At 59.1% G+C, this 115097-nt stretch carries 124 protein-coding genes and 1 riboswitch (2 of these 125 cut by a window edge); of the genes, 89 read left to right on the plus strand and 35 right to left on the minus strand.

Going from position 1 to position 115097, the window contains the following annotated elements; all coding sequences use genetic code 11:
- The 28 genes from rpsB to dut form a co-directional block, all read left to right on the plus strand.
- Positions 1-93 carry the end of a 30S ribosomal protein S2 gene (gene rpsB, locus Q4T40_08745; protein ID MDT8901323.1) on the plus strand. 624 nt of this gene lie to the left of the window's left edge, so 93 of the gene's 717 nt are visible here — the last part of the coding sequence; its start codon lies off the left edge, out of view; it ends in the stop codon at positions 91-93.
- Positions 94-198: 105 nt separating this feature from the next.
- Positions 199-855, plus strand: a complete 657-nt coding sequence (gene tsf, locus Q4T40_08750; protein ID MDT8901324.1) for a translation elongation factor Ts — start codon at positions 199-201, stop codon at positions 853-855.
- Between the two features lie 123 nt (positions 856-978).
- On the plus strand, positions 979-1716 hold the full coding sequence (gene pyrH, locus Q4T40_08755; GenBank protein ID MDT8901325.1) for a UMP kinase: 738 nt from the start codon (positions 979-981) through the stop codon (positions 1714-1716).
- A complete protein-coding gene (frr, locus tag Q4T40_08760; protein ID MDT8901326.1) occupies positions 1706-2266 on the plus strand; it encodes a ribosome recycling factor in 561 nt (186 codons plus the stop codon). Before pyrH ends, frr begins: the two co-directional genes overlap by 11 nt.
- 2 nt (positions 2267-2268) lie before the next feature.
- Positions 2269-2472 (plus strand): hypothetical protein, encoded by a 204-nt coding sequence (locus tag Q4T40_08765; GenBank protein ID MDT8901327.1) that lies wholly within the window; start codon positions 2269-2271, stop codon positions 2470-2472.
- A gap of 41 nt (positions 2473-2513) precedes the next feature.
- Positions 2514-3284: an isoprenyl transferase gene (locus tag Q4T40_08770; protein MDT8901328.1), complete on the plus strand. Its 771-nt coding sequence runs from the start codon at positions 2514-2516 to the stop codon at positions 3282-3284.
- 8 nt (positions 3285-3292) lie between these two features.
- The gene (locus tag Q4T40_08775) at positions 3293-4120 is read left to right on the plus strand and encodes a phosphatidate cytidylyltransferase (GenBank protein ID MDT8901329.1); all 828 of its coding nucleotides are present in this window, start codon (positions 3293-3295) and stop codon (positions 4118-4120) included.
- Positions 4121-4143: 23 nt separating this feature from the next.
- Positions 4144-5298 (plus strand): 1-deoxy-D-xylulose-5-phosphate reductoisomerase, encoded by a 1155-nt coding sequence (locus tag Q4T40_08780; GenBank protein ID MDT8901330.1) that lies wholly within the window; start codon positions 4144-4146, stop codon positions 5296-5298.
- A gap of 24 nt (positions 5299-5322) precedes the next feature.
- The gene (rseP, locus tag Q4T40_08785) at positions 5323-6351 is read left to right on the plus strand and encodes an RIP metalloprotease RseP (GenBank protein MDT8901331.1); all 1029 of its coding nucleotides are present in this window, start codon (positions 5323-5325) and stop codon (positions 6349-6351) included.
- A 5-nt stretch (positions 6352-6356) separates the two neighbouring features.
- A complete protein-coding gene (ispG, locus tag Q4T40_08790) occupies positions 6357-7424 on the plus strand; it encodes a flavodoxin-dependent (E)-4-hydroxy-3-methylbut-2-enyl-diphosphate synthase (protein MDT8901332.1) in 1068 nt (355 codons plus the stop codon).
- 7 nt (positions 7425-7431) lie between these two features.
- A complete protein-coding gene (locus Q4T40_08795; GenBank protein MDT8901333.1) occupies positions 7432-9132 on the plus strand; it encodes a proline--tRNA ligase in 1701 nt (566 codons plus the stop codon).
- A gap of 224 nt (positions 9133-9356) precedes the next feature.
- Complete coding sequence (locus Q4T40_08800) at positions 9357-13028, plus strand: PolC-type DNA polymerase III (protein ID MDT8901334.1); 3672 nt, start codon at positions 9357-9359, stop codon at positions 13026-13028.
- Positions 13029-13238: 210 nt separating this feature from the next.
- Positions 13239-13697 carry a ribosome maturation factor RimP gene (gene rimP, locus Q4T40_08805; GenBank protein MDT8901335.1) on the plus strand — a complete coding sequence of 153 codons (459 nt, stop codon included), beginning with the start codon at positions 13239-13241 and terminating at the stop codon, positions 13695-13697.
- Between the two features lie 36 nt (positions 13698-13733).
- A complete protein-coding gene (nusA, locus tag Q4T40_08810) occupies positions 13734-14777 on the plus strand; it encodes a transcription termination factor NusA (protein ID MDT8901336.1) in 1044 nt (347 codons plus the stop codon).
- 13 nt (positions 14778-14790) lie between these two features.
- Positions 14791-15057, plus strand: a complete 267-nt coding sequence (locus Q4T40_08815; GenBank protein MDT8901337.1) for a YlxR family protein — start codon at positions 14791-14793, stop codon at positions 15055-15057.
- Positions 15054-15359 (plus strand): ribosomal L7Ae/L30e/S12e/Gadd45 family protein, encoded by a 306-nt coding sequence (locus tag Q4T40_08820; protein ID MDT8901338.1) that lies wholly within the window; start codon positions 15054-15056, stop codon positions 15357-15359. The genes Q4T40_08815 and Q4T40_08820 overlap by 4 nt, the downstream gene beginning before the upstream one ends.
- A gap of 34 nt (positions 15360-15393) precedes the next feature.
- Complete coding sequence (gene infB, locus Q4T40_08825) at positions 15394-18072, plus strand: translation initiation factor IF-2 (protein MDT8901339.1); 2679 nt, start codon at positions 15394-15396, stop codon at positions 18070-18072.
- An 18-nt stretch (positions 18073-18090) separates the two neighbouring features.
- The gene (gene rbfA, locus Q4T40_08830) at positions 18091-18447 is read left to right on the plus strand and encodes a 30S ribosome-binding factor RbfA (protein ID MDT8901340.1); all 357 of its coding nucleotides are present in this window, start codon (positions 18091-18093) and stop codon (positions 18445-18447) included.
- 1 nt (position 18448) lies between these two features.
- Positions 18449-19402 (plus strand): DHH family phosphoesterase, encoded by a 954-nt coding sequence (locus Q4T40_08835; protein ID MDT8901341.1) that lies wholly within the window; start codon positions 18449-18451, stop codon positions 19400-19402.
- The gene (truB, locus tag Q4T40_08840) at positions 19399-20277 is read left to right on the plus strand and encodes a tRNA pseudouridine(55) synthase TruB (GenBank protein ID MDT8901342.1); all 879 of its coding nucleotides are present in this window, start codon (positions 19399-19401) and stop codon (positions 20275-20277) included. Before Q4T40_08835 ends, truB begins: the two co-directional genes overlap by 4 nt.
- Before the next feature lie 11 nt (positions 20278-20288).
- Positions 20289-21209 (plus strand): bifunctional riboflavin kinase/FAD synthetase, encoded by a 921-nt coding sequence (locus Q4T40_08845; protein MDT8901343.1) that lies wholly within the window; start codon positions 20289-20291, stop codon positions 21207-21209.
- A 173-nt stretch (positions 21210-21382) separates the two neighbouring features.
- Positions 21383-21652 carry a 30S ribosomal protein S15 gene (gene rpsO / locus Q4T40_08850; GenBank protein ID MDT8901344.1) on the plus strand — a complete coding sequence of 90 codons (270 nt, stop codon included), beginning with the start codon at positions 21383-21385 and terminating at the stop codon, positions 21650-21652.
- 139 nt (positions 21653-21791) lie between these two features.
- Entirely contained in the window at positions 21792-23891 is a 2100-nt protein-coding gene (locus tag Q4T40_08855) for a polyribonucleotide nucleotidyltransferase (GenBank protein MDT8901345.1), read from the plus strand.
- A 122-nt stretch (positions 23892-24013) separates the two neighbouring features.
- The gene (locus tag Q4T40_08860) at positions 24014-24721 is read left to right on the plus strand and encodes a polysaccharide deacetylase family protein (protein MDT8901346.1); all 708 of its coding nucleotides are present in this window, start codon (positions 24014-24016) and stop codon (positions 24719-24721) included.
- 300 nt (positions 24722-25021) lie between these two features.
- Positions 25022-26230 (plus strand): glycosyl hydrolase family 18 protein, encoded by a 1209-nt coding sequence (locus Q4T40_08865; GenBank protein MDT8901347.1) that lies wholly within the window; start codon positions 25022-25024, stop codon positions 26228-26230.
- 33 nt (positions 26231-26263) lie between these two features.
- Positions 26264-27136 carry an N-acetylmuramoyl-L-alanine amidase gene (locus tag Q4T40_08870; GenBank protein ID MDT8901348.1) on the plus strand — a complete coding sequence of 291 codons (873 nt, stop codon included), beginning with the start codon at positions 26264-26266 and terminating at the stop codon, positions 27134-27136.
- A 158-nt stretch (positions 27137-27294) separates the two neighbouring features.
- Positions 27295-28548, plus strand: coding sequence for a pitrilysin family protein (locus Q4T40_08875; protein MDT8901349.1), 1254 nt, complete (start codon positions 27295-27297; stop codon positions 28546-28548).
- Positions 28549-28556: 8 nt separating this feature from the next.
- Positions 28557-29003, plus strand: coding sequence for a dUTP diphosphatase (dut, locus tag Q4T40_08880; protein ID MDT8901350.1), 447 nt, complete (start codon positions 28557-28559; stop codon positions 29001-29003).
- Between the two features lie 54 nt (positions 29004-29057).
- Here the strand turns inward: dut and Q4T40_08885 are convergent, their stop codons facing one another.
- Positions 29058-29987 carry an MBL fold metallo-hydrolase gene (locus Q4T40_08885; protein MDT8901351.1) on the minus strand — a complete coding sequence of 310 codons (930 nt, stop codon included), beginning with the start codon at positions 29985-29987 and terminating at the stop codon, positions 29058-29060.
- Positions 29988-30096: 109 nt separating this feature from the next.
- Positions 30097-31173: a peptidoglycan recognition family protein gene (locus Q4T40_08890; protein MDT8901352.1), complete on the minus strand. Its 1077-nt coding sequence runs from the start codon at positions 31171-31173 to the stop codon at positions 30097-30099.
- Between the two features lie 184 nt (positions 31174-31357).
- Between Q4T40_08890 and Q4T40_08895 the strand changes: the two genes are divergently transcribed.
- The 14 genes from Q4T40_08895 to Q4T40_08960 all read left to right on the plus strand — a co-directional run bounded on the left by Q4T40_08895 (position 31358) and on the right by Q4T40_08960 (position 46353).
- Positions 31358-31675 (plus strand): hypothetical protein, encoded by a 318-nt coding sequence (locus Q4T40_08895; GenBank protein ID MDT8901353.1) that lies wholly within the window; start codon positions 31358-31360, stop codon positions 31673-31675.
- A gap of 8 nt (positions 31676-31683) precedes the next feature.
- The gene (locus tag Q4T40_08900) at positions 31684-31968 is read left to right on the plus strand and encodes a YlmC/YmxH family sporulation protein (GenBank protein ID MDT8901354.1); all 285 of its coding nucleotides are present in this window, start codon (positions 31684-31686) and stop codon (positions 31966-31968) included.
- Positions 31969-32048: 80 nt separating this feature from the next.
- The gene (locus tag Q4T40_08905) at positions 32049-32708 is read left to right on the plus strand and encodes a hypothetical protein (protein ID MDT8901355.1); all 660 of its coding nucleotides are present in this window, start codon (positions 32049-32051) and stop codon (positions 32706-32708) included.
- Positions 32709-32845: 137 nt separating this feature from the next.
- Positions 32846-33023, plus strand: a riboswitch (Lysine riboswitch).
- 115 nt (positions 33024-33138) lie between these two features.
- On the plus strand, positions 33139-33933 hold the full coding sequence (gene dapB / locus Q4T40_08910; GenBank protein ID MDT8901356.1) for a 4-hydroxy-tetrahydrodipicolinate reductase: 795 nt from the start codon (positions 33139-33141) through the stop codon (positions 33931-33933).
- A 22-nt stretch (positions 33934-33955) separates the two neighbouring features.
- Positions 33956-34987 carry an aspartate-semialdehyde dehydrogenase gene (locus tag Q4T40_08915; GenBank protein MDT8901357.1) on the plus strand — a complete coding sequence of 344 codons (1032 nt, stop codon included), beginning with the start codon at positions 33956-33958 and terminating at the stop codon, positions 34985-34987.
- Positions 34988-34996: 9 nt separating this feature from the next.
- Positions 34997-36217 carry an aspartate kinase gene (dapG, locus tag Q4T40_08920; protein ID MDT8901358.1) on the plus strand — a complete coding sequence of 407 codons (1221 nt, stop codon included), beginning with the start codon at positions 34997-34999 and terminating at the stop codon, positions 36215-36217.
- A gap of 35 nt (positions 36218-36252) precedes the next feature.
- The gene (gene dapA, locus Q4T40_08925; GenBank protein ID MDT8901359.1) at positions 36253-37134 is read left to right on the plus strand and encodes a 4-hydroxy-tetrahydrodipicolinate synthase; all 882 of its coding nucleotides are present in this window, start codon (positions 36253-36255) and stop codon (positions 37132-37134) included.
- 229 nt (positions 37135-37363) lie between these two features.
- Positions 37364-39022 carry a ribonuclease J gene (locus Q4T40_08930; protein ID MDT8901360.1) on the plus strand — a complete coding sequence of 553 codons (1659 nt, stop codon included), beginning with the start codon at positions 37364-37366 and terminating at the stop codon, positions 39020-39022.
- 112 nt (positions 39023-39134) lie between these two features.
- Complete coding sequence (locus Q4T40_08935; GenBank protein MDT8901361.1) at positions 39135-39908, plus strand: ATP-dependent Clp protease proteolytic subunit; 774 nt, start codon at positions 39135-39137, stop codon at positions 39906-39908.
- Positions 39905-40144, plus strand: coding sequence for a YlzJ-like family protein (locus Q4T40_08940; protein ID MDT8901362.1), 240 nt, complete (start codon positions 39905-39907; stop codon positions 40142-40144). Before Q4T40_08935 ends, Q4T40_08940 begins: the two co-directional genes overlap by 4 nt.
- 96 nt (positions 40145-40240) lie before the next feature.
- The gene (locus Q4T40_08945) at positions 40241-42406 is read left to right on the plus strand and encodes a DNA translocase FtsK 4TM domain-containing protein (GenBank protein ID MDT8901363.1); all 2166 of its coding nucleotides are present in this window, start codon (positions 40241-40243) and stop codon (positions 42404-42406) included.
- Positions 42407-42475: 69 nt separating this feature from the next.
- Positions 42476-43537, plus strand: a complete 1062-nt coding sequence (gene mnmH, locus Q4T40_08950) for a tRNA 2-selenouridine(34) synthase MnmH (protein ID MDT8901364.1) — start codon at positions 42476-42478, stop codon at positions 43535-43537.
- Entirely contained in the window at positions 43525-44304 is a 780-nt protein-coding gene (locus tag Q4T40_08955) for a DUF4115 domain-containing protein (GenBank protein ID MDT8901365.1), read from the plus strand. Before mnmH ends, Q4T40_08955 begins: the two co-directional genes overlap by 13 nt.
- A 153-nt stretch (positions 44305-44457) precedes the next feature.
- Complete coding sequence (locus Q4T40_08960; GenBank protein MDT8901366.1) at positions 44458-46353, plus strand: YgiQ family radical SAM protein; 1896 nt, start codon at positions 44458-44460, stop codon at positions 46351-46353.
- An 11-nt stretch (positions 46354-46364) separates the two neighbouring features.
- Here the strand turns inward: Q4T40_08960 and Q4T40_08965 are convergent, their stop codons facing one another.
- Positions 46365-46778: a hypothetical protein gene (locus Q4T40_08965; GenBank protein MDT8901367.1), complete on the minus strand. Its 414-nt coding sequence runs from the start codon at positions 46776-46778 to the stop codon at positions 46365-46367.
- Positions 46779-46882: 104 nt separating this feature from the next.
- Between Q4T40_08965 and Q4T40_08970 the strand changes: the two genes are divergently transcribed.
- From Q4T40_08970 to Q4T40_08990, 5 genes are all read left to right on the plus strand, one after another.
- On the plus strand, positions 46883-47278 hold the full coding sequence (locus tag Q4T40_08970) for a hypothetical protein (GenBank protein ID MDT8901368.1): 396 nt from the start codon (positions 46883-46885) through the stop codon (positions 47276-47278).
- A 110-nt stretch (positions 47279-47388) separates the two neighbouring features.
- Entirely contained in the window at positions 47389-48420 is a 1032-nt protein-coding gene (locus Q4T40_08975) for an extracellular solute-binding protein (protein MDT8901369.1), read from the plus strand.
- A gap of 18 nt (positions 48421-48438) precedes the next feature.
- Positions 48439-49764 carry a 30S ribosomal protein S12 methylthiotransferase RimO gene (rimO, locus tag Q4T40_08980; protein ID MDT8901370.1) on the plus strand — a complete coding sequence of 442 codons (1326 nt, stop codon included), beginning with the start codon at positions 48439-48441 and terminating at the stop codon, positions 49762-49764.
- A 222-nt stretch (positions 49765-49986) separates the two neighbouring features.
- The gene (locus Q4T40_08985) at positions 49987-51231 is read left to right on the plus strand and encodes a competence/damage-inducible protein A (GenBank protein MDT8901371.1); all 1245 of its coding nucleotides are present in this window, start codon (positions 49987-49989) and stop codon (positions 51229-51231) included.
- Positions 51232-51304: 73 nt separating this feature from the next.
- Complete coding sequence (locus Q4T40_08990) at positions 51305-52885, plus strand: DEAD/DEAH box helicase (protein ID MDT8901372.1); 1581 nt, start codon at positions 51305-51307, stop codon at positions 52883-52885.
- 35 nt (positions 52886-52920) lie between these two features.
- Here Q4T40_08990 and rpmE read toward each other — a convergent pair whose 3' ends face one another.
- Positions 52921-53133: a 50S ribosomal protein L31 gene (rpmE, locus tag Q4T40_08995; protein ID MDT8901373.1), complete on the minus strand. Its 213-nt coding sequence runs from the start codon at positions 53131-53133 to the stop codon at positions 52921-52923.
- Positions 53134-53320: 187 nt separating this feature from the next.
- On the opposite strand from rpmE, the gene recA reads away from it, so the two are divergent.
- From recA to Q4T40_09070, 15 genes are all read left to right on the plus strand, one after another.
- Positions 53321-54358, plus strand: a complete 1038-nt coding sequence (gene recA, locus Q4T40_09000; protein MDT8901374.1) for a recombinase RecA — start codon at positions 53321-53323, stop codon at positions 54356-54358.
- Positions 54342-54794 (plus strand): regulatory protein RecX, encoded by a 453-nt coding sequence (locus tag Q4T40_09005; GenBank protein ID MDT8901375.1) that lies wholly within the window; start codon positions 54342-54344, stop codon positions 54792-54794. Before recA ends, Q4T40_09005 begins: the two co-directional genes overlap by 17 nt.
- Positions 54795-54982: 188 nt before the next feature.
- Positions 54983-56530 carry a ribonuclease Y gene (gene rny, locus Q4T40_09010; protein MDT8901376.1) on the plus strand — a complete coding sequence of 516 codons (1548 nt, stop codon included), beginning with the start codon at positions 54983-54985 and terminating at the stop codon, positions 56528-56530.
- Positions 56531-56681: 151 nt separating this feature from the next.
- Entirely contained in the window at positions 56682-57200 is a 519-nt protein-coding gene (locus Q4T40_09015; protein MDT8901377.1) for a hypothetical protein, read from the plus strand.
- Between the two features lie 148 nt (positions 57201-57348).
- Complete coding sequence (locus Q4T40_09020; GenBank protein MDT8901378.1) at positions 57349-57609, plus strand: stage V sporulation protein S; 261 nt, start codon at positions 57349-57351, stop codon at positions 57607-57609.
- Between the two features lie 106 nt (positions 57610-57715).
- A complete protein-coding gene (locus Q4T40_09025) occupies positions 57716-59209 on the plus strand; it encodes a leucyl aminopeptidase (GenBank protein ID MDT8901379.1) in 1494 nt (497 codons plus the stop codon).
- A complete protein-coding gene (locus Q4T40_09030; protein MDT8901380.1) occupies positions 59203-60024 on the plus strand; it encodes a PHP domain-containing protein in 822 nt (273 codons plus the stop codon). The genes Q4T40_09025 and Q4T40_09030 overlap by 7 nt, the downstream gene beginning before the upstream one ends.
- A gap of 54 nt (positions 60025-60078) precedes the next feature.
- Positions 60079-60372 (plus strand): translation initiation factor 2, encoded by a 294-nt coding sequence (locus Q4T40_09035; GenBank protein ID MDT8901381.1) that lies wholly within the window; start codon positions 60079-60081, stop codon positions 60370-60372.
- Between the two features lie 77 nt (positions 60373-60449).
- Complete coding sequence (locus Q4T40_09040; protein MDT8901382.1) at positions 60450-61280, plus strand: Asp23/Gls24 family envelope stress response protein; 831 nt, start codon at positions 60450-60452, stop codon at positions 61278-61280.
- Positions 61281-61292: 12 nt separating this feature from the next.
- The gene (locus tag Q4T40_09045; protein ID MDT8901383.1) at positions 61293-61640 is read left to right on the plus strand and encodes a DUF3870 domain-containing protein; all 348 of its coding nucleotides are present in this window, start codon (positions 61293-61295) and stop codon (positions 61638-61640) included.
- A 79-nt stretch (positions 61641-61719) separates the two neighbouring features.
- On the plus strand, positions 61720-62163 hold the full coding sequence (locus Q4T40_09050) for a sulfite exporter TauE/SafE family protein (GenBank protein MDT8901384.1): 444 nt from the start codon (positions 61720-61722) through the stop codon (positions 62161-62163).
- Positions 62160-62528 carry a sulfite exporter TauE/SafE family protein gene (locus Q4T40_09055; GenBank protein MDT8901385.1) on the plus strand — a complete coding sequence of 123 codons (369 nt, stop codon included), beginning with the start codon at positions 62160-62162 and terminating at the stop codon, positions 62526-62528. The genes Q4T40_09050 and Q4T40_09055 overlap by 4 nt, the downstream gene beginning before the upstream one ends.
- A gap of 158 nt (positions 62529-62686) precedes the next feature.
- Entirely contained in the window at positions 62687-63049 is a 363-nt protein-coding gene (locus tag Q4T40_09060) for a hypothetical protein (GenBank protein ID MDT8901386.1), read from the plus strand.
- Positions 63050-63227: 178 nt separating this feature from the next.
- A complete protein-coding gene (locus Q4T40_09065) occupies positions 63228-63422 on the plus strand; it encodes a hypothetical protein (GenBank protein ID MDT8901387.1) in 195 nt (64 codons plus the stop codon).
- Between the two features lie 3 nt (positions 63423-63425).
- Complete coding sequence (locus Q4T40_09070; protein MDT8901388.1) at positions 63426-64019, plus strand: hypothetical protein; 594 nt, start codon at positions 63426-63428, stop codon at positions 64017-64019.
- 89 nt (positions 64020-64108) lie between these two features.
- On the opposite strand, the gene Q4T40_09075 is transcribed toward Q4T40_09070, so the two are convergent.
- From Q4T40_09075 to Q4T40_09090, 4 genes are all read right to left on the minus strand, one after another.
- Entirely contained in the window at positions 64109-64429 is a 321-nt protein-coding gene (locus tag Q4T40_09075) for a hypothetical protein (protein MDT8901389.1), read from the minus strand.
- 97 nt (positions 64430-64526) lie between these two features.
- The gene (locus tag Q4T40_09080) at positions 64527-65003 is read right to left on the minus strand and encodes a hypothetical protein (GenBank protein MDT8901390.1); all 477 of its coding nucleotides are present in this window, start codon (positions 65001-65003) and stop codon (positions 64527-64529) included.
- Positions 65004-65118: 115 nt separating this feature from the next.
- On the minus strand, positions 65119-65436 hold the full coding sequence (locus Q4T40_09085; GenBank protein MDT8901391.1) for a hypothetical protein: 318 nt from the start codon (positions 65434-65436) through the stop codon (positions 65119-65121).
- 86 nt (positions 65437-65522) lie between these two features.
- Positions 65523-65774 carry a hypothetical protein gene (locus tag Q4T40_09090; protein ID MDT8901392.1) on the minus strand — a complete coding sequence of 84 codons (252 nt, stop codon included), beginning with the start codon at positions 65772-65774 and terminating at the stop codon, positions 65523-65525.
- Between the two features lie 199 nt (positions 65775-65973).
- Between Q4T40_09090 and miaB the strand changes: the two genes are divergently transcribed.
- The 7 genes from miaB to Q4T40_09125 all read left to right on the plus strand — a co-directional run bounded on the left by miaB (position 65974) and on the right by Q4T40_09125 (position 74590).
- The gene (miaB, locus tag Q4T40_09095) at positions 65974-67305 is read left to right on the plus strand and encodes a tRNA (N6-isopentenyl adenosine(37)-C2)-methylthiotransferase MiaB (protein ID MDT8901393.1); all 1332 of its coding nucleotides are present in this window, start codon (positions 65974-65976) and stop codon (positions 67303-67305) included.
- Positions 67306-67374: 69 nt separating this feature from the next.
- Positions 67375-69981 carry a DNA mismatch repair protein MutS gene (gene mutS / locus Q4T40_09100; protein ID MDT8901394.1) on the plus strand — a complete coding sequence of 869 codons (2607 nt, stop codon included), beginning with the start codon at positions 67375-67377 and terminating at the stop codon, positions 69979-69981.
- The gene (gene mutL / locus Q4T40_09105; protein ID MDT8901395.1) at positions 69978-71795 is read left to right on the plus strand and encodes a DNA mismatch repair endonuclease MutL; all 1818 of its coding nucleotides are present in this window, start codon (positions 69978-69980) and stop codon (positions 71793-71795) included. Before mutS ends, mutL begins: the two co-directional genes overlap by 4 nt.
- A gap of 8 nt (positions 71796-71803) precedes the next feature.
- Positions 71804-72589, plus strand: coding sequence for a class I SAM-dependent methyltransferase (locus Q4T40_09110; protein ID MDT8901396.1), 786 nt, complete (start codon positions 71804-71806; stop codon positions 72587-72589).
- 2 nt (positions 72590-72591) lie between these two features.
- Positions 72592-73539 carry a tRNA (adenosine(37)-N6)-dimethylallyltransferase MiaA gene (gene miaA, locus Q4T40_09115; protein MDT8901397.1) on the plus strand — a complete coding sequence of 316 codons (948 nt, stop codon included), beginning with the start codon at positions 72592-72594 and terminating at the stop codon, positions 73537-73539.
- 42 nt (positions 73540-73581) lie between these two features.
- Positions 73582-73842: an RNA chaperone Hfq gene (hfq, locus tag Q4T40_09120; protein ID MDT8901398.1), complete on the plus strand. Its 261-nt coding sequence runs from the start codon at positions 73582-73584 to the stop codon at positions 73840-73842.
- A 181-nt stretch (positions 73843-74023) separates the two neighbouring features.
- Entirely contained in the window at positions 74024-74590 is a 567-nt protein-coding gene (locus tag Q4T40_09125) for an AAA family ATPase (GenBank protein MDT8901399.1), read from the plus strand.
- Between the two features lie 23 nt (positions 74591-74613).
- On the opposite strand, the gene Q4T40_09130 is transcribed toward Q4T40_09125, so the two are convergent.
- The 5 genes from Q4T40_09130 to Q4T40_09150 form a co-directional block, all read right to left on the minus strand.
- Positions 74614-75483 carry an exonuclease domain-containing protein gene (locus Q4T40_09130; GenBank protein ID MDT8901400.1) on the minus strand — a complete coding sequence of 290 codons (870 nt, stop codon included), beginning with the start codon at positions 75481-75483 and terminating at the stop codon, positions 74614-74616.
- 24 nt (positions 75484-75507) lie between these two features.
- On the minus strand, positions 75508-76269 hold the full coding sequence (locus Q4T40_09135) for a hypothetical protein (protein ID MDT8901401.1): 762 nt from the start codon (positions 76267-76269) through the stop codon (positions 75508-75510).
- Positions 76270-76279: 10 nt separating this feature from the next.
- On the minus strand, positions 76280-76870 hold the full coding sequence (locus Q4T40_09140; GenBank protein MDT8901402.1) for a DUF2271 domain-containing protein: 591 nt from the start codon (positions 76868-76870) through the stop codon (positions 76280-76282).
- A gap of 135 nt (positions 76871-77005) precedes the next feature.
- Entirely contained in the window at positions 77006-77155 is a 150-nt protein-coding gene (locus Q4T40_09145) for a hypothetical protein (GenBank protein MDT8901403.1), read from the minus strand.
- Between the two features lie 92 nt (positions 77156-77247).
- Positions 77248-78780 carry a recombinase family protein gene (locus tag Q4T40_09150; GenBank protein MDT8901404.1) on the minus strand — a complete coding sequence of 511 codons (1533 nt, stop codon included), beginning with the start codon at positions 78778-78780 and terminating at the stop codon, positions 77248-77250.
- A gap of 132 nt (positions 78781-78912) precedes the next feature.
- On the opposite strand from Q4T40_09150, the gene Q4T40_09155 reads away from it, so the two are divergent.
- The 12 genes from Q4T40_09155 to Q4T40_09210 all read left to right on the plus strand — a co-directional run bounded on the left by Q4T40_09155 (position 78913) and on the right by Q4T40_09210 (position 89342).
- A complete protein-coding gene (locus Q4T40_09155) occupies positions 78913-79095 on the plus strand; it encodes a hypothetical protein (GenBank protein MDT8901405.1) in 183 nt (60 codons plus the stop codon).
- A gap of 53 nt (positions 79096-79148) precedes the next feature.
- Positions 79149-79541, plus strand: a complete 393-nt coding sequence (locus tag Q4T40_09160; GenBank protein MDT8901406.1) for an AAA family ATPase — start codon at positions 79149-79151, stop codon at positions 79539-79541.
- Complete coding sequence (locus Q4T40_09165) at positions 79538-80143, plus strand: 50S ribosome-binding GTPase (protein ID MDT8901407.1); 606 nt, start codon at positions 79538-79540, stop codon at positions 80141-80143. The genes Q4T40_09160 and Q4T40_09165 overlap by 4 nt, the downstream gene beginning before the upstream one ends.
- Positions 80136-80714 carry a hypothetical protein gene (locus Q4T40_09170; GenBank protein MDT8901408.1) on the plus strand — a complete coding sequence of 193 codons (579 nt, stop codon included), beginning with the start codon at positions 80136-80138 and terminating at the stop codon, positions 80712-80714. The genes Q4T40_09165 and Q4T40_09170 overlap by 8 nt, the downstream gene beginning before the upstream one ends.
- Positions 80711-80935: a hypothetical protein gene (locus Q4T40_09175; GenBank protein ID MDT8901409.1), complete on the plus strand. Its 225-nt coding sequence runs from the start codon at positions 80711-80713 to the stop codon at positions 80933-80935. The genes Q4T40_09170 and Q4T40_09175 overlap by 4 nt, the downstream gene beginning before the upstream one ends.
- Before the next feature lie 100 nt (positions 80936-81035).
- The gene (gene hflX, locus Q4T40_09180) at positions 81036-82853 is read left to right on the plus strand and encodes a GTPase HflX (protein ID MDT8901410.1); all 1818 of its coding nucleotides are present in this window, start codon (positions 81036-81038) and stop codon (positions 82851-82853) included.
- Entirely contained in the window at positions 82846-84090 is a 1245-nt protein-coding gene (locus Q4T40_09185) for a methionine gamma-lyase family protein (GenBank protein MDT8901411.1), read from the plus strand. The genes hflX and Q4T40_09185 overlap by 8 nt, the downstream gene beginning before the upstream one ends.
- Before the next feature lie 524 nt (positions 84091-84614).
- Positions 84615-85133, plus strand: a complete 519-nt coding sequence (locus tag Q4T40_09190) for a hypothetical protein (protein ID MDT8901412.1) — start codon at positions 84615-84617, stop codon at positions 85131-85133.
- Between the two features lie 62 nt (positions 85134-85195).
- The gene (locus Q4T40_09195; protein MDT8901413.1) at positions 85196-85885 is read left to right on the plus strand and encodes a hypothetical protein; all 690 of its coding nucleotides are present in this window, start codon (positions 85196-85198) and stop codon (positions 85883-85885) included.
- 28 nt (positions 85886-85913) lie between these two features.
- Positions 85914-86660, plus strand: a complete 747-nt coding sequence (locus Q4T40_09200) for a PRC-barrel domain-containing protein (GenBank protein ID MDT8901414.1) — start codon at positions 85914-85916, stop codon at positions 86658-86660.
- A gap of 70 nt (positions 86661-86730) precedes the next feature.
- Positions 86731-88107: a VanW family protein gene (locus Q4T40_09205; GenBank protein ID MDT8901415.1), complete on the plus strand. Its 1377-nt coding sequence runs from the start codon at positions 86731-86733 to the stop codon at positions 88105-88107.
- Between the two features lie 116 nt (positions 88108-88223).
- Complete coding sequence (locus tag Q4T40_09210; protein ID MDT8901416.1) at positions 88224-89342, plus strand: AAA family ATPase; 1119 nt, start codon at positions 88224-88226, stop codon at positions 89340-89342.
- A 68-nt stretch (positions 89343-89410) separates the two neighbouring features.
- On the opposite strand, the gene lexA is transcribed toward Q4T40_09210, so the two are convergent.
- Entirely contained in the window at positions 89411-90031 is a 621-nt protein-coding gene (gene lexA / locus Q4T40_09215) for a transcriptional repressor LexA (protein ID MDT8901417.1), read from the minus strand.
- Between the two features lie 163 nt (positions 90032-90194).
- On the opposite strand from lexA, the gene Q4T40_09220 reads away from it, so the two are divergent.
- Positions 90195-90491 (plus strand): LysM peptidoglycan-binding domain-containing protein, encoded by a 297-nt coding sequence (locus Q4T40_09220; protein MDT8901418.1) that lies wholly within the window; start codon positions 90195-90197, stop codon positions 90489-90491.
- 243 nt (positions 90492-90734) lie between these two features.
- Positions 90735-92156 (plus strand): ATP-binding protein, encoded by a 1422-nt coding sequence (locus Q4T40_09225; protein MDT8901419.1) that lies wholly within the window; start codon positions 90735-90737, stop codon positions 92154-92156.
- 408 nt (positions 92157-92564) lie between these two features.
- On the opposite strand, the gene Q4T40_09230 is transcribed toward Q4T40_09225, so the two are convergent.
- The 9 genes from Q4T40_09230 to Q4T40_09270 all read right to left on the minus strand — a co-directional run bounded on the left by Q4T40_09230 (position 92565) and on the right by Q4T40_09270 (position 100517).
- Positions 92565-92993 carry a hypothetical protein gene (locus tag Q4T40_09230; protein ID MDT8901420.1) on the minus strand — a complete coding sequence of 143 codons (429 nt, stop codon included), beginning with the start codon at positions 92991-92993 and terminating at the stop codon, positions 92565-92567.
- 402 nt (positions 92994-93395) lie between these two features.
- On the minus strand, positions 93396-93602 hold the full coding sequence (locus Q4T40_09235) for an SHOCT domain-containing protein (protein MDT8901421.1): 207 nt from the start codon (positions 93600-93602) through the stop codon (positions 93396-93398).
- A 52-nt stretch (positions 93603-93654) separates the two neighbouring features.
- Entirely contained in the window at positions 93655-95571 is a 1917-nt protein-coding gene (locus Q4T40_09240) for an ATP-binding protein (protein ID MDT8901422.1), read from the minus strand.
- On the minus strand, positions 95568-96263 hold the full coding sequence (locus Q4T40_09245) for a response regulator transcription factor (protein ID MDT8901423.1): 696 nt from the start codon (positions 96261-96263) through the stop codon (positions 95568-95570). Before Q4T40_09245 ends, Q4T40_09240 begins: the two co-directional genes overlap by 4 nt.
- A gap of 103 nt (positions 96264-96366) precedes the next feature.
- On the minus strand, positions 96367-96756 hold the full coding sequence (locus Q4T40_09250; protein ID MDT8901424.1) for a DUF2680 domain-containing protein: 390 nt from the start codon (positions 96754-96756) through the stop codon (positions 96367-96369).
- Between the two features lie 173 nt (positions 96757-96929).
- Positions 96930-97238, minus strand: a complete 309-nt coding sequence (locus Q4T40_09255; GenBank protein MDT8901425.1) for a CC/Se motif family (seleno)protein — start codon at positions 97236-97238, stop codon at positions 96930-96932.
- Complete coding sequence (locus Q4T40_09260; protein ID MDT8901426.1) at positions 97235-99763, minus strand: heavy metal translocating P-type ATPase; 2529 nt, start codon at positions 99761-99763, stop codon at positions 97235-97237. Before Q4T40_09260 ends, Q4T40_09255 begins: the two co-directional genes overlap by 4 nt.
- Positions 99764-99773: 10 nt before the next feature.
- Positions 99774-100136 carry a metalloregulator ArsR/SmtB family transcription factor gene (locus Q4T40_09265; GenBank protein ID MDT8901427.1) on the minus strand — a complete coding sequence of 121 codons (363 nt, stop codon included), beginning with the start codon at positions 100134-100136 and terminating at the stop codon, positions 99774-99776.
- A gap of 72 nt (positions 100137-100208) precedes the next feature.
- The gene (locus Q4T40_09270; protein MDT8901428.1) at positions 100209-100517 is read right to left on the minus strand and encodes a stage II sporulation protein P; all 309 of its coding nucleotides are present in this window, start codon (positions 100515-100517) and stop codon (positions 100209-100211) included.
- A gap of 244 nt (positions 100518-100761) precedes the next feature.
- On the opposite strand from Q4T40_09270, the gene Q4T40_09275 reads away from it, so the two are divergent.
- Together Q4T40_09275 and Q4T40_09280 are read left to right on the plus strand one after the other, a co-directional pair.
- On the plus strand, positions 100762-101685 hold the full coding sequence (locus Q4T40_09275) for a cation diffusion facilitator family transporter (GenBank protein MDT8901429.1): 924 nt from the start codon (positions 100762-100764) through the stop codon (positions 101683-101685).
- A gap of 171 nt (positions 101686-101856) precedes the next feature.
- Entirely contained in the window at positions 101857-102540 is a 684-nt protein-coding gene (locus Q4T40_09280; protein MDT8901430.1) for a DUF881 domain-containing protein, read from the plus strand.
- A gap of 32 nt (positions 102541-102572) precedes the next feature.
- On the opposite strand, the gene Q4T40_09285 is transcribed toward Q4T40_09280, so the two are convergent.
- Entirely contained in the window at positions 102573-103040 is a 468-nt protein-coding gene (locus tag Q4T40_09285; GenBank protein MDT8901431.1) for a hypothetical protein, read from the minus strand.
- Positions 103041-103279: 239 nt separating this feature from the next.
- Between Q4T40_09285 and Q4T40_09290 the strand changes: the two genes are divergently transcribed.
- The 4 genes from Q4T40_09290 to Q4T40_09305 all read left to right on the plus strand — a co-directional run bounded on the left by Q4T40_09290 (position 103280) and on the right by Q4T40_09305 (position 105577).
- Positions 103280-103822, plus strand: coding sequence for a hypothetical protein (locus tag Q4T40_09290; GenBank protein ID MDT8901432.1), 543 nt, complete (start codon positions 103280-103282; stop codon positions 103820-103822).
- Between the two features lie 610 nt (positions 103823-104432).
- Positions 104433-104621, plus strand: coding sequence for a hypothetical protein (locus tag Q4T40_09295; GenBank protein ID MDT8901433.1), 189 nt, complete (start codon positions 104433-104435; stop codon positions 104619-104621).
- A gap of 225 nt (positions 104622-104846) precedes the next feature.
- Positions 104847-105077: a hypothetical protein gene (locus Q4T40_09300; GenBank protein MDT8901434.1), complete on the plus strand. Its 231-nt coding sequence runs from the start codon at positions 104847-104849 to the stop codon at positions 105075-105077.
- Positions 105078-105091: 14 nt separating this feature from the next.
- Positions 105092-105577 carry a spore coat protein gene (locus tag Q4T40_09305; protein ID MDT8901435.1) on the plus strand — a complete coding sequence of 162 codons (486 nt, stop codon included), beginning with the start codon at positions 105092-105094 and terminating at the stop codon, positions 105575-105577.
- 57 nt (positions 105578-105634) lie between these two features.
- Here Q4T40_09305 and Q4T40_09310 read toward each other — a convergent pair whose 3' ends face one another.
- The 11 genes from Q4T40_09310 to Q4T40_09360 form a co-directional block, all read right to left on the minus strand.
- Entirely contained in the window at positions 105635-106639 is a 1005-nt protein-coding gene (locus tag Q4T40_09310; GenBank protein ID MDT8901436.1) for a hypothetical protein, read from the minus strand.
- 59 nt (positions 106640-106698) lie between these two features.
- A complete protein-coding gene (locus Q4T40_09315; GenBank protein MDT8901437.1) occupies positions 106699-107634 on the minus strand; it encodes a patatin-like phospholipase family protein in 936 nt (311 codons plus the stop codon).
- Positions 107635-107721: 87 nt separating this feature from the next.
- Positions 107722-108456: a class I SAM-dependent methyltransferase gene (locus Q4T40_09320; GenBank protein ID MDT8901438.1), complete on the minus strand. Its 735-nt coding sequence runs from the start codon at positions 108454-108456 to the stop codon at positions 107722-107724.
- Between the two features lie 38 nt (positions 108457-108494).
- On the minus strand, positions 108495-109991 hold the full coding sequence (locus tag Q4T40_09325; protein ID MDT8901439.1) for a sensor domain-containing diguanylate cyclase: 1497 nt from the start codon (positions 109989-109991) through the stop codon (positions 108495-108497).
- 153 nt (positions 109992-110144) lie between these two features.
- A complete protein-coding gene (locus Q4T40_09330; GenBank protein ID MDT8901440.1) occupies positions 110145-110999 on the minus strand; it encodes an IS3 family transposase in 855 nt (284 codons plus the stop codon).
- Between the two features lie 396 nt (positions 111000-111395).
- A complete protein-coding gene (locus Q4T40_09335; protein MDT8901441.1) occupies positions 111396-111935 on the minus strand; it encodes a 2-oxoacid:acceptor oxidoreductase family protein in 540 nt (179 codons plus the stop codon).
- Positions 111932-112684 (minus strand): thiamine pyrophosphate-dependent enzyme, encoded by a 753-nt coding sequence (locus Q4T40_09340; GenBank protein MDT8901442.1) that lies wholly within the window; start codon positions 112682-112684, stop codon positions 111932-111934. The genes Q4T40_09335 and Q4T40_09340 overlap by 4 nt, the downstream gene beginning before the upstream one ends.
- Positions 112685-113752 carry a 3-methyl-2-oxobutanoate dehydrogenase subunit VorB gene (locus tag Q4T40_09345; protein ID MDT8901443.1) on the minus strand — a complete coding sequence of 356 codons (1068 nt, stop codon included), beginning with the start codon at positions 113750-113752 and terminating at the stop codon, positions 112685-112687.
- 17 nt (positions 113753-113769) lie between these two features.
- Entirely contained in the window at positions 113770-113973 is a 204-nt protein-coding gene (locus Q4T40_09350; GenBank protein MDT8901444.1) for a ferredoxin family protein, read from the minus strand.
- 38 nt (positions 113974-114011) lie between these two features.
- Positions 114012-114794, minus strand: a complete 783-nt coding sequence (locus tag Q4T40_09355; protein ID MDT8901445.1) for an IclR family transcriptional regulator — start codon at positions 114792-114794, stop codon at positions 114012-114014.
- 249 nt (positions 114795-115043) lie between these two features.
- A protein-coding gene (locus tag Q4T40_09360; protein MDT8901446.1) for a DUF4264 family protein crosses the window boundary here: on the minus strand, positions 115044-115097 show its 3' end. Its footprint extends 147 nt past the window's final position; only the last 54 of its 201 coding nucleotides appear in the window; the start codon falls outside the window, past its right edge; its stop codon occupies positions 115044-115046.

A 115097-nucleotide genomic window follows, 5' to 3' on the forward strand; every position in this document is an offset into this window, starting at 1 on the left:
GCCGTTAAGTTGCTTACCGGCAAGATGGCTGACGCCATTCTCGAAGGCAAGCAGGGTGAGCAAATGGAAGCAGCAGAAAGCGAGAGCGAGTAAATGTGCTAAGGTAAGGGACGGCCAATCGCTCCCTTACCTTAGTTTCCCTTTAGGACGTGTTTGACGATATTTGGTGCAAGCCTGATTTATATATTTGACAGGAGGATGGGTATGATAACTGCGGAAATGGTAAAAGATTTGCGCGAGCGCACCGGCGCCGGCATGATGGACTGCAAGAAGGCGCTGACCGAGACGGGCGGCGACATGGACAAAGCGATCGATTTTCTGCGCGAGAAGGGCCTGGCCGCCGCCGCGAAGCGCGCCGGCAGGGTGGCCGCGGAAGGTGTGGTCGAGGCTTACATACACGGCGGCGGCCGCATCGGCGTTATGCTTGAGCTGAACTGCGAGACCGACTTCGTGGCTAAAACGGAAGATTTCCGTACTTTGGCCAAGGATCTGGCGATGCAGGTGGCGGCGTCCAATCCTGCTTATGTCCGCCGCGAGGAGGTGCCGGCGGAGATTATCGACCATGAGCGCGAAGTGCTGAAAGCCCAGGCTATGAACGAGGGCAAGCCGGCCAATATCGCCGAGAAGATGGTGGAAGGCCGTATTGAGAAGTACTATAAGGAAAATTGCCTGATGGAGCAGCCGTTCATCAAGGATCCGGATACGACCGTGACCCAGCTTATTACCGCGAAGATCGCCAAGATCGGCGAAAATATTTCTGTGCGGCGTTTCGTCCGCTACCAGTTGGGCGAAGGCATCGAGAAGAAGAGCGCGGATTTCGCCGCCGAGGTTATGGCGACGGTTAAAAATTGCTAGCAGCCCGCTGGCCAAGAAAGAGAACACCTTGGTGTTCTCTTTTTTCTAAACAGCCGGACAGGCAAATAAAGGATTTGACCGCCAATTCGTAGAAAAGACTTGAAAAATGGGGGTTTTACTGATATGCAGGCCGGTAAGTACAAGCGTATTGTCCTGAAACTGAGCGGCGAAGCTCTCGCCGGGAATAAAGGCTACGGCATCGATCCTGAGACGGTGGAGCGGATTGCCCGCGAGATCAGGGAGATCAAGCGCACTACCGAGCTCGAGGTTGCGATCGTCGTCGGCGGCGGCAATATCTGGCGCGGCCTGGCCGGCAGTTCGAAGGGGATGGACAGGGCGACCGCCGATTATATGGGTATGCTGGCTACGGTGATGAACGCGCTGGCCCTGCAGGACGCTCTTGAGCACTCTGGCGTCGATTCGCGGGTGCAGTCGGCGATCGAGATGCGTCAGGTGGCTGAGCCTTATATCCGCCGCCGTGCCATCCGCCACCTTGAGAAGGGCCGGGTGGTGGTTTTCGCGTCCGGCACCGGCAACCCTTATTTTTCCACCGATACGACCGCCGCGCTGCGGGCGGCGGAAATCGAGGCCGACGTTATTCTGATGGCCAAGCGCAACACCGACGGCGTGTACGATTGCGACCCGCGCCAGAATCCCGACGCCAAGAAGTTCACCGAGCTCGAATATATCGAGGTGCTGCAACGCGGTCTGGGGGTAATGGACTCGACGGCGACCAGCCTTTGTATGGATAACAGGATTCCAATCGTTGTTTTCAGCATCGATGAACCCGGCAATATTCTGAAAGCCGCTTGCGGCGAAAATATCGGCACTATTGTTGGAGGGATGAAAAATGACGGTTAAGGACATTTATGCCAGTCACGAGGACAAAATGAAGAAGGCCTTGGAGGTTATGCGCAAGGAGTACGGCAGCCTGCGCGCCGGCCGCGCCACTCCGGCGCTCCTCGACAAGATCGCGGTCGATTATTACGGTACGCCGACCCCGCTCAGCCAGGTGGCCAACATTTCGGCTCCCGAGCCTCGGCTGCTGACCATTCAGCCTTGGGAGAAGACGATGCTGGGTACGATTGAGAAGGCGATCCTCAAATCCGATCTCGGGCTGACGCCCAACAACGACGGTTCGGTGATCCGCCTGAGTATCCCGCAATTGACCCAGCAGCGGCGCACCGAGCTGGTCAAGGTCGTGCACAAGAAGGCCGAGGAATGCCGGGTGGCGATTCGCAACCTGCGCCGCGACGGCAACGAGTCGATCAAGAAGCTGGAAAAGGACCGCTCTATTTCCGAGGATGAGGTCAAGAAGGGGCAGGAAGACATCCAGAAGTTGACTGATAAGTATATAAAAGAAGTGGATCATGTTATGGCTATCAAAGAAAAGGAAATAATGGAAGTGTAGCAATGGAGACCGTCGGAATGCCGCTGAAGGACGCCGCGGAGGCGCTGACGGCGGGCAATATCGCATTTTCGGTGACTGTTACCCGGCCGACGCGCCACAGTTTTCCCCTGGCGGAGGATATGCTTTATGTTGTCAGGGAACTGCGGGACGAAGACGGCGGGCGACGTCTGCTTGTCGCAGCAAAGATGGGGAAAGCCCCCTCGTAACGAGGGGGCTTATAATTACGATGTCGAGGTGCCATGCTGCCGTGTGGAAAAAATGGTTCGGACGTTCTGACCAGCGGAGTGAAAGCTCTTACGGCGATCTTGACCCGGCGCGCGTGCCGCGTCATGTTGCCATTATTATGGACGGCAACGGGCGCTGGGCGCAAAAGCGCGGCTTGCCGCGCACCTTCGGCCACCGGGCCGGCGCGGAGGCATTGCGGGCTATTGTTCGTACGGCTGCCGAGCTCGGCATCGGCGTGCTCACAACGTACGCTTTCTCCACCGAGAACTGGAAGCGACCGGCGGAGGAAGTCGATTTGCTGATGAATCTCTTTTCCGATTATCTCGACAATGAGATTGAAGAGCTTAACTCGAACGGCATCAGGGTCCGCTTCAGCGGCAAAACGGAAGAGCTGGCCGCCGGGCTCAAGGCCAAGATCGACCGGGCGGAAGGCGTGACCGCGGCGAATGAGAGGCTGGTGCTGAATATAGCGGTGAACTATGGCGGACGCGCGGAGATTACCCACGCGGTCCGGCTGATCGCCGCCGCGGTGGCCGCCGGCAGCCTTAAGGCCGAGGATGTCAGCGAGGAGGTCATCAGCCGCCATCTTTACACTGCCGGCCTGCCAGACCTCGATCTGCTCATCCGTCCGGCCGGCGACCTGCGGATCAGTAATTTCCTCCTCTGGCAGGCGGCCTATGCCGAGTTTTGGTTTACCGATATCAATTGGCCCGATTTCCGGCCCGAGCACCTTATCGCCGCGGTTGCCGATTTTCAGCGGCGCGACCGGCGGTTCGGCGGGCTGACCAAGTAGGTGTATAGATGTTCATCCACAGGGTTGTGACAGCCGTAGTCGGCATAATCATCGCCATTTTCGTAGTAAACTACGGGCAGTGGGTATTCGCCGCCGCCGCCCTTCTTCTCACGCTGCTTGCCTGGCACGAGTTCTCGGCGATGGCGTGCTGTCGCCAGGTCGAGACAGCCTATTGGCTGGGGGTGGCAGGCATAGTCCTCATCTGGGGAACGGCCTGGCTGGGCAATGCCCGCGAAACGATGGCGGTGGTGCTGCTGATCGCTTTTATTGCGCTGGCGAAAATGGTGTTCGCTCCGGAGCGCTTTTCCTTCCAGGACGCGGCCGCCACTATCGCCGGCGTGGTGTACGTCGGCCTGGCGTTCGCCCATCTGGTGCTGCTGCGGTTCACCGACTATTCGGTGCTGATGGCCACCAAGTTCGGTCCTCTATCGGCTGGCGCGGTTTATCTTTGGCTGGCGTTCGTCGGCACCTGGTCGTCCGATACCTTCGCCTATTTGGTGGGCTCAAGGTTTGGCCGCCGCAAGCTGGCGCCGAAGGTAAGTCCCGGCAAGACGTGGGAGGGGACCATCGGCGGCGTGGTAGGCAGCGTGATCGGTGTGACCGCCATGGGCGCCGCGTGTGCGCTGCCGCTCGGCCACAGCGCCGCTATCGGTCTGCTGGTCGGTGTCGTGGCTCCGGTGGGCGATCTTGTCGAGTCGTCGATAAAAAGGTTCTGCGCCGTCAAGGATTCCGGGCGCCTGCTGCCCGGCCACGGCGGGGTGCTGGACCGCTTCGACAGCGTCATGTTCGCCGCCCCGGCCGTTTATTATTATCTGCAGATTTTCATCGTGCGCTGACGCGCCGTTAGGAGACTATGATGGTGAAACGCATCGCCGTACTGGGGTCGACCGGCTCGATCGGCACCCAGGCCCTTGAGGTCGCGGCCGCCCATCCCGACCGTTTCCGGGTCGTCGCTCTGGCGGCCCATCACAACGACAGGCTGCTCGCCGAGCAGCTCGACCGGTTTCGCCCGGCGCTGGCCGTGCTCGCGGACGGCGAGGCGGCCGACCGGCTGCGCGGCCATTACCGCGGCCCTGCCAAGATCATGGCGGGCGAGGAGGGGCTGATCGCCGCGGCGACGCTGGCGGAGGCCGATACCGTCCTGACTTCGCTGGTGGGCTTCGCCGGCCTGAGGCCGACGCTGGCGGCGATCGAGGCTGGCAAGAATATCGCGCTGGCCAACAAGGAAACGCTGGTTGCCGCCGGCGAACTCGTAACCGCCGCGGCCCGCAGGCGCGGTGTAGCCATTTTGCCTGTGGACAGCGAGCATAGCGCCATTCTCCAGTGCCTGCAGGGGGAGGGCAGGGCAGGCGTCCGCCGCCTGATCCTCACCGCTTCCGGCGGGCCGTTTCGCGAGCGGGCCAAGGAGACGCTGCCGCGCGTTACGGTATCGGAGTGCCTGAAGCATCCGAACTGGTCGATGGGCCGCAAGATAACCGTCGATTCGGCGACGCTCGCTAATAAAGGCCTGGAAGTGATCGAGGCCCGGTGGCTGTTCGATATGGACTATGACGCTATCGACGTTGTCGTCCATCCCCAGAGCATCATCCATTCGATGGTAGAATTCGTGGATGGGTCGGTGATGGCTCAGCTCGGGCGCCCCGATATGCGCCTGCCGATTCAGTACGCGTTCAGTTTCCCCGACCGCTGGCCGGCGGATTTTGCCCGCCTCGATTTCACCGCGCTTTCCGCGCTTACCTTCGCGCCGCCTGACACCGACCGTTTCCCGGCTCTGGCCATGGGCTACGAGGCGGGTCGGCGCGGCGGCACCGCGCCCTGTGTTTTCAACGCCGCCAATGAGGCGGCCGTCAACGCTTTTCTGTCCGGGGAAATCACTTTCACCGCCATTACCGCGTCGGTCCGCCGCGCGCTCGACGCGCACGCGGACGTCGCTTCGCCGACGCTCGCGGACCTCTGCGCCGCCGACGAATGGGCGCGGGCGTTCGTCGCCCGGATTATTCCCGAGCTTAAATAACCCGTTGGAAGAGGTGGAAGTTTCTTGACAACCACGATTATCGCCACGGTCTTTGTGCTGGGTCTGCTGGTCCTCGTCCACGAGATCGGCCACTTCGTCTCCGCCCGCCTTACCGGCATGGCGGTGCGCGAGTTCGGCATCGGCTTCGGGCCGGCCCTGGTCAGCAAAAGATTCGGCGAGACGGTTTATTCCCTCAACCTCGTTCCGTTAGGCGGCTTCGTGAAGATCGCCGGTATGGACCCGGACGAGGAGCAGACCGAAAAATCTTACGGCGCGAAGCCGATCTGGGCCCGCATGCTGGTGATCGCCGCCGGACCAGTGATGAATTTTGTGCTGCCGGCGCTGCTGTTTTTCATCGTGCTGCTCGGCGCGGGCGTGGACAATGCCTCCGACAAGCCAATTATCGGCAGTATCATCGCCGACAGACCGGCCGCCCGGGCCGGTTTGGCCGCCGGCGACCGCATCATGTCCGTTAACGGCGGCAAGATTGATACCTGGATGGATTTTGTCCAGGTTATCAGGGTCAACGCCGACAAAAAGGTGACGATCGTTTACGACCGCGGCGGCGTCACGAAAGAGGCGGCCATCGTTCCCGAATACGACGCGAAAACGAACCGCGGCATTATCGGCGTAACGCCACAGGTAACGAACTACCGTCCGGGGCCGGGTGAGGCTTTCGTGATGGCGGTGAAGCAGACGGTGGTGGTGACGGCCGCGATCTTCGGCGGCCTGGTGCAGATGATCACCGGGCAGGCGCCCGCAGACGTAGCCGGGCCTATCGGGGTCGCCCAGATGACTGGGCAGGTCGCCCGGATGGGCTTTCTGCCGCTGCTCCAGTTCGCGGCTTTCCTCAGCATAAACCTGGGGCTCATTAATCTCCTGCCGGTGCCGGTGCTGGACGGCGGCCACCTGGTGACGCTGGCGTTCGAGGCCGTGCGGGGCAAGCCTTTAAGCCGCAGCAAGCTGCAGATCATTCAGACGATCGGTTTCGCGCTCTTGATGACGCTGATGTTGCTGGCGACGTTCAAAGATATTACGCGGATTTTCTGGTGATGAGCATGAAACGCAAACGCACCGCGCCGATCCGTGTCGGCAAGATAACCGTGGGCGGCAACGCGCCCGTATCCGTGCAGTCGATGACCAACACCAAGACGGACGATGTGGCCGCCACCGTCGCCCAGATCGGCCGTCTCGCCGCCGCCGGGTGCGACATAGTACGGGTGGCAGTGCCCGACGCCGCGGCCGCCGAGGCGCTGGCGGCGATAAAGGCGGCGGTGGGCGACATGCCGATTGTCGCCGATATCCACTTCGACCACCGCCTGGCGCTGTCGGCGTTGGAGCGGGGGGTGGACGGCCTGCGGCTCAATCCCGGCAACATCGGCGACCCCGACCATGTCACGGCTGTCGTGAAGGCGGCCAGGAAGCGCCGCGTGCCGATCCGCATCGGCGTCAACGCCGGCTCGCTCGATAAGGCGCTGCTCGCCAGACACGGCGGCCACGCCACCGCCGCCGCGATGGTGGAGAGCGCTCTCGGACATATCCGCATTCTCGAAAATCTGGACTTTTACGATATCAAGGTATCTCTCAAGGCCCATGACGTGCCGCTAACGCTGGAGGCCTACCGCCAGATGTCGCAGGCGGTCGACTACCCGCTCCACCTCGGGATCACCGAGGCGGGCACGGTCAATACCGGTATTATCCGCTCGGCGGTGGGCATCGGCGCTCTTTTGGCCGAGGGCATCGGCGACACGGTCCGCGTATCGCTGACCGGCGACCCGGTGGAGGAGGTGCGGGTGGCGAACGAGATTTTGAAGTCGCTCGGCCTCCGGGAATACGGCCCGACCCTCGTTTCCTGCCCGACCTGCGGCCGAACCGAGATCGACCTCGTAGCCGTCGCCAGGGCGGTGGAGGAGCGAATCAAGGCGATGAAGAAGCCGCTGAAGGTGGCGGTGATGGGGTGCGTGGTCAACGGCCCCGGGGAGGCGCGGGAAGCAGACATCGGCCTGGCCGGCGGCAAAGGGCAGGGGCTGATCTTCCGCAAGGGGGAGATTCTCCGCAAGGTGCCAGAGGACCAGTTGATTGCGGCGCTGTTCGCCGAAATAGATAAACTCGTCGAGGAGGAATAATATTATCATGCGCGCATCCCAGCTATACGCCCCGACGCTGCGGGAAACGCCGGCCGAAGCCGAGGTAATCAGCCATCAGCTCATGCTGCGGGCCGGGTTCATCCGCAAGGCGGCCGGCGGCATTTACAACTACCTGCCCCTGGCCTGGCGGGTGCTGAAGAAGATCGAGAAGATCGTCCGCGAGGAGATGGACGCCAAGGGAGGCCAGGAACTGCTGATGCCGATCGTGCTGCCGGCGGAGATGTGGCAGGAGACGGGCCGCTGGGACGTTTACGGCGACGAGATGTTTCGCCTGAAGGACCGTCACGGCCGCGACTTTTGCCTGGGGCCGACCCACGAGGAGATGGTCACCACCCTCATCCGCGACGAGGTGCGCTCTTATCGCCAATTGCCGCTGATGCTGTACCAGATCCAGAACAAGTTCCGCGACGAGATCAGGCCGCGGTTCGGGCTGATGCGCGGCCGCGAGTTCATTATGAAGGATCTTTATTCGTTCGACCGCGACGAAGCCGGTCTGGACGAAAGCTATAACAAGATGTACGACGCCTACAGCCGCGTTTTCACCCGCTGCGGGCTGACCTTCCGCCCGGTCGAGGCCGACCCCGGCGCCATCGGCGGGAAGGGGAGCCACGAGTTCATGGTCATCGCCGATTCGGGCGAGGCGGCGATCGTGTACTGCGGCGGCTGCGACTACGCCGCCAACGTCGAGAAGGCCGAGCTGCACCCGCTCGAGGCGCCGGCCGAGGCTCCCGCGGAGCTTGTCCTCAAGGACACCCCCGGCACGAAGACGATCGCCGCGGTGGCCGAGTTCCTCGGCCTGCCCGCCGCCAAGACGGTCAAGACGCTGGCCTATCTGACCGACAAGGGGCTGGTGTTCGCCCTGGTGCGCGGCGACCACGACGTGAACGAGATAAAGGTGCAGAACGCCGTCGGCGCGATCTTTCTGCAGATGGCCGACGAAGCCTCGCTGGCGGCCGCCGGCACTTCCCCCGGCTTCATGGGGCCGATCGGTGTCAAGGATGTAATCGTGGTGGCGGACGCGACGGTGATGAAGATGTACAATACGGTCGTTGGCGCCAACGAGCCGGACCGCCACTATGTCAACGTCAATCCCGGCCGGGACTTTAAGCCGGCCGTCGTTGCCGACATCCGCCTTATCCGCGAGGGCGACCCCTGCCCGCGCTGCGGCGAGCCGGTGAAGACGGCGCGCGGCATCGAGGTGGGCCAGGTGTTCAAGCTGTATACCAAGTATTCCAAGGCCCTGAACGCCACTTACCTGGATGAGAACGGCCAGGAACAGACGATCGTGATGGGCACGTACGGCATCGGCGTAACCCGCACGATGGCCGCCGCCATCGAGCAAAATAACGACGCCAACGGCATTATTTGGCCGGCAGCCATCGCTCCCTTCCATGCCGCCGTTATCCCGGTGAACAACGCCGACCAGGGCCAGCGCGAGCTGGCGGAAAAGCTCTACGCCGAGCTTGCCGCCGCCGGTGTCGAGGTTGTCCTCGACGACCGCGACGAACGGGCGGGGGTGAAGTTCAAGGACGCCGATCTGATCGGTTATCCGCTGAAGGTGACGATCGGCGCCAAGGCGGTGAGCGAGAACAAGGTGGAGGTCAAGACGCGGCGCGGCGGCGAAGTACACTTTTTCCCGGCGGAGGAAGCCGTCGAAGGGATTAAAGCCCTGCTGGCGAAGCTGTAATTTGCGTAAGGAACCCCGGCATGGAAATGCCGGGGTTTTTTGCGCTGTGTCGCGGGCGATAATCGGCGGAAAGGAATTTTTTTGCAATAAATTATGTTAGTTATAAATATCGATACTTTTACAACTATAGCAGGAATTGGCGCGACGAACGCCAAATATTGTACAGGTAGCGGCAAACCGCCACAAAATGTTGTTATTCCAGGCGATATACAGGAGAGTGCCCTTTGCATACCTACTGCATCATCCCCGATAAAACCCAGAGCCTTCTCGACCTGCTTGCGGAGCTCGAGCTGACCGGCGCCGAGCGCGAGCAGCTGACGAACGTGGTCGTCGCCAAGGTTAATGTCGATACCGATGCCCCCGGGTGGGAGGTCCATCTGACCGCCCCCGTGCCGCTGCCGGCCAACGTGCTCGACCGCGCCGCCGCCCATCTCTGCCGGCGCTGCGGCCTTAAGCATACGTCTTTCGTGCTTGCCGCAACCAAGGATTTCGGGCAATATCTCGCCGAAGACTGGCAGGCTTTCGTTAGCGGCGTGGCCGGCGGCAACCCGACCATCCGTCATCTGCTGTCCGGTGCCAAGTGGCAGTTCGACGGTCACACTCTTGTCCTGGAGACGAACGGCGACCTGTCCGGCCAGATACTATCCGCCCGCGGCGTTGATAAGGCGATTGTCGCCTTTGTCGCCGAAAAATTTTCCCGGCCATGCGCGGTGGCGTTCCTGAGCGTTGCCGCCGTCGAGCCGGAACCATGCGACGAGGAGCCGCCGGGGAACGGTTATCCTGAGCCTGCGGCCGAGAAAGGTCCCGCCGCGGCGAAGAAAAAAGCGCCCGAGAACCCGCTGCTGTTCGGCCGCGTGATCAAAAACGACGCTGTGCCGCTGGCGAGCATTGAGGAGGAGGGACGCAACGTCATCGTCGCCGGGCAGATCGTCAAGCATGAACTGCGAGAGCTTAAGTCGGGACGGACGCTGCTGTCGTTCGATATCGCCGATCTCGGCGGCGGCATAAGCGGCAAGGCCTTTTTCGACGATAAGGCCCAGATCGCCAAGCTGGCGGCCGGGCTGGCCGACGGCATGCTCGTCAAGGTCAAGGGGACGGTCCAGTACGACAAGTACGCCAATGAACTGGTGATGTTCGCCGACAGCATGTGCCGCCTGGCGAAGCCCGAGCGCACCGATACGGCGGAGGTGAAGCGGGTGGAGCTGCACGCCCATACCCGGATGAGCGCGCTTGACGCCGTGGTGGCGACCAAGGCGCTGATTAAGACGGCCGCCCAATGGGGGCATCCGGCGGTGGCGATCACCGACCACGGTGTCGTGCAGGCTTTCCCGGAGGCGGAGGAGGTGGCGGCGAAAGCAGGCATCAAGGTTATCTACGGCATGGAGGGCTATTTGTTCGACGACGACATCAACCATGCCTATCATATAATCATTCTCGCCAAAAACAGCGTCGGCCTCCGCAACCTCTACAGGCTGGTGTCGTTGTCCCACCTCAAGTACCTGCACCGCACGCCCCGCATTCCGCGAGCCATCCTGGCCGAGTACCGTGAAGGCCTTGTTTTAGGTTCGGCCTGCGAGGCAGGAGAGTGCATGCAAGCGCTCATTAACGGCGCCAAGGATGAAGAGGTGGTGCGTATCGCCACTTTTTACGATTATCTTGAAATCCAGCCGGCCGGCAACAACGAGTTCCTGGTGCGCCAGGGACGGATCGCCGACGAGGAGGGGCTGCGCGACCTCAACCGGCGGATTTGCTCCCTGGGCGAGCGGCTGGGCAAGCCGGTGGTCGCGACCTGCGACGTCCATTTCCTCCAGCCGGAGGACGAAGTCTACCGGCGCATCCTCATGACCGGCCAGGGTTACGATGATGCCGACAAGCAGCCGCCGCTGTTTTTCCGCACGACCGGGGAGATGCTGGCCGAATTCGCCTATCTCGGCGAGGCCAAGGCCTACGAGGTGGTCGTCGAGAATACCCGCCTGATAAGCGAAGGGATCGAGGCGTTCAAGCCGATTCCCGAAGAGCTTTACTCGCCGAAGATCCCCGGCGCCGAGGAGCAGATCAAGTCGATGTCTTATGCCAAAGCCCGCAAGCTCTACGGCGACGATTTGCCCGAGCTGGTGGCCGACCGGCTGAAGTACGAGCTCGATTCGATTATCAACAACGGCTTCGCCGTGCTGTACCTCATCGCTCACAAGCTAGTCAAGAAGTCGCTCGACGACGGTTATCTGGTAGGGTCGCGAGGCTCGGTCGGTTCCTCGTTCGTCGCGACGATGACCGATATTACCGAGGTCAACCCGTTGCCGCCCCACTGGCGCTGTCCGGCCTGCCGCTGGAGCGAGTTCGTCGCCGACGGAACGTACGGCTGCGGCTTCGATATGCCCGACCGCGTCTGCCCGACCTGCGGCGAGGCGGCCATCAAGGACGGTCACGATATTCCGTTCGCCGTATTCATGGGTTTTCACGGCGACAAGGTGCCCGATATCGACCTCAATTTCTCCGGCGAATACCAGCCGGTGGCCCACAAGTATACCGAGGAGTTGTTCGGCCGCGACAACGTGTTCCGCGCCGGCACGATCGCCACGATCGCCGATAAGACGGCTTACGGGTTTGTCCGCAATTACTTCGCCGACAAGGGCATAACCGCCCGCAACGCTCATATCAACCACCTGATAAGCGGCTGCACGGGGGTGAAGCGGACCACCGGCCAACACCCCGGCGGCATCATGGTTGTGCCGCGGGACATGGATATCCACCATTTCACGCCGATTCAGTACCCGGCCGATGACAAGAATTCGGCCACCATCACCACGCATTTCGATTATCATTCCATTTCCAGCCGGCTGGTCAAGCTCGATATCCTCGGCCATGACGACCCGACGGTCATCAAGATGCTGGAGGATCTGACCGGCCTCGATCCCAAGGCGATCCCTTTTGACGACAAGCCGACGCTGAGCCTGTTTTCGTCCACCGAGGCTCTCGGCCTCAGCCCCGCGGAGCTCGGCTCGACGGTGGGCACGTTCGGCATCCCCGAGTTCGGGACGAAATTCGTCCGCCAGATGCTGGAGGACACCAAGCCGCAGAATTTCAGCGAGCTTGTCCGTATCAGCGGCTTTTCCCACGGCACGGATGTGTGGCTGAACAACGCCCAGGATCTCATCAAGAGCGGCACGGCCAAGCTGTCGGAGGCGATTTCGGCCCGCGACGACATTATGGTTTACCTTATCCAAAAAGGCGTGAAGCCGCAGACGGCTTTCAAGGTTATGGAGGACGTCCGCAAGGGCAAAGGGGTGAAGCCCGACGATGTGGCGGTGATGTCGGAGCACGGCGTCCCCGCCTGGTACGTGGAGTCGTGCCAGAAGATCAAGTATATGTTCCCCAAGGCGCACGCGGTGGCGTACGTGATGATGGCGTTCCGCATCGCCTATTGCAAGATCCACCACCCGCTCGCTTTCTATGCGTCGTATTTCACGGTGAGGGCGACCGAGTTCGACGCCGATCTCATCGTCAGAGGCGTGCCGGCTCTCCGCCAGAAGCTGGCCGAGCTGGAGCAGAAGGGCCCGTCCGCTTCGGCCAAGGAAAAGGGACTGGCGACGATCATCGAGATGGCGCTGGAGATGTATTTGCGCGGCTATAAGTTCGAGCGCGTCGATCTGTATAAATCGGACGCCACCCGCTTTCTGATCGTCGACGGGGGCCTGCAGCCGCCGCTGGCGTCGCTGCAGGGGGTGGGGGACAACGCGGCCCGCAATATCGTGGCCGCCCGCGCCGGGAAGCCTTTCACGTCGGCGGAGGATCTGCGCGCGCGCAGCCGGGCGGCCAAGCCGGTCATCGACACGCTGCGCGAGCACGGCGCGCTAGGCGACCTGCCGGAAGACGACCAGATCGCCCTTTTCGCCTGATTTATTCGCTAATGGGTTGTAAATTTCACCCTGCGGTGTTATAATATTTCTGGATATGTAGTTGTGTGCGCAGGAGAGTGGGTTGCAACCCACTCTTTCATCTTATGCCAGCCGGTCGCCCGCTCCTCGGTATGAGGGGAGACGGCTCAGGCTAAACTAAGAGGAGGCCGTATCCCGCGGCCGCGAATACGACATTAGGGGTGGAACGATATGGCGGCAAAAGAAATCGAGGCATTGGTCGAGAAGCTGGTCAACGAGATCATTCAGGGTTCGGCCCTGGAATTGGTAGATGTGGAGTATGTCAAGGAGCGGGACTGGTATCTGCGTGTCTTTCTCACCAAGGAAGGCGGCATCGGCGTGGACGATTGCCAGTGGGTGAGCGAGCGCTTGGAGAATAGGCTCGATGAGCTTGATCCCATCAAGGACAGTTATTTCCTCGAGGTCTCTTCGCCCGGTCTCGACCGGCCGCTGAAGAAGGCCAAGGATTTTGCCCGCCATCTGGGCGATAAGGTCGAGGTGCATACCTTCGCGCCGATCAACGGCCAGAAAACGCTGGTCGGCACATTGCTGGCCGCCGATGACGGCGGTATCAGTCTCGAGGTCGACGGCAGCCCTATGAGCATTCCGCGCGATCAAGCCTCGCTGGTGAGGCTGCACGTGGAGTTTTGACATAGCCAAAAATTGAATAGGGGGTAGAAAAACAAAATGAATGCAGAGTTCATGCAAGCTTTCGAGCAGCTTGGAAGGGAGAAGGGAATCGCACCGGAGGTGTTGTTTGACGCCATCGAGGCTGCCCTGATTTCCGCTTATAAGCGTAACTTCAGCTCGGCCCAGAATGTCCGCGTGGCCCTTGACCGCGACACGGGGGAAATCCACGTTTACGCCCGCAAGGCGGTGGTGGAGGATGTGGCCGACCCGCGGCTGGAGATATCTCTGCCTGAGGCGCGTGAACTAGACCCGCGCTACGAACTGGAAGACGTCGTCGAGCTTGAGGTGACGCCGAAGAACTTCGGCCGGATCGCGGCCCAGACCGCTAAACAGGTGGTGGTGCAGCGTATCCGCGAGGCCGAGCGCGGCATAATCTATGAGGAGTATTCCAGCCGGGAGAGCGATATCGTTACAGGCATCGTGCAGCGCATCGAGGCCAAAAACGTGTTTGTCGATCTTGGCAAGGCCGAGGCCATCCTTCAGCCGTCGGAGCAGATTCCCGGCGAGGTTTACCGGCACAGCGACCGCCTGAAAACTTATATCATCGAGGTCAAGAAGACGACCAAGGGTCCGCAGATTTTGGTGTCGCGCACTCATCCCGGCCTTTTAAAACGTTTGTTCGAGCTTGAGGTTCCGGAGATCCACGACGGCATCGTCGAGATCAAGTCGGTAGCCCGCGAGCCTGGCCTGCGCTCAAAGATCGCCGTCCATTCGCGTGACGAGAACGTCGATCCGGTCGGTTCCTGTGTCGGCCATAAAGGCATGCGGGTGCAGACGATCGTCAATGAGCTCAAGGGCGAGAAGATCGACATTGTCAAGTGGAACGCCGACCCGGCCAAGTATATAGCCAACGCTCTCAGCCCGGCCAAGGTGGTCGCCGTTGACGTCAACGAGACGGAGAAGGCGTCGCGGGTCATCGTGCCCGATTACCAGCTTTCGCTCGCCATCGGCAAGGAGGGCCAAAACGCCCGGCTGGCCGCGAAGCTTACCGGTTGGAAAATAGATATCAAGAGCGAGTCCCAGGTCCAGACGCCTGAGTAGGGAGGGACGCCCGGTGAAGCAGAAGAAGGTTCCCCAGCGGATGTGCGTGGGCTGCCAGAGCATGAAGGTCAAGAAGGAGCTGTTGCGGGTGGTGCGCACCCCCGACGGTGAAATCATGCTCGACAACACCGGCAAGAAAGCCGGCCGCGGCGTCTATGTGTGCCCTAGCGAGGAGTGTCTGGCGAAAGCGGTGAAGGCCAAACGCCTGGAGAAGGCGCTGGAGCATGCGATCAGCGAGGAAGTTTTCGCCGCTCTCAGGGCCGGGCTGAAGCAGTCATGAACCGCACGCGGCTGATCGCTCTGCTGGGTCTCGCCCAGAAGGCCGGCAAGATCGCCTCGGGCGAGGTAGCCGTGGAATACGCGGTCCGATCCGGCAAGGCCAGGCTTGTGCTTATCGCCGCCGACGCTTCGGACAACACGAAAAAAAGTTATCGCGACCTGTCAGCTCATTATCGGGTCGCGTGCCATGAAGGACTTTCCAAAGATGAGTTCGGCCACGCCACCGGGAAACCGCCCCGGGCCGCGATCGCGGTGACCGACGCCGGCTTCGGCAAGGCGATCGGCGAGTTGTTTAAGGTCTGAGCTCAGGCAGCGGAAGAATTTTGGGGGTGGATGAATGTCCAAATACCGTGTCTATGAATTAGCCAAGGATTATAACACGACGAGCAAGGTCATTATTGACATTTTGGCTCGCAACAACATAACCGTCAAGAATCACATGGCCAGTCTCGACGATCCGGAGAAGGCGATTATCGATCGCACTTTCGCCCGGAAAACCGGCCTGCCCGAAGAACCTAAGCCGGCGCAGGCCCCGAGCCGACCGCCGCTTCCGCCGGCAGGAGCGCCGGTGCGGCCTCAGCAGCCGCCCCGCCCCGCCGGACAGGCGCCCTCGGCTCCCCAAGGTCAACGCCCGCCGATGGGCGGCCCGCAGCAGGGTCAACGCCCGCCGATGGGTCCGCGCCCCGGCCAAGGCCCGCAACAGCAGGGCCAACGCCCGCCGATGGGCGGCCCGCAACAAGGTGGCAGGCCGCCGATGGGCCCGCGCCCCGGCCAGGGTCCGCAACAGCAGGGTCAACGCCCGCCGATGGGCGGCCCGCAGCAGGGCGGCAGGCCGCCGATGGGTCCGCGCCCCGGCCAGGGTCCGCAACAGCAGGGTCAACGCCCGCCGATGGGCGGCCCGCAGCAAGGCGGCAGGCCGCCGATGGGTCCGCGCCCCGGTCAGGGTCCGCAGCAAGGCGGCAGGCCGCCGATGGGTCCGCGCCCCGGTCAGGGTCCGCAGCAGGGCGGCAGGCCGCCGATGGGTCCGCGTCCCGGTCAGGGTCCGCAACAAGGCGGCAGACCGCCGATGGGTCCGCGTCCCGGCCAGGGTCCGCAGCAAGGCGGCAGACCGTCGGGCGGGCCTCCGGGAAGAGGCTCGGGCGGTCCGCCGCGCGGCCGCGACCAGGGCAAGTCGTTCGCCGACCGTAACAATGGCGGCCGCAGAGGACATTCCGGCAGACACGCTTCCGGCGGTCCTTCCCGCCCGCAGGCTCCGAAACCCGAACCGCAGCGGCCGAAGAACATCAAGGTCGGACCGTCTCTCACCGTAAAAGACCTGGCCGCGAAGATGGGCCGGGAAGTAAGCGAGGTTATCAAGAAGCTCATGATGCTCGGCATCATGGCGACGATAAATCAGGAAGTCGATTTCGACACCGCCGTCGTCCTCGGCAGCGAGTTCGGCGTGACGGTTGAGGAATTGCCGCCTGAAGCCGACCCGACAGAGATCGCCGCGATCGAGGACGATCCGGCCAGCCTCCAGCCCCGGCCGCCGGTGGTCACGATCATGGGGCACGTCGACCATGGCAAGACCTCGCTGCTCGACTCGATCCGCCAGACCAACGTCACCGCTCAGGAGGCCGGCGGCATAACGCAGCACATCGGCGCCTACCAGGTGGTCCACCAGGGCAAGCGGATCGTCTTCCTCGACACGCCCGGCCACGAGGCGTTTACCGCCATGCGGGCCCGCGGCGCCAACGTCACCGACATCGCTATCCTGGTCGTGGCCGCCGACGACGGCGTAATGCCGCAGACCATCGAGGCGCTCAATCATGCCAAGGCGGCCAAGGTGCCCATCATCGTGGCGGTCAACAAGATGGACCGCCCGGGCGCCAACCCCGACCGCGTCAAGCAGCAGCTTGCCGATCACGGCCTGCTGCCGGAGGACTGGGGCGGCGATACGATCATGGTGCCGGTTTCAGCCTTTACCAAGCAGGGCATCCCCGATCTGCTGGAGATGATTCTGCTGGTGGCCGAGATGGGCGATCTGAAGGCGAACCCCAACCGCCAGGCCCTCGGCACGATCATCGAGGCCCAACTGGACAAGGGCCGCGGCCCGGTGGCCACTGTCCTCGTCCAGAAAGGCACGCTGCATATCGGCGATACGATCATCGCCGGGGTCGCTTACGGCAAGGTCAGGGCAATGGTCAACGACCGCGGCGATAAGGTGAAGAAGGCTCTGCCGTCCACGCCGGTGGAGGTGCTCGGCCTGTCCGATGTTCCTCAGGCAGGCGATGTGCTGTACGCCGTCGATGAGCGCACCGCCAGAGCGGTGGCGGAGAAACGGGTCGCCAAGAAGCGGACCGAAGATCAGGCGCAGGGCCAGAAGGTGTCGCTCGACGACCTGTTCAAGCACATTCAGGAAGGCAGCCTCAAAGACCTCAATATCGTCGTCAAAGCCGATGTCCAGGGATCGATCGAGGCTCTCCGCCAGTCGCTGGAGAATCTCAAGAACAAAGAGGTGCGCGTCAATATCGTCCACGCCGGCGTAGGCGCGGTCAACGAGTCGGACGTCATGCTGGCGTCGACCGCCAACGCGCTAATCATCGGCTTCAACGTCCGCCCCGATAACAACGCCCGCCAGGCGGCCGAGAAGGAAAAGATTGATATCCGCCTCTACCGGGTAATCTACGAGGCGATCAACGACGTGGAAGCAGCCATGACCGGCATGCTGGCCCCCGAGTACAAGGAGGTCGTCCTCGGCCGCGTCGAGGTGCGCCAGGTTATCAGCATTCCCAAGGCGGTCGTGGCCGGGTCCTATGTGCTCGAAGGCAAGATCACGAGCAGTTCGCAGGTGCGCATCATTCGCAACGGTATCGTCGTCCACGAGGGCAAGATTGAATCTCTCCGGCGCTTCAAGGATGACGTCAAGGAGGTCGCCTCCGGCTACGAGTGCGGCATCACCATCGAGAGGTTCCGCGACATCAAGGAAGGCGACATCATCGAGGCGTTCACGATGGAATTAGTCAAACCCAGCTAACGAAGCGGGGGATATGTTATGAGTCAGTTACGCACGGAAAAGGTACAGGAGTTCATTAAACAGGAACTGAGCAAAATAATCCTTACCGAACTCAAGGACCCCAGGATCGGTTTCGTGACCGTTACCAGGGTCGATGTGACCGGCGACCTGCGCTCGGCCAAGGCGTATGTCAGCCTGATGGGGAGCGCGGAGGAAAAGGCGGCGACCTGGCAGGCGCTCCAGAAGGCGGTCGGGCACCTCAGGAGCGAGATCGGCAAGCGCATCCAGCTGCGCTTTAGCCCCGAGATGTCGCTCCATATCGACGAGTCGCTGGAGTACGGCGCCCATATAAACGAATTGTTGGCAAAGCTTAAACGCGAAGAGGCGGACAGGTAGGATGGAGATTTCCCTGCGCCATGTCGCCAATATGCTCAATGAGGCCGAACGGATTGTAATCACCGCCCATATCCACCCTGACGGGGATTCGCTGGGGTCGATGCTGGCTCTGTACGCCTCTTTGGCCGCCCAGGGCAAAAAGGTGTGGCTGCTGCTCGACGACGAGGTGCCGGCCGTGTACCGCTTCCTGCCAGGCGCGGAACTGATCCGCCGCCCTGAGGGCAAGATGGAGGCCGATCTGCTCGTCGTCCTCGACGCCAGCGACGCCGACCGCGTGACGGCGGTGGTGGAAGCTGTGAGGGCGAAGACGCTCAATATCGATCATCACATTTCGAACACGAAGTTCACCGATTACTGGTATATCGACAGCCAGGCCGCCGCTACGGGCGAGATAATCCTTGACCTGCTCCACCTAATGAAGCTGGAGATCACCGCCGATATCGCCGTCAATTTGTTCACGGCGATTGCCACCGATTGCGGCTTTTTCCGTTATGCGAACGCTTCTTCGGCCACGCTGCGCCACGCGGCCGACCTCATCGACCGCGGCGCCCGGCCGCATGTGATCGCCGAGCAGCTTGAAACCAAGCCGCTCGCCAGCATCATGACTCTCCGCGGTGTTCTCGACAGCCTTGAGATCCATGCCGGCGGCCGCATCGCCACCGTTACGGTGTACGTCGACGCCGCCGAGAACGCCGCCGAGACGACTGAGGGCTATATAAATTACCCCCGCAATATCGAGGGGGTGGAGTTAGCGGTGTTGTTCAAGCCTGTCGATGACAACGCGACCCGGGTTAGTTTTCGTTCGCGCCGCTTGGACGTAGCGCGCCTGGCGCTGGGCTTCGGCGGCGGCGGCCACGCGCGGGCCGCCGGTTGTACGGTCGCTAGCGGTCTGGCGGGCGCGAAGGAGCAGATTCTGCGGGCGGCGGAGCGCCTGCTGGCGGAATCGGGCTTATGAGGTCAGGCATTGTTAATGTTCTCAAGCCTCCGGGAATGACGTCGCACGACGTCGTTTCCTTTGTGCGGCGGACATACGGCCTTAAGAAGGTCGGCCACGCCGGCACTCTCGACCCGGCGGCGGCCGGCGTTCTGCCTGTTTTTCTCGGCTCCGCCACCCGCCTGATCGAGTTCACCGCCGACGCCGATAAGGCATACCGGGCTGAGCTTACTTTCGGGTACGCCACCGACAGCGGCGACGACAGCGGCGAAGTTATCGCGGCGCGCGAGGGCTTCGTAACGCCGCCGGCGGATGAGGTCGCCGCCGTGCTGGCCTCTTTCGCGGGCGAAAGCGAGCAGATACCGCCGATGCATTCCGCGATAAAGATCGGCGGCCGCAAACTGTACGAGCTGGCCCGCGCCGGCATTGCCGTGGAGCGGCAGCCACGCTCTGTAACGATTTCCGCCATTGGCCTCGTCAGGGTCGCGGCGCCGACCATTCTTTTCGATGTAGAGTGCTCCAAAGGCACTTATATCAGGACGTTGTGCGCCGATATCGGCGCACGCATCGGCTGTCCGGCGGTGATGTCCTTCCTAGTGAGGACCAGGGTGGGGGATTTTACCCTCGCTGAGGCGAAATCTTTGGAGGAAATCGCCGCCGACCCGGACGCTGCCCTGCAGCCCGGGGACGCCGCCGTCCGCCGCCTCGCCCGCGTCGACCTGGATGATGACGAGGCGGCAAGGTTCACCCACGGCCAGAGCATCCCCCTCGCCAGCCCGGCGACTGATGGCCTGCTGGCCGTCTACCGCCGGACCGGCGACTTCCTCGGCATCGCCCGCCATAGCCCGCAGGCGCCGCTGCTGGTGCCTGTGAAGGTTATCGGCCAGACCCCGTAAAGGAGCATATTATGGAGGTTTATTCCCGGCTGTCCGATATCCGCGGACGGTTCGCCAATTCGGCCGTCGCTTTGGGCACCTTTGACGGTGTTCACGTCGGTCACCAGCAGATTATCAGCAGGGCGGTCGCCTGTGCGCGTAAATCGGGCGGCGCCAGCATCGTTTTCACGTTCAGCAACCATCCCCTGTCGGTGATCGATCCCGACCGCAGCCCGCCGCTGCTCGTTACCGCCGCTTACCGGGAGGAGCTGATCGCCGCGCTCGGCGCCGATGTGCTCCTGTCGGTCGCCTTCGACCACGCCTTGCTGGAGTTGTCGCCCGCCGCTTTTATCGATTTGCTGGTGGACAACCTCCGGCCGTCGTGCATCGTCGTCGGCCCCAACTATTCCTTCGGGCACCGGGGCGAAGGCACGCCGGAAATGCTGGCCGACGCGGGCCGCATACGCGGTTTTGAGGTGGTGGTGCCGCCGGCCGTGACGAAGGACGGGACGGTTGTAAGCAGCACGCTCATCCGTCAGCTGATTCTCGCTGGCGAGGTTGCAGCGGCGTCGCCGCTGCTAGGGCGCCCTTTCCGCGTGAGCGGCACGGTGAGCAGGGGAGAGGGGCGCGGCCGCACCCTCGGTTTTCCCACCGCCAACATTACCGCCGCCGCCGGGCAGATCGTGCCGGCCGACGGGGTATACGCCGTCAGCGTCAGTACCGGCGACGCCAGCTATCGCGGCGTGGCCAACATCGGCGACAACCCGACCTTTAAAGGCAAGGCCCGCAGTATCGAGGCCCATTTGCTGGGCTTCGCCGGCGATCTCTACGGCCGGACGATCGCGGTCGATTTCCTCGCGAAGCTCCGCGACGAGCAAACCTTTGCGGGCGCTGAGGAGCTGAAAGACCAGATCGGCCGCGACATCGCCGCCGCGGAACGGTTTTTCAAATAACTGCCGCAGTTTTGTTTACAGTCGCAGTTTCTTATGGTAGAATATAGAGGATAATCAGCCTGGCGCGCATTCCGCCGTCCGGGCTGGGTATAATATCACTTGAACCATGGCGAGGATTATCGACTCTCCGACGATTATCTTGGCCACTGGGGATCATTGAAAAAGGAGGGAATATCGTGCTTACGCCGGAACTTAAGCAGCAGCTCATCGAGAAGTATCGCGTCCATGAAAGCGATACCGGTTCGCCCGAGGTCCAGATCGCCATCCTCACCGAGCGCATCAACTACCTCACCGAACATCTCAAGGAGCACAAGAAAGACCATCACTCTCGCCGTGGTCTTTTGAAAATGGTCGGTCAGCGCCGGGGGCTTCTCAACTACCTGCGCGACAATGACATCGCTCGCTACCGCGTCATCCTCGAAAAACTCAACCTCAGAAAATAACGGAAAGCGGGGATACTCCCCGCTTTTTTGTTTTTCCCTCAGGGTTAGCGGCCTGGAAAAAAGGGAATAATACAAAAAATGTCGAAGTGTTAGCCTTTGGAAAAGGAAGAATAGGGGATTTAGAGGAGGAAAACCGAATATGCACACATTTCAAATGCAGCTTGGCGGACGGCCGCTCATCATCGAGTCCGGCAAGATGGCCAAGCAGGCGAGCGGCTCGGTGCTGGTCCGCTACGGCGATACCGTGGTGCTCGTAGCCGCTACAGCTTCCGCATCACCGCGCGAAGGCATCGATTTTTTCCCGTTGACTGTTGACTACGAGGAGCGCCTCTATGCGGTCGGCAAGATTCCGGGAGGCTTCATCAAGCGCGAAGGTCGCCCCAGTGAGGCCGCCATCCTTTCGGGCCGGCTGATCGACCGGACCATCCGGCCGCTGTTTGACGAGTCGTTCCGTAATGACGTTCATGTTGTGGCCACCGTGCTGTCGGTGGACCAGAACAATCCTCCGGATTTGCCGGCGATGATCGGCGCTTCCTGCGCCCTCGCCATTTCCGATATACCGTTCGGCGGTCCCATAGCCGGCGTGCGGGTCGGCCTGGTGGACGACCAGTTCGTCATCAACCCCAATATCGAACAGCAGGAGAAAAGCGACCTCAATTTGGTCGTTTCCGGGACCAAGGACGCGGTGCTGATGGTCGAGGCGGGCGCCAACGAGGTGCCGGAAGCGAAGATTCTCGACGCCATCATGTTCGGTCATGACGTCATCCGCCAGGTCGTGGCCCTCCAGGAGGATATGGTCAGTCAGATCGGCAAACCGAAGCGCGAGCTGAAGCGTTACGAGGTTCCCGCCGAGATCGAAGAGGCTGTGCGGGGTCGCGTTACCGACGCGCTGAAAACGGCGGTCGCCAACGCCGACAAGCAGACCCGTGAGGAGCAGACCAAAAAGGTCAAGGACGAAGCGGTCGCTCATTTTAAAGAGGTATTCCCCGATAACCCCAAGGAAGTTTCCTATATGATCGGCAAAGTTCTGAAGGAAATCGTCCGTCGGATGATTACCGTCGACAAGATCCGCCCCGACGGTCGCAAGCTCGAAGAGGTTAGGCCGATAACCTGCGAGGTCGGCCTGCTGCCGCGCACCCACGGCTCTGGCCTGTTTACCCGCGGCCAGACCCAGATTCTCAGCGTCGTCACCTTAGGGGCGCTCAGCGAAGATCAGTTGCTCGACGGCCTCGGCGTAGAAGATCATAAGCGGTATATCCATCATTATAATTTCCCGCCGTTCAGTGTCGGCGAAACACGGCCGATGCGCGGCCCCGGCCGGCGCGAGATCGGTCACGGCGCTCTGGCCGAACGGGCGCTGCTGCCGATGATTCCTTCCGAGACCGATTTCCCGTACACTCTCCGCCTCGTATCGGAGGCGATCGAGTCCAACGGCTCGACGTCGATGGGCAGCGTGTGCGGCAGTACGCTGGCGCTGATGGACGCCGGCGTGCCGATCAAGGCGCCGGTTTCCGGCGTGGCGATGGGTCTTGTTAAGGATGGCGAGAATTTCACCATTCTGACCGATATCCAGGGGCTGGAAGACGCCCTGGGCGACATGGATTTCAAGGTGGCCGGGACGGAAAAAGGCGTCACCGCCATTCAGATGGATATCAAGATCGCGGGTATCAACCGCGCCATCCTGGACAGCGCGCTAGATCAGGCGCACCGCGGCCGTATGCACATCCTCGGCAAGATGCTGGCCGTTATCGACAAGCCTCGCCCCGATCTGTCCCCGTACGCTCCGCGGATCATCACGCTGCAGATCGACCCGGACAAGATTCGCGACGTTATCGGCCCAGGCGGCAAGATCATCAAGAAGATTATCGAACAGACGGGCGTCACCATCGACATCGAGGACGACGGCAAGGTGTATATCGCCGCCGTCGACCAGGAAGCCGGCAAGAAGGCGGTATCGATCATCGAAACGCTGGTGCGCGATGTGGAGGTGGGGGCTACCTATCTCGGCAAGGTCACCCGCCTGATGAATTTCGGCGCGTTCGTGGAGATTCTTCCCGGCAAGGAAGGCCTTGTCCATATCTCCCAGTTGGCCCTCGAACGGGTCGCAAAGGTCGAGGATGTCGTCAAACCGGGCGATGAAATCCTCGTAAAGGTTACGGAGATCGATCGTCAGGGACGCATCAACCTGTCGCGCAAGGATTTGCTCAGAAGCGAAGCAGCCAAAAATAAGGAAGAATAGCGGAGACACAACAGGCCGCCCCTACCGGTAATCGACCGGCGGGGGCGGTCGTTTTTTTTCATGAAATTGGCTACGGCTTAATAAATTGTAGTTAGAAGACGGGGGAGAGGGTGACATATTCGATGCGGTTGTTTTACGCAGGCCGTGTGCCTCGCTGGTATCTGGGTTTCGTTGCCGGGTTCCTGATCCTCGCCGGCCTGCTTCCGGGGCTGGCGGAGTTGATCGCCGCCGACCAGAACGTGCCGCGGCCGATTTACAATGGCCACCCGGGGAAACAGCAGGTCGCCTTGGCCTGCAATATTTTCTGGGGCGAGGAGTATCTGCCGACAATGCTGGATGCGCTCGACCGCGGCGGGGTCAAGGTTACTTTTTTCATCGGCGGCAGTTGGGCCAAGCGGCATCCCGACCTGGTGCGGGAGTTGGCGGCCCGCGGCCACGAGCTCGCCAACCACAGCTACAGCCACCCGCACCCCAATACCTTGAGTGTCGAGCAGAACCAGGACCAGATTCTACGCACCGAGAAGCTGGTGGAGGAACTGACCGGCGTAAAGACGAAGCTTTACGCGCCGCCTTACGGCGAGTTCAACGCCGCCGTACTGAAGGCGGCGGCCGGGGTCGGCTATACGACGATTTTGTGGAGCGTCGATACCGTCGATTGGAAGCGGCCGCCGGCCGAGACCATCCTGAATAGGGTTCTGGGCAAAGTGCACAACGGCGCGATAATCCTGATGCATCCCACCGAACCGACCGCCCAGGCGCTGCCTGAGCTGATCTTCCGTCTACAGGCAAGGGGGTATGCGATCAAACCGGTTTCTGATATACTGAACTAAGTGATACAGCGCAAACAAACACCTAAAGAATTTAGTCAACCAAACGCCTGGCTGAGGTCCAGCAAAAGGCGCCCGGCCTTATCGCAAGGGAGGCAGGGTGACGGCTCGCGCGGTTACCCGTGCGCCGACAGCAGGCGGCTAACAGGGGGCGAGTCTACAATTACCGGTATATACGGTTACCGGTAATTGTTATTGATTAAACGGCCTGTTTTGTGTTACTATGTTTACATAACAAGTGGCTATCTGACGGTTCAGGCTGCCGGGTAGCCGTATTTTATTGTCGTAAGGGGAGGTAGCGAGATGTTTAAATACAGGCAGTATATCGCCATGATTACCCTTGTTGTCATGTTCGCCGCCGTCCTCGCGCCGGCAGCGCCGGCACAGGCTTTTTCGCTTAGCGACCTCACCGGGCAGACCACCGGCTCGGACAAGTCGTCCGGCAACGGGATTTTCAACATCCTGCTGGGGCTGCTTCTCGGCAACCTGTTTAATAACATGTTCGGCTCCGGTCAGTCGACGGGGGACAAGCCCGGTCTGCCGGGGACGCTGACAGGCGGCAAGGAAATGATGGGCTTTTACGCCGAGTGGTGGCCGACCGATACGTCGTCTTACACTTCGCTGGCCAAGAATATCGACAAGATCAGGACGATCATCCCTTACTGGGGAACGATCGAGGAGAACGGCGCACTCACCGACCGGGGCGGCAAAGATCACGCTTCGGTGGTCAAGTACGCCCACGCTAACAACACCAAGGTATTGCTGCTGGTCAACAACGCGAAGCAGACGGGGGCGACCGTGCCGGTGCACACCGTACTGGCCAGCCCGGCGCTGCGCAAGACGGCGATCAACAATCTGGAGGCCTATATCAAGAAATTCAATCTGGACGGCGTCAATATCGACTTCGAGATGGTGCCGGCCGGCGACCGCGATAATTTGACGGCTTTTATGAAGGAGCTGTACGGCCGCCTGAAACCCCAGGGTTATATCGTGTCCATCGATGTGTTCCCGAAAACCGATGAAAACAACGACGTATCGGCGGCCTACGACTATGGTCAGCTCGCCCTGTACGCCGACCGCATCGCGGTGATGACTTACGATAATCATGGGGTGTGGAGCGGTCCGGGACCGATCGCCGATATCAACTGGGTGGAGAATAGCCTCAAGTACGCCCTGCGGTTCATTCCCAAGCACAAGCTGTACCTGGGCGTGGCCGGTTATGGCTACGACTGGTCGAGCAAAGGAGTGGAGAGCCGCGAGTATGCCCCGATCATGGATTTGGCCGATAAACACGGCGCTGCCGTGAAATGGGACGAGGCCTCGAAATCGCCGTTCTTCAATTACACTGACTCGGACGGCGTCAGCCACACCGTCTGGTTCGAGAATGCCAGGAGCGCCGCGTACAAGCTCGATCTCGTCAAAAAGTACGATATCGCCGGCGCGGCCCTGTGGAAGCTGGGCGAGGAGGACCCGGCCCTGTGGCGGACGGTCAAGGAGAAGTTCGGGCCGTGATTGGCGTAACAACAATAGTACAGGAGGTCCACGGTGTATAAAATAAATCGCCATAAGCTGCTGACCTGGGTTCTGTTACTGACGGTCGCACTGACCATTATCGCCCCTTTGTCAGTCACCCAGGCGGCCGGGGTGGGCGACGTCCTCGGCGCCCTTACCGCGCCGACCGCGCCGACGTCTGACGGCGGCGGCATTCTGAACACGCTGTTCAGCTTCCTGTTCGACAGGATCCTGGGCCCTATCCTCAACATTTTCGGGGGCGATTCAAAGTCGACCGGCGCTCCGCCTGTCGCCCTGCCGCCAACCCCGTCCGGGGGAGGCCCGGTGCTTGACAGCGGCGTGCTGCGCGGCAAGGTGATCGTCGTCGACCCCGGCCACGGCGGCACCAATCCCGGCGCGGTGGGGAACGGCACCCGCGAGAGCGACAACAACCTGGCCGTGGGCCTCAAGCTGCGCGACAAGCTGCGTCAGGCCGGCGCCAAGGTGGTTATGACGCGGGAAACCGACCGTAACGTGGCGACGCCCAGCAGCACGCTCGGCCAGGAACTGCAGGCCAGGGTTGATATCGCTGAGCGTAACAACGCCGACCTCTTTGTCAGCGTTCATTCCAACTCCAACCCTGAGCCGTCTATCGCGGGCGCCATGACCTTTTACCCCAGCGGCAAGTCGTCCAAGCTGGCGCTGGAGGTGCAGAGCGCCATCATCCGCGAGACGGCGGCGGTCGACAAAGGCACCGAAACGGCAACCTTTTACGTACTGCGCAATACGTCGATGCCGAGCATCCTGGTGGAGATGGGCTTCGTGACCAACGCGGCCGAGGCGTCGAAACTCCGCGACGACGGTTACCGCAACCGTATAGCACAGGGTATTTTCACGGGAATCGCGCGGTATTTCCAGGCCAACTGATAATCGACGCGCCTCCGCTATGAAGCGGGGGCGCGTTTCTTCTTCCGGCCGGTTTTTATTCAACCGAGTAAGATATAATAATAAATGGCCAAAAGCAGGATTTACGGCCCGGCGGGCGAATATAAGGATAGCTTATCGCCGAGACAAAGGAGCGTTCTATGTATCAAAAATCGACTCTTCCGAACGGTATCAGGGTTGTGACCGAGGCCATCCCGTACGTCAAATCGGTGACGGTCGGCGTCTGGGTTGGCACAGGTGCACGCAATGAGGAGGACCACAACCACGGTATCAGCCATTTCATCGAGCATCTGATGTTCAAGGGCACCGCCAATCGCTCGGCCAAAGATATCGCCGAATCGGTTGACGCGGTGGGGGGGCAGCTTAACGCGTTCACGGCCAAGGAGTATACCTGCTACTATATCAAGGTGCTGGACAATCACCTTGAACTGGCTCTCGACATTCTGAGCGACATGATTCTGTCTTCCCGCTACGCCCAGGAGGATATTGCCCGCGAACGCGAGGTTGTCCTGGAAGAGGTGCACATGTACGAAGACTCGCCCGACGAACTCGTGCATGACTTTTATTTGGACAACGTCTGGCCTCACCATCCGCTCGGCCGCAACATTCTCGGCTCCACCGAGGCCATCGGCCGCTTCGACCGCAATCTTGTATGCGAGTATTACGATAATTTTTACCGCCCGGACAACATCGTTATCGCCGCCGCCGGCAATCTCACCCACGCCGGGGTGGAAGAGCTGGTCGGCAGGTTTTTCGGCGGCTTCGCCGGCCGCAAGAAGACGCAGGCCGCGCGCCCGCCCCTGTACAAGCCGACCCGCCGCCTGCACGCCCGCGATAGCGAGCAGGTCCACTTCTGCCTGGGCACGGCGAGCGTTCCCCAGGACTCTCCGGATATCTATGTAGCCCATGTTCTTAACAATATCCTCGGCGGCGGCATTTCGTCGCGCCTTTTTCAGGCTATTCGCGAAGAGCGCGGCCTGGCTTACTCGATCTACTCGTACCTTAGCAACTACAGCGACTGCGGCCTGTTCACCATCTACGCCGGCACCCGCCCCGCCAACCTCGATCAGGTCATCGAGCTTGTTCTGGAAAACGTCGAGCAGTTGAAAAACGGCGATATCGGCGCCACCGAACTGACCAAGACCAAAGAGCAGCTCAAGGGAAACCTGCTGCTCGGGCTGGAGAGTTCCAGCAGCCGCATGTCTCGGCTGGGCAAGATGGAGATTACGATGGGCAAGTACACCACTCTCGATGAGGTTGTCGCCAAGATCGAAAAGGTGTCTATTGGAGATCTGCGAAAGATGATGGACGATATTTTCGTCGCTGACAAGCTGTCCTTCACCGCCTTGGGACCTGTTAAGAACAACGCCCTCCCCAAGGGCCTGCAAGCCTGAGGCGTGTGATGAGGAACCGTGGATTCGAGTTTATCGCCGCCTATAAGGATTCGGGCCTGCCGCTGCCGGAGCGTAAGACGGCCGCCAGCGCAGGCTACGATATCGTGGCGGCTGCCGACGTCCTGCTGGCCCCGGCCGAGGTCGCCCTCGTGCCCACCGGCCTTAAGGCCTACATGCAGCCGGATGAATACCTGGGCATCCACATCCGCTCCGGGCTGGCGGTGAAGCACGCCCTCAGTCTCGTCAACGGCCAGGGGATCATTGACGCCGATTATTACGACAACCCCGGCAACGAGGGCCACATCCTCATCGCCATTTTTAACCACGGCGGCGAGACGGTCAAAATCGTCAGGGGCGAGCGCATCGCCCAGGGCATCTTCTACAAGTACCTGCGCGCCGACGGCGACACGGCGACGGCGGGCCGGGAAGGCGGCCTGGGGAGCACGGGGAAGTAGCCGCAAAGAAATTTAGAAGGAGGACTGCAGCTGCAGTCCTCCTTTTTGGTGCCGTTAATTTTTCTTGAGGTACTTGTAGACGATGTTGCCCTGGATGAGATGGGCGCCTTCGGCCCGCGGCGGCAGCGCTTTGAGCAGTTCGGCGGTGATATAGGCGACGTCGTCGGAACGGGCGCACAGTTCCTTGGCTTTGGCGTCGAGGGTAATGAGGTACTCTTTCATGGCGATAACGTCGTTTTTGGACGACACTGGTCCGTGGCCGGGAATGATCAGAGCGACGTCCATATCGAGGATGTAGTCGAGGGTTTTGAGCCAACCGTCGATGTCCCCGTCGCCGGCGAAGGCGTGATAGCCGGTGAAGAGAACGTCGCCGGCGAACAGAATTTTCTTGTCTGGCAGGTAGACGAGAAGGCTGCCGTCGGAGTGGGAGGGGGCGACGTGGATGAGTTCGACCCGCTGCCCGCCAAGATCGATCGTCATACGGTCCGTGAAGGTGAGCTTGGGGGCGGCGATGGTCGTGTCGGCGAAGTCCTGTGCGGTCATGCCGTACATCTGGGGATTTTTGAGCGTGGCCGGACCGTGCAGGGCCAGTTTGTCTTTTTCGCTGTCGTGAGCGATAATGGCGGCGCCCATGGCGGCGAACCGGCAGTTGCCGAAGGCGTGGTCGAGGTGCCAGTGGGTGTTGACGGCGTATTTGACCGGCAGGGCTGAGAGGGCGCGGATGTCGCGAATTAGCCGGTCCGCCTCCCTGGCGGAGACGAGGGTGTCGACGACGGCGATGCCGTGCTTGCCGATGATGACGCCGGCGTTGGCGCCGAAGCTGTTGGCCGGCGACATGTTCCTGACATCGGCGTAGGCGTATACGCCGTCGGCGATTTTCGTCAGCCCTGACTGGGCGGCGACAGGGGAGGGGAGAAGCAGGCAGGCGGACATAAATACAAGGGCGGTCAGCAATACTGCGACGCGACGCTTGACGGAAGGCATGGAAAATCCTCCTTAATCGCAATTGAGTTATATATTCCGCGCTTTCTTGGAATGTCCTTCCATTTTGGCGTGTTAGGTTCAATAAGAAAAACCCCAGCCGGGGTTTTTCTTATCTGTTCCGCATCTTTGCCGCCAGTTCCCGCTTGAATTCGGCCCAGGGAAAGATTCGCCCCGGGCAGGTGGTGCCGGCGTAGACGTCGCGGTGGCCGACTACGCGGGCGGGGCTGACGCCGTACTTTGCCGCCAGTTGGGCCGTGAGGCTTATGAGTGAGGACAACTGGGCGGGCGAGGGGAGGGAGACGTCGAAGTCGCCGACGAGGCTGATGCCGACGCTATGGCTATTCACCCCCAGTGCGTGTGCGCCGATGGCGTATTCGGGGCGGCCATCGGCGATCGCGCCGTCAGGAAGGATAACCTTGTGGTAGCCGATGCCGGCCCAGCCGTTGCGCAGGTGGAGGTCGTGGATGGAGGCGACGGTCATGTTCTCGATCTTGGTGTGATGGATGACGATCATGTCGGTGCGGCGGCGGGCGACGAGCTTTTCGGAGAAGTGCAGCCCGGGGCGCAGGAAGTTTTCTACCCGTCGCCAGGAGCCGTCACGGACGGTTCGCGTTGTGTCTTCGTCAGCCACCAGCATCCGCTCCTTTTCCGCGATTGTCAGTCTCGCAATCGTAAATCCGCGCACGCGGGAGTGGGTGTTGAGCTTGGTGGCGTCCTTCTTGTCGCCGGGAAGGAAGGTGACGAGGAGGTCGCCGTACTGTTGGGGAACAACCGCGGCCAGAACGTCGCGGGGATAGGCGCGAATGATGAAGGTTTGGCTGCCAAATTCGGCATCGGAAATAACTTTGTTAATGGATGGATGGTAACGGCCCAAATCACGAAAGGAAACTGGCTGCTCCAAAATCACCGTCATATGGCTTAACCTGTTATCTCGATCATAGGTCAGCCACGCCGCCGCAGGCTTGCCGCCGATCGCCGTCAGGTAGCCGTACTCGGCCGCCGGGGGCGTACCTGGGGGACGCGCGTCCCATTCGTCACGGGTCCATATCCTCCCGCCGCCATCTTCTACGAGGCGAAATCCGCCGTACAGTTTTTCGGCCGCGTCCCGGCTCATGCCGATCGGCGCAGCGGCGGCCGGCGAGGCAACGGTGAACAGGATCAGCAAGGCTATTATCGCTTTGAACATTACTTTTCCCCCGTACAGGCTTTTCGACTTTTATTTCGTAGTATTCTCATAACCCCGGCCGATTCCTGCCTGACGGGAAGGCAGGCGCATAAAGGTTTAAGTGATTGGCGCCCGGAGGAGACGAGGCATATTAGCGGCAGGCGGCGCATAATCATATTGGTAAGAGCTGGCAGGAGGGATGGACATGGTCATCGTTCTTGTACTCGTTTTGCTCGGGCTCATCGTGCTTTCCCTGTGGCTCAGGGTGCGCTTCAACCGGGACAGCGTAGCCGGGGTCGAGACCAAGTCGTCGCCGGTCGCTCTGGCCGTGCAGGAGCTTGTCGCCACGGCCGGCGGCGTGTATCTGGCCATCGTCGCCCTGACGTCCTTTCTGAAGCTGGATATGCCTGACAAGGTGTCGCTGATGGCGGTTGCCGTCGATCCCCTGGCGGTCACGGCCATTGTCCTGGCGATTGTTCAACCGTTGTTTTCCCGCCTGTTTCTCAAAATCCTCCATAAGTAGGTGATGATATGCGGCTCAGCGATTTTACCGGCAAGGAAGTAATCAATCTCGGCGACGGCGCGCGCCTCGGGTTCATCGAGGATTGCGACCTTCTGTTCGACGACCGCAACGGGCGGATAAACGCCCTGCTGCTGCCCAAGCGGGGGATTCTGACGGCGCTGATGGGCGGTGAGCGCACCCATACCGTGCCCTGGCAGACCATCAGGCGCATTGGCGACGAAGTAATAATCGTCGATCTCAATAACGCCTATGAACGAATGTTCCCCGTCCTCGGCCGCGACGGCGACGACTGAATCGGTATACCTTGAGCTGTAGCGGGCAAACTAACATTGAATGTCCAGTACTGTCATTTAATGTTAGGAGGAGTCAATCGATGCCAAACCAAACCAGCAACCAGAATCAAGGACAAGCTGTCGACCAAAACGTTCTCAGCGGTTATTCCAGCGGAATGACGACCGGTAACGTAATGGCGACCGGCAGCAGCTCAAGCCAGGCCGCCGGTCAGCAGATGACTTCCGCGCAGAGCGGAAGCGGCATGGGCAACAAGGCCGTCATCGGCGTGTTCGATGCGAAAGATCAGGCCGAGCGGGCTATAGAGTCTCTCCGCCAGCAGGGCTTCACGAACGAAAATATCAGCATCGTTTCGAAGAAAGGCGGCCGGCAGAAGGGCGACGAGTACGTGGAGGACGATATCACCGACGGCGCGCTCACCGGAGGCACCCTCGGCGGCATCGGCGGCCTCATCCTCGGCGCCGGCGCTCTGGCCATCCCCGGCGTGGGACCGATCGTGGCCGCCGGACCGATAGCAGCCGCTCTTGGCGGCGCGGTGGCCGGCGGTGTGGCGGGTGGACTGATCGACTGGGGCATTCCGGCCGATGTAAGCCGCCGTTACGAGCAACAGGTCGCCGAAGGAGGCATCCTGGCCGTCGTGCACACCGACAACCAGAAGGTTAATCAGGCGGCCCTGATTTTGCGCCAGAACGGCGCCAAGGATGTCGAAAGCCACAATACCAACAAACAGCAGCAGCGATAGGTTTCCGCACAACGCGACGGCGGCTTGGCCTTCACGGGCTGAGCCGCTTTACTGTGCGACGGAAACTTTTTCTTAAAAGCGTTGACATCGCTGGAACCATTATTATAAAATGTACGTAAAATAAATAAATTCCTGCGCAGGGAGTTAGAGGCGCGGGCAACAAGAGTACTTTCAGGGTAGAGTGGTGTCGATGATCTGAAAGAAAAGGGTTGTCCGCCGAAGTGGAAAATGCCGCCATGCATTTTCTACTGGGGTTGCATCGAACAGGTGCAAAACTGTCGCCAAAGCAAGCTTTGGTGAAGCGCTATCTCTCCTAGGTGATCTGAAGAACAGTGATGTTTTTCATTTTCCTATGGATGCTGCCGTTTAAAAAGCGGCCGGCGAGAGATAAGCTCGCCGGCTGCTCATATTTTTCGGGAGGTGAGACACAATGATAAGAGTCATGGTATGCGGCGCCTACGGCAAAATGGGCCGGGAAGTGCTCAGAGCCGTACATAAGGACGAAATGCTTAGCGTCGTCGGCGCCGTGGACGTCAATTCCGATTTCGCCGATGTGGGCGACCTCATCGGTGTTGGGAAAATAGGGGTGGTAGTAGGCAACGATCTGGCGACGGTTATCAGCGAAACGAAACCCCAGGTTATGGTGGATTTCACCGCTCCGGAAGCGGTGATGGTCAACATCCGTACCGCCATTGCCAGCGGTGTCTGCCCGGTCGTAGGCACGACCGGGATTTCGACCGCTGATATCGAAGAGGTGCGTGAGCTCTGCAAGAAGCACCGCGGCAACGCGATCGTCGCGCCGAACTTTTCGCTGGGGGCGGTGTTGATGATGCAGCTTTCGGTTAATATCGCCAAGTATTTCCCGTATGTGGAGATTACCGAGCTTCATCACGATCAAAAGCTGGACGCCCCATCGGGAACTGCCATCCGCACCGCCGAACTCATCGCCGCCCAGCGGGGAGTGCTCAAACAGGGCAATCCGAAAGAGGTGGAGAAGCTGCCCGGCGCGCGGGGAGCCGAATACGCGGGAATACGGCTGCACAGTGTTCGCCTTCCCGGCCTCGTCGCCCACCAGGAGGTGATGTTCGGCGGCCTCGGGCAGACGCTGACCATTCGCCACGATTCCATTTCCCGCGAGTCGTTCATGCCGGGCGTGCTGCTGGCCTGCAAAAAGGTGCTGACCGTCGACGGCCTGGTTTACGGACTGGAAAATATAATGTCATAAGCATTCACGGAGGCAGAAAATCATGCGCAAGTACAACGTAGCCATCCTCGGCGCCACCGGCGCTGTCGGCCAGGAGTTCCTGCAGCTTATCGCCGAGCGAAACTTCCCTTTCCAAAACCTCAAATTGCTGGCCTCGGAGCGTTCGGCCGGCAGGAAGATCGATTTTCTCGGCAAGGAATACACCGTCGAGGAAGCGACCGCCGATTCTTTCAAGGGGGTGGAGATCGCCCTGTTCGCCGGCGGCGCCGCCAGCAAAACCTTCGCGCCTGCGGCGGTGAAGCACGGCGCGGTGGTGATCGATAATTCGAGCGCTTTCCGGATGGACCCCGAGGTGCCGCTGGTGGTGCCGGAGGTGAACCCCGAGGCGATCAGGAATCACAAAGGCATCATCGCCAATCCCAACTGTTCGACAATTATTATGGTTATGGCGCTTAAGCCGATTCACGATGCGGTTAGAATAAAGCGGGTGGTGGTTTCCACCTACCAGGCGGTTTCCGGAGCCGGCAAGGAGGCTATCGACGAGCTTTCCGACCAGGTGAAGGCGGTGGCGGCCAACGAGCCTGTCGAAGCCAGGATTCTGCCGAGCGCGAGCCTGCCGGCCCATTACCAGATTGCGTTCAACCTTTTGCCTCAGGTCGACGTTTTTATGGATGACGGTTATAGCAAAGAAGAGCTGAAGATGGTCCAGGAGACCCAGAAAATCCTCGACGATCCGGCGATCGCGGTCACGGCTACGACCGTCCGCGTACCTGTTTTCCGCAGCCATTCGGAATCCGTCAATCTCGAGTTGTCCGGACCGCTGGCGGCCAATGAGGCCAAAAAGCTGCTGGCCGCTTTCCCGGGGATAGTCGTTGAGGACGATCCTTCGCGGCAAGTTTACCCCATGCCGCTCACCACGTCCGGCCGGAACGAGGTGTTCGTCGGCCGCATCCGCGAGGACAATACCGTATCCCACGGCCTCAATATGTGGGTGGTGGGCGACCAGATCCGCAAGGGCGCGGCTCTCAACGCCTTGCAGATCGCCGAGTACATGATCGAACATAATCTAATTTGAGGTGTGAGCATGCGCATCATCATCCAAAAATTCGGCGGCACGTCGGTGGCTTCCCCTGAGGTCAGGGCGATGGTGGTCGGTAAGATCAACCAGGCCCGCGAGCAGGGGTATACGCCGGTGGTGGTCGTTTCGGCGATGGGCAGGAGGGGCGATTCCTACGCCACCGACACCCTTCTCGATCTGGCCCGTGCGTCTTACCGCGGGATCGCCTCCCGCGAACTCGACCATGTGATGTACTGCGGGGAAATTATCTCCGCCGTGGTTATGACCGGGGTGCTGCAGGCCGCCGATATCGATTCCGTTATGCTTACCGGCGGGCAGGCGGGCATCACCACGGACGACAATTTCAACAACGCCCGCGTGATGAAGGTCGATCCCGCGCGGATCATGAATTTCCTCAAGATGGGCAAGGTTCCCGTAGTGTGCGGCTTCCAGGGCGTCACGGCCGACGGCGAGTTTACCACCCTTGGCCGCGGCGGCAGCGACACTACCGCCGCCGTTCTTGGCGCGGCGCTCGGAGCCGAGGTGGTCGAGATTTACACCGATGTCGACGGCATCATGACCGCCGATCCGCGCATCGTGCCCACCGCCAAGATCCTCGACATCATCAGCTATAACGAGGTCGCCCAGCTTGCCCACCAGGGAGCCAAGGTAATCCACCCCCGCGCGGTCGAGATCGCGATGCAGAAGAATATCCCCCTGGTGGTGAAATCGACTTTTTCGGACGCGCCGGGCACGCTGATCACCAATATTTCCAAGGAAGGACCGGAAAGGAATGCCGTCACCGACCGGATCGCCACCGGTGTGACCTTTCTGCCCAACATCGTCCAGATTAAGGTGCCGCTTGACCAGGACGCAACCCCGATGGAAAGCCACAAGATTTTCCGCGCCCTGGCCGACGGCAAAATCAGTGTCGACCTCATCAACGTCCACCCCGGCCAGGTGATGTTCACTGTTGCCGAGGACGTCGCCGAGAAGGCGGCCGCCAGGCTGCAGAAGCTCGGATACAGCGCCGAGGCGCGCCACGACTGTGCCAAGGTGTCGGTGGTGGGCGGGGGAATCCACGAGGTGCCGGGCGTCATGGCCAACTTCGTCGAGGCCTTGTCGCTATACAACATCCCCATTCTGCAGACGGTTGATTCCCATACGTCGATTTCCGTACTGGTAAAAAGAGCCGATGTGGAGAATGCGGTTAAGGCGCTCCACGAAAAGTTCGGCCTGGCTGATTAGATATGTTCAGTTTCCACCGAAAGGGAGAGGATAACGTGAAAACCTTCGGACGCATACTTACCGCGATGGTTACACCGTTCAACGACGATCTGAGCGTGAACTACAAGGCCGCGGCCAACCTCGCCAAGCATCTGGTGGCGAACGGCAACGATGGCCTGGTAGTGGCCGGCAGTACCGGCGAAGCGGCTACCCTCGCCAAGGAAGAAAAGCTTAAGCTGTTCGCGACCGTACTCGAGGCGGTAGGCGACAAGGCGACCGTTATCGTCGGCACCGGGTCGAACGATACCCGCGCCTCAATCGCGCTGACCCAGGATGCGGAAAAACTCGGCGTTCACGGTTCGCTGCTCGTCGGCCCCTACTATAACAAGCCTCCCCAGGAAGGCTACTATCAGCACTTCAAGGCCATCGCCGACAACACCGGCCTGCCGCTTATCGTTTATAACGTCCCCGGGCGGACCGCCGGCAACATTCTGCCGGCTACCATCGCCCGCTTGGCGGAGATTAAGAATATCGTCGCTGTGAAGGAATCGAGCGGCAATCTTGATCAGGTTTCCGAGATCGTCCGCAGTGTTCCCAAGGATTTTATGGTCTATAGCGGCGACGACAGCCTCACGCTCCCGATCCTTTCGGTGGGCGGCGTCGGTGTCGTCAGTGTGGCCGGCCACATTGTCGCCAAACGCATGCAGGAGATGATCGGCGCGTTCTTCGCCGGTGACGTGGCCGCCGCCCGCGACATCCACCTTGAGCTTATGCCGTTCTTCAAGGTTATCTTTATAACCACCAACCCCATCCCGGTGAAAACGGCCGTCAATCTGGCCGGCCTCGGCGCAGGCCCCGTGCGTCCGCCCCTCATTGCGGCGACGACGGCCGAGACCGAGCAGATCAGGAAGGTAATGCAAGATATCGGTGCCCTGTGATGAAAGCCCGCTCGCAAGAGCGGGCTTTCCGATTATCGGCGGAACGTTTTTTGCGCATAATAATTCGGTGACGCAAGATGCTCCTTGCCCTGAGGCGGCAAGTAAGCTATAATATATTAGAAGTGTACGGAGCGGTCGAATAGTTTCTTTTTTTTGCGCGGAGCGGCGGCTAATCCTATAACACGACTTATTATGCCGGCCACGGGCCGGCTCGGAGGTGTTTTCTTTATTGTCTAAAGGAAAACTGCAAATTATCCCCCTGGGTGGCTTGGGGGAGATCGGCAAGAACATGACCGTGGTCCGTTACGGCAACGAGATCATCGTTATTGACTGCGGTCTGTCCTTCCCCGAGGATGACATGCTCGGCATCGATCTTGTCATCCCCGACATCACGTATCTCCTCGAAAACAGGGATTTGGTCAAGGCCATTTTCCTGACCCACGGCCACGAGGACCATATCGGCGCCCTGCCGTATGTCCTCAAACAGCTCACCGTGCCGGTGTACGGAACCCGCCTGACCCTCGGCATCCTCGAAGGACGGCTCAAGGAAAACGGAGTTGCCAACAGCTCGCTCGTGGCCGTCAAGCCGGGCGACCAGATTCAGGCAGGCGCTTTCAAGGTCGGGTTCATCAAGGTAAGCCACAGCATCCCGGACGCGGTGGCGCTGTCGGTCAGGACCCCGGTGGGCACGATCGTCCACACCGGCGATTTCAAGCTCGACCAGACGCCGGTCGACAACCGCGTCACCGATTTCCACCGTTTCGCGGAACTGGGCGATCAGGGCGTACTCGTCATGCTTGCCGACAGCACCAACGCCGAACGGCCCGGCTTTACGGCCAGCGAACGGGCGGTGGGGGCGACGTTTGACGACGCCTTCCGCAAGGCTCGCGATCGCATCATCATCGCCACTTTTTCCTCGAATGTGCACCGCATCCAGCAGGCGATCGACACCGCCTGCAAGTTCAAGCGCAAGGTCGCCATCCTCGGACGCAGCATGGTCAATGTGGCCAATATCGCGCTGGAGCAGGGCTATCTGAACGCTCCTGAAGGCGTGATCATCGACGTGGACGAGATTAACAACTACCCGGCGTCCCAAGTCGTCATCATGACGACCGGCAGCCAGGGCGAACCGATGTCCGCTCTCAGCCGCATGGCGATGTCCGACCACAAAAAGGTCGACATTGTGCCTGGCGACACGATCATTATCTCGGCCACACCCATCCCCGGGAACGAGAAAATGGTTTCGCGGACGATCGACTATCTGCTGCGCCAGGGCGCCGACGTTATCTACGAGGCGACGTCAGGCATCCACGTATCAGGCCATGCCAGCCAGGAAGAATTGAAGCTGATGCATAACCTCGTCAGGCCGAAGTTCTTTATCCCCGTCCACGGCGAATTCCGCCATCTCGTCAAGCACGCTAAACTGGCCCAGGATCTCGGCATGCCGAAGGAGAACGTTTTCGTAGCCGAAAACGGCCATGTGCTCGAGTTCTCGCCCGACAAAGGCGCCATGACCGGCAAAGTAACCGCCGGCAAGGTTCTGGTCGACGGACTCGGGGTGGGAGACGTAGGCAACATTGTCTTGCGGGACCGGCGGCAGCTCTCCCAGGACGGCATCCTGATCGTGGTCGTCACCATGGACAAGCAGCGCGCCTGCGTGGTGGCCGGGCCCGACATCGTTTCGCGCGGTTTCGTGTATGTGCGCGAGTCGGAGCAGTTGATGGATGAGGCCCGCGAAAAGGTGAAGCATACTCTTGAGAAGTACGAGACAGGCGGCATCACCGAGTGGTCGACCATCAAGACCGGCGTGCGCGACACCCTCGGCAAGTTCCTGTATGAGCGGACCCGCCGCCGTCCGATGATTTTGCCGATAATAATGGAAGTATGATGACAAAAGCGGCTAACCGTAAGGTTGGCCGCTTTTTTAGCGTTTGTGTCTGTTGTATTATTTGTCGCCAGTGCCTCCATACTATTCTTGAAAAGGAATGGGAGGGACAACAATGATTGACAGCGACAATCCCGTCGTACCGCAACCCGGCACCGAACACCCGCATCCCCAGGGGCCGACCGAGCCGCCCAAGCAGCGGCGGACCAGGAAGAACGCCACGACCGAGAATATCGAGCAGATGGGCGCCACCGAGGTGCCGACCGCCAAGACCAATATCCATGTAATGACCATCATAGGCCAGATCGAGGGTCATATGGTGCTGCCCCCGCAGAACAAGACGACCAAATACGAGCATATCATGCCCCAACTGGTCGCCATCGAGCAAAATCCTGAGATTGAGGGCCTGTTGCTGCTGCTCAACACGGTGGGCGGCGATGTCGAGGCCGGGCTGGCGATTGCCGAGATGGTCGCCAGCATGTCCAAGCCGTCGGTGTCGGTGGTTCTCGGAGGAGGCCACAGCATCGGCGTGCCGATCGCCACTTCGGCGACCTATTCGTTGATCGTGGAAAGCGCCACCATGACCATCCACCCGATCCGTCTCACCGGCCTGGTCATCGGCGCGCAGAGTTCGTTCGATTACTTGGAGAAGATGCAGGACAGGGTGAACAAGTTCGTGACCATCCATTCCGGCATCTCAGAAAAGAAGTGGAAGGAGCTGCTGTATAAAACCGGCGAGCTGTCGCGGGATATCGGCACCTCGGTCGTCGGCGGCGATGCCGTGGAATTGGGCCTGATAAACGGCGTGGGCGGCGTTTCCCAGGCTTTGGCCAAGCTACGCGAGCTCATCAAGGCGAACAACGAGGCCAGCAGGGGGCTGCGGCAATGAGCGTGCTGTGGACGGTGCTGCCTGCGGAGCTGGTCCTCGACGGGTTCGAGAAAAGCCCCGTCTACGAGGAGGCGGAGATCGCCGGCGCGAAGGTGATGGTGGAAAAGGTGGCTCCCTATGAATGCCGCATCGTCAGACTGCTGTCCACTGCGCCGGACGACTTCCTTCGCCCCGAACTCCAGCCGGGGGTGACGCTTTCTTACAAGCCTTCCCTCGCGGCGGGGGATTTAAGATAAATAAAGCGCTCCTGGATATCCGGGAGCGCTTTATTTGCGCTTCTATAGAGGATTTCGCCGCCTTGCGGCGAAATTTTTCCTTTGAGGTGGTATGTTTTGGCTAAATCCCTGTCCGAACTGACGCCCGAACTGAAGTGCGAACTGTTCGGCATCGCCCTCGTCACCGCCGCCGTGCTTGCGCTTGCCAGCCTTGCGGGCCTCAACATCGGCCCGGCGGGCGATTTCGTCGCCAAAATCCTCCGCTACGCTTTCGGCGCCGGCGCGCCTGTTTTGCCGGTAATCCTGCTGGCGGTAGGGTCCCGGTACGTGTGGACGCGCAAAGCCGTCCATTATTCGTTGCGTTTTTGGGGACTGATGCTGGTCTACATAACCGCGCTGGCCATTTATCACCATTTCAAAATCCCGGCCGGCCGTGAGGTGCTGCCCGAAAGCCTGATGCCCGGAGGCGGCCTGATCGGCGGCATGGTGTTGTTTGCCCTCCGCAAGTTGTTCGGCGTCTCCGGCGGCCTGATCGTGTTGATCGGCGTCGCCCTGGCCGCGCTGCTGCTCGCGACCGCCTGGTCGCTGGGCGGCACGCTTCTCGCCGCCCGCCGCAAGGCCGGGGAGGGGTTGTCAAGCGCCCGTGAAGCCGTCGCCGCCACGATTGAGAAAGCCCGCGATGAAGCCGCGGCTGACCGGGAACGCAGCTTTTACAACCAGGAGCGCGATACGCCCCCGGTGTTCGCTCCGCCGTCGGCCCCGCCCCCGCTGGCCGTTAAACCGGATCCCGAACCGGCCGCGCCCGCGCTGCGCTTGGCCGAAAAGCCCGCCCCGCCGCCGCTGCCGGCGCCGGAAGCGCTTGCTCACTATTCGCTGCCTCCTATGTCGCTGCTCAAAAAGCCGGGCAAACCCCGCTTTCTTAAGACGACCAAGGAGCTGACTGACAATGCCCGCCTGCTGGAGAGCACTCTGGATGATTTCGGGGTGGGGGCGAGGGTGCTGAACGCTTACCAGGGACCGGCCGTAACCCGCTATGAGCTGGAGCCGGCCGCGGGCGTGAAGGTTAGCCGCATCGTCAGCCTGGCCGACGATATCGCCCTGAAGCTCGCCGCCCACGGCGTGCGCATGGAGGCGCCCATCCCCGGGAAGGCCGCCATCGGTATCGAGGTGCCGAATAAGGAGATTTCCCCTGTGTCGCTCCGCGAGGTCGTCGAATGCGCCGACTTCCAGCGCGCCGCCTCCCGCCTCACCGTCGCGCTCGGCAAGGACATCGCCGGCCAGCCGATCGTCGCCGACCTGGCGAAGATGCCCCATCTGCTGGTGGCCGGCGCCACCGGTTCCGGCAAAAGCGTCTGCATCAACACCCTCATCGTCAGCGTCCTGTTCAAGGCCCGCCCCGACGAGGTGAAATTCCTGCTGGTCGATCCCAAGGTCGTCGAGCTGTCCAACTATAACGGCATCCCTCACCTGTTGACCCCGGTGGTGACCGATTGCAAGAAAGCCGCCTCGGCTCTCAGGTGGGCGGTGGGGGAGATGGAGCGGCGTTACGCGCTGTTCGCAGCGGCCGGCGTCCGCGATTTCGCCCGCTACAATGAGCTGTTGCCCGATGAGCGCCTGCCGCTCATCCTCATCATTATCGACGAGCTTGCCGACCTGATGATGGTGGCTCCGGTGGACGTCGAGGACGCCATCTGCCGCCTCGCCCAAATGGCCCGGGCCGCCGGCCTGCACCTCGTGCTCGCCACTCAGCGGCCGTCGGTGGATGTCATCACCGGCACGATCAAGGCCAACATCCCCTCGCGAATTTCGTTCGCGGTCTCTTCCCAGGTGGATTCGCGCACCATCCTCGATATGGCCGGCGCCGAAAAGCTGCTGGGCAAAGGGGACATGCTCTTCTACCCGGTGGGCGCTTCCAAGCCGCTCCGGGTCCAGGGCGCTTTCATTTCCGACGGCGAGGTCGAGGAACTGGTGGCCTATCTCAAGGAACAGACCGAGCCGGAGTATACCGAAGGGGTGACCAGCTTTGTCGAGTACGGCGACCGCCAGGGTCGCGAGTCGATGGAGGATGAACTGCTGGAGGAAGCGGTGCGCATGGTTCTCGAGACCGGCCAGGCGTCGGTGTCGATGCTGCAGCGCAAGTTTCGCGTCGGGTATACCCGCGCCGCCAGGTTGATCGATATGATGGAGGAGATGAAGATCGTCGGCCCCAATATCGGCAGCAAGGCCCGCGAAATCCTCATGACGACCGACCAGGTCAACAACCTCTATTTCAATAAGGAGTAGGGGCTACGCTTGAAAGACTGCCGTTGCGGGCAAAATAAATATGATTTTCTTTAACGTGGTGAGCAATTTTTGGATAGAGTAATAGATTTAGCTGACGCCCTTAAACTGGACAACCCGATATTCATCGACATGCGCTCGCCGTCGGAGTTCGCGAACGGCGCCATCCCCGGCGCGGTCAACATTCCGCTGCTCGACGACGCCGAGCGCAGCGTAGTCGGTACGATTTACAAGCTGACCGGACCGGAGGAAGCCAAACAGCAAGGCCTGGCGTTAGTTTCCGCCAAGCTTCCCGAGCTGGTCGGCAACATCCGCGCCCACCACCGTGTCGGCCGCGAGGTCGTCGTCTACTGCTGGCGTGGCGGCATGCGCTCGAAATCGGTCGTCGGTATCCTCGAGATCATGGGCATCCCGGCGTACCAACTGCTAGGCGGATACAAGGCGTATCGTCGCTATGTGCTCGAAGCTCTTGAGGCGTTCGCGCTCAATCCGCCGGTCGTCACCTTGTGCGGCTCGACCGGCGTGGGCAAAACGACGCTGCTCAAGCTCCTCAAGGAGCGCGGCGCGCCGGTTATCGATCTCGAACAGCTTGCCAACCACCGCGGATCGGTCTTCGGCAGCGTTGGTCTCGGCAAATCCGCGACCGCCCAAAATTTCGACGCCGTGATTCTTCAGGAGCTCAACCGCTACAAGGACGCGCCTTATATACTGGTGGAGTGCGAAAGTAAGCGCATCGGCAACGTATATCTGCCGGATGTGCTGTTCGCGGCCATGAAAAAGGGTCCGAAGATTCTCGCCTTCGCCGATATCGAGACAAGGGTCACGCGCCTTATTGACGAATATCTTGACGTATACAATCACCGTCGCGAAGAGATCATCGCCAGCATCCAGGCGCTTCGCAAGCGGCTGGGAGCGGCCAAGTCCGAGCGACTGCTGGCGGCTTTTGCCGCCGGCGAGGTGCGGGACGTAGTCCGCACCTTGTTGACCGACTATTACGACCCGCTGTACGGTTACGAAAAGGCAGATCCCGGCGGCTACGCCTTCACGGTCGACGCCGCGGACCTTGCCCGGGCAGCGGACGGTATAATAGATTATCTCAATACACTAAGGGGGGATATCCGTTGCCGACAGTAGGCGAGCTCCTGCGAACCGAGCGTGAAAAACAAAACATGACCGTCAAGGATATCGAGAAGGCCACCAGCATTCGCGCCCTCTATATCCAGGCGATCGAGGACGGCAAATACGACGTGCTGCCTGGGGAAGTATATCTGAAGGGCTTTATCCGTAATTACGCGTCTTATCTTGGCCTGAACCCCCAGCAGGTACTCGATGTTTACCGCGACAACCAGTCTCCGCAGGCTCCCCAGCCGGCGGCACCTTCCACACCGGCCGCTTCTTCCATGCCGCCCAAGGTGGAGGCCGGCCGGGAAGGGCAGGGGGGAGGTTCGCTCGGCCGTTGGGTGATAATCCTGGTGGTGCTGGCCGTCCTTGTCGGCGCCGGCTGGGCGGTGATGAACCATTTCAACCGGACGCCCGCCCCGCAGACCAGTCCTCCTCAGGCAAAAGTGCAGCCGACACCGGCGCCTGCCCCCGTTCCCGTTCCCGCGCCGCAAAAGACGCCTGCTCCCGCGCCGGCAGCCAAGCCGATCGTGGTTGTCGCCAAATATACCGCCGAGTGCTGGACCCGCGTGACCGCCGACGGTCGCGAGGTGTACGAGGGCATACCGCGGGTCGGCGAGACGTTGACCTGGAACGCCACCCGGACCATGGACGTGCATGTCGGCAACGCCGCCGGCATCGAGCTTACTTACAACGGGCAGCCCCAAGGCCGGATCGGCGGCGACGGGGAAGTAATAATGAAGTCTTTTACGGCGAATAATACTACCGGTACGCAGCGCTAGCAGGCGCGTCCGGTTCGCCCGGCGCCTGGCCTGCCAAGTGTCGGATAATCAGCGCGTACTCTGAGGCCCACGCCGGCCGCGGCAATTCGTTCAGTCAACCGAAGGCTGTTGTGAGCACAGCCTTCAATTATTTTTGACCGGGAGCAGCATGCAATGACCAACGATTTTCTGCCCATCTCCAGAGCTGATATGGACAAGCGCGGCTGGGACAGGCTGGATTTCCTGTTCGTCAGCGGCGATGCCTATGTCGACCATCCCAGCTTCGGGCCGGCCATCATCGGCCGGCTGCTAGAAAAGCAGGGCTGGCGCGTGGGGATAATCGCCCAACCCGACTGGCGGTCGACAGCCGCTTTCAAGGCCCTCGGCAAACCACGGCTGGCGGTGCTCGTTTCGGCCGGCAATCTCGATTCGATGCTGAGCAAATACACCGCCGCCCGGCGGTTCCGTTCGGAGGACGATTATTCGCCCGGCGGCCGGGCCGGCCTCCGCCCGGAGCGGGCCACCCTTGTGTACGCCAGCCGCATCCGCGAAGTGTGGAAGGATGTGCCGCTCATCATCGGCGGCATCGAGGCGAGCCTCCGGCGGTTCGCGCATTACGATTACTGGTCGGACAGCGTGCGCCGCTCCATTCTGGTGGACAGCAAGGCCGATCTCCTGGTATACGGTATGGGCGAGAAGCAGATCAAGGAGATCGCCGCCCAGTTGGCCGCAGGCATCCCTATGAACGCCATTCGCGATGTGAAGGGCACCTGCTACCGGGCGGCCTCCCTCGACCACCTGTGGAACTACGCCGAAGCGCCCTCGTTCGCGGCGGTCAGCGGCAGCAAACAGGATTTCGCCGCCGCTTTTAAGCTGCAGTACGACGAGCAGGACCCGGTCCGCGGCAAGACGGTCGTCCAGGCCCACGACGGCGAATATGTGATCCAGAATCCGCCTGCCGACCCGCTGACGACCGCCGAGATGGACGAAATCTACGATCTGCCGTACCGGCGGACGTATCATCCGGTTTACGAGGAGGCAGGCGGCGTACCCGCCATCCAGGAGGTTAAGTTCAGCCTCGTCAGCCACCGCGGCTGTTTCGGCGGCTGCTCGTTCTGCGCCATCGTTTCCCATCAGGGGAGGATCATCCAGACCCGCAGCGCCGAGTCGATCCTGCGTGAGGCGGCGCTGCTCACCGAATTGCCGGATTTCAAGGGCTATATCCACGATGTGGGCGGCCCGACCGCCAATTTCCGCCTGCCGGCCTGCCGGTTCCAGGCCGAGCGCGGCGCCTGCAAGGACCGCCGCTGCCTTCATCCCGAACCGTGCCCTAACCTCGAAGCTGGCCACGGCGATTATCTGTCGCTCCTCCGGGCGCTCAGGCAGTTGCCGAAGGTGAAAAAGGTCTTCATCCGTTCGGGCATCCGCTACGACTACCTGCTGGCCGAAGGGGGCGACGAGTTTCTCCGCGAGCTGTGCCAGCACCATGTCAGCGGCCAGCTGAAAATCGCCCCCGAGCATATCGCCCCCAGAGTGACCCGCCTGATGGGGAAGCCGGGAAAAGATGTTTATCTGCGGTTCGCGGACGCGTTCCGCCGCATGAACGCCGCGCTGGGCAAGGAGCAGTATCTCGTGCCCTACCTGATGTCCAGTCATCCCGGCTCCGGTCTGCGCGAGGCGGTCGAACTGGCCGAGTTTCTGCGCGACATGGGCTATCATCCGGAGCAGGTCCAGGATTTTATCCCCACCCCCGGCAGCCTTTCCACCTGTATGTACTACACCGGTCTCCATCCGCTGACCGGTGAGAAGGTCTATGTTGCCAAGGACCCGCGCGAAAAGCGGCTGCAGCGGGCCCTCCTCCAGTACCGCGACCCGAAAAACTACCCCCTGGTGCTGGAAGCGCTGACGAAGGCCGGCCGTCAGGATCTGATCGGTTACGGTGACAAGTGTCTGATCCGCCCGCCGCGGCAGCCGGAGAGGCCGAAAGGCCCGGCTGCGAAAAAGGCCCGCGCCCTTCCACCGGGCCGCGATAAAGGAAAACAGGGCAAGAGAAAAGCCAGGGTCCGTTGACCCTGGCTTTGTCACGGTTCGCTATCAGGGGGTTCGCCGGCTACCCGCGGGGGCTGGAAGAGTGCCCGGCTTTTGGCGGACAGCAGGTAGATGCCGACGATGCCGTGGGTGATGATGATGAACACGCCCGTGAACAGGTTGGCGGCCACCATGATGATAAAGCCGAGCGCCACCATCAGCATGGAGTAGCCGATTTCGAACAGGCGCGCCCAGCGGTTGAGCTTGAGCAGCCCATAAGCGGGGAGAGCGTACAGGAGAAACGACAGGACCCGTATGCCGGCCGCGGGCCAGTTCTGGCGCCCGATGGCGTCGATAAGGCCGAAGAGGTGGAGAACGGCGGTCAGGAATAGCAAAACGATGACGGCGATCAGCGCCCCCGGCAATCTGGGGTCGAACAGCTTGGACCAGAAGGGCCGGTACTGCACGGCAATCACTTCCTTTCCCGTTCTTGTCGCCCCCATTATACATTAATTACGCCGTAGTTGGGAATAACTTTAACGCGATTACTTGACGGAGATGGGGGAGAGCCATGGTTCACAGCCAGCCTTACCTTCAGGCGGCCCTGCTGTGCGAAGGGGTAACGACCGACAGCGAAGGCCATCACGACATCCATAATGAATTCAGCCAGTACACAATGGGCTATTCCCAGCCCTTCACCGTTCTGACGATCTGGCGGGGCGGCAGTGAAGGCGACGCCGACTGGTACAGGGAGAAGAGCGAGATCATCGCTCCCGACGGCCGGGTAGTGGCGAGCGGCGAGAACGGCCCCTTCACGCTCGCCGACAGTACCTACCGCCAAGTCAACAGCCTGCTCCTGGAAAACATCGATTTCACCCACGACGGCACATATGAGGTGCGGGTCACGTTGACTGATTCGCATGATAACGTAATAACATCCGCCTCTTATCCGTTGACGGTGGTATAAACTGCCACCGTTTTCGTCTGCCGCTAGGATTTTTCTGTTGCGCGCCGAATAGATACAGGGTATAGTAATTAAGGCCCTAAGTATCATTTTATGCTTTGGAGGCATTTTTTATGCGGCGTTACTTTCCGCTGCTCCTCATATCGTTTCTGCTCGTTGTCGCCGCGACCGCCGGCACTTTTCTCGCCGGCCAGGCAAGCAGACAAAACCCGGATAACGTTAAGAATATCGTCGTTTACGCCAGTATTCCGGTCGACCAGATGGCCGCCCTTGCCCAGGAATACGAAAAGGCGGCCGGCGTCCGTGTAAGCGTTGTGCCGATGGCCGCGACCGACCTGCTTGTCAAGCTTAAGGCCGAGAAGGATGCACCGCGCGCCGACCTTGTCGTCGCCGACACCGCTACCCTGGATGCCGCCAAACGGGCCAGACTCCTGGCCCCTTACGCCTCGGTCCAGACCGATATCATCCCCTCGCGGTTCAGTGAGAAAGATAATCTGTGGATCGGGCTGTGGTATGATCCGGTGGTTTTCGCCGTTAATCGCGACTTCCTCAAAAACTTGCCGCACCCGCCCGCAAAGTGGGCCGATCTTCCGGAAACGACCGGCGCCCGTTTCGTCATGACCGATTTCCTGGTCGCGGATGAGGCCGCCAATCTTCTTTATGCGATGGCGGCGGCCAAAGGGGAGGAAGAGACGCTGGCCTACATGACCAAGCTACATTCCGGGATCGCCCAGTACGCCAAATTCCTGGCCACACCGTCGCGCATGACCGGCCTCGGCGAGGCCGATATAGCCGTAACAGTTCAGAGCGAAGCCATCCGCTATATCAAGGACGGTTTTCCGCTGCAGATTATCGTGCCTGCCGACGGCACGGCGGTGAGCGTCACCGGCGCGGGGCTGGCGGCAGGAGCCCCCCAGGCGGCCGAGGCCGGCCGGTTCATCGACTGGCTGACAGGCGATGAACCGCAGAAGGTGTTGATAAAGAACAAGGTTTTCGTCATTCCCACAAGCCCGGAGAATGCTTTTGCGAAAGACAACAACGCGAGGAAAATCGTGACGTTTCCGGTCAAATCCGTTCTATCATCCGATCAGAAAACCAGGCTGCTGGATAAGTGGGTGCATACTGTGCGCCTCAGCCCACGCTAGCTGAAGGGGGAACCGTTCCTGAAAGCCGGATTCATCAGTCTCGGCTGTGCGAAGAATCTCGTCGACACCGAGGTTATGCTCGGCCTCCTGGCCGCGCGCGATATCGAAATAACCGACGACCCAGGCGAAGCCGAGGTAATCATCGTCAACACCTGCAGCTTTATCGACGCAGCCAAAGAAGAGTCGGTCGCCACCATCCTGCAGGCGGCCGATTATAAGCAGGACGGCAATTGCCGGGCGCTGATCGTGGCCGGTTGCCTCGGCCAGCGTTACCGCGAGGAACTTCTCGACGAGCTGCCGGAGGTGGATGCCGTCGTCGGCACCGGCGCCTGGCACCGCATCGGCGAGGCCATTGACGCCGCTCTTGCCGGCCGACGCCTGGTGCTGGCCGGCGACAGCGAGACGATTTACGACCATACCATGCCGCGCCTGGTGACCACGCCTACGTACAGCAGCTATGTCAAGATCGCCGAGGGCTGCAGCAACTGCTGCTCGTTCTGTGTGATCCCCAGGCTAAGGGGCAAATTCCGCAGCCGCCCGGTCGAATCGGTGGTCGCCGAGGTGGAACGGCTCGTCGCCCAAGGGACTAAGGAGATAAATCTCATCGCCCAGGACACCACTAGCTACGGCCGCGACCTTTACGGCCAGCCCCGCCTCGCCGATCTCCTGCGGGCGCTCGTGAAGGTGGAAGGGCTGGTGTGGCTGCGGCTGCTTTACTGTTATCCGCGCTATTTCAGCGATGAACTGATCGAGCTTATCGCTGCCGAGCCGAAAATCTGCAAGTATGTCGATTTGCCCTTGCAGCACGCCCACGACGATATCCTCGGCGCTATGAACCGCCGCGACAGCCGCGCCGACACCGAAAGGCTGCTGGCGAAGATCCGCGCCTCGATCCCCGGCGTCGCGATCCGCACCTCGTTCATAGTGGGCTTTCCCGGCGAAACGGCGGAGCATTTCGCCGCGCTCCGCGATTTCGTTACAGCCCAGCGTTTCGACCATGTCGGCGTGTTCACCTACTCGCAGGAGGACGAAACCGACGCCGGCCGGCGCCCGGACCAGATCGCCGATGAAGTCAAGCAGGAACGTTACCATACGCTCATGGCTATTCAGGCGAAGATTTCCGAGGAGATCGGCGCCACCCTCGTCGGCCGGGAGCTTGACGTCCTGGTGGAAGGAACGGAGGAGGACGGGGTGGTCCGCGGCCGCTCTTACCGCGAGGCCCCGGACGTCGATGGGCGCGTCTATGTCGAAAACGCCGCCGCCGAACCCGGATGTTTCATCAAAGCCCGCGTCGTCCAGGGTTTTGCTTATGACCTGCTTGCGGAGCGAAGCGAAGAAGAATAATAGCGATGTCTTTTCACACGTTGGTGGACCGATCCAGAATCCCCCAGAAAACTTGGCGGACCGGGCGAGCGAGCGGAGACAGTACTGCGCAAAGTACGGCAAGCAAGCTGGCAGGACCAACAACGTGACTGGGGGTTATTCATGTCCGGACGCACGGCCGTATCAGGCCTGCGAAAGGAATCGGGCAAACAACCGCGAAGATTCATACGGGGTGATATAATAATGATAGTGGAAATCGTCAGTACTGGTACGGAGCTGCTCCTTGGGCAGATAGTGAATACCAACGCGCCTTATATGGCCAGGCGGCTCAACGAGATCGGCTTCGACGTCCTTTTCCAGTCCACGGTCGGCGACAACCGGGTGCGGATGACCCAGGTCTTGTCGACCGCGCTCGCCAGGGCCGACATCGTGATTACTACCGGCGGCCTCGGTCCCACACAGGGAGACATCACCAAAGAGGTATCCGCCGAATTGCTGGGGCGCCCCATGCAACTGCACGCCCCCAGCCTCGAAAACATAAAGCGCTTTTTCGCCTCCCGCCGCCTCACGATGCCTGACAACAACATCCGCCAGGCCATGTTTCCCGAAGGGGCCATAGTTCTCGACAACGCGCGGGGCACTGCTCCCGGCGCGGTGATCGAAGCGGACGGAAAAACCGTGATTCACCTGCCGGGACCACCCCACGAGATGGAGCATATGCTTGAGAACGCCGTTATCCCGTACCTCCGCGAGCGTTTTGAGCTGCAGGGGACCATCCTCTCCAAAGTCCTGAGGACCTTTGGCCTCGGCGAATCGTCGCTCGAAGAGCGTATCAAGGACTATATCAAAAACCAGGGCAACCCAACGATTGCGCTGCTGGCGCGCAACGCCGAAATCCATGTGCGGCTGACGGCCAAGGCGTCGTCCGATGCGGAAGCGCGGGCGCTGATCGCCGATCTTGAAGGGCGCTTGCGCGCGCACATCGGCGAGTACATATTCGGCGAGGATGAAGATACGCTGGAGGCGGTCGTCGGCCGTCACCTGGCCGCGCAAAACCTCACGCTCGCCCTCGCCGAGTCATGCACCGGCGGTCTCGTAAGCAGCAGACTCACTGATGTTCCCGGCAGTTCGGCGTATCTTGCCGGGGCAGTGGTGTGCTATAGCAACGAGGTCAAGACGTCCGCTGTCGGCGTTCCGGCCGAGATTATCGCCGCCCACGGCGCGGTCAGCGGCGAGACCGCCATAGCAATGGCGGAGGGCATCCGCGACCGTTTCCGGACAGACCTCGGCATCGGCATCACCGGCATCGCCGGCCCCGGCGGCGCTGTACCCGGCAAGCCGGTCGGCCTGGTCTTCATAGCCATTGCCGGCCCGTCGGGCACGAAGTGCTTCGGGTATAACCTGACCGGGCCGCGCTCGTTCATCAGGCACCGTACGGCACTGGCCGCGCTTAATCATCTGCGCCAGTATGTTTTAGGCGTTATATAGCCGCAATACCGTGTCGCAGCTGCTGCGACCATTAACACAAAGCCTTAATCAATAATTTAGGAGGAAAGCATTCTTGAAACACAGTAACGAAGCAGGCTTTTTCGGCGGAATTCAGCTCAGTAAGAAAATTCTCGCCGCCATTACCGAGATGGGCTTCGAGGAACCATCTCCCATCCAAACGCAGACCATCCCCCTCGTCGCCGCCGGCCGCGATGTTCTCGGCCAGGCCCAGACAGGCACCGGCAAAACGGCTGCCTTCGGCATACCGATCATGGAAAAGCTCAACCCCGACAGCCGCCAGGTTCAGGCGCTTGTCCTCACGCCAACCCGCGAACTGGCCAATCAGGTCGCCGAAGAACTGGCCAAAATCGGCAAGTTCCGGCGGATTAAAACGCTGCCTGTTTACGGCGGCCAGCCGATCGACAGGCAGATAAGGGCCCTGAAGTTCGGCGTCCAGGTGGTCATCGGCACGCCCGGCCGCTTGCTCGACCACATCCGCCGCGGCACGATCAAGCTCGGCCATGTTCAGACTCTGGTGCTGGACGAAGCTGACGAGATGCTCGACATGGGCTTCATCGACGACATTGAGGATATCCTGAAGGCTGTGCCCGGGGAACGGCAGACACTCCTATTTTCGGCCACCATGCCGCTGCAGATCAAATCGCTCGCCAACCGCTACATGCAAGATCCGGTCGAGGTTTCTGTAAGCCGCGAGAATATCACCGTGCCCCTCATCGATCAGTTCTACTATGAGACGCGGGACCGGCTCGACGGCCTTTGCCGGGTGTTGGAGACGGAAAGCAATGCCCGGGCGATCGTATTCTGCCGCACCAAGAAAGGGGTCGACGAACTTACGGCTTCCCTGCAGGCCAGGGGCTTCATGGCCGACGGCCTCCACGGCGATCTGACCCAGTCCCAGCGCGACAGGGTGATGAAGAAATTCCGCGATAACCATCTGGAGATCCTCGTCGCCACCGATGTCGCGGCCCGCGGCCTCGATATCGAACACGTTACCCATGTCATCAACTTCGATATTCCGCAAGACCCCGAATCTTACGTCCACCGCATCGGCCGCACCGGGCGGGCGGGGCGCAAGGGGGTGGCGATTACCTTTATCGAGCCGCGTGAGTTCCGCCAGCTCAAGCTGATCGAAAAGTCGACCAAGACCCGTATCATCCGCGGCCAACTGCCGTCGTCGGCCGACATCCTCGATCGCCAGCGCGAGGCGCTCAAGGGTCGCCTCGTCTATGTGATGGAACAGGGCGACTACACCGCTTACCACGACGTGGTCGCCGACCTGGCCCCCGACTACGACGGCCTCGATATCGCCGCCGCCGCTCTCAAGCTCCTTCTCGAAGGCTTCCGCGAGAAAAACGACGATAAAACGCATTTTGCTGATACCGGCGCCAAGAAAGGCATGGTCCGCTTGTTTATCAACATCGGTCGCGCCCAGAAAATCCGTCCCGAGGACATCGTCCGCACGTTTGCCGAAGAGGCCGACCTTACCGGCAACCTCATCGGCGCCATCGACATCTATGACAAGTTCAGCTTCGTAGAGGTGCCGGCCGATGTGGCCGAAAGGGTCATCGCGGCTATGCACAAGAATACAATCAAGGGCTACAAAATAAACGTCGAACCCGCCAAGGCAAGATAAAGGCGGAGGGCTAACGCCCTCCGCCTTTATTCTTCCTACAGGTCTTTCTTGTCGAGGCCGAATCTCTTCGTGAACCGTTCCAACCGTCCGGTCGTATCCACTATCTTCTGCACCCCGGTGAAGAAGGGGTGGCATTTTGAGCAAACGTCAACTTTCAGGGCCTTCCTCGTCGAGCCGGTGACGAAACTGTTGCCGCAGGCGCAAGTGACGGTTGCCTGGTGGAACTGGGGATGGATTTTTTCCTTCAACGCCAGACCTCCTTTAGAATAATTTCATAAGCTCAAATATTCTCCCAATTCTAAATAGTTCCTGCCAGCCAAGATAATTTTTACTATATTTACCTGTTCGCCGTACCGGACGACAAATATTTTCATTGTTGACAGACCGAACAGGCGTTTGGTAAAATAAGGCTAGAAATTGTATGGGAGGACAAGCATGGATAAGGTTAAGGCTCTTGAGCATACACTGCGCCAGATCGAAAAGGATCATGGCAAGGGTTCGATCATGAAGATGGGCGAGATCGCCGCCAAGATGAATATCGACGTAATACCCAGCGGCGCGCTGTCGCTGGATGTCGCCCTCGGCGTGGGCGGCATTCCCCGCGGCCGGGTGGTGGAGATCTACGGCCCCGAGTCGTCCGGCAAGACGACGGTTGCGCTCCATATCATCGCCGAAGCCCAGAAGGCGGGCGGCATTGCCGCGTTCATCGATGCCGAGCACGCCCTCGATCCCATTTATGCCAAAAAACTGGGCGTCGATATCGACAACCTGCTCATCTCCCAGCCCGACTACGGCGAGCAGGCCCTGGAAATCGCCGACGCGCTGGTGCGCAGCGGCGCGATCGACGTTATCGTCGTCGACTCGGTTGCCGCCCTCGTGCCCAAAGCGGAGATAGAGGGGGAGATGGGCGATTCGCACGTCGGCCTCCATGCCCGCCTTATGTCCCAGGCGTTGCGCAAACTGACGGGCATCATCTCGAAATCCCGCACTTCGGCGATTTTCATCAACCAGATCCGCGAGAAGGTCGGCGTGATGTTCGGCAACCCCGAAACGACCACCGGCGGGCGGGCCCTCAAGTTCTATGCCTCCGTCCGCCTCGAAGTCCGCAAGTCCGAGACCATCAAGCAGGGCAACGACATCGTCGGCACGCGCACCAGGGTCAAGGTCGTAAAGAACAAAGTCGCGCCGCCTTTCAAGCAGGCCGATTTCGACATTATGTACGGCGAGGGCATCTCCCGCGCCGGCTGCATCGTCGACATGGGCACCGGGCTTGACATAATCAGCAAGAGCGGTGCGTGGTATTCCTACGGCGAACACCGTCTCGGACAGGGGCGGGAGAATGTCAAGGATTTCTTCCGCGAAAACCCGAATATCGCCGACGATATCGAAGCCAAGATCCGCGAATCGCTGCTGGCCGGCGTCCTAAAGGTTTCCAGCGCGGCGGCCGAAGCCGACGATGACCTCGCCGAGTAGAGCCTGTCTGCCGGCGGCGGTTAAGCTGCTTGCCGCCCGCGACCACAGCGAACAGGAACTGCGGCGGAAGCTGCTCCGCCGCTACGGCGGGGAGGAGACGGACGCCGCCCTTGCCGTCCTGAAGGCGCGCGGCTATTTGAACGATGATTACCTGGCCGGCCGTCTGGCTGCCAGGTATATCGAGGACGGACAGCATGGCCGCCTCGGTATCCGCCGCCGCCTTATGGAGCGTGGCCTGTCGAAGACGGCGGTCGACGCCGCTCTGGCCGGCTATGACCCGTCGGGGGAATATGACCGGGCGATTGCTCTGGCCGCTCGCCGCTTTCCAAGGGCGACGGCGGCCGATGCCCCCAAGGTCGGCCGTTTTCTCGCCGCCCGCGGCTTCGATGGCGAGACGGTTCTGGCCGTTCTTCGCCACGCCTACGGCTACGACTGACCAGGCCCCCGGATGTCGACAGGTTTTACCGTGTAAGACATTTTGTCAACTTGACACTTGTTTGAAAAACATTTACAATTAGATTGGCCAAACGTGTATGATAGTTGAATTACAGGGATAGCAATCGGTGAACATGTTTAAAAGCCGAGTTGATACTCGGCTTTACCCGTATCTTAACGGAAAAGGAGGTGGAAACTATCACTTTTGAACTAATCATTGCTGCGGTCGTTGCCGGACTGCTAGGAGCCGGCATCGGTTATTACATTAGGCGTAATATCGCCGAGTCCAAGATCGCCCTTGCCGAAGACGCCGCCAAAAGGATTTTGGAGGACGCGCAAAAAGCCAGCGAATCCAAGAAAAAGGAAGCGTTGGTGGAAGCCAAGGAAGAGATCCACAGACTAAGAACCGAAGCTGACCGCGAAATCAAGGAACGCCGCACTGAGCTCCAGAGGCAGGAACGCCGGCTGGTGCAAAAGGAAGAGAATCTCGACCGTAAGATCGATTCGCTGGAGAAAAAGGAAGAGTCACTCAGCCGCAAGGAAGCTGATTTGGAGAAGAGCCAGGAAAAAATCAACGAGCTGTACGCCAGACAACTGGCTGAGCTGGAAAGATTGTCAGGCCTGACTTCGGATGAAGCCCGCAACCTCCTGTTGGCCAACGTCCAGGAAGAGATCAAGCACGAGACGGCGATGCTCATTAAGGAACTTGAGCAGCAAGCCAAGGACGAAGCCGATAAGAAGGCCCGGGAGATCATATCTCTCGCCATCCAGCGCTGCGCCGCCGACCATGTGGCAGAGACGACGGTATCGGTGGTGGCCCTGCCCAACGATGAAATGAAGGGCCGCATCATCGGTCGCGAAGGCCGCAACATCCGTACCCTGGAAACGCTCACCGGCATTGACCTCATCATCGACGATACTCCTGAGGCGGTTATCCTGTCCGGATTTGATCCCGTCCGGCGGGAAGTGGCCAGAATCGCTCTCGAGAAACTGATCGTCGACGGCCGAATCCATCCTGCCCGCATCGAAGAAATGGTCGAGAAGGCCCAAAAGGAAGTCGAACAGAAGATCAAGGAGGCTGGCGAGCAAGCTACGTTCGAGACCGGTGTCCACGGCCTGCACCCCGAGATCATCAGACTGCTCGGGCGTCTTAAATACCGCACCAGCTACGGGCAGAACGTCCTCAAACATTCCATCGAGGTCGCCCATCTGGCCGGTGTCATGGCCGCCGAACTCGGCGTTGACGTGATGCTCGCCAAACGCGCCGGCCTTCTTCACGACATCGGCAAAGCGGTTGACCACGAGGTGGAAGGCCCGCATGTCACCATCGGCGCCGACCTTGCCAAGAAATACCGCGAGTCGGCTGAAGTAATCAACGCCATCGCCGCTCATCACGGCGACGAGGAGCCCAAGACTGTCCAAGCGGTGCTTGTGGCCGCCGCCGACGCAGTGTCGGCAGCCCGGCCAGGAGCCCGTCGCGAGACCCTGGAAAGCTATCTCAAGCGCCTCACGCGCCTTGAAGAAATCGCCGATTCTTTCGATGGTGTTGACAAGTCGTTCGCCATTCAGGCCGGACGCGAAGTCCGCATAATCGTAAAACCCGACAAGATCGACGATCTGACTGCGATCCGCCTTGTCCGCGATATAGTGAAAAAGATCGAGAACGAGCTGGAATACCCAGGTCAGATAAAAGTAACGGTAATCCGGGAAACCCGCGCGGTGGATTACGCGAAATAAAGCGACTCCCCAAACAAGAAAAACGGCCTGGCGACAGGCCGTTTTTTAATTTCTGCCAACCGCCGCACCGGCAGGAATTGACCTCCGGCGACGAGAATACCCCTAATAAAAGCTGCTTTCATATTACTATTTGTACGGACGGTGAGATAAGTTGCCGAAGCTGCAGCAGGACTCTGAACGCATATCCCACGGCGCCAATCTGTTAATATCGATTTTGGTTCGTTATCCGGAAATCGGCACTGTCAATTATGACGCCGACACCGGCACCATCAACCTGACCTTTATGCTCTCCGGCACTCCTGCCGCAGCAGAGCTTGCCGCCATTGAAGAGCGTCTCCTCGCCAGTATCGATGCGTATCATTCCCTCGAAGGAATAAAGGACGGCAGCGCCGAGGTTTGGTGCAGCACCTGCGACCAGGTGGCCATGCTTACCCTTCGCCGCGACGTGGGGACCCTTTCGCGGGGCGAGATCGCCCTGGTCATCGCCCTGCTCCATGAGGGCTTGCAAGATCGCCTGATAGCCGACGAAAACGACGCCATCCTTGAAGAGGACCTCCTTGTGCAGGAGGAAGTCATCGGCACCATGCTGGAGAGCATGAAACAGGATCACAACGGTAACGGGCTGATCGGCATTCGCGAAGACGGCCGCGTGCTGGTTTTTAACAAATAATTACTTTTTTCGGCAATTTTATACCAAATGTTGCAATTATTTGAATTTTTCCCATGAAAAAAAAGGAATTTTCCTGCTAGTACCGAATACCTCAACGACGAGAACTTGTAGCTATTACGCTAAACATTGAAGGAGGGTACTTACAAGCATGGAAGTTCTGAAAGTTTCTGCAAAGTCAAACCCTAACTCCGTGGCTGGCGCATTGGCGGGCGTGCTTAGAGAACGCGGCGGAGCGGAAATGCAAGCGATCGGCGCCGGCGCCCTCAACCAGGCAGTCAAGGCGGTAGCGATAGCCAGGGGCTTCGTAGCCCCCCACGGCGTCGACCTTATCTGCATACCTGCTTTTACCGACATCATGATTGACGGGGAAGAGAGGACCGCCATAAAGCTCATCGTCGAACCCCGCTAAACCATATCGGCAAACCTGTTCCCCCGGGAACAGGTTTTTTGTTGCCCGTCGCCGAAGGTAGGCATAATATAGGGGTGGATGCATCTTGGAGACAAGGAGTGAAATCATGCAAGTCGAAGTCGTTACCGGTTCAATCACTGAAATAGTTTGTGACACCCTAATAGTCAGCATTTTCGAGGGGGTCAGCCTGCCGGGCGGCGCCGCCGGGGCGGTGGACACGGCCCTCAACGGGCAGATCGCAAGCCTTATCCGCGGCAAGCAGGGGGCCGGAAAGTACGGCTCATCCGCTGTTCTCCACATATGCTCAGGCATAGGAGCCAAGCAGGTAGTTCTCCTCGGCCTCGGAAAACAGGAGGAATTCACGCTCGACCGCCTGCGCGGCGTTGCCGGCACCGCCATCAGAGCCGCTCAAAAGCTCGAGGCCCGCACGGTTGCGACTGTGATCCACGGAGCCGGTTTCGATCCGCAGGCAGCCGTACAGGCGCTTGTAGAGGGTACGCTGCTGGGCAATTACCGTTTCCGCCGGTATAAAACCGAAAAAGATGATGTTATCGTCCCAGAGAAGCTGTATATCATCGCGGGCGATGCCGACAAAGTCCCGCCAATAACCGTCGGTGCGCGCCGGGGACAGACAATTGCCGCCGCTGTAAGCCTGTGCCGCGATCTTGTAAACCATCCCGCCAACTATATGACGCCAGCGAGGATGGCGGAGCAGGCGGCGGAAATCGCCGGCAACCGCGGCCTGGAGCTTGAGGTGCTGGACGAAGCGAAGATAGCGGCTCTGGGGATGAAAGCCTTCATGGCCGTGGCTCAGGGCAGCCATGAGCCGCCCAGGCTGATCGTCATGAAGTATGCCGGCAACCCCGGCAGCAAGAATCTTCTCGCCCTGGTCGGCAAGGGGGTTACCTTCGACAGCGGCGGGATTTCGCTCAAGCCCAGCGAAGGCATGCACGAGATGAAGGACGATATGGCCGGAGCCGCCGCCGTTCTCGGCGCAATGCAGGCCATCGCCGAACTCGGGCCGCCGGTCAACATCCTCGCCGTCGTTCCTTGCACCGAGAACCTGCCCTCGGGCTACGCCTTCCGCCCCGGCGATGTTATCGAGTCGCTCGGCGGGAAAACGATCGAGATCATCAGCACCGATGCCGAGGGCCGCCTGATTCTCGCCGACGCCATCGCTTACGCCCTTCGCCTGGGCGCTACCCATATCGTCGACCTGGCCACCCTAACCGGCGCTTGCGTCGTCGCGCTCGGCAACGTCACCTCCGGCGTTATGGCCACCGACCGCGACCTGTGCCGCCGGGTGATGGAAGCCTCGGAAGGTGTGGGTGAGAAGATGTGGGAGTTGCCGCTTTTCGAAGAATACAAGGAACAGATCAAGAGCGATATCGCCGACCTGAAAAACTCCGGTGGCCGGCCTGCAGGGGCCATCACCGCCGGGTTGTTCATCGCCAGCTTCACCGGCGGCAAGCCGTGGGTCCATATCGACATCGCCGGCACCGTCGCCAGCGATAAGGAAAACGGGTGCAATGTAAAGGGGGCCACCGGGGTCGGCGTGCGAACACTGGTCAATCTGGCGGAAAGCCTGGGCTCATGGTAGCCGACCTGCATGTCCACACGACTGCCTCGGACGGACGCTACACACCGGAGGAAGTATGGGCGCAAGCTACCCGGGCAGGTCTCGGCCATCTGGCGATTACCGACCATGACACCCTTGACGGCTTCCTCGCCCTTGTTGGCCGGACAGCGGGCGGGCCCGTTCTTATACCCGGAATCGAGTTCTCCACCGATCTCCCGGCGTGTGAAGTCCATATCCTCGGTTATATTTTCAACCCCGCCGACGCCGAACTCAACCGCCAGTTAGCGTTGATCGCCGGCGACCGCCTCACCCGCGCCGAACGGATGGTCGCCAAACTGGCTGACCTGGGCTACCCGGTCGCCTATGATCGTGTACTGGCGATTGCCGGCGCCTCCTCGTCCGTGGGGCGGCCCCACGTGGCGCACGCACTTGTCGAAGAGGGCTATTTCCCCGATGTGGCCGCCGTTTTCGATACTGTTCTCGAACGTGGCAAGCCCGGCTATGTGCCTCACTACAAGCTCACCCCGGCCGGCACCGTGGCTTTGATAAAAAATGCCGGCGGTCTTGCAGTGTTGGCCCATCCCGGACTGGTGGGCGACGACGCGGTGGTGCGCGCAATGCTGGAACTCGGCATCGACGGCATCGAAGCCTATCATCCCAGTCACGATAAGGAAGCGACCGCCAGGTATCTTGCCATGGCCGATGAATACGGGCTGGCTGTGACAGGCGGCTCCGACTTTCACGGCATTCCCGGCCGGTTTCCGGAAACCCTCGGGGAGTTCGTTGTCCCCGGCGACCTCGCCGTACACCTCCTCAAAAGGCCTGTCCAGGCATGAAACAGGCCATGAAAGCATATAATCTCGGTAGAGAACGCCACAGGGGGAGGCTTTATGGGCGAGGAAACCGCCGTCGTGGAAGAACTCCGGGCTCGCGTCCGGGAGCTTGAAGACAAGGTTGAGGCGCTGCGCATCAGCCGTCGGGTGCTGATGAACCTTATCGACACTCTGGAGAAGGAGAAGCGCGACCAGCTCGAAAAGCTGTCGACCCAGAACGAGAAGCTTCAGCAGAACAACTGCCGCTACGCTCGGGCCATCATGCACCGCAACATCCGCATCACCGAGCTTGAGGAACAACTACGGCTGCTGTCCGTCGGCAATAATCGGACAGGAAATACTTTTACTTGACAACACCTGCAAAGGTGTTTATTTTTATTTATGAGCAGGCAAATTAATGTTGCCAGCCGATTAAGGAGGCCGTCACTATGGAGGTCATCGCGTTAGTAGGTCCGAGCGGGACGGGGAAAAGCCACCGCGCGCTGATTGTCGCCCACGACCATAACGTTGACGGCATCATTGACGACGGACTGCTCATCAAGGACAGCAAAATCATCGCCGGCCGCTCCGCCAAAAAGGAGCCGAGCAAGATTCGCGCCGTCAAACGGGCCATCTTTATGGAGCCCGATCACGCCGAAGAGGTGCGCCGAGGCATCGAGTCAATCCGTCCCAAACGGCTCCTGATCCTGGGCACCTCCCGCAACATGGTCAACAAAATTGTCGATACTTTGCATCTTCCGCCGGTCAGCAAGGTAATCAATATCGAAGACATCGCCAGCAAGCAGGAGATCGCCAAAGCGCGGGAAAGCAGGGCGAAGGAAGGCCGCCATATAATTCCCGTCCCCACAATCGAGCTCAAGCCTTATTTTTCGGGTTATCTTATCGACCCGCTGGAGATATTCTTCAAGAAGCCGCAGTCGGCCGCCAAGCGACGCAAACTCGGCGAAAAATCCATCGTCCGTCCGACTTTTAGCTATTACGGCAAACTGTTCATCGCCGACGCCGCTATCGCCGCCATCGTCGATAATGTGGCTACCAGCGACCTGTCGATTACCCGGACCGGGCAGGTGCATATTAAAAATTCTCAGGACCGGGAAAAAGGGATTTCCATATCCTTGGACGTAACTATAAAATACGGGCTGCCGCTCAGGGACATTCTTCTGAACGCCCAGCAACGCATCAAAAACATGGTCGAATACATGACAGGCATGATGGTCAAAGACGTCAACATTGAAGTACGGCGTTTGAGTATAGATTAAGGGGGGAGTGTCTTGCCGAAGCCTATAGGTCGTCGGGTGCTGTTTTCGGGCTATGCCAAACTGCCCACCGGCATAACCGCTACCGAACTTTACCGCGTTATCGGCCTCGTTATCCTTGTGGACATGGAGACCGAGACCATCCTCGAAGCCGACTGCACCCTTGCGACCCAGGTGGCTCGCAAGCACGTCGCCGAAACGCTCATCGGCCAATCGCTCAAAAACGGCCCCGAACCGCTCGTTCGCCTGATAGATCAAGTCTATCAGGGCAGCGCCAAGAAAGCGATCATCACCGCCCTGCGCATTTGCTTTGACAAATACCGGAGCTTCAAGGAGGGGGCCTTGCCGGCCATGCTCGACTAGGCTTCGGGCTGTTGATAACCCGTCGTCGGCGGTGCCGGTCCTCCGCGTGTTAGTTTGGCCAGCCTGGCAACCAGGGATTGTGAACGCTTTTGCGGCATTTTTGTTATCTTTTGCGTTTTCACTACGGCCCGGTGCGGCCGAATATACGACAAGGGAGCCCTCCCGGATGAATCAATCACTCAAACTAGTCGGCGTGGGTTTCGCCGTCGGCAGCCTGAGCGGCCTGCTCGGCATCGGCGGCGGCGTATTCATGGTTCCGATAATGGTCACATATTTCGCCTTCAGCCAACATATCGCCCAGGCCACCTCACTGGCGGTGGTGGTGCCTACCGGTATGGTCGGCGCCCTTGTTTACGGCTTGCATGGCAACCTTGACCTCGGCATAACCCTTAACATCGTCGTCGGCAGCATGTTGGGCGCTTCTGTCGGCGCCCGCCTGGCGAAAAAACTGCCGGCCGCCCAGCTTAAAAAGCTGTTCGGGATAATGCTTATCCTGGCGGGCGTAAGGATGGTGCTGTCATGACGGCGATCCTTCTCACTTTTGCCATCGGCCTGATCGGCGGCGTTCTCAGCGGGCTCCTCGGCATCGGCGGCGGCGCCGTCATGGTGCCGTTGATGGTTTTCATCCTCGGCATCGCCCAGCACACCGCCCAAGGCATCTCGATGCTGGTCATCATTCCCACCGCACTTGTGGCTCTGTGGCACTTCCATAAAGACAAGATGGTCGACTACCGCACAGCCGGCATGCTGGCCATGGGAGCGATTGTCGGCGCGCTTATCAGCGCCAACTTCGTGCAGTACATCCCCGGCAACGACCTGAAAAAGCTGTTCGGCATATTCATCATCTACACCGGTATTCGCATGGTCGCCGTCAAAGCAAAAAAATAGCCAAAAAATCCATCCGACACGGGTGGATTTTTTTTACTATCTATCGATATATTTCGCGCAAAACCGATTGCCAACTCCTGACAATCCGTGCTATCATAGTAATAACTTTTTAATTTATTGTTACTAACATAACAACATGATCGGAGCGAGATATCACTATGTATATTACGTGGCGTAAACTGAGCAACCGGTATTATGCATACCTTGTGTCCTCCTACTGGGACAAAGAGAAAAAAGCCCCTCGCACAACGGCCCTTTACCTGGGCAGCAGCTTGCCTACCGCTCAGAAAAACCTCGAAAAACACCTTTTCAATATGCCACCCAGCCAGCTTTCCAGCCGGTCCAAGATCGACCTGCTCGCCAAACTGGGGGAGAAGGCCCCGGACGAGGTGGTCAACCTGCCGTCCCGCGACCGGGCCAAGGAATCGGTCCTGCGCCAGCTCACCAAACTCAGGGACCACCACGCCGCCCGCTCCGATATCGCCTTTGTTCTCGACCGGGCCATTGAACGGCTTTCGTGAAAATATAATCCGACGACTGACAACCAGAGCACCAGGGGCTCCGGTTCTTTTTTTTTTCGCACCGGAGAAGACGAGGTATACGAAGACCCCCGCGTCAATGGCAAATATCGCCGTGCGCCCCATAGCCGCTATTACGTAAGCTGCCGCTCTAGCATACATATATAGTGGGAGGGATATTATGAAATGGTTGACCGATTGGCTTCGGCACGTCGGCCAGATACTTTCCGGAAAAGCGGACTGGCTCGATAACCAGGAAGAGGAAATCCGCGAACGCTTCGCAGCTTTCAATGCGACGGTGCGAAAACTACTGGGTATCGCTTTTGTCGCCGGCGTCGCGGCAGGCTGGTTGTTTCACGGCTTTTTGACAGGTTAGCGCATGTCCGTGTGGAAAGAAGAGGCCCGCTTTTACGGTCGTATCATTATGGTAGCCGCACTTGTCGTGGCGGTTATTTTCGCCTGGCATTATTTCGCGAAGCAGGACACGGTGAGACAAGTAAGCCAGGAAAACGCTGCAACTGTCGCCGGCCAAAAAAAAGCGGCGGAAAGCGCCGGGCTTAAGCTCGGCGACAAGCAGGCGTCCGAAGCCGCCAAAATGATCGAAAAGGCTGCGTCCGGGCCACCGGATGAAGTGATTCCGAGTACGGGCGGGACGGTGAAAGCAGAGCTGGATAAAATCGCCGCCAAAAGCGGCGGGTATCTTCTCGTCACCGACCCCGCAGCGCCTCAAAAGGCTCCGAAGGTTGACGCACTGTCGCCCGATAAGCCGCTTAACCTGAACGTTTACGGCATAAAGCCCTATCCCAAGCGGCTGCTGGAGGTGACATTGTACCCCCAGGCTGCCGATGTAGCCCTGTTGCGGCGGGTGACTGTTTTTAAGCGTACAGGTTACCTTGGACCGGCGGTAAGCTATGACGCCGACCGTCGCAGCAAGCTGAGAATCGGTGTCAGGCTATCAGTACCGCTCGACTGAATGGCAAAAACAAAATGAACACCGTTTCACGGCCGCGGACCGGAAACGGTGTTTCGTTTCGCTTTAATATACTGCGCCAGAAAGCCTGTTTAGGTTGCGCAGGCGGTCGGGGTGCGCGTGAGGTCGGTGCCGATGACTTCAATGAGTATATTGTCCGCTGCCGTCAAGCTCGCGGCCGGTACAGCCAGCATATAATTGCCGTCGCAGCCGGAGTAGGTATGCCCCAGGATTGTCGAAGTCGTATCGTTGGTGACACGCACAAGGGCGCCTACAACCGGAGTGACCCCGTCAAGAATCTGGCCGTATACAGCTACGTCGTCATACCCGTTACTTGTCCCTCCGAGGGTGATTTCGCTGTTGGTAATGGATGCGGGGACCGGGGTGCTGGCGGAGTTGAGAATATAAAACATCGTATCACCTCCTTCATTCTCATTACATCATATGTTAGTTTACAGAAAAAGGTTACGTATCAATCCGTGTTGACAATGAAAATGAGCGGAGGTTCTCTCAAGTCTGCGGGGTGTTGCAATCCGAGTGTTGACGGCTGTCATCCGGACCCACTACCTGGATCATGATTCGGTCGTTTGGAAAGAGCTTATCCCGCCGGAGGGGGAACATGTACCAGCCGTCGCGGCCGCTATAGGTGAAGCCCAAGGTCTGCGGGTGCCAGCCGCTGCGCAGGAGCATTACCTTCACAAGCGCGCCGCTGGCCGTCGTGTCGGCGTCGTTGTCAAAAATCTGACCGGTAAGGACAATTTGCTGGTCTGCCGGTATGTTCTCCGGCAGACCCCAAAGCATTATACTGCCTTCCCGTTGGACAAGAATATGTAAATTGATGGGCTCTTCGCCGGCGGAAAGAATTTGTGCGTCTCTGAGGGTGATGGTCTTACGGGTGAAACGGATAAGGGTGCCGGTGATAATAAAGCCGCCGATTGTGCCGAGCATTATCCTCATGTGCATATGTTTCGCCAAAAAGGATCGCAATTCGTTCCTCCGCCGTGAATCTTTCATTTGCGTCACCTTTGATCTTAATCTATGTAAAGCTTCGCTTCGACTCCGCCTATATGGGGGGGCATCACGAAGCTTGCGCCACCGCGTTTCAAGAAATGCAGGCAGCAGGAGTGCGGTCGGAGCCGACTATTTCGATAAGAATCTCGTCGCCGGTTGTTATACTGCCGGCCGGGATGGCGAACATATAGTTGCCGTTGCAGCCCGAGTACGTGTGGCCCACGACCGTCGTTGCGGTAACGTTGGTTATGCGGACAAGGGCGCCGACCATCGGGGTTACTCCGTCGAGTATCTGGCCGTAGAGCGCTATGTCGTCAAAGCCGTTGCACGTGCCGTCGAGATGAATCTCATTATTGGCGATGACCGCCGGCACGGTGACGCTGGCTGAGTTGAGGATATGGAACACCAAGGTTCACCTCCTTGCTTTTTGGGGTTAATGCGCGGTAAACCTCCCGCCTGCGTCAAGGTGCACGGTCGCCGCCGGGAAGAATCAGCTCATTTCTTCGCCGGCTGTTCGGCCAGATTGATATCGAGCCTGGAGACGGGACGGCCGGGAGAGATGGTAATCTGTTTTTCGAACAAGACCTTGGGGGTCGAAAAATTTGTTCTGGCGCTAAGTTGCTCCACTGCCTGCTTGAGTTCGAGCAGGGACTTCGCGGTCTGCTTGAAGCACCGGAAGCTGAAGTATGCGGCGATCGCCGCCAACGGCAGCATTATTAACGAGCAAACTGTCAAAGCAGTCTCCATAATCCTTTCTCCTTTACGGATGGCTGATTGCCGAAAAGTCAAGGCGGCAACTCAAGCCGACACTTTCCTTGTGATTATCATATACACGGCGATAGCAAAAGGTTATAGGCGTCCTGTGTACAGTTCGAACGGCTTCGGTTCGGCTTCCTTGTTTTCCCGTCGGGATATAGGATATAATAGCCCCAGGAGTGATGACTGGGTGAACGACAACGGCAAACAGAAAAAATACCACACGATAACATACGGGTGCCAGATGAACGAGAACGATACCGAGCGCCTGGCCGGGCAGCTCAGAGCACTCGGCTACGAGGAGGCCGACCGCCCGGCCGACGCCGACGTGATTCTGATTAACACTTGCTGTGTCCGCGAGAGCGCCGAGAAAAAGATCCACGGCAAGATCGGCGAACTCAAGCGCCTGAAAGCGGGCAATCCAAACCTCATCATCGGGGTGGCAGGCTGTATGGCCCAGAAGGACCGGGACAAGCTGTTCAAACGCGCCCCCCATATTGACTTCGTCCTCGGCACCCACAATATCCACCAGCTTGGTGGGATAATCGCCGAGATCGGTCAGGCCCGCGGCCGGGTGCTGGCGGTGTGGGACCAGGCCGAGCGACTCGCCCCCGGGGTGCCCACCATTCGTAAAAACAAGATCGCCGCCTGGCTGCCGATAATGTACGGCTGCAACAATTTTTGCACCTACTGCATCGTGCCTTATGTCCGCGGCCGCGAACGCAGCCGTCCGCTCGAGGAAGTGGTGGGGGAGGCGGCCGAGCTCGCCGCCCAAGGGTTCCGTGAGATCACCCTCCTCGGGCAGAACGTCAATTCCTACGGCAAGGATGAAGCAGGTCACGCCGATTTTGCCGACCTGCTGGCCGCCGTCGACGGGGTGGAGGGGATTGCCCGCATCCGTTATATGACGTCCCACCCGCGCGACATGAATGCCAAGGTGATAGATACCATCAGGCGCAGCCGCCACGTCTGCGAGCATTTCCACCTGCCCATCCAGGCCGGCAGCGACGCCGTGCTGCAGGCGATGAACCGCGGCTACACCGCCGCCGCCTACCGCGAGCTGGTCGCCGAGATTCGCGCCGCCGTCCCCGGCGCCAGCCTTACCACCGATATCATTGTCGGCTTCCCCGGAGAGACGGACGAGATGTTCGCCGACACGCTCGCCCTTGTTGAAGAAGTCCGTTTCGACGCTGCGTATACCTTTTTGTACTCCCAGCGCTCCGGCACGCCGGCGGCGACGATGGCCGGGCAGATTCCTCTCGCGGTGAAAAAAGAACGCCTCAAACGCCTCATGGACCTCCAGAACGACATCAGCCTGGACATCAACCGCGGGCTCGTCGGCACCGAGACCGAGGTGCTGGTGGAAGGGGAAAGCAAGAACGACGCGAATAAGATGATGGGACGAACCCGTGCCAATAAGATCGTCATCTGGGACAGGACAGGCAACGAGCAGACGGGAGATCTGGTGACGGTAACCATCGAAACTGCCCAGACCTGGGTCCTGAAGGGAAAACTTGCTTAGACCGCGTACAAAGCCTTCAAAAGCGACGCTTTTCAAAACATCCTTGAAATAGGGCAGAGGAGAGACCGCATGTCAGTCAGCTACACGCCGATGATGGAACAATACCGCGACATCAAGCGCCGCCACCCCGACAGCATTCTCTTTTTCCGTCTGGGCGACTTCTACGAGATGTTTTTCGACGACGCTGAACTGGCGTCGCGCGAGCTTGAGATAACCCTCACCGGCCGCAACGCCGGCGCCGCCGAACGCGTTCCCATGTGCGGCGTGCCTTACCACGCCGCCGATAACTACATCGCCCGCCTCATCAGCAAAGGCTACCGCGTGGCCATTTGCGAACAGGTCGAAGACCCGGGCGCCAGCAAAGGCATCGTCCGCCGCGAGGTCATCCGCGTCGTTACACCCGGCACGGTGCTGACCGAGAACATGCTTGATAAGGGCAACAACTACCTTGTTCTGCTGCGCGAGGAGGATGACGCGGTTTACCTGGCGGCCGCCGATGTCTCGACCGCCGAGTGCGTGTGGGCGGAATTCGCCGGCCCCCATCGGGTCGGCAATCTCTGCGACCAGCTTTTCCGTCTTGCTCCGGCCGAAGTCGTACTCGGCGGCAAGATCGGCTCGCTGGCCGACATCCAGGCGTTTACCGCCGCCAGGCTGCCGCGCTGCACTTACAGCAGCCTGGTGGTCGACGACTACGCCGCGATCGCCGGGCTGCCCGGGCGCCACTTCGACGCCGACGAGCTGCCGGCCGCGCAGGGCGCAACCCTGGCGCTGGCTTTGCTGCTCCATTACCTCTACCAGACGGTCAAAAGCGATCTTTCCCATCTCAACCGGTTAACGAAATACGACGCCCGCGAACACCTCGCCCTCGACGCGGCCACGCTCCGCAACCTCGAAATCACCGCCAACATGCGCGACGGCAGCCGCAAGGACACGCTGCTATCAGTGCTCGACCATACTAAAACCGCCATGGGCGGCCGCCTGCTGAAAAAATGGCTGGAATACCCCCTGGTCAACCCGGCCGCCATCACCGCCCGCCAGGACGCCGTCGGCGAACTGATCGCCAAGCCGCTCGTCCGTCAGGAGTTTCATCAGTCCCTGGCGGAGATCTACGATTTCGAGCGCATCCTCACCCGCATCGAAGTCGGCACCGCCAACGCCCGCGATCTCATCGCCCTCAGGGCGTCGCTGACCGTGCTGCCGGCCGTAAAAGCCGGCCTCGCGCCCCTGGAGGCCAAACGCCTGTCCGCCATCGACCATGCCCTCGCCACTCACGGCGACGTCCGCGACCTTATCACCGCCGCCATCGGCGACAACCCGCCCCTGGCCGTGCGCGAGGGCGGCATGATCCGCGCCGGCTACGACCTAGAGCTCGACGAGCTGCGCGCCCTGGCCCGGGACAGCCGCCAGTTCGTCCAGGACCTTGAGGCCAGGGAGAGGGAGGCCACCGGCATCAAATCTCTGAAGGTCGGCTACAACAAGGTGTTCGGTTATTACATCGAGATAACCAACGCCAACGCCGCCAACGTGCCTGCCGCCTACACCCGTAAGCAGACGCTCGCCAACGCCGAGCGGTACATAACCCCGGAGCTGAAGGAATTTGAGATCAAAATCCTCGGCGCCCAGGAAAAGATCGTCGCCATCGAATACCACATTTTCTGCCGGATACGCGAATATGTGAAGGTGCGCATCGGCGAAATCCAGCAAACCGCCCGCCTGGTAGCCGAGCTCGACGCCCTGGCTTCGCTGGCCGAAGCTGCGGTCCGCGGCGGTTATACGCGGCCGGCTCTCAATAACGCCCGCGAGATCGTTATCCGCGACGGCCGCCACCCGGTCGTAGAGAAGCTGCTCAAACGCGAGCTGTTCGTGCCCAACGACACCGACCTCAACCATCGCGACTGCGAGATCATGATCATCACCGGCCCGAATATGGCGGGAAAATCGACCTACATGCGCCAGGTGGCCCTGCTCGTCCTCCTCGCCCAGACAGGCAGCTTCATCCCGGCCCGCGAGGCGTCCATCTGCCCCGTCGACCGCGTCTTCACGCGGGTGGGGGCGAGTGACGACTTGGCCACCGGCCAGAGTACCTTCATGGTGGAAATGAACGAAGTCGCCCACATCCTCCGCCACGCCACCGCAAACAGCCTCATTGTCCTCGACGAGATCGGCCGCGGCACCAGCACTTTCGACGGCATGAGCATCGCCCGCGCCGTAATCGAATACGGCAAGGACAAGGTCCGGGCCAAGACGCTGTTCGCAACCCATTACCACGAGCTCACCGAGCTTGAGGCGACGTCCCGGCGGATTAAAAACTTCTCGGTGGCCGTCAAGGAGCGGGGCAACGACGTCGTATTCCTCCGCCGCATCGTCCCCGGCGGCGCCGACAAGAGCTACGGCATCCATGTCGCCCAGTTGGCCGGTTTGCCGAAGAAGCTCGTCGAACGCGCCCAGGAAATCCTCGCCGAACTCGAACACGGGCAGCGCCACATCCGGGCGGCGGCCGGCGAGGCAGCGGCAACGGCGGCCGCTGAACCTGCCGCCGAACAGCCCACCCTGTTCGCCTCCAGCCTCGCCGAGGAACTGGCTACTATCGACGTCATGACCCTCACGCCTCTTGAGGCGCTCAACATCCTTTATAAATTGCAGATTCAGGCCAAACAGGAGGCTGGCAGGCCATGACCCAGCCCGTTATCCGCATTCTCGACGAAAACACCGCCAACAAGATCGCCGCCGGTGAAGTGGTCGAACGCCCCGCTTCGGTCGTCAAGGAGCTGGTCGAAAACGCCCTTGACGCCTACAGCCGCAATATCGAGGTAACGATCGCCGACGGCGGCGTGAGCTTCATCCGCGTTGCCGACGACGGGGTGGGGATGAGCCGCGCCGACGCCGAATTGGCTATCCTCCGCCACGCCACCAGCAAAATCGGCGCCGCCGAAGATCTCTACAGCGTCCATTCTCTGGGCTTCCGGGGCGAGGCGCTGCCCAGCATCGCCGCGGTGTCGCGCTTTTCCCTCACCACCAGGCCGCATGACGCCGACTTCGCCACCTATGTCGAGGTCACCGGCGGCGTCGTCAGCGACGTAAGGGAAGCGGGCGGGGGAGCAGGCACGGTCGTAACCGTCGCCGACCTGTTCTTCAACACTCCGGCCCGCCGCAAATTTCTCAAATCGCCGGCTACCGAGAGCGGCCACATCCACGACGTCCTCGGCAAGCTCGCTTTGTCCCACCCCGAAGTTTCTTTCCGGCTGGTCAACAACGACCGCCTCGTCCTCGCCACGCCGGGACAGGGCGATGTGCTCGCCGCCATCGCCAGCCTCTACGGCCCCAAGGCCGGCGCCGAGCTGCTGCCGGTCAGCCATGAGGAGGAAGGGCTGGCGGTGAGGGGCTACGTCGCCAAGCCCACCCTACTCAAAAGCAGTCGCCAGTGGCAGACCTTCATCGTCAACGCCCGCGTCGTCTCCAGCCGCCTGATCGCCAAGGCGCTCGACAACGCCTACCACTCGCTGCTGCCTAAAAGCGGCTACCCGCTGGCCGTGCTTAACATCATCCTGCCGGCCGACACTGTCGACGTCAACGTCCACCCCCAGAAGAGCGAGATCAAGTTCAGCGACGAAAGCAAGCTCTTCCGGGCCGTCTACCGGGCGGTGAGCGCCGCTCTGACCGCCGCCCGGCCTGAGGAGGCGGCCGGCGCGCCAGCCTTCTCCTGGCCGCGCGCCGAGCACCGTCACACCCCCGCCGGTCAGCAAGGCTACGCCGGCAACAGTTATTCCCCGCGGCCGGACGGCCCGGCGGCCCAGCAGCCTATGTGGCGGGAGACGCCGCTGCCTTTCGCCGCCGCCCGCGAAGCGATCCGTCAGGAGGAGGCGCTGGCCGGAGCGGACGCCGCCCCATTAGAAGAGGAAGTTGCGCCGGCAGCCGCCGGAATGAGCCTCGTACCGCTCGGACAGGTGGATGAGTGTTACATCGTCGCCCGCGGCGAGGGTGGCGGCCTCTATATCATCGACCAGCACGCCGCCCACGAACGCATCCTCTACGAGCGCCTCAGCGCCGCCAGCGGCCGCATCCCCGTACAGACACTGCTCGTGCCGGTCTTCGTCGATCTTGACCCCCGAGAAGCCCTGCTGGTCGGCGAAAACCAGTCCGTATTCCACGACCTCGGCTTCACCCTTGAGCAGGTAGGCCCATCCGCCTTCCGCATCACCGAGATGCCTACCGACGTGCCGCCCGGCGAAGCCCGCGACTTTCTCCACGACATCCTCGTTCTCCTCGAAGGCCGCGCCAGCCCCAACGCCGCCGAACTCCGCCACGCCTGCCTCCAGACCGCCGCCTGCCGTGCCGCCGTAAAAGCTGGCGACAGCCTTTCGATGCGCCAGATCGTGGCTCTCCTGCAGGAACTGGCCGCGACCTCGCTCCCTTACACCTGCCCCCACGGCCGGCCGGCCATCGTGCGCTTCGGGCCCGACGACCTGGCCAAACTGTTTAAACGTACATAGGTGACGCCATGAACCTGATCGTTACGACCATTCACAAACCCACCCCCACTGTGGCCGAGCAAGCCGAAGAGCTGGCGGAGCGCCTGGCTGCGCCGTTCGTCGAGCGCGGCCGGAGTTCGCTGGGGTCCCTGTGTGCCGAGCATGACGCCGACACCGTGCTGGTTGCCGCCAAAGGCGGCCCGGTCGTACACACCGCGGGCGGGGAGTACTTTTTTCATCTCAGCATGGCCGAGCTGCGTATAAATAATCTCAAAGATGGAAAGCCTGACCATATGATATCCGCCATGGGGCTCGCGCGTGGCATGAGCGTCCTTGACTGCACTCTCGGCCTGGCCACCGACGCCGTCGTAGCCAGCTTCGCCGCCGGGGAGGAGGGGAGGGTGGTCGGCCTCGAGGCGTCGCCCCTCATCGCCGCCATCACCGGCTATGGCCTGGCGGGATTTGCCAGCGGCAGACCCGATGTAGACGCCGCCCTCCGCCGCATCGAAGTTATCCGCGCCGATTATAACGCTTACCTGGCGAACCTGCCGGACGCCTCGTTCGATGTCGTCTATTTCGACCCGATGTTCCGCGCCCCGGTTGCCGCCAGTTCCAGCCTGCGTCCCATCCGCACCCTGGCCGACCCGCGCCCGGTCGGACCCGAAGCCGTTGCCGCCGCCCTACGGGTCGCCAAGCGCAGGGTTGTCCTTAAGGAAGCCAGGGGCAGCGGCGAATTCGCCCGCCTGGGATTCGCCACCGTCGTCGGCGGCAAATATAGCAGCATCCATTATGGCATTCTGGAAGCGGGGTGCTGACTGTGGAACGCCTCATCGCCATCGTCGGCCCAACCGCCGTCGGCAAAACCCGCCTCGCCATCGATCTCGCTCTCCGGCTGGACACCGAGATAATCTCCGGCGACGCCCTGCAGGTCTATCGCGGCCTCGATATCGGCACCGCCAAGCCCGACGCCGCCGAACGCCGCGGCGTCCGCCACCATCTCATCGATCTTCTCGGCCCCCGGGAAGAGTTCAGCGTCGCCGATTTCAAGGCCCGCGCCGCCGACCTTATCGCCGCCATCAACGCCCGCGGCCGCATTCCCATCCTCGCCGGCGGCACAGGTCTTTATGTCCGCTCCCTGCTTGAGGATTACCGCTTCAACGCCGCCCCGGGCAGCGAGGAAATCCGCCGTCGTCTGGCCGGCCTGGCGGAAAGCCGCGGCAGCGCCCACCTCCACCGTCTCCTGCAGGCCACCGACCCGGAAACGGCCGCCCGCCTGCATCCCAACGACACCCGCCGCGTAATCCGCGCCCTGGAAAGCATCGAACTTAGCGGCGAGCAGATCTCGCAATCCAGGAACGCCGCGCCGGTGTATGACTGCCTGGTTATCGGTCTTACCATGGAACGCGCGAAGCTCTACGAGCGCATCAACCGGCGGGTGGACGACATGGTCGCCGCCGGACTGGTGACTGAGGTGGCGGGGTTGCTCGCGTCTGGCGTTCCGCCGGCCGCCCGCTCACTACAGGCTATCGGCTACAAGGAGCTTGTGGACCATCTCGCCGGCCGCGCCGACCTAGCCGCTTCGGTCGAGAAGATCAAGCAGGCGACCCGTAATTTCGCCAAACGCCAATACACCTGGTTCCGCCGCATGCCGTACATTCACTGGGTCGACGTTGACAAATTCGTAGAATATGATACAATGTTGGCATATATTTACAGTCTGATAGCAGGAAAGTTCCTGCCCGGCGAGAAATATAACCAAAGATAGGTCGCTCGCTTACAGAAAAAAATTTTTCGGAGGGGTTTCTCTATGACGACAACGAAAGTAATCAACCTGCAGGACAGCTTTCTTAACCAGGTCCGTAAAGAAAATGTGCCTGTCATCATTTATTTGGTCAACGGCTTCCAACTGCGCGGCTCGGTGAAGGGCTTCGACAACTTTACCGTCATCATGGAGAACGAAGGCAAACAGCAGTTGGTTTACAAGCACGCTATCTCGACCATTACGCCCTTCCGGCCCCTGAACTCAAACCTCCACGAGCGGCGCGAGGAACCTAAAACCGAAAAGTAAACGGAAAACCCGGGCAGATTAAGCCCGGGTTATTTTTTGTAGCGGGATGTTGGGGGCGAGAGAAGAAAGTTAGTGTCTGAGGGGCCGCCCGCGGATTGGATTTTTCCCGCCTTCCTTTTTTCACACGAAGCCTTCACAAGGCATATAATGATTATCACCGAACGGTAGGCGGGGTGAACATATGCCGTATCTATGGCCCAAGGACGTGCTGGCGGCGGTCGAAACGGGAGAACTGCCGCCGGTGGAGGCGTGCAGGCTCCTGCGGGAAATGGACACTGTCGCAGCGCCGGCGGCCCGCGCCGATAACGGCGCCGCCCAGCAACGGGTGGAGGAAATCCTGCGGGAGCTCGACGCTCTTATCGGGTTGCGCGAAGTCAAAAAGCTCGTTAGAGAGATATACGCCTTCATCGAGATCCAAAAATGGCGGCAAAAAGAGCGGCTCGCGACCGAACCGCTCGTCATGCACATGATTTTCAAGGGCAACCCAGGCACCGGCAAGACGACCGTGGCCAGGATCATGGGGAAGATTTTCCGGTCGCTTGGCGTTCTGAGCCGCGGCCACCTCATCGAGGTCGAACGCGCAGACCTCGTCGGCGAGTATATCGGCCACACCGCCCAGAAAACCAGGGAGCAGCTCAAAAAGGCCTATGGAGGCATCCTCTTCATCGATGAAGCCTATTCGCTGGCCCGCGGCGGCGAAAAGGATTTTGGTAAAGAGGCAATTGATTGCATGGTGAAATCACAGTAATAAAATGATATAAAAACGGCCGCTTAGCAGCGACCGTTTTTTAGTTCGAAAAATAGCTTGTAAATATGTTTGCACGGCAGCTTCCTGCCCTGGAAGTCGGCGCAGGTGCAGGTACCGAGCGTCACGGCGTAGCCGTTGACCGTCCCGGTAGCCGTCGAACGGTCGACGGCGGCGTCGCAGATATCGCCGGCCCGCTGCTGGCGCTTGATTTGCTCAGGGCGGTTGTGGATGCGCTCATCCCAGGGACCGAAGGCGGGGATGGTGACCGCTCCTTCGCGGAGTTTGTCGTGGCCGTCGGGGTAGATGCGTCCGCGGGTGATATTCAGCGCCTCGTGAAGAGCTCCGAAGCTCGCCGCCTTCTTTTCCCGGCATGCCATCAGGGCCACCTGCGCGCACACGTTGGCGTCCTCGCCGGCGTCATGGTGGCGGAAAACGATGCCGTGGCGTTCGGCCAGGGCCGCCAGTCCGTAACGTTTCCAGCCAGGCCAGGTCCGCTGAGCGATGACTTTGGTACAGGAATATTCGGCGTTCAGACGGGGGATGCGGTAGAGGTCAAGGGACTGGATAAGAACATTGATGTCGAACTCGGCGTTGTGGGCGATGATAATCCGCCCCTCAAGCAGCGGCCTGAGTTCGGGCCACAATTCGCCGAACTCGGGCTTGTCGGCCGCCATATCGGCGGTTATGCCGTGAATTCTGACGAACCCGGGATCAAAAATTAGTTGGGGAGGGCGAACCAGCCAGGATGGGTTCGCCACCACCCGGCCGTCGGCCACGAAGGCCAGCCCCACGGCGCAGATACTGGTCCATTCCCGGTTGGCGGTTTCGAAATCGAGGGCGACGAAGTCGTACTCCTGCGGCAGTGAAGAGCAATTGTCAGCGGCGGGCGTCATTTGCATCGTTCCTTTGCTGTTTCCTTATTTCTTCGCTTTTGCGAGATCGGTTGTGCCGAAGCGCTCGACCGCACGGGTCAGATAGGCGGCAACCGCCTCGTCTTTGTCCGTGCCGGGCTGGTATGTGTCAGTGGCAATGAACTGCCAAGAGCCGCCTTCCTTGGCGAGCGTGAATTTCATCAGCGCATACTGCATATTGCCTGAGACGGCCATGCTGTTTACCCGCTGCCGGCTATAGAGACAGATGCCTTCGATGGTTTTGTCGCCGGGACGGGGGCCGGAGCTGTTTACGGCTTCGACGTAATGCAGGGTGTAGCTGCCCCAACCTGCCAGCCATGCGTCGAACTGCTCGCGCGACAGCCTGAGAGCCATTTTGTCTACCGACCGCAGCTTGACGATATCTTTTTCGTTGAAGGCTTCCATGCGCAGCAGCAGCAGGCGAACAGCCTCCCATTCCTCGGGACTTACGTACTTCTCAGCCCTGGTTATCTGCTTAACCTCAAACGCCGCGCCGTACATGCGGCTGCCGACAAGATCCGGGCGCAACCTGCCCTCGACGACGACCGCGAGGTCGTTTTTCTGGTAAGCGCGCGGCAGTTTCCTGATCGGATGATATTGCTTGCCTTCGTCGCTGAGGAGCCCGTAGGTGCCCAGAGACTCCACCCAACGCACCTTGCCCTTGAAGCGAAACAGCGGTTGCTTATCGTCGGCCGCCGCGGACACCGCCGGCAGCAGCGCTGTAAGCGCCGCAACCGTGATGAGAATGATAAGGGTCTTTGCTCTCATTATTAGCCTCCTAACGTCCTGTGGCCGTAGCCGGCGCGAATGATGCCGACACCTTGTCTATCATCGGCGCGCCCTCCCCGACCCCAGGCGGCAGATAGCTGACGACGGCCTGCGAGGAGGAGGGGCGGTCGCCGATCGCTATTTCGCCTTCCCACAGGATTTCCTTCGCCCAGAACAGCGTGCCTTCCACCTTATAGGCATAACTGCCCGGCGCCACCGGCCGCCCGGCGCTGTCGGTGCAGTCCCAGACGAGTGTATGCGGCCCTGGCTGCTGGGTCGCGCTGGTGACGGCGTCCACTGTCGCGGTCGGCGGACCTCCCACGCCTGCAGCCTTCCGCCACAGCGGCAGGCACTCGGGCCGCCGCTCATAGCCGCCCCTGCCGGTGAAGCGGGTGACCAAAAGTGTTTTGATATATTTGCCGTCGCTGTCCTCGACCCACACCGCCATTTGGTTGCTGGCAATTGTCGGCATGCGTTGCAGCTCGTAACTGATCGTCACCGCGCCGGGCGCCTGGTCGGCGACGCCGGCGGCGAAAGCAGCGGCGGCCGTTGCCGCCAGAATAATGAGCGCCAGAAGTATTATCCGTCTCTCCGGTCGCATGATCATGCTCCTTATTGCTCGAATCTCCTCTAGCCTTCGACGCTGGCCGCCGAAATCCTGTAGGCTGCCGGCAACTCACCGGCAAACAAAAATCCCCCGGAACGGGGGATATGGGGATGATGCAACAACATGAGGCTAACGGTTCTGTTCCTTCGACTGTGGCAGGTTGTTTTTCAGTTCGATCGACTTCTGGCAGGACGGGCATGTGACGGAGTTGTGCCGTTTCTGGATCTCTTCCACCGTCAGCTTGATCGGGTTACGGCACTCAGGACAGTTGAACTTCACAAAAAAACCTCCCTGGTCAGGTGATAAAGATAGCATTCGCCGTCACCGGCGAAATACCTACGCTAGAATATTGGAACTATTTTTCCCTGCATTTATAAAAACTTCAGTTCGATGCTTATTTCCGGCCGGCTGCCACGCGCTTTCGTCGAATCCCGCCTTTCCACCACCGCTTTCTCCAGTACCGCCCGCACGGCTGCCCGTTTTTCCTCGTAGGGCAGGTCGCCGGCGGCGAAATTCTGCTGTAAGGCGGCCACAAGTTCGGAAGGGGAGAGGAAGGGGGAGGCGGCGGCAAGTTCGGCGCGGATTTTTTTCTTGTTCTGCTCGATGTCGTGCAGACGGGTACGGATGTCGGCCAATTGGCGCTCGGCATCCTCGTCGCTTACCATCTGCTGACGGTACCAGCGCAGCAGCATCTCCCGCTGCTTGACAAGCCTCGTCTCGTTGTCGGCCAGGCGTTCGAGGGCTGTCTGAAGGTTCTGAGCACCCGCCTGACTCGGCCGGGCGACGAGATACTGCTTGATTTGCTTGGGGTTGGCACTCAACTGCAGTAGATGGTCGAAAACCGCCTTATCGAGTGCTTCGGTGGGAATGCGCCGGGCGGCGCAGCGTTCCTGGCCGGAATATATGTACGTGTTGCTGCGCTGACTGACGCAAACATAGTAGCTTCTCGGCTCCGTCGCCTTACCGGCGTAGGCGATTGTCATCTTCCGCCCGCACCTGGCGCAATAGACGAGGCCGTTTAAAAGCTGTTCGTGTTTGAGATTGCGCTTGGACAGCGACTTATTCTCCTTGAGCTGGCGCAGGGCCGCCTCCCACGTGGCGGAGTCGACGATCGCCGGCACCGGCACCTCGATCCATTCAGCCTCTGGTCTGAGCTCCCTGACCCGCTTATTCTGACCGACCTTCTGGTACTTGTAGCGCATGGCCACGTGGGTGCCTTTGTAGAGCGGATTGGTCAGCAGCCGGTATACGGCTGACACGATCCACGGCTTTTTCAGGCGAGGGGAGGGTATCCCCTGTTCGTTGAGGCGCTTGCAAATCGTAGCTGTGCCGACTTTCTCCGTCACCAGCCAGTCGTACATCCGTCGGACAATCTCCGCCTCGGGCTCGTTTATGGCATAGTTGCTCACCTTGCGGTCGAAAGTGTAGCCGAACGGCTTGGCGTCGGCGATGATTTTGCCCTTGGCCGCCTTGCCGCGTTTGCCGCGCAGCGACCGTTCCTTGATTTTCTCTTTCTCGTAGTCGGCGATCGCGCCGCGGATGGAATAAAACAGCTTCCCCTCGGCAGACTGCTCGAAGGAAACCGACACAAAAACCAGTTCCGCTCCGGCACGCTCGATCTCTTCGGTAATGATCAACTGATGAGCGAGATTACGGGCCAAGCGGTCCGGGTCGAAAACAATGACATAAGCGAATTCGTGTCCGGCCAGCCGGCCGCGCAGCTTATCGAGCGCCGGACGGTCGATGAATTCGCCGCTATAGCCGTCGTCGACAAACTCCTCCGCAGCTTTTGTGCCCAGTTCACCGGCCCGGCGCCGGCATTCCTCAAGCTGGGTGTCGAGGGAATAACCCTTTTCCGCCTGCTCGGCGGTGCTCACCCTTGCATATATCGCCGCCTTGGTCATAATGGTCCTCCCGCGATTGTTTATCTTTGCTGCAATAGTTCAATACCGCCACGTCATTTCCTGCCTGTCCGGCGGTGAAAAGGGGGAATACCGCCGGGACGCCGCCTCATATAATGCGACGAGGTGGTCGATATGGTCCGCGAAAAGGAACGCTCCGCCGTCAAACAGGCCGTGATCATCATCATCCGCCATACGGGCGAATGGGATCCGGCCCGCCACGCACTTTCCTTTCTCAGGCCGCTGATCGAAGGTGAGAGCCGGCGCCTGACGACGCTGCCCCCCCAGCCGCCCGGCAGCGGTCCGCCGCCCGGGTAACCGCGCCGCTTGAGCGTCCTTGGATTTTTTGTTACTACTGTTTGGTAAAATACATGGAAGACCATAAGGATGAGCTTGTTCTTATCTTGGCCGGCTACCAACGGGAAATGGAACAGTTCCTCCAGACTAACCCCGGTCTCCGTTCCCGCTTTCCCATCCACATCGATTTCCCCGACTACTCCCAGGAGGAATTGCTGGCGATCGCCGAGCAGCTGTGCGCCAGACGCCAGTATCAGCTTACCGTGCAGACACGGTTGGCCCTCCTGAGAATGCTCACCCCTCCCGCCAAGCGCGACGACGACAATTTCGGCAATGCCCGCACGGTGCGCAACATCATCGAAAAAGCTCTCCGGCGCCAGGCGGTCCGCCTGGTGGCCAAGGCCAGCATAACCCGCGAAGAGCTTATGGCCATCGAGCCGTGCGACCTCCCGGAGGTGGAAGGATGAAAGAATTCGCCGTCGTCGGCCGCCCTAATTCCGGCAAGACCCTTTTTACCCTCAACTTCGCCGCCTATCTCGGTTGCAAGACGGTCGACATTACCTTCCGCGCTCCGGACGGCCTGCTCGACTGCCGCCACTATGTCGTCAACGAGGCGCGGCGGGAGCTGTGCGGGCCTATGACGCATAAAACCCGCGCCGTCCAGTCGGTGGTATTAAAGGTGCCTGTAGGAAAAACAGCCGTCAGCTTCAAGCTTTCCGACACCTGCGGCGTTAGCGAGCAGATCCACGGCGAGGAAGGAATCCGTCGCGGCATGGCCCAAACGCTCAGTCTTGTCCGTTCGACCGACTTCATTATCCATGTCGTCGATGTCGCCCTGGCCACGGACGCCTTCTTCGGCGGCAGCGCCAATATCGACCGGGAAATTTACAACTACGGCGTCAGTCGCAACCGCTACATCCTGCTCGCCAATAAGACCGACCTGCCCAGGGCGCGCGAAAACCTCGCCCCCCTCACAGCTGCCTTCCATCAGGCCGTCGTTCTGCCGGTATCAGCCCTCTACAGCACCGGCTTCGGAGAGGTGAAAGCCTATGTGGCCGCCAATGTCTGACGGGGTCACCACCGCCACGCTCGCCGCAACCCTCTGTTCACTGGCTATAAAACTCACCGACGACTGGCTCGACCGTGACAGGGACGCCGCCGTCGGCCGCGTCAACTGGTCGGCAAAACTCGGGGTCGGCGCTATGGTATATGCGGCGCTTTTTCTTGCCCTGGCCGCGGGCATAAACGCTTCGGTCAGCCTGGCCCTCTTTTTCGCCAGTTACGTCGTAGGCATGTTCACCGACCTCGGTCGCCGCCTCCCCAGCCGCCTGACGGGCTGGCAGGAGTCACTGCTTGTGATGGCGGCCGGTACAGCTCTCTGCGGCTGGCGGACGATGCTGTTCGCCGCCCTGTTCGTCTCCGCCGTCCAGCTTATCGACGACTGCGTCGACCGAGCCGGTGACCGCCTTGCCGGCCAGCGCAACTTCGCCTGCCGGTTCGGAGCGGCGGAATGCCTCCTCGGCGGCCTCGCCCTCCTGCTGGCTTCCTGGTGGCTGGACGCCGGGCTGTTCGTCCCCGTGTTCGCCGGCGTAGCCGCCGTCTACTTCCTTGACCTGCGACTCAAGGAGGTGATGAGATGATTATCGATTACCTCCTGTTCGCCTTGGGAGCTTTTCTGTTCGGCTACTTGCTAGGCAAACGCCTGGGAAGGGAAGAGGGCAGGGAGGAGGGCAAAGCCCTTGTACCCCTGCTCCTCAGGGAGCAGTCCTTCGCCCAGGGATACTGCGCGCTCTGCCACGCCGCCCGCCTGCCGGCGATAGAGCGGTCAGAAAACGCCCAGCGGGGCTTCTCAACACTTTAATTTGGCACTTCAAAGAGGCGGTCGCGCCTCTTTCGCCTTTTTTTGCAGGAAATAACGGCGATTGAACAAAATAAAGAGAGTTGGAGAAAGGATGATTTGATTGCCGGACGTACAAGGAAATCTCAGCGGCATCCGCAAGAGCACGCGGGAGATACTGGAAAGCCTTTATAAAGTCGAAATCCCCGCCGGTGAGGCGATAACCGCCGATCTCGCCGCCCTCATGGCCCGTCTCACCGCCCAGCTCGGCCGCGAGCTTGCCGTCTATCTTAACCGGCGCGGTCAGGTTGTCAGCGTCGCCGTCGGCGACACCCGCACCGTCAGCCTGCCGGAAACGGCCGGCCGCCGCGCCGCCCACCGCCTGAGCGGCATCCGCTGCATCCATACCCACCCCACCGGCGACAGCGAGCTAAGCGCCCTCGACCTGACCTCGCTCAAGGAAATGCGCTTCGACCTCATGGCCGCCCTCGGCGTCGACGAGCGCGCCTCAGTCGGTCAGGTCAGCTTCGCCTACATTTCCGGCTGGGAAGGGGAGGGGGAGGCGGCGATAGACACCGTCGGCCCCTTGTCACTCGACGATTTCGTCGCCATGGATCTCGCCTATCTGACCGGCCAGATCGACCGGCGCCTGGAAGAGCGCGGCAAATCCATAAGCCTGGCCGAAAAGGAACAGGCCATTTTGGTGGGGGTCGAGAGTCAGTCCGGCTGGGATGTGGCCGATTCGCTGGAGGAACTCGCCCAGCTGGCCGAAACGGCCGGCGCGACGGTTGTCGGTAAAATGTGGCAGAAGCGCGACCGCCCCGATGCCGCCCTGTTCGTCGGCCGCGGCAAAGTGCTGGAGATTGCCGCCGCCCGGCAGGAGAAAGGCGCCAACCTCGTCATCTTCGACGACGAACTCTCGCCCGCCCAGCAGCGCAATCTCGAACAGTCCCTAGGCACCAAGGTGCTTGATCGCACCGCCCTCATCCTCGACATCTTCGCGCAGCGGGCCCGCACCCACGAAGGCAAGCTGCAGGTCGAACTCGCGCAATTGAAGTATAACCTGCCGCGCTTAGGCGGCCAGGGCCTCGTCCTTTCCCGGCTGGGAGGCGGCATCGGCACCCGCGGCCCCGGAGAAACCAAGCTTGAGGTCGACCGCCGCCGCATCCGCGAACGGATAGCCGACATCGAACGGGAAATCCGGCTTATCCGCCGCCATCGGGAGCTCCACCGCCAGCGGCGCCAGGACGCGCGCATCCCCGGTGTCGCTCTCGTCGGCTACACCAACGCCGGCAAATCCACTCTTTTGAACGCTCTTACCGCGGCCGACGTCCTGGCCGAGGACAAGCTTTTCGCCACCCTCGATCCCACGACCCGCAAGATAACCCTACCCGGCGGCCAGGAAGCGCTGCTCACCGACACCGTCGGCTTCATCCAAAAGCTGCCTCATCAACTCGTGGCCGCCTTCCGCGCCACCCTCGAAGAAGTGGTTCAGGCCGAACTTCTGCTGCACGTCATTGACGCCAGCCATCCCCTTCATCAGGAGCAGAGCGACGCCGTGTTCCGTGTCCTCGGCGAGCTCGGGGCCGCCGACAAGCCCGTCATCCCCGTCTTTAACAAGGTCGACCGCCTCGACAACCCCCATCTTAAAGAGCGTCTGCTGCGCACTCCCGACAGCGTCGCGGTCTCCGCTCTCGGCGGCGAAGGTATCGCCGCCCTGCTCGACCGCATCCGCGCCTTCCTGCGTCGCCGGAGCGTGGACGCCGTTCTCCTCATACCCTACAGCGACAGCGGCGTGCTCGCCCGACTCTATGACCTCGGCGCCGTGAACGCCGCCGAATACACCGACGGAGGCATCCGCGTCAGTATCGCCCTTCCTCCCGAAGAAGCCGCCGTATTCCAACAATACTTAGTGACTGATGAGGTGCCGACAGATGAATGACTTGCCAGACAACCTTAAAGCCCTTACCCGTGCCGCCCTCGACGAGGCGGCCCCCGTTTTTGCCGGCCTCGACGCCGTTGCCCGCGACAATACCGCCCGCATCCTCGACGCATTCCGCCGCCACCAGGTCGGCGATTTCCATTTCCGCGCCACCACCGGCTACGGCTACGGTGATGCCGGTCGGGACAAGCTCGACGAGGTTTGGGCCGATATATTCGGCGCCGAAAAGGCTCTTGTCCGCGCCCATTTCGTCTCCGGCACCCACGCCCTGGCCGCCGTCCTGTTCGGCCTCCTGCGGCCGGGCGACGAACTGCTGTCCGTCACCGGCGCCCCTTATGACACAATGCAGACTGTTATCGGCCACCCGCAGGCGTCTCCAGGGTCGCTGGCCGATTACGGCATAACCTATCGTGAAGTCCCCCTGACAGATGACGGCGAGGTCGACGGGGCGGGGGTAGCCGCCGCCATTTCGGCCAAAACAAAACTGGTGCTCATTCAGCGCTCCCGCGGCTACAGTCTTCGCCCGCCGCTAAGCGTCGCCGCAATCGGCCGCGCCTGCGCTCACGTGAAGCGCTGCCAGCCCGATTGCGTCTGTTTTGTCGACAACTGCTACGGGGAATTCGTAGAGTCGAGCGAGCCGACTGCCGCCGGCGCCGACATTATTGCCGGCTCGCTCATCAAAAACCCCGGCGGCGGCATAGCTCCCGCCGGCGGCTACATCGCTGGCCGCGCCGATCTCGTCGAACTGGCCGCCTGCCGCCTCACCGCCCCCGGGATCGGCAGCGAACTAGGCGCCACCCTCGCCGACAACCGGCTTCTCTTCCAGGGACTTTTCCTCGCCCCCCACACCGTCGCCCAAGCCCTCAAAGGAGCCGTTTTCGCCGCCTCGCTCTTCGCAAAACTGGGGTACAACACCCTGCCGAGCTACGATGCGCCCCGCAGCGACATCATCCAGGCAATCGAACTAGGTTCGGCCGATAAGATGGTTGCCTTCTGCCGCGGCCTCCAGCGCTGGTCGCCGGTGGACGCCCACGTCGTGCCTGAGCCCAGCGCCATGCCTGGCTACAGCGACGCTGTCGTCATGGCCGGCGGCACCTTCGTTCAGGGCTCGTCCATCGAATTGAGCGCCGACGGGCCTCTCCGCCCTCCATTCGCAGTCTATCTGCAGGGAGGACTGACCTTCGAGCACGCCGTCCTCGGCATCACCGGCGCCGCCCGCGCTGTCGGCAACAGCTAAGAAGATACATGTTTCAACACATATTTGCCTTATTCAACGCCATGAGACAGGAAATTATCGACCGGCGTCGAACAATAGCATAGAAAAACCGCGGAAATCTTCTATTCGGTGGGGTCACGTGGAATACATAGCTATCACCTTGCTGGCCATTGCGGCCACGACGTGCGTCGTATATCTGCTAGCCAACAAAGTCTTCGGTGTCCGACTGCGCCTAAAGTCACTGGTGCTGTGCGCCGCTTGCGCCTTATTCCTCAGCCTTGTCCTGCCGCGCATCGTCGTCAGCTTCGCCGGGCTCGCTGGCACCGTCGGCTTTTTGGCCGTTTTCGCCGTTATCTTCGCTTACTTCGTGGCCTATTACGATGACCCCCGCGACTTGCCGTCGCCCGGCTCCGTAACTGCCTTGCCGGCGTCGCCGGCCGAACAGCTAAACGACGGTTCCGCGCTGATCGCGGCAGCCGCCACTTTTATTGCCGCCGACCGTGGCGGAAACCAGGCGCAAGACGAAACACCGGCCATAACAACCGATGAACAGCCGGCAGCTGTTACCTCTGACACTCCCGAAAAACTTGATCCAGCCACCGCGGCAACTATACCCGAACCCAAGCCTGAACCTGAACCCGAACCCAAGCCCAAGCCTGAACCTGTACCCGAGCCCGAGCCTGTACCTGTACCTGTACCTGTACCTGTACCTGTACCTGTACCTGTACCTGTACCTGTACCTGAACCCGAACCTGAACCTGAACCCGAACCTGAACCTGAACCCGAACCTGAACCTGAACCCGAACCTGAACCCGAACCTGAACCCGAACCTGAACCTGAACCTGAACCCGAACCCAAGCCCAAGCCTGAACCTGTACCCGAGCCCGAGCCTGTACCTGTACCTGTACCTGAACCCGAACCTGAACCTGAACCTGAACCTGAACCCGAACCTGAACCTGAACCCGAACCTGAACCCGAACCTGAACCTGAGCCTGAGCCTGAGCCTGAGCCTGAGCCTATACCCGAGCCCGAGCCTGAACTTCCGAATTCAGATTTTGACATAAATCTTGAACTCAGCATTATCGCCGCGACAGATACCAGCCAGGACATTAATCCCGCGGTTGATGTGGGCGAGCCGCTGACTATCCTTCCGGCTGCGACGGCAGCACCCGAGGCTAGTACCGAACCGTCCCCGACCGTCGCGCCCGAGCCTGTGCCTGAAGCTGAGAATAAGCCTGCTGAACCGGATGATCACGGCGAAATCGCTGCCGATCCCTTGTCCACCTTCGCTTTTTCGGCCGGGAACTCTCCAGGGCAGTCGCCGGTAGACGATGCGGCTGTCGAAAACCAGGACGCTGTCGCCGCTCCCGAAGACGATACCCTGACGATGGAGGCGAACGCAGTGACAATCCCGTCGCACCCCGCCTCAGACAGTCTGGATGATTTGATGGACTTCGCATTCGTCCAGAAAGAGGCCGGCAACCATCAACAGGCGCTTGACGCCTTCCGGCGCGCCCTGCGCCTCTACCGGTTCAGCGAAGCCGCTCCGTTCCTGGCGATCGAGATCGCCAATCTCCTCAAGAACAGGGGAGCTTACGACGAAGCGATCGCTGTGCTTACCGAAAGCCGCAGCCTCCTGGCTCTGCTGGAAAATGAGACCCTCGACCAGGAATTCGTCATTACGATCGCCTACCTGCGTATCGTCAAAAACACGTTGCTGGAAAAAAGGGTAGGGTACGTGCCGTTCAGTCGGATTCCCGCGGATATAAGCCGCGAGATCGACGCCGAATTCCGTGAATGGCGAAATTTAGCCTAGTACCGATTATTTTATGGGAGGAATACGGATGAAAAAAAGTGTCGACATTCTCGGTTTGCCGGTAATCAGCATCAGCGAAGGCCTTGAGCTCGGTACGGCCAAAAGCCTCGTTATCAACCCTGCCCAAGGCGCGGTCGCCGCGCTCGTCATCGACGACGGGAAATGGTATCTGGGCGCCAAGCTGTTGCCCTTCACCACCGTAACGGGTCTGGGCGAATCAGCGATTACCGTCGAAAGCGCGAGCAACATAGTGCCGGTCAGCGGCGCCCCTGATCTTGAAAAGCTTCTTGCCGCAGCCGTCACCGTCATCGGCGCCAAGGTACTCACCAAGGCGGGCCGTATGCAAGGCAAGATAACCGAAATTGCCGTCGATGCCGCCGGAAAGATCGTAAGTTGCGAAGTTGAAGAAGCTGACGGCAGTATTACTCATATTCCCACCCAGCGGGTCTTTACCTTCGCCAAAGACGTCGTCATTGTCGCCGACGGCGACGCGCCCGCGCCTGCCGCCAAACCTGCTGAAACGCCTGCCGCCGCCCCTGCTCCCGCCGCCGCTCCGGCTCCGGCGCCTGCCGCTCCCGCGCCGGCCGCTGACGACGATTCCGCAAAAAAGTTTGACGACAAGCAGCGCAAATACCTTCTCGGCAAGAAGTCCAACCGCCGCATCGAGACAGATAACGGCGTGGTTATCGTCGAGCAAGGCGGCGAAATTACCGAAGAAGTAATCCAGAAAGCCAAGTTGGCAGGAAAGTTCGTCGAGCTTTCCATGAGCATCTAGAAAAAGACCTTCCCCCGCGTCGCGGGGGTTTCCTCTCTCTACATCCTCCTTGACGATTGGAAGTGCCGCCGTGCAGCCAACGACATCAAAGCCTGTCGCCAAAAACATCATAATCTTCCTTGGCGTCATCGTACTTTTCAGTGTCATAGGCACCGTGACGCTCAACACCGCCTTCACCGTCACCGATGACGTCTATGGCGGCGTACGTGTCGGCGATATCGATGTCGGCGGCTTAACCTTGCCGGCTGCGGAGCAAAAGATTGCCGACGCCTTTAACGCGTGGACGAAACACGAGCCTATAACCCTGATCTATAACGACAAGCGCTGGACAATAGCTGCCGGAGAAATTGACCTTTCCATCGATGCCGCCGCCCTGGCCAAAAAGGCATACGCGGTCGGTCGGACGGGCAATATATTCCAACAGCTGCAGGAAAGATATCTGGCGATAAATCGCGGTCACACCGTCCCGCTGGCGGTAGGGTATAGCGACGACAAGCTCCGCGCAAGAATTGCCGCGATCGCCGCCACTGTCGACCGTGACCCGCGCAACGCCTCTCTCAAGGTAGTGGCCAACTTCAGCGTTTCCAAGGAGCCGGATGCTGTCGGCCTCAAGGTCGATATCGACAAAACTCAGGCCGACATCGCCGTCAAGCTTAACACCAAAATCCCCTTCGTACTGCCGCTGACCGTCGCCAAACTCGCACCGGCGATCACCGCCCGCGACCTCGAAGGCATCGACGGCGTCATCGGCTCCTACACAACCCAGTTTAGCCCCGAAGAAAAAAACCGCTCCGCAAACATTTTAATAGCAGCCAGCAACCTTGACGACACCATCGTCAGACAGGGAGAAGTTTTTTCCTTCAACGCCATCGTCGGCCCCCGCCTGGCCAAAAACGGCTACAAAATAGCGCCCGTATTCATCAACGGCAAACTTGTTCCCGACTGGGGCGGAGGCGTTTGCCAGGTGAGCAGCACCCTTTACAACGCCGCGCTGCTGGCCGATTTAAAGATTGAGGAACGTACCCCGCATTTCCGGCCCCCGGGATATGTGCCGCTCGGTTTGGACGCCACCGTCGCCGACAATTACCTTGACTTCAGGTTTCGCAATACCTCGGGCCACAACATTTACATCCTCAGCGACGTCGCCGGCGATCAGGTCAACATCCATATCCTCGGCCGCTTGAAGTCCAACCCGCCGGAAATTCACATCGTTTCCGCCGATAAAAAGGTCTGGGAACCGAACACGGTCGTCAAGCAGGACCCCGACCTGGATCTCGGCAAAGAAGTAGTCGAAGTGGAAGGGCAGAAGGGGTTTCATATCAGCGCCTATCGCGTCAAGTACGCCGCCGGCCGCGAGATCGGTCGCGAGCTGATCTCCACCGACGAATACCAGCCCGAAGACCGGGTGGTTCGGGTCGGCACCAAAACTCCGGCCCCGAAAAAGTGAACCCCCTTTACCAGTCATAAAAACGGCGTACAGCCGTTTTTATTTTTCCCGGCGAAAGGATGAGCAAGCGACAGCGCCGAATTATGGTACAGACAAGCCATGACGGGGGAAAAAGCATGTCTGATGCAATCAGCCTGATAATCGGCCAACCGCTCCAGATAAAGACTCTGACCCCGCAAGCCACCAAACCGTACACCTCGCGGATCGTCGCCGAAACGCCCCACACCGTTACCGTGAGCATCCCCTACGACCAAGGACGGATAATGCTCCTGCCGGTGGGCAGCCGCCTGGAAATAACCATTAAACAGGGACTGCGCGATTACGTTTTCAACAGCGAAATCATCTCCCGCGACCTGGGAGAGACCAAAACCTACACTCTGATGCGCCCCCAGGCCATATCGCGTACAACTTCCCGCACCCTTAAAGAAGGCATGTCCAGGGTCATCGCCGTCACCAGCGGCAAAGGCGGCGTCGGCAAAACCACCTTCACCATCAACCTGGCTATCGCCCTGGCGGCGCAAAACAAAAGGGTATTCATCATCGACGCCGACCTTGGTACCGCCAATGTCGACGTTTTGTTGCGCCTCAGCGCAAAATACAACATCACCCACCTTCTGGCAGGCGATAAAAGCCTCCTCGACATTGCCGTGCCCGCGCCCGGCAACATCGCCGTAATCCCCGGCGGTTCCGGTTTCCAGGCCCTGACCCAGATGACCGAGGCTCAGTTTGGCCGTCTCATCGCCAGCTTTAACCAACTCGACGGCCTGGCCGATCTGATTCTCCTCGACACCGGGGCAGGCATCTCCCGCGACGTTTCTAACTTCCTTTTAGCCGCCGACGAAACCATAATCGTCACAACCCCGGAACCCCATGCCATAACCGATGCGTACGCCATCATCAAAGTCACCCACAGCCTCGCCTGCCAAACCAAGCAGATGCTGGTCGTCAACCGGGCTGAAAACCGTCAGGAAGCTGAAATTGCGGCCAACCGGCTGCTAGGAACGGTTAACCGCTACCTTGGCAAGGAGATCGAATACATCGGCTACATCGAAGACGACCCTCTCGTCAGCAAAAGCCTCAAACAACAGCAGCCTTTCCTGTTATCCGCCCCTCAGTCCGTTCCGTCCCGCAATGTCAGTTCAATCGCCGCCCGCCTCTTAAACAAGCCCGCGCCTGCGTCGTCGGGAATGTCGGGGTTTCTCGGAAAAATGCTCTCCCTGATGAAAGGGAGGTAAGAATAATTTACATAATATATTACGCACATAAAATAAAGAGGGCTTTGAAGCCCTCTTTATTTTATGTCTCAGTGTATTTTGCGGAAGACGCCGATAACCTTGCCGAGGATGGTAACCTCGCGGGAAATGATCGGCTCCAGGTAATCGTTCTCCGGCTGTAACCGGACATGGTCCTTTTCGCGGAAAAACCGTTTGACGGTGGCCTCGTCATCCCCGACCATGGCGACGACGATTTCCCCGTTGCGGGCGGTATCCTGGTCCCGCACCAGCACATAGTCGCCGTCGAGGATACCGGCGTTGATCATGCTATCGCCGCGCACGGCCAGCATAAACACGTTTTCCCGCCCCACAAGCTCGGTTGGCAGGGGATAGGTCTCCTCGATGTTTTCCATCGCCAGGATGGGCTGACCTGCCGTAACCCTACCCACAAGCGGCACAGGCGTCAACGCCTTCTGCCGCCAGGGAGTCTCATCGAGAACATCGATCGCCCGCGGCTTAGTGGGGTCGCGGCGGATAAAACCGAGCTCCTCGAGCTTTGCCAGGTGGCTGTGGACGGTGGAACTGGAACTTAGTCCGACCGCCTCGCCGATCTCCCTTACCGACGGCGGATAACCCTTGGCCCGCAACATATCTTTGATGTAGGCTAAAATCTGCTTTTGCCGCGAACTCAAGAAGCGTTCCTTGCTCATAAGCTCATCTCCCGCCTCCAAATTTACGTAACCTTATCGATATCAATTATAACAGCTATTGGTAGAAAACGCAAACGTCTGTTCGGATTTTTTCCACAAACCCCTTGACCGAACATATGTACTATGGTATTATTAACTCGAACATATATTCGGGAGGCGCAGCATGATGACGCGTAAAATCAACACGGAATCTCTCATCAAAATAGGCATGGTCGTCCTGTTCCTGTTTTACGCCTGGTCAGCCGGTGCCGGAGTAGACGCCAGCAGTCGTTCCGTCGAGGGCAGTTATCGTCTTGTGCAGGTTGCCGGGGGAGACACCGTCTGGTCTATAGCCGCCAGCGCCGCAGGCGAAAAGGACGACATCCGCAACATCGTCGTGGCAATAAAGAAGGCCAATAACCTCGATAACAATGTCCGGATCCATCCCGGTCAGGTGCTCAAAGTGCCGGTTAAAAATTAAAGGCCGCGAGTCACGGCTGAAAGCGCGGCGAAAAATCGACAAAAAACCGGCGTTTAGAAATTTATTTTACATTTTTACACAAATATGTAAATAATGACAAATTTCGCAGCAGGAATCCGACATATCACCGCGAATATACGGATTTTGGAAACGGCTTCGATGATATGTGCCTGTTTTCAGATTTTTTGCAACGGTGATTTGATGTTTCAATCTTTTCCTTTGGCCCGACGAGCGTATCTGCTTATGGTGATCTTTATTTCCGTACCTTTCGCTTTACTCGCTTTCCAGCACGCCCAGTACGCCAAGCAGCACCTCCTCAATGAAAAACAGAAAACCCTGCTCACCATCGCCACCATCCTGGAGCAGCGATTTCCCGGTTCGTTTCGCATTCCCGGCAACGAATCGAGAGGGCTTACAGTAGACGCCAGGCGACACATACTGTATGAAAAGCTCCAGCCAACCCTCCGCGAAGTCGCCATAGACTGGCCTGGTTACGGCTTTGGCTACTATGACAGGGATCTGCACATCGTCGCCCTCATTCCCGAAAACCCACGCCTTTTGGGAGCTAAGGCTACAGATGAAGCGCTTAGGGTATACAAAAGCAGGCACACCGAGACGGTTTACATCGGCAACAGTTTCATGCAGGACAGCGACGCCATCCTTAGCGTCAACTACCCGCTGTACCACCGCGGTGAAATCATCGGCCACATTTGGGTAAACGTCAAAGGCCATGATATCCGGGCGGCCTATTACGCAGAGCTGGGAAAAACCCTCGGCGTGCTGGTGATCATCCTTTTGATCATCCTTGCCGGTGTTTGGTGGCTTAGCTGGAACAACAACTACTCGTTGACAATGCTTGCCGAACATATTAAACAAGGTGGAGAAGAGGAGGAATATTTCCGCGAATTCCCACAAATAAAGCCGTTGCTCGACACCGTGACCGATCTTAGAAACCGCCTCAGCAACGAATACGCAGCCCAGGCTCGGGTCGAGGCGGAAATCGCCCGCTTCGACCGCCTCAACTTGATCGGCGAGATGGCTACCGGCGTAGTCCATGAAATACGAAACCCTATGACAGTCATCAGGGGTTACGTCCAACGGATGATGCTCAAGGCTGACCAGTCCCAGACTGCGCAATACGCGGTAATCATTGAGGAAATCGATCACATGAATGAAACGATGACCGCATTTTTATCTCTGGCCAAAAACCGGCGAGTAGAGATAGGGTTACATAACATCAATGGCATAATCGAAAATATTATGCCATTGATCGAAGCTGACGCCAATAAAGCCGGAGTCCATGTGGATTTTCGTCCTGCCGAGCAACCACTCATGGTCTACGCCGACGACAAAGAGATCCGCCAACTGGTACTAAACCTGGCCCGTAATGCTATCGAGGCGACGCCGTCCAGGGGAGCGATGTCGGTCCGCACAGCATTAAACGAGAAAGCCGTCTGCCTTACCGTCACCGATACCGGCGAAGGAATCGCCCCCTGGAACCTTGAGAAAATATTCGACCCGTTTTTTACAACCAAAGATGCGGGCACCGGTTTGGGACTGGCTATCTGCAAAAGTATCATCGACAGGCATCACGGCCGCATAGACGTTCAATCCCAACGCGGCCGCGGCACTGTTTTCACTGTCGAGCTGCCCGTTGTAGCCTGATAAAATATTATTTTGCATCTTTCTTGTTAGTTGGCCTGACCAGAGGCCAAATTTTTCTTCTTTCATTACGTCCGATAATATCTATTATGTTAAGTAACGATGAGTGGGGGGAAATTTGGGCATGAGTTTCCTCGAACAATGGGCGCAGGCGCTGGCAAGGGTACTGCGTAGCACTCCCCTCGCCAACGGCTGCTGTTACTTAGACATAATAGATGTTATGCGACAGGCGTGGACGTTCCCCTACTGTATGATGCCACCGCTGGCGCGTTGGCTGTGGACGATTTACCTCTTTCATTCGCATGGATTGAATAAATCTTGAAATGCCTAGGTGCGAACGTACAAGCCCCTCATAAAAAATGGCTTAAAACGGCTCGTAGGAGGTCGGATTTCTTGTCCACGTAAATTTTCCTATGCAAATATCTTTTTCAGATATTGTGTGACCAGTTTCACTTCGGTAAGATAACCATATGTACTTATAGCAATTGCAATAGCAAATATGATAAGGAATTGTGGTACTACCTTGCCAAAAATTCCTGGGATAATCGTAATAAACATAAATAAAACCAAAAATGCAATTAGATAAAAAATGCGAGGACGCATAGATATATCAATTAATGAACCTTCCCCATGCTCACTAATCGTACCGCTAACACGTACAATGTACATGTCTCTAAAAATAGGTTCGTCTCTTCGATTGATATAAAACGAGGAACCATCTACTTTACCCACGAAAAATTTCGGCGTTGATTTATCGGAAGTAATATGTTTTTGTATAATGGATAATGCTTCTTGGGGCTTTTTGTTTGAAACAATTGCGATTTTATGGGTAGTAAACATAGGTACACGTCTCACCTCCACAGTTCTCTCACATCTTTGCTATATGTAAATTATACCATAAAATGCCATTTATAGGTTAAATCCAAATTCTCATCCCCCTTCCGCTCCACTAAGTTACGCATTTCACATGTATGCTCACTCATGCTCTGCCGCACGTTTGGGGGAATACTGACGAAGAATTAGTGACACTCCCCGCGCTCCGCTTCGCTATGTGCGGGGCATCTTACGGGGGTACGTTTAGCCTAGTGCAGTACTTAATAAGCATTATCACTAGCCCCCCTCCCCTTCCGCTTGCGCGGTGTAGTAAAAGTATTGAAAGGGGTTGGCGGCATGACACTCACACTGATGTAGGAAGGGAAGGCTTACGCCTCCCCTTCCTTGTCGTCATTCGGAAATTCATAATCAGTGATGGATTTGGATGTCTTTTTTCATCTGCTCAAACTCTTCCCGGGTAATTTCGCCTTTGGCGTAGCGCTCTTTCAAAATTTCGAGAGCTTTGCCGGACTCCGGTGCCAGTCGATTAGGGTGGCTCGACCACGACAGTTTACGTACCAAAACGATGCCACCCCAAATGAGCAAACCCCAAAACAGAAGCATCGGTAACATCATGAATATGCCGCCTCCAAACCAGCCTCCGGGACCGCCGAACCAATCGCACATGTTATTTCACCTCTCGTTTTCCGTTTTTGATAATGGGAAATCTGATTGTAAAGGTCGTACCATCGCCACAGGCGCTGGTCACTTCAACGGTTGCGCCGTGGAGCTCGATAATCTGTCTAGCAATCGCCAGCCCCAGGCCGGTGCCGCCGCTGGAACGGGATTTATCTGCTTTGTAGAACCGCTCCCATATATGCGGCAAGTCTTCTACGGGAATACCCGCCCCAGTGTCGGCAACGGATAAGGAAACGCCGTCGTCGCCGGCAATCAGCCGAGCGGCTATTTGCCCCCCTGGCTGCGTAAACTTCAGGGCATTGTCCATCAGGATAAGCACCAGTTGCGTCAACCGGTCGCCATCGCCCTGAACGGAGGGAACGCTTGGATCAATCTGAATAACTACGGTTACTCCTTTTTCTTCACTTTTCTGCTTCAACAAAGTGCTGACATTATCGACCACTTCCGCCAGGGATACTTGCTCTATTTCCAGGCCTGCACCGTTCGCCTGCAGCTGGCTTAGATCCAATAGCTCAGCGATCAATTTCTCCAAGCGCAGAATTTCGTCGCCCATGACCCGGTGGTATTTCCTTACCTGTCCGCAGTCGGTGACAGTACCGTCCTGCAGCGCCTGGTTATAACCGCGCATGATGGTTAGCGGCGTCCGTAGTTCATGGGATACGTTGGCGACAAAATCCCGGCGCATTTTATCGGCCAGTTCCATCCGCCGGACGTATTCACCCAGGTCATGGGCCAGGGAATTGAGGGACTGACCCAGATCGCCCACTTCGTCGCTGGTCGTTACCGTTATTCGCTGGTCGTAATTGCCCCCGGCCAGGGCAGCGGCTGTTTCCCGCATGGCCCTGAGCGGCCGCGCGATGCCTCTTGCCATATAGGCGGCCAGGACGACGGCAAACAGGATGGCCACTACTCCGGCGTAGCTAAGATATTTATAGATATGCTGCAAAAAGTTGTCGATTTCCTCAATCGGCGCGTTAATCATCACCGTGCCGTTCACCGTGCCATTCTGGCGTATTAACGGCACAGCTACGATAAGCATATTTTCCTCGTAATAGGGATGATAATACGTTTTGGCCCAGGTCTGGCCGTAGTTGGCTCGCACAGCCTGAATGATCTCACTCATCCCTTTTATATCAGCCAAGCCGATTGCGGGATTCGGTTGTTCCCCTTTTTGCGCCCCTTGGCCCAAGTCAAGCGTAATCGATGGCTGCCCTTTGTCCGCCATAATCTTGAGCGCTGGGCCTTCGGCGGTGGCCTGCGCAACACCAGGCGCAGCGCTCCGAGATTGTTGCACTTGCTGACTGTTCTGTACTTCGGGGCGTCCCATAATATTCTGCCTGTCTGATCGCCAACCGCCCATCATTCCGTGATGACCGCCACTAGGCTGTTCGCTATCCGAATCGACGGACCGAGGCGACACCCCGGACTGCCCGCCGCTTGGGCTATTTGGGTTCAGTTGCCCAGGCCGGCCTGCTTGCCGGTTATGCTGCCAGCCGGGCGACATCATGCCGCCGGATTCGCCCGGAACATCACAGTCCCATCGTTCTTGAGGCATGGGGCTTGGTTTGACGACCGACGCCGGACGACGGGTGACTTGGCCGTCGTCCGGCCGTTCCTCGGACACGGTAATAAGGTTGAGGTCTTTATCTACCGCCCAGACCCTGGCATCCAGGAAACTGTCCACGCTGTTAACGAAATTGTGAAGCTGGCCATGGGTAATGCGCCCGTCGTAGTAAGCATTGACCATCCGCGCCATTTCATAGGCTTTATCCGTCAGTTCGTGCTGCTTGCGAGCGACAAAGTAATCGCGGATGAGCATCGATCCGCCGGCGCCGATCCCGGCAGGCCCCAGGACAACCAGAGCCATAAACGCAGCCAACAGCTTGTATTGCAGCGAGATCCTCATGGTCGCACCTCGAACTTGTAGCCGATGCCCCAGACGGTTTTTATATCCCAGGGCGTATCCGGCCCGGCGCCCAATTTCTTGCGGAGCCGTTTGACGTGCGTGTCGACCGTGCGGGTGTCGCCGGAGTAGCTGTAATCCCACACCAGCTCCAGCATCTGTTCGCGGGATAATACTTTACCCGGATGGGAGGTAAGCAGCCATAGCACCTCAAGCTCCTTGTTGGCTAGCGCCACCGGGTGGCCGAAGGCGATCACGCTGTGTTCGGCCATATTGATAGCGAGGCTGGGCAGATTAACGACATCAGCGGCGGCGTATTGTTGCGGGGCGGCAGTCCGCCGGAGTACGGCTTTGGCACGAGCCACGATTTCTTTGGGGTTAAATGGCTTTGCCACATAATCGTCCGCGCCGGTTTCAAGCCCCAGGATACGGTCATCGTCTTCACTGCGGGAAGTCAGGATGATGATGGGCACATTCGAGAACTTGCGGATTTGCCGGCATACCTCGATGCCGTCGAGCACAGGCATCATGATGTCTAGAATGATGATGTCCGGCTTAACCTGCTGCACAGAAAGAAGCGCCGAAGCACCATCGGCAGCTTCGGCCACGGCAAACCCGTCCTGGGTAAAGTAAAGGGATAGCAATTCCCGGATTTGAGCTTCATCGTCCACTATCAGCACTGTTTTGTCGGTCATCGTCAGCTCACCTCTTGTCCAGGTCCTCCCCTTTACTATACCACAGGCTTTCACGGGGTTGAAACAGCGTACTTATTCCAGCCTGCAGGCTGTGTCTGCCGACCTACCAGCGGCCCCCTCCGCCACCATGGCCCATGCCATGACCGCCTGACATCCCGTAGCCACCCATCATCCCCATGGGGCCGTGACCGTAAGCGCTGTCGGCGATGTGCTGCTGCATCCAGGAAATTTGCTGATCGGCCTGAGACTGGGTTATCCAACCCCATTCGACCTGTTTCTGCAGGACTTGTTTTCTTTGGTCGAGCGACTGCTGCTGCCAGGCGGCAATCTGGGCCTTTTGGTCGTCGGTCAGGTTATTGTAGTTTTGGCCGTAATTTGGGCAATACCAATTCCCCCCCGACTGTGCCGGGTCTTGAGCCGGAGCGGCAACGACCAAGCCGCTGAAAGAAACCACTACCAGAACAACGGCGACGAATAAACTTGTTTTCTTCATCAATATCATCTCCTTTGATTTCGCTGATTTCAGTATAAATGGTATTTGCGGCATAAGTTTGGCTGAATTAGGAACAAAGTAGGAACTCTTGGGCTTTGCCGGGGAAAGCGGCGAAAGCTCCCGGTATGCAGGGAGCTTTCGCTTGGCGATGGAACCCGAGCCATATGCCGGCTCTAGCTCTGCTGTAAACCGTAGAGAACCAGCTTCTTCCCGAAAAGGGTGCCTTCTACGTCGATTCTGGGCGAGGCCTGTTCCAAAATTGCCCGGATGCTTTCGTGGACGAACAGGTCAATGTTCATCCGGCTGATTTTCCGGTATTCCCCTGATGCTTCCTGGGGTGTGCCGAGCTTCACGGCAGGTATCTCCACGACGCTTTCGCCGCAGCAGCTGCAGCCGGTTTCCCGCCGGTCCAGCCGCAGCGTGACCGCTGCGCCTTTGTTGCGGATATAGTCCAGGGCTCTAGGTGTAATGTCGAAATTCATATTCCGGTCCCGTTCCCTACCGCTTTTATCTTCCGCATCAGCCGCATGCCGTTGAGCGTGACCAGGATGGACGCACCCATGTCGGCGAACACTGCCAGCCACAGGTTGACCATGCCCAAGAAGGTAGCTATTACGAAGATGACCTTTACAATGATAGAGAAGCTGATATTCTGCTTGATAATGGCCACTGTCTTGCGGCTGAGCTTAATGGCATAGGCCAGCTTGCCCAGATCGTCGGCCATCAGAGCTATATCCGCCGTTTCAAGCGCCGTGTCCGAGCCGGCCACGCCCATCGCCACGCCCACCGTGGCGGCTGCTAGCGCCGGCGCGTCGTTCACGCCGTCGCCGACCATCACGACATTACCGTATTCCCGGGCGATGCTCTTTACGGCCGCTACCTTATCCTCCGGTAAAAGCTCGCTGTAAAAAGAGTCAAGCTCAAGCCGTCCGGCGATTGACCCGGCCACACGGTTGTTATCTCCTGTCAGCATGGCTATATGACGCATACCGGAAGCGCGGAGCGACTTAATGGCATCCTTGCTGTTCTCGCGCAGCGTGTCGGCCACGGCAATCATTCCGTAGAGAGAATCCTTTGCACCCATGAGCATGACCGTCCTGCCTTGCTGTTCAAGTTCGGCCAGTCTGGGTTCATACTGGGCGAGACCATGACCGAGTTCCTCGAATAAACGGAGATTGCCGATATATATCGTCTTTCCGTCCAGGTCGGCCTGGGCCCCCCTCCCCACCAACGCTTTGAAGTTTTCCACTTGTTTTAGACTTATGCCTTGTGCTTTAGTGACAATAGCCTTGGCCAGCGGATGCTCCGACCATTTCTCGATGGCCGCCGCCAGGGCTAAGAACTCCGCTTCGCTCATGCCGTTAGCAGGCAGGATATCAGTTACAGCCGGGCGGCCATGGGTCAGTGTCCCGGTCTTGTCGAAGGCCATCGCCTTTATGCCGCCCATTTGTTCAAGATAAGCGCCGCCCTTTATCAGCACACCGCGCCGCGAGGCATTGCCAATGGCGGAAACGATGGATACCGGTGTTGAGATGACCAAGGCACAGGGACACGATATAACGAGCAGCACAAGTCCTTTGTAAAACCAGGGGGCAAACGGCTGGCCGAAGGCAAGCCAAGGTACTACCATGACACCGAGAGCGGCTAGCAGTACGGCCGGGGTATAATATTTGGCGAATACATCGACGAACTGCTGCGACGGAGCCTTCTGGGCCTGCGCTTCCTCCACCAGGTGCATGATTTTCGCCAGCGTCGAGTCGGCGGCTACTTTCGTAACCTCGATCTCCAGCACACCGTGCTCGTTGACCGTGCCGGCGTAGACACTGTCGCCCGCAGTCTTCTCCACCGGAACGGACTCGCCGGTGATGGTGGCCTGGTTGACCGCCGACGCGCCGCTCTTGACGACGCCGTCCATGGCGATCCGTTCGCCGGGTTTCACGATAATGGTATCGCCTAATACGATGTCCTCGACGAGCATCTGCAGTTCCTGCCCGTCCCGCCGCACAAGGGCTTCCGGCGGAGCGAGTTCCATCAAAGCCCGGATGGACTGGCGCGTTTTATCCATGGTGTAGGTTTGCAGAGTGTTGCCGAATGAGAAGAGAAACGCCACTGTTGCGGCTTCGCCCCATTCACCAATAATGGCTGCGCCGATCACGGCGAAGGTCATAAGAAAATTCATGTCAAACGTCCATGACCTGAGCCCGTAAAGGCCGGTTTTGGCCGAGTTGTAGCCGCCGATGACTGCAGTCAGGGCAAACAGAGGTATCAGGACCTGTTCGCTTGTTCCGACCCATTCGAGAACGGTGGCGACCAGCAGCAGTGCGCCGGACACCATGGTCGCAATGGTTCTGGTGTTTTTCCACCAGGCTGCTTTGGCTTGCAACGTACGGGCCGCCTTATCTTCCCGTTCGGCTTTGTAACCGGCCTGTTCCACCAACCTGAGGATGGCGGAGTCGGACAGAGTATGCTCCACGGTCATTTTGCCGGCGCCGAAGTTGACGGTGGCCAGCCGGATTCCCGGCGTGGCGGCCAGTTTTTTTTCCAGCTTGGCGGCGCAGTCGCCGCAGTCGAGACCCGAAACGCGATAGACAGTCCGATGGAACCCATGATGGTCCTGGGCCGCCTTGATGAGCGTCGCCTGATAGCCGAACCCGCTGACCGCCTTAACAAGGTCGGCCGGCTGCACGACAGATCCGTCATAGGTAACTTTCATCTTTGCGGCGGCAAAGTTCACCTTGGCGTCGATTACGCCTTTGATTCTATTTATGCCTTTTTCAAGTTTCGCGGCGCAGTCGCCGCAATCCAGACCATCCAGATCAAAAGTGCTGTTTATCTGATGCGCTCCGTCGACGGTTGCCGCAGTTTCCGCAGCCATAACAGCCATTTCGCCCGAACAGCAGCATCCACCGCTACATCCCGTGGCCATCGGCGGCGGGGCGATAACAGCGGCAGTTCCCGTACCGCAGCAGCCATCCTGGCAGGCTGTGACTATTTTTTCTTTTGCCATGTTTAAACTCCTATCTATGTGCTATATGCTCGATGCCTTGGGAAAGCAGCAGCGAGATATGGTCATCGTCGAGCGAGTACCAGACCATTTTCCCCTCCTTGCGGTATTTGACCAGCCGGGTGCTTCGCAGCAGCCGGAGTTGGTGCGAAACCGCCGACTGGCTCATCTGGACCACGGCGGCGATATCGCACACGCATAGCTCTCGTTTGGACAGCGCGTGCAGAATCTTAATCCTGGTGGGGTCACCCAGCATCTTGAATATTTCGGCCAGTTGATGAACGGCCTCTTCGGAAAGCATCTCCGCCTTGGCCAGGCAGATGTTCTGGGGGTGTTCACACAGTTGTTCGCAGACATCGCACTCTTGCTCTTTCAAAGTATCACCACCAACATATGAATAACTGTTCACGCATAAATTATATGCCACCTCTGCCGCGTTGGTCAATATCTATTTAGCGGTTTTTTCAAACCGCCGGGCGTAGGCCCGGTTCTCCTCCACGCGAACTACCTTATACCATTGGCCGTCCCCGGTCAGGTATTCGTCGCCGACGCTCACGACCACGGTCGAGACAAAGGCCAGAGGTTTATCTCCGGCCTCTTCAATGATGATATAGTAGTCGTATGGTTTTTCCTGACCCTCCATAGGTTTGCGCTCTGGCGTCAGGGAGGAGACGTAGTAGCCGATGGCTAATCCAAATAGTATAAGAACTATTGCCGCCCAAAAGATATACTTTGCCCCCCTGCTCGCGAAGACCATACACGTCCCTCCCTGTCGAGCATGATTCAATTTTTGCCGACGCGTTCCCGGCGACCGCTGCCTTAATGGGTGTTTGACGGCTGCCTGATATTACTGTTTCCCTGTCAAGCGAATCTTAGCATACGTTATCAAGGGGCTGGTGCGAATCGCTTTGCCTTCACCCGGGCGCCAGTTGCTGATTCTTTCCGCCTCCAGAGGTCATTTGCCCGGAATGTAAGCAATACTAAATAAGAGAGGTGAGACAATGCACCAGCATAACCGCGGTCATACCGGGAGGCAAAACAGAAAAGGGCTATTGATATCGTTCATTTTGACCGCGACTATCATGGTCGTGGAGTTTGTCGGCGGCATGATCACCAACAGCCTGGCCCTCATTTCGGACGCCGGCCACATGCTGAGCGACGCCGGCGCACTGCTGCTGAGCCTTTTGGCGGTCTCGTACGCCGCCAGGCCCCCAAGCCCCAGCAAGACTTTCGGGTTTTACCGCTTCGAGATTCTGGCGGCATTGCTCAACGGCGCCACGCTTTTCCTCATCGCCGGCATTATCATGTGGGAGGCTTACCACCGGATATGGCAGCCGCCTGCCGTCCAGAGCGGAACGATGGTCATCATCGCCGCCATCGGCCTCTTGACTAATTTAACGAGCGCGTGGGCGCTCACCCACCACGGTGACACCGGCAACGTCAACGTCCGCAGCGCCTACCTGCACATTCTGGGAGATGCGCTGGGCTCGGTGGGAGCGATAACCGCCGGGGCGTTGATTTACTTTTTCCAGTGGAACTGGGCCGATCCTCTCGTAAGCGTCGTCGTCGGTTTACTCATCCTAAGGAGCGCATGGCATGTAATGGAGGAGGCGCTCCGTGTACTGATGGAAGGAACGCCGCCGACCATCGACTGGGAAGATGTCAAAGGCACGCTGATGAAAATCCCCAACGTCAAAGATGTCCATGACCTTCATATCTGGTCGCTTACCTCCGGGGTCGATTCCCTAACCTGTCATTTACTCGTGGAACCGGGCAAAGATCCCCAGCAAATCCTGAAGACTTCCGTCAAGATAATCGCGGAAAAATTCCAGATTGAGCATACTACGATCCAGGTAGAGACCGAGGATTTTAATCATGGGGTTTGTTCCGCATCTGCCTGCATGCTTTCCAGAAGCAGGATGTAAAGGCATAGAGGAAAAAGAGAAGTCGCGATGAATCGCGGCTTCTCTCGTGTCTGCTTGGTCTGGTGGTGCACGCCAAACTTCTCTCGCACCTCCTTGGTATTTGTTCCAGCTTTATTTAGCTGGCCCGGTGTATTATAATAAGCCGTAAAGTCTACTTCGAAGCGAGGAAACATGGTGATTAAGCAGGGCAAAGGCGCGATAACGCTGGTGTGCGTGGTGCTGGGCATAATGCTAGCGGTGCAGTTCCGCACAACACAGAATATTAGCTCCTCTGTCCGTCAGCTGCGGGCTGAGGATCTTGTCAAGCAGCTCGGCCAGGTTGAAAATGAGCGTGACGCTCTCCTAAACGAAATACGCCAATTGAAAGAAGCCTTGGGCGGTGGATCTACCTCTGCTCAGCTTGCCAGCATTAACGCCAGGGCGGGGTTTATACCATTAGACGGCCCCGGAGTAATCGTCACCATGGACGACAGTAAAGTGCCCGGAGTTCCGGGAAAGAATCCGCTCCTGTTTGTGATCCGAGACGAAGATATACTGAAAATCCTCAACGAACTTTGGGCGGCTGGCGCTGAGGCGATATCCATTAACGGTCAGCGCCTGGTTGCTTCATCGGAAGTCCGCACCGCTGGCAACGCTATTCTCGTCAACGGCACCTCCATCGCTTCGCCTTTCGTAGTCAGTGCCATCGGCGAGCCGGAGACTCTCGAAAACTCACTGAAGCTGCGGGGTGGCGTAATAGAAACGCTCCAGATATGGGGAATCCAGATTTCGGTGAAGAGAGAGGCCAGCGTCCGGGTCCCCGCATATAAAGGCATATTTAAGTTCGAACATGCCAAGCCTCAGGAAGAGAAGTAGCCGGCACTCCTGCAATTTCTTCATAGGCAATTTTAAAGAGCAAACAGTCCGTCTGTTTGCTCTTTTTGACGCTTATGGCAGATACCCCTGTAGGTCGGTCGGAAAGCCGTTGACGCGGACCTCGAAGTGAAGGTTGGGCCGTCGGCTTCATCCTTTTGTGATTCCAGGTCGTCGAGCATCGAGCGCTTACCCTGGTAGCGGGAGGCCACCGGCATCCTTTTTTCAACCGCAACCTTCCTCAGTTCCTGTATCGCCACGACAGCCCGTTCCAGCTCCTTCTTCTGGGCGATCGACTCTCGTTCAGCCATGGTTTTGGCGATAAGCTCAGCGTCAGGCTGAAGGATGCGCCGCAGAAAGTCGTATCGAGTGGAGAAGTCGGAGAGATCAGACGCGCCGACGAGAATGTCGAAGTAGCTTACCTGCCCGTACATGTAAAAGTCGCGCATTCTTTTGTTAAGCATCTGGGTATGGCTGTCCGGACCCTTTTCGGTTTTTTCCAACAGCTGGTGGTTTCCTTGATCTGCCTCTGAGTAGTCACACGCCTGCTCTCGACGGAAAGAAGCTCCCCGCGCTTCGCTTCGATATATGCAAGGCATCTTAGGACTTGAGTCTTAGAAAAATGAGGAGTTTAATTCTGGAAATCGATTATCAAATACAGATATACTGTTAATAATAGGAGCTTACGACAATGGAGTAAGTTTTCTGCTGGTGAAATTTGTATCTGCCGGAGGATCGCGGTGTGAGTTACCAACTTGGCTACTTAGACATCTTCAAAGCACAATTGCCTGTTCTGCTTATTACATTCTTAATAATCGGTCTTTTAACAGCCATCGTCGGAACAGCAACGAAAAACGAAGACCATAAATATTTATTAAAACCGAAATGGATTTTTGCTGGATTATCCTTACCATCCATATTACTACTGTCTGTCCTGGTTTTAACGCAGGTGAATAGCGGATGGACCTTGGAAAGCAATGGTCAACTACAAATAAAGGCTTATGCAACAAGGACCATCAAAATAGACAATATTAAGGTCGAACTTTCGGATAGCAGGGGGCAATGGTATCCTGTTCATCGCAAGCACGGATATGGTACTAATGATTTAGCAACAGGGTGGTTCACCCTCAGAAACGGTATCGAAGCGTTAGCTTTCCTTCATTTAGCATCCCCACAAATTGTTCATATAATAGCTGATGGTCAACACTACATACTGGCTCATCCTGGAGTTGAATGCCTATACTCCGAGTTATTAAATCGTGGTGCATCAGTGATGCCTCGCTAATTTCAAATGTCGCCAAGTAGTCTCCCCCTCCCCTTTCGCCTTGTGGTATAGATGCTTCTGTTTGCTTGCATATCACTCTTTGCCTCCACGACGAAGAAGCGGCGTCCTGGTTGGCGGGCATAACGCTCGCCCGATTCGCGTGGAGCTAAAGAAGTACTCTTTTGCTATCCAATAGGCGGGCTGACCGCTGCCACCTATTAGTCCAGCGCCTTCTTGTATACTACCACAGCAGGAGGATTATGGCGCCCACTAGCAGAATATGTAAGTTAGAATAAACTAAGGAGGTGCCGCTAATGAGAATATAAACACATATCCACACGATTATTACGACAGAGTCAACAGGCTGTGCAACCATCTGGAAAGCCGCGGTTTGGACCAATTTACGAAAGCGCGATATCTGAAGGAACTCGAAGCTCTGCTGAACGAAAGAATGAAGGTCGTAAAAACTGAAAGACTGCGCAGGAATGGGTAGCTTAGCATTATATATCAACCCGGGCATATCGCATGATATGCCCCTTTTGTTTGCCCGGCATTTTCCCGCGTGGGCGTATTTTTCGTCCTGCGGCTGACCACAATAATAATGCAAATCTGGCCGAAGGATGTGGTCGTCTTGTCCATCAAGTCCTCCGATAAGTCGAATTCCACCCGCCACCTGTACGAATTCGCCGCAGAAGTCGCCAATTTTGGCAGTCTCACCGACAAAATGCGGGCGGCCGAAGACAGTACCGACGCCACCGCCGCGAAAAACGCCGCCGCGAAATGGAAGCAGAGCCGTGGACAGACAGATCCCCTGGTTTAGCAACGATATCTACGAATCCGACCTCGCGGCGGACGATGAAATGGCGGTGGAACCAGAAGTCCAGTCGGATGAGGAAGACAACTTTTGGGGTAACATGATCTTCCCTATTTGACCGGCAAAATACGCGTCGCGCCGTGAGGGGCGCGCGTATTTTATTCTCCCGGAATGCATAGTCAGGCGCTCCGGCAGGCATATTACAGGTAGCAATTTTCGGAGGTGACCGCAATGCCCCAACCCGTCAGCCTTTCCTCCAAGGAAAGGGCTTACTTGCAGGACGCCCTGCAAATGGAAAATCTCTGCATCGCCAAATGCGGGGTTTATGCCGACCAGTGCAACAACCAGGCCATGAAATCACTGCTCTTTGACGTCGCCCGCAACAAGCGGCAGCACGCCAACCGTCTCAAACAGCTCCTCGGCCGGCAGTCCGCTCCCCCCGCCGGTCGACAATACCAATAACAGAGGTGATGTCGATGCCAAACCGTCCCCCTTCCAAAGCCAACCGTAACCGCCTATCCGACCGCGATATGCTCCTGGACCTACTCGTCACGGAAAAGTACATGTCACACCTATATGATCACGCCATTATGGAAGCAGCCGGCGACACCGTCCGCGACACCTTTGTCGCCCTTCAACACGACGAGCACGACACTGCGCAGATCCTATTCGACTTCATGCACCAGCACGGCTGGTACACAACCGGCGCCAACCGCCAAAAATCCGGCCGTCGACTGCAGGAAGGCCAGCCATTGTCAGGCGGACGTCCGCAAAAGGTCGCGCAGGGAGGCCCGCAACAACCCAGGTTCGACAGCAGCTACGCCGTCGCCAGCGGCACGCGCCGCCTCGGGCAGAACTTCGGGAAAAACCGCGGCCATGGTCAGGGCAACAGGCAACCAGCCTGGAACGGCCGAAACGAGCAACGGTACTACGAACACAATCCTGAATGGGATTACCAATAGCGCAAAAACCAGGACATAGTCCTGGTTTTTGTTCGCAATCAAAGTAGCGGCCGGACGCTAAAATGCTACCTCCAGCGCATCCAGCACCCTTTGGATTGGCGTGAACATCGTCGCCTGCTCCGAACCCGCGAACAGTAGTCCGACAGCGAAGTTATCCTCGCTCAGCACCAGCGATCCGCTGTCTCCCGGCAAACTCATCGGGCCGGCCAGCAACTGGTCGGCGAACACACCGTACTCGCCGTAATTCATCTCCACCCTGAGCGTCACATCAGTGGCAAGAATAATACTCGAGGTCAAACCGGAACTCCGGCCGCTCTTTTTTACCGGCATCCCTATCTCGGTTTCCCTGACGCCTTGCACGTCACCCACTTCGAAAACATCGGCCGCCACAGCGTCGGCCGCCACTGGGGCAGCTACTGCGCAGTCGACCATATTGGGGGTTTCGTTGTCGCGCCAAACCTGCACCCGGTACTGTGGCTTAAAAGCGCCGATAAACTTATTCACCAGCGCTTCGAAGGTTCTGGCTATCCGGCATAGGGGTGGAACGGCCTGGCTATGAAGCGGTACGAAACGCTGCAGATGGCCGATCACGGACGTATCCCGGCTGCCGCCGTCGTAAAGGGCCGGTTGCAGGATGGCGTCACCGGCCTCCGCCCGCCCGTCCGCGCCGTTCGTCAGGTTGGCAAGCACATGGTTGTTGGATAGGATGAGCGACTCACCCGTGGCACGGTCGCGAACCAGCGCTCCGAACGTTCCCGCCGAAACCTTGTAATGGCCGATACTTATTCCCGGACGGGCCGGACGGTGCTCTCCCGTGCGCTCGGTGCCGAGCAGGCGGATGTCGCCCACCTCAATCACGTCGCTCACCGCGCCGGCTACTCGCTTCGGCACCAACGCCGCCCTGGCGAGGTCGCTACGGGGATACTTCTTCCTCACCAGGACAACAACCGCCTCCTGGCCGGTGCTTTCCCCCCTCACCATTTTTATCCCCCGGCCGACGCCGACAACGTTATCAATCAGGACCAGTTCCCTGTAAAGGGCCGGCCAATCAATCTCTTTCACCGCCTCACCTCCCGAACATCTAGTTTATGATATGCGGATACGGTAAAGGCGGCAACTTGCTAGCCTTTCGTCAGTCTGCCGATTTCCCCGATCAACTCCCACGCCGCCTTGGCGCCGCGGGCAATGCACTGCGCCATGTAGCCGTTCTGCTTGAAGCCGATATCGAAGACTTCGGGGCGAATCACTATGTCGGCGTACCTGACGCCTTTCAGCAACGTCACCTCGCGGTTCATTATATCGATGCACTGGAGAACGATCTCGCTCACTGTCCGCAAATCCTCGTTCGGCTGCCCGGAATACCCCAGATCGACCGCAATTATGACCTCCGCCCCCATATGATGCAGGATATCGGTCGGCAGATTATTCTTTACCGCTCCGTCTACAAGCAGCAGCCCGCGGTACTTCTTGGGGGAAAAAATCCCCGGCACGGAAATGCTGGCCCGTACCGCCTCGCTCAGCGGCGCGGCGGTAAAATACCTGGCGTTCAATATTTCCCGCCAGCCTTCGCGGGGGCTCACGAAAAAAACGGTATCCCCGGAAATAGCGTCGACCGCCGTTACCGCCAACGGTATCCGCGTGTCTTTGAATGTCTTCCGTTGCACCAGGCCGGCCAGGTAGCGCTCGATTTTGTCGCCCTTTACGATGCCACCGGGAAGTACCGACCAGAAGCGCGCCCGGTTGCCGAACAGCCACTTGACCCCCTGCTTGAATAGCTCCCCCACGGTAAGCTTAAGGTCGATGAGTTCACCCGCCTTCAAGGTCGCCGCCATCGATTCGAGTTCGCGGGCCTGGTAGCCGCAGGCGTACAGCGTGGCGATGACCGCCCCTGCGCTGGTGCCTGCAATCATATCGACGGGAATATTGTTTTCGGCCAGCACCCGGAGCACCCCGATGTGGGCCGCGCCCCTCACCCCGCCGCCGCTGAGAGCCACTCCCACCTTAGGCCGACGGCCGTATCCCCGCCCGTTAACCTTTACTACTATCCTCTCCCCCACCGTCCGCACCTCCTCTTAATATCGTATGAAAGACGTCCGAATCGGTGAGAAATAGAAAAACCGCTTACCATCGTAAGCGGCCATTGATCAGGCTTTTTCCGCCAGTATAATCATCCGGGGGTCCTCAGGGCCGTAAGGGCGAGCGTCGAAGGCTCCGTACTTGGCCTTGACGGTCAGCGAACAGCTCGCCAGCAGCGTCGTCATCTCCTCCAGTGAATAGGCGCGCAAGACGAAATCGTTCTGAAGCTTGGCCCCGGTCACCTGATTGAGGAGCACCCTTTTCATCATTGCCACTCCGCGTTGCAGCTCAACCTTGTACGAAAGCACATATTCACCGCTGGGGTGGCGCCAGTAGCGGTTGAGATTATTACGCCCCATCCAGTCGCGGTTGAGGAGGTCGATCAAAAACAATCCGCCGGGACGCAGCGCCGACGCCACCTTCCCCAGCACGGCCGCATTCTCTTCATCGGAAAAATAGCCGAAAGCGGCGAACATATTGATAACCGCGTCAAACTCGCCATCGTAATCGAGCTCGCGCATATCAAGCAGCCGGAAATTGACTTCCGCGCCCTCCTCGGCGGCCTTCTGTCCGGCGATCGACAGGAAAGCTTCGGTCGCATCGACGCCGGTCACCCGGTAACCACGCTTCGCCAATTCGATGGCGTGGCGGCCGTAGCCGCAATATAGATCGAGGATAGCCGACCCGCCCGGCAACCCAAGCACCTCGGCGATGAAGCCGACTTCCTGGGCGGTCCCGGCCGGCGAATAAAATTTCCCGTCGCCGAAGAAATCATTCTTCATCGCGTTCACATCACCATCCATAACACTATCGTCCTTATTGTACCGCAGGCAGACACCCTTTAGCCGAAGATTTCCCGCGGCCGGCCGGTCCCGCCTTGTTTGACCGGGTATGTCATCACACAGTTCCTGGTAGTCCGTTTAGCGAGATACAATGCTGCGTCGGCGTGTTCCAACAGTTCGCTGTCCGAGCTGGCGTCAAAGGGAAACCCGGAAACGCCGATACTCACCGTCAGAGTCTTGCCGGGCTGTTTCTCGCAGCCCGCAAACTGCTGACACGCGATCATTGTCCGCAGCCGTTCAGCAAAGGAACACGCATCCGTGAGATTAGTCTCCGGCAACAACACGATAAATTCCTCGCCGCCGTAACGAACGGCAAAATCCACATCGCGACACGCCTGACGCATGATCGCCGCCACCTGGCGGAGAACCTCGTTGCCCAGGCTGTGGCCGTTGTTATCGTTGTAACGCTTGAAATGATCTATATCGATCAGAATGAGTGACAACGGCCGGGAATATCGGACCGCCCGCTTGAACTCATGGTCCAGCAGGCTGAGGAAGTAACGGTAATTGTAAAGCCCGGTGAGACCGTCGGTAACGGCCTGAACCTCCACCCGCGCCACGTGCTTGGCGTGGGCGATAGCAAGCGCCACCTGACCGGCCAGCGAACCGATCAGATCGCGGTCATAACGGTGCAGCGGACGTTCGGCGGTTGTTTCAACATCCAGCACGCCGATCACCTTATCGGCGCAAATCAACGGTACGGCCAGTTCGCTCACGCCGTTGCCGATCGCCGGAATATAGCGCGGGTCTTTGGACACGTCGGGCACAAAGACCATCTCGCGGGTTATGACTGCGTGCCAGGTGATACCTTTGCCATACGGGAGGCGAACATTGGGCGGATAACCGCGGCTGGCCTTCATCACAAGTTCCTGGCGCTCTTCGTCGAGAAGCAGCACGGCAGCGCAGGCATAGCCGAGTTCGCCGGTTATTCCGGCCACGATCTCGTCCAGCACCTCGTCCTCATCAGCCGTACGCTGACCGACGGAGGTTATGCGGTACAGCGCCGACAACTTCTTGTGCGCCTGGTCGAGATCCATCAGCCGAAAATCCAGTTTCGACATCGCCGCCAGCAAATCGCGGTTAGCAGCTGCATTCTGCTGGGAAACGGCGGAAAACTCCTCTTCAAGACAAACAGACTCGGTGACATCCAGAACACACACTACCATGGTGCCGTCAGCGTCGGGCAGGATACTCCAGGAAAGGTACTTCGTCAAACCACGCACCGACTCGTGTTGAAAACGGGCCACACGGGCTGGTTGCCCCGTCCTTGCGGCTGCTTCGCACGCAGCGAGCAGCGGGCCGGCGGCTTTCCCGAACAACAGGCGGAGCAGCCTTGCGAAGTTTTTGCCTTTGGCGAACATCCAAGCCGCATCCTTACGGCGGCTGGAGATTATCTGCGAAACGTCACCGTTTCCATCCACGGTCAGCGCCGTAGCCGGCACGGCGTCGAGCAAGACGGACAGCATGGAGTGGTAACCTGTATGGTCTGAAGCCATATCACCCTTCCTTTGCGGACAAGCATTACGCCTACATTCGCTGACTTTCGAGGAAAATCCTGCCTGAGAAAACGAAAAAGCCGTCCCCTCAGGGTGCACTGAACCCCGGCCAATGGACACAGATAAAAAGCCCTATCGTAGGATTAGATGAGATTACGCAAACTGGCGTCGTTTTTCGAGCGGCGTCAGTTTTGTTTTGAGTTGAATACGCTCGTGGTTGTAGAAAAAAATGTAGTTATCAATAAGCTGACGCGCCTGATCGACCGTCTTTGGCTTATGCCGCCGGATACACTCGGTCTTAAGGATGCTGAAGAAGTTTTCTGCCGGCGCGTTGTCATAGCAGTTTCCCCGCCTTGACATGGACGGAGTAATGCCGTAATTTTGAGTTAGGGTGAAATATGCCTGGGAAGTGTATTGAAACCCCTGGTCACTGTGGAGGTGCAACTCTGCAGTGACCGCTTCTTTTGCCTTGGCTTGCCGAACGGTTCGCAGAACCAGGTTGACCGACTGCTCGGTTCCAGTCTGGTAGGCGACAATACTGTTGTCAAACAGGTCGCGAATCATGGATAGATACAAGGTTCCCTGCGGCGTCTGGATATAGGAAACATCCGTTACCCATTTCTGATTAGGTTTGATGGCTGTGAAATCGCGGCCGAGGATATTCGGATACCGGTGCAGTTGACCGCTCATCTGCCGGTACTTTTTTCTGCGCCGGATTTGCGCCAGCAACCCGTACTTGTTCATGATGCGCAGCACCGCCTTATGGTTTTTCTTAATGCCTCGCCTCTCAAGCCATATCCCCACACGCCTATAACCGTAAGTTCCATTAGTCTGCCGCTGGCATTTTTGAATCAAGGCGGCCAACTTCTCCTCGGCGGATGACCGGTCTTTCCGTTTGAGATACGCGTAGTAGCCGCTTCTTGATACCTCAAAGAAATTACACATGACCGCAACCGGATGCTTGCCGGCATTTTGCGCTATGGCTATGTACTTAACCTGTGCTCTCACATCCTTCCAGCAGCGTGAAGAAAAGACCGGTATAGTTCCACTTCTCTTTCAAGTTCCCGTATCCGCAGCTCCATCGCGTGGTGTGCAGTTATCGGGCTTTTTCTGGGGCGGCCTTTCTTCTTGGGGGATGCCGGAAGGGTGGTCTGTCTCCGATTGTACCGGTTAATCCAGTTCTTGATTTGTACTTTTTCAAGACCCAAGGCATCTGCTATCTCCCGCCTGGTTCTTCCATCTTGTCGCATTTGCAGGATAATCCGCTCAGCCGATTGCATATCTGTCCATTTCCGTGACATACAAAACCTCCTATCGTAGTTATCCTACAACAGGAGGCTTTTTTGCTCAATGTCCGTTTTTTCGGGTTCAGTTCAGGGACGGCTTTAGGCTGCGATAAGAGGCTTACTTACCTTCCACGAGCGCCGCGCCGCGCTTGATAGCCTGTTCGTTGATTGCCAGCAGTTCAGGCTTCTTGGCAAACATCTTGGCGAACGCCTTGAGGACTGATTCCTGGCTCACCGCCTTGGTAGCGGCGATAAGCACTCCCAGCACCACCATATTGGCCACTTTGGCGTTGCCCAGCTCGCCGGCGATATCGTTGGACGGCACAAGGAAGACGTTCACGTCGCTACGCTTGGCGCCCTGGTCGATAAGCGAGCTGTTGATGATCAGGTTGCCGCCAGCCTGTAATGCCGGTTCGAATTTATCTAGCGAAGGCAGATTCATGGCCACGACCGTCGTCGGCTCGCTGACGATCGGCGCACCCACCGGCTCATCGGAAATGATCACCGAGCAGTTGGCAGTTCCGCCCCGCATCTCCGGGCCATAGGAAGGAATCCAGGACACATGCTTGTTCTCCAGCATCCCGGCGTAGGTCATCAATTGCCCCATCAGCATGACGCCCTGACCGCCAAAGCCGGCCATAACGATTTCATGGGTCATTTCGCCACCCCCTCAGGTGTTTTGAATACCCCCAGCGGGTAATACGGCATCATATTCTTCTCCATCCAGGTAACCGCCTCCAGCGGCGACATCCCCCAGTTGGTCGGGCAGGTCGACAGAACTTCGACGATCGCGAACCCGAGGCCGCTTAACTGAATCTCGAACGCCTTCTTGATGGCAGCCTTGGCCTTGGCCATATTCGCGGGATTATTGACCGCCACCCTGGCGATATACTTAGCCCCATCTAGCGTCGCCAGCATCTCGCATACCTTGATCGGCATACCGACCAGATCCACCTTGCGTCCGTAAGGAGAAGTAGTCGTAACCTGGTCAGGCAGCGAGGTCGGCGCCATCTGGCCGCCCGTCATTCCGTAGATGGCGTTGTTGACGAATACGGTCGTTATCTTTTCGCCCCGCGCGGCGGCGTGGACAATTTCGGCGCAGCCGATCGATGCGAGGTCGCCGTCACCCTGGTAAGTGAATACGACATTATCGGGATGAACGCGCTTAACGCCCGTAGCTACCGCCGGCGCCCGGCCGTGAGCCGCCTCCTGGCAATCAAAATTGAAGTAATCGTAAGCGAGAACCGAACAGCCTACAGGCACTACGCCGACAGTGCGGTCGCGGACCTTCAGCTCGTCGATAACCTCGGCCACCAGCCGATGGATAATGCCGTGGTGACAGCCGGGGCAATAATGGAACGAGACGTCCCGCAAAGACTCCGGCCTGGCAAATGCTATCTCCGCCATTTATTTGTCCTCCTCGCCCAGCATAATCTTTTTCACAATGCCGAACACCTCTTTCGGGCTGCAGATCATGCCGCCCGTCCGGCCATAGTAATAGACCGGTTTGGCTCCGGTGACCGACAGGCGCACGTCCTCGACCATCTGGCCGGCGCTCAGTTCGACCGCCAGGAACCCTCTGGCCGTCTTGGCGAGTCGACCCAGTTCCTCGTACGGGAACGGCCAAGCGGTGATCGGCCGGAACAGGCCGACTTTAAGACCAACGGCACGGGCCATATCCACCGCCGACTGGGCGACGCGGGAGGTGATGCCGTACGCCACCAGCACCAGTTCGGCGTCCTCGGTGCGGTACTCTTCCGAGCGGCGTTCATTATCCTTGATGGTCTTATATTTCATCTGCAAGTGATAATTATGCTTCTCAAGATCCGGCGCCTGGATATGGAGCGAGTTGATTACATTCGGCTCCTTGCGGCCTTTAAGACCGGTCGACGCCCACGGCTTGGCCGGAGCTTCAGCCGCCTTGTCCGGGAAGGCCACCGGCTCCATCATCTGGCCGAGCGCACCGTCGCCCAGGATCATGACCGGGTTACGATACTTATCAGCCAACTCGAACGCCAGCACGGTGCAGTCAACCAACTCCTGCACGGAGTTAGGAACAAGCACGATATTGCGGTAATCGCCATGGCCGCCGCCTTTGGTCGCCTGGAAATAATCGCACTGACCGGGCTGAATGCTGCCCAGTCCGGGGCCGCCGCGGGCCATGTTGACGATGACGCAGGGCAGCTCCGCCCCGGCGATATAGGAGATCCCCTCCTGCTTAAGGCTGATGCCGGGGCTGGAGGACGAGGTCATAACCCTTGCGCCGGCGCCGGCTGCGCCATAAACCATGTTGATGGCGGCGACTTCGCTTTCGGCCTGCAGAAAAACGCCATTCACCTGCGGCAGGCGCTTGGCCATGTATTCGATAAGCTCGCTCTGCGGGGTAATGGGGTAACCGAAATAATGACGGCAGCCGGCTACAACAGCCGCCTCACCGATTGCCTCATTGCCCTTCATCAGGATTTTTTCCGCCACATTATTCACTCCCTTGCCTATTTATGGATTTCAATTACTACATCCGGACATGTCCGGGCGCACAGCATACAGCCGATGCACTGGGATTCGTCGCTGCAGGTAGCCGGACGGTAACCTTTACTGTTAAAGCGATTGGCGATAACCACGATTTTCTTCGGGCAGACCACCGTACATAGCTCGCACCCTTTGCACCTTTCCTCGTTAAACACAGGTTTCGGCACTTCAATTCCTCCTTATCCATAATCTAATGCCTTAATGGTCAAACCGGTTGATAACCCAAACGGCGGGCGATCTTCCCGGACTTCTCCCTCAAAATTCTCACCAGCGTCTCGTAACGCTGGGTCTCGAGCGCCGAACTGGCGCTCGACACCGACAAAGCGGCCGCGACTTTACCTAACGCATCGTGGACAGGGACGGCAATACAAGTAACCCCTTCGATCGTCTCATTACAGCCCACCGCGAAGCCCTGTTCTCTGACCTGGGCAAGCTCCCCCATTAGCGCATCCCGGTCGGTCAGCGTATACGGCGTAAACTGCTCAACCCCGCGCTGCAGCACTTCGCTGACAATCGCCGGCGGCGCATTGGCCAACAGCACTTTACCGATCGCCGTACTGTGCAGCGTGATGGAAAAATCGAACTTCGGTATAATGAAGAACGGTCGCTGCGGCTCGACCTTATCGATGATAATGAGTTCCGTCCCCGACAGTACCGCCAACAAGGCGATTTCCTGCGTCTCGTTGGCCAGTTCCGCCATCAGCGGGCGGGCGATCTCCCTGATGTCAAGCTGCTCGGCGCACGCCTCGCCCAGACGGATAAGCCCGTAACCGAGAGTATAGCGGCCTGAATCCGTCTGACGGACAAAACCGCGAAGCATCAACGTCTGCAGCAGGCTGTGAATCGTGCTCTTCTGGACTCCCAGTTCCTTGGCGAGCTCGGTCACGCCCATGTCGCGGCGGTGCCGGCCCAGAAGCAGCAGAAGCTCGACAGCCCGGTCCACCGATGCGATGATATATTGCGAACCAGTTTTATCCAGGCAAACCACCTTCGTTTCCATCTAGCGAACGATGTTCATTTTTTCCTCTTTTAGTATATTCGCAGGGTGCGGGGCAAATCCTGCCCGCTTTATCCCGCGCTGCGCATGAATACAAAATACTGAAAAAGTATGCTCATAACGAACATTTGTCACTCAAATGCATATTATTTCCGATAAAAAGTGTTAAATACCCTGACGGTGAAAGCGACGCCCGCTGGGTTGTAAACCATGCCGGACAAAGAAAAAAAGACCCGCGATTTAATCGCAGGTCTCCTTGCTGTCTGTGCGGTAAACGGTCATCGTCATCTTGTC

This window comes from Selenomonadales bacterium 4137-cl (assembly GCA_032334055.1).
Classification (GTDB): Bacteria; Bacillota; Negativicutes; order Sporomusales; family UBA7701; genus Anaeroselena; species Anaeroselena agilis.

Coding starts and splice junctions, on each gene's coding strand:
- truB (MDT8901342.1), top strand. CDS start 19,399: ATGAGGTCAGGCATTGTTAATGTTCTCAAGCCTCCGGGAATGACGTCG.
- Q4T40_08900 (MDT8901354.1), top strand. CDS start 31,684: ATGCGGCTCAGCGATTTTACCGGCAAGGAAGTAATCAATCTCGGCGAC.
- Q4T40_08985 (MDT8901371.1), top strand. CDS start 49,987: ATGATAGTGGAAATCGTCAGTACTGGTACGGAGCTGCTCCTTGGGCAG.
- tsf (MDT8901324.1), top strand. CDS start 199: ATGGGTATGATAACTGCGGAAATGGTAAAAGATTTGCGCGAGCGCACC.
- Q4T40_09140 (MDT8901402.1), bottom strand. CDS start 76,870: ATGCGACCGGAGAGACGGATAATACTTCTGGCGCTCATTATTCTGGCG.
- Q4T40_09255 (MDT8901425.1), bottom strand. CDS start 97,238: ATGAATTTCGACATTACACCTAGAGCCCTGGACTATATCCGCAACAAA.
- Q4T40_09210 (MDT8901416.1), top strand. CDS start 88,224: ATGTCTGATGCAATCAGCCTGATAATCGGCCAACCGCTCCAGATAAAG.
- Q4T40_09230 (MDT8901420.1), bottom strand. CDS start 92,993: ATGTTTACTACCCATAAAATCGCAATTGTTTCAAACAAAAAGCCCCAA.
- Q4T40_08860 (MDT8901346.1), top strand. CDS start 24,014: ATGCGGTTGTTTTACGCAGGCCGTGTGCCTCGCTGGTATCTGGGTTTC.
- Q4T40_09035 (MDT8901381.1), top strand. CDS start 60,079: ATGGGCGAGGAAACCGCCGTCGTGGAAGAACTCCGGGCTCGCGTCCGG.
- Q4T40_09300 (MDT8901434.1), top strand. CDS start 104,847: ATGCCCCAACCCGTCAGCCTTTCCTCCAAGGAAAGGGCTTACTTGCAG.
- Q4T40_08915 (MDT8901357.1), top strand. CDS start 33,956: ATGCGCAAGTACAACGTAGCCATCCTCGGCGCCACCGGCGCTGTCGGC.
- pyrH (MDT8901325.1), top strand. CDS start 979: ATGCAGGCCGGTAAGTACAAGCGTATTGTCCTGAAACTGAGCGGCGAA.
- Q4T40_09250 (MDT8901424.1), bottom strand. CDS start 96,756: ATGAAGAAAACAAGTTTATTCGTCGCCGTTGTTCTGGTAGTGGTTTCT.
- hfq (MDT8901398.1), top strand. CDS start 73,582: ATGACGACAACGAAAGTAATCAACCTGCAGGACAGCTTTCTTAACCAG.
- Q4T40_08940 (MDT8901362.1), top strand. CDS start 39,905: ATGAGCGTGCTGTGGACGGTGCTGCCTGCGGAGCTGGTCCTCGACGGG.
- Q4T40_09005 (MDT8901375.1), top strand. CDS start 54,342: ATGACCTCGCCGAGTAGAGCCTGTCTGCCGGCGGCGGTTAAGCTGCTT.
- dut (MDT8901350.1), top strand. CDS start 28,557: ATGAGGAACCGTGGATTCGAGTTTATCGCCGCCTATAAGGATTCGGGC.
- Q4T40_08885 (MDT8901351.1), bottom strand. CDS start 29,987: ATGCCTTCCGTCAAGCGTCGCGTCGCAGTATTGCTGACCGCCCTTGTA.
- Q4T40_09155 (MDT8901405.1), top strand. CDS start 78,913: ATGGTCCGCGAAAAGGAACGCTCCGCCGTCAAACAGGCCGTGATCATC.
- Q4T40_08845 (MDT8901343.1), top strand. CDS start 20,289: ATGGAGGTTTATTCCCGGCTGTCCGATATCCGCGGACGGTTCGCCAAT.
- Q4T40_09260 (MDT8901426.1), bottom strand. CDS start 99,763: ATGGCAAAAGAAAAAATAGTCACAGCCTGCCAGGATGGCTGCTGCGGT.
- Q4T40_09025 (MDT8901379.1), top strand. CDS start 57,716: ATGCAAGTCGAAGTCGTTACCGGTTCAATCACTGAAATAGTTTGTGAC.
- dapB (MDT8901356.1), top strand. CDS start 33,139: ATGATAAGAGTCATGGTATGCGGCGCCTACGGCAAAATGGGCCGGGAA.
- Q4T40_09335 (MDT8901441.1), bottom strand. CDS start 111,935: ATGACCCATGAAATCGTTATGGCCGGCTTTGGCGGTCAGGGCGTCATG.
- Q4T40_08975 (MDT8901369.1), top strand. CDS start 47,389: ATGCGGCGTTACTTTCCGCTGCTCCTCATATCGTTTCTGCTCGTTGTC.
- Q4T40_09320 (MDT8901438.1), bottom strand. CDS start 108,456: ATGGATGGTGATGTGAACGCGATGAAGAATGATTTCTTCGGCGACGGG.
- Q4T40_09125 (MDT8901399.1), top strand. CDS start 74,024: ATGCCGTATCTATGGCCCAAGGACGTGCTGGCGGCGGTCGAAACGGGA.
- recA (MDT8901374.1), top strand. CDS start 53,321: ATGGATAAGGTTAAGGCTCTTGAGCATACACTGCGCCAGATCGAAAAG.
- Q4T40_09235 (MDT8901421.1), bottom strand. CDS start 93,602: ATGATGTTACCGATGCTTCTGTTTTGGGGTTTGCTCATTTGGGGTGGC.
- Q4T40_09040 (MDT8901382.1), top strand. CDS start 60,450: ATGGAGGTCATCGCGTTAGTAGGTCCGAGCGGGACGGGGAAAAGCCAC.
- ispG (MDT8901332.1), top strand. CDS start 6,357: ATGAAACGCAAACGCACCGCGCCGATCCGTGTCGGCAAGATAACCGTG.
- rimP (MDT8901335.1), top strand. CDS start 13,239: ATGGCGGCAAAAGAAATCGAGGCATTGGTCGAGAAGCTGGTCAACGAG.
- Q4T40_09060 (MDT8901386.1), top strand. CDS start 62,687: ATGTATATTACGTGGCGTAAACTGAGCAACCGGTATTATGCATACCTT.
- Q4T40_09130 (MDT8901400.1), bottom strand. CDS start 75,483: ATGACGCCCGCCGCTGACAATTGCTCTTCACTGCCGCAGGAGTACGAC.
- Q4T40_09240 (MDT8901422.1), bottom strand. CDS start 95,571: ATGAGGATCTCGCTGCAATACAAGCTGTTGGCTGCGTTTATGGCTCTG.
- rbfA (MDT8901340.1), top strand. CDS start 18,091: ATGAGTCAGTTACGCACGGAAAAGGTACAGGAGTTCATTAAACAGGAA.
- Q4T40_08875 (MDT8901349.1), top strand. CDS start 27,295: ATGTATCAAAAATCGACTCTTCCGAACGGTATCAGGGTTGTGACCGAG.
- Q4T40_09160 (MDT8901406.1), top strand. CDS start 79,149: ATGGAAGACCATAAGGATGAGCTTGTTCTTATCTTGGCCGGCTACCAA.
- Q4T40_08765 (MDT8901327.1), top strand. CDS start 2,269: ATGGAGACCGTCGGAATGCCGCTGAAGGACGCCGCGGAGGCGCTGACG.
- Q4T40_09175 (MDT8901409.1), top strand. CDS start 80,711: ATGATTATCGATTACCTCCTGTTCGCCTTGGGAGCTTTTCTGTTCGGC.
- Q4T40_09270 (MDT8901428.1), bottom strand. CDS start 100,517: ATGGTCTTCGCGAGCAGGGGGGCAAAGTATATCTTTTGGGCGGCAATA.
- Q4T40_08970 (MDT8901368.1), top strand. CDS start 46,883: ATGGTTCACAGCCAGCCTTACCTTCAGGCGGCCCTGCTGTGCGAAGGG.
- Q4T40_09225 (MDT8901419.1), top strand. CDS start 90,735: ATGGTGATCTTTATTTCCGTACCTTTCGCTTTACTCGCTTTCCAGCAC.
- Q4T40_08935 (MDT8901361.1), top strand. CDS start 39,135: ATGATTGACAGCGACAATCCCGTCGTACCGCAACCCGGCACCGAACAC.
- Q4T40_08865 (MDT8901347.1), top strand. CDS start 25,022: ATGTTTAAATACAGGCAGTATATCGCCATGATTACCCTTGTTGTCATG.
- dapG (MDT8901358.1), top strand. CDS start 34,997: ATGCGCATCATCATCCAAAAATTCGGCGGCACGTCGGTGGCTTCCCCT.
- lexA (MDT8901417.1), bottom strand. CDS start 90,031: ATGAGCAAGGAACGCTTCTTGAGTTCGCGGCAAAAGCAGATTTTAGCC.
- Q4T40_08855 (MDT8901345.1), top strand. CDS start 21,792: ATGCACACATTTCAAATGCAGCTTGGCGGACGGCCGCTCATCATCGAG.
- Q4T40_09325 (MDT8901439.1), bottom strand. CDS start 109,991: ATGGCTTCAGACCATACAGGTTACCACTCCATGCTGTCCGTCTTGCTC.
- Q4T40_08795 (MDT8901333.1), top strand. CDS start 7,432: ATGCGCGCATCCCAGCTATACGCCCCGACGCTGCGGGAAACGCCGGCC.
- Q4T40_09110 (MDT8901396.1), top strand. CDS start 71,804: ATGAACCTGATCGTTACGACCATTCACAAACCCACCCCCACTGTGGCC.
- Q4T40_09245 (MDT8901423.1), bottom strand. CDS start 96,263: ATGACCGACAAAACAGTGCTGATAGTGGACGATGAAGCTCAAATCCGG.
- Q4T40_09185 (MDT8901411.1), top strand. CDS start 82,846: ATGAATGACTTGCCAGACAACCTTAAAGCCCTTACCCGTGCCGCCCTC.
- Q4T40_08905 (MDT8901355.1), top strand. CDS start 32,049: ATGCCAAACCAAACCAGCAACCAGAATCAAGGACAAGCTGTCGACCAA.
- Q4T40_09165 (MDT8901407.1), top strand. CDS start 79,538: ATGAAAGAATTCGCCGTCGTCGGCCGCCCTAATTCCGGCAAGACCCTT.
- frr (MDT8901326.1), top strand. CDS start 1,706: ATGACGGTTAAGGACATTTATGCCAGTCACGAGGACAAAATGAAGAAG.
- Q4T40_08820 (MDT8901338.1), top strand. CDS start 15,054: ATGAACCGCACGCGGCTGATCGCTCTGCTGGGTCTCGCCCAGAAGGCC.
- Q4T40_09275 (MDT8901429.1), top strand. CDS start 100,762: ATGCACCAGCATAACCGCGGTCATACCGGGAGGCAAAACAGAAAAGGG.
- Q4T40_08895 (MDT8901353.1), top strand. CDS start 31,358: ATGGTCATCGTTCTTGTACTCGTTTTGCTCGGGCTCATCGTGCTTTCC.
- Q4T40_09055 (MDT8901385.1), top strand. CDS start 62,160: ATGACGGCGATCCTTCTCACTTTTGCCATCGGCCTGATCGGCGGCGTT.
- Q4T40_08775 (MDT8901329.1), top strand. CDS start 3,293: ATGTTCATCCACAGGGTTGTGACAGCCGTAGTCGGCATAATCATCGCC.
- Q4T40_09340 (MDT8901442.1), bottom strand. CDS start 112,684: ATGGCGGAGATAGCATTTGCCAGGCCGGAGTCTTTGCGGGACGTCTCG.
- Q4T40_09020 (MDT8901378.1), top strand. CDS start 57,349: ATGGAAGTTCTGAAAGTTTCTGCAAAGTCAAACCCTAACTCCGTGGCT.
- nusA (MDT8901336.1), top strand. CDS start 13,734: ATGAATGCAGAGTTCATGCAAGCTTTCGAGCAGCTTGGAAGGGAGAAG.
- Q4T40_08960 (MDT8901366.1), top strand. CDS start 44,458: ATGACCAACGATTTTCTGCCCATCTCCAGAGCTGATATGGACAAGCGC.
- Q4T40_09305 (MDT8901435.1), top strand. CDS start 105,092: ATGCCAAACCGTCCCCCTTCCAAAGCCAACCGTAACCGCCTATCCGAC.
- mutS (MDT8901394.1), top strand. CDS start 67,375: ATGTCAGTCAGCTACACGCCGATGATGGAACAATACCGCGACATCAAG.
- Q4T40_09190 (MDT8901412.1), top strand. CDS start 84,615: ATGAACAGCCGGCAGCTGTTACCTCTGACACTCCCGAAAAACTTGATC.
- Q4T40_09150 (MDT8901404.1), bottom strand. CDS start 78,780: ATGACCAAGGCGGCGATATATGCAAGGGTGAGCACCGCCGAGCAGGCG.
- Q4T40_09220 (MDT8901418.1), top strand. CDS start 90,195: ATGATGACGCGTAAAATCAACACGGAATCTCTCATCAAAATAGGCATG.
- Q4T40_09070 (MDT8901388.1), top strand. CDS start 63,426: ATGTCCGTGTGGAAAGAAGAGGCCCGCTTTTACGGTCGTATCATTATG.
- Q4T40_09170 (MDT8901408.1), top strand. CDS start 80,136: ATGTCTGACGGGGTCACCACCGCCACGCTCGCCGCAACCCTCTGTTCA.
- mutL (MDT8901395.1), top strand. CDS start 69,978: ATGACCCAGCCCGTTATCCGCATTCTCGACGAAAACACCGCCAACAAG.
- Q4T40_08835 (MDT8901341.1), top strand. CDS start 18,449: ATGGAGATTTCCCTGCGCCATGTCGCCAATATGCTCAATGAGGCCGAA.
- Q4T40_09090 (MDT8901392.1), bottom strand. CDS start 65,774: ATGGAGACTGCTTTGACAGTTTGCTCGTTAATAATGCTGCCGTTGGCG.
- Q4T40_08890 (MDT8901352.1), bottom strand. CDS start 31,173: ATGTTCAAAGCGATAATAGCCTTGCTGATCCTGTTCACCGTTGCCTCG.
- Q4T40_09280 (MDT8901430.1), top strand. CDS start 101,857: ATGGTGATTAAGCAGGGCAAAGGCGCGATAACGCTGGTGTGCGTGGTG.
- infB (MDT8901339.1), top strand. CDS start 15,394: ATGTCCAAATACCGTGTCTATGAATTAGCCAAGGATTATAACACGACG.
- Q4T40_09135 (MDT8901401.1), bottom strand. CDS start 76,269: ATGAGAGCAAAGACCCTTATCATTCTCATCACGGTTGCGGCGCTTACA.
- Q4T40_09030 (MDT8901380.1), top strand. CDS start 59,203: ATGGTAGCCGACCTGCATGTCCACACGACTGCCTCGGACGGACGCTAC.
- Q4T40_09075 (MDT8901389.1), bottom strand. CDS start 64,429: ATGTTTTATATTCTCAACTCCGCCAGCACCCCGGTCCCCGCATCCATT.
- Q4T40_09065 (MDT8901387.1), top strand. CDS start 63,228: ATGAAATGGTTGACCGATTGGCTTCGGCACGTCGGCCAGATACTTTCC.
- Q4T40_09200 (MDT8901414.1), top strand. CDS start 85,914: ATGAAAAAAAGTGTCGACATTCTCGGTTTGCCGGTAATCAGCATCAGC.